Origin of the sequence: Citrobacter sp. U14242 (assembly GCF_046555775.1) — a bacterium.
Classification (GTDB): Bacteria; Pseudomonadota; Gammaproteobacteria; order Enterobacterales; family Enterobacteriaceae; genus Citrobacter.
On record NZ_JBKGLW010000015.1, the window covers coordinates 1 to 98,172 of the forward strand.

At 47.0% G+C, this 98,172-nt stretch carries 109 protein-coding genes, 2 tRNA genes and 4 pseudogenes; 34 read left to right on the plus strand and 81 right to left on the minus strand.

Features of this window, described 5'->3' with window-relative positions:
• From ACLJXE_RS21170 to ACLJXE_RS21290, 25 genes and pseudogenes are all read right to left on the minus strand, one after another.
• Positions 1-676, minus strand: a pseudogene (locus ACLJXE_RS21170) (phage gp6-like head-tail connector protein); the annotation flags it as partial.
• Entirely contained in the window at positions 673-2,031 is a 1,359-nt protein-coding gene (locus ACLJXE_RS21175; protein ID WP_410751945.1) for a phage portal protein, read from the minus strand. The gene ACLJXE_RS21175 and the pseudogene ACLJXE_RS21170, both read right to left, overlap by 4 nt.
• Positions 2,031-2,198, minus strand: coding sequence for a hypothetical protein (locus tag ACLJXE_RS21180; RefSeq protein ID WP_192897712.1), 168 nt, complete (start codon positions 2,196-2,198; stop codon positions 2,031-2,033). Before ACLJXE_RS21180 ends, ACLJXE_RS21175 begins: the two co-directional genes overlap by 1 nt.
• 38 nt (positions 2,199-2,236) lie before the next feature.
• Complete coding sequence (locus tag ACLJXE_RS21185; RefSeq protein ID WP_410751946.1) at positions 2,237-4,171, minus strand: phage major capsid protein; 1,935 nt, start codon at positions 4,169-4,171, stop codon at positions 2,237-2,239.
• A gap of 58 nt (positions 4,172-4,229) precedes the next feature.
• Positions 4,230-5,888 carry a terminase large subunit gene (locus tag ACLJXE_RS21190; protein ID WP_410751947.1) on the minus strand — a complete coding sequence of 553 codons (1,659 nt, stop codon included), beginning with the start codon at positions 5,886-5,888 and terminating at the stop codon, positions 4,230-4,232.
• A 2-nt stretch (positions 5,889-5,890) separates the two neighbouring features.
• On the minus strand, positions 5,891-6,397 hold the full coding sequence (locus ACLJXE_RS21195; protein ID WP_286627959.1) for a terminase small subunit: 507 nt from the start codon (positions 6,395-6,397) through the stop codon (positions 5,891-5,893).
• A gap of 179 nt (positions 6,398-6,576) precedes the next feature.
• On the minus strand, positions 6,577-6,945 hold the full coding sequence (locus ACLJXE_RS21200) for an HNH endonuclease (RefSeq protein WP_286627960.1): 369 nt from the start codon (positions 6,943-6,945) through the stop codon (positions 6,577-6,579).
• A 41-nt stretch (positions 6,946-6,986) separates the two neighbouring features.
• Positions 6,987-7,595, minus strand: a complete 609-nt coding sequence (locus ACLJXE_RS21205) for a hypothetical protein (protein WP_286627961.1) — start codon at positions 7,593-7,595, stop codon at positions 6,987-6,989.
• The gene (locus tag ACLJXE_RS21210; RefSeq protein WP_410751948.1) at positions 7,580-9,037 is read right to left on the minus strand and encodes a glycosyltransferase family 2 protein; all 1,458 of its coding nucleotides are present in this window, start codon (positions 9,035-9,037) and stop codon (positions 7,580-7,582) included. Before ACLJXE_RS21210 ends, ACLJXE_RS21205 begins: the two co-directional genes overlap by 16 nt.
• A gap of 19 nt (positions 9,038-9,056) precedes the next feature.
• A complete protein-coding gene (locus ACLJXE_RS21215) occupies positions 9,057-9,284 on the minus strand; it encodes a hypothetical protein (RefSeq protein WP_286627963.1) in 228 nt (75 codons plus the stop codon).
• Positions 9,285-9,298: 14 nt separating this feature from the next.
• Positions 9,299-10,147: a hypothetical protein gene (locus tag ACLJXE_RS21220; RefSeq protein WP_286627964.1), complete on the minus strand. Its 849-nt coding sequence runs from the start codon at positions 10,145-10,147 to the stop codon at positions 9,299-9,301.
• 171 nt (positions 10,148-10,318) lie between these two features.
• Positions 10,319-11,188: a DUF6236 family protein gene (locus ACLJXE_RS21225; protein ID WP_410751949.1), complete on the minus strand. Its 870-nt coding sequence runs from the start codon at positions 11,186-11,188 to the stop codon at positions 10,319-10,321.
• A gap of 76 nt (positions 11,189-11,264) precedes the next feature.
• Positions 11,265-11,468, minus strand: a complete 204-nt coding sequence (locus ACLJXE_RS21230; protein WP_286627966.1) for a hypothetical protein — start codon at positions 11,466-11,468, stop codon at positions 11,265-11,267.
• 59 nt (positions 11,469-11,527) lie between these two features.
• Complete coding sequence (locus ACLJXE_RS21235; protein ID WP_286627967.1) at positions 11,528-11,887, minus strand: hypothetical protein; 360 nt, start codon at positions 11,885-11,887, stop codon at positions 11,528-11,530.
• A 205-nt stretch (positions 11,888-12,092) separates the two neighbouring features.
• Positions 12,093-12,368 (minus strand): hypothetical protein, encoded by a 276-nt coding sequence (locus ACLJXE_RS21240; protein WP_286627968.1) that lies wholly within the window; start codon positions 12,366-12,368, stop codon positions 12,093-12,095.
• Positions 12,369-12,590: 222 nt separating this feature from the next.
• A complete protein-coding gene (locus ACLJXE_RS21245) occupies positions 12,591-13,220 on the minus strand; it encodes a glycoside hydrolase family 19 protein (protein ID WP_286627969.1) in 630 nt (209 codons plus the stop codon).
• Between the two features lie 155 nt (positions 13,221-13,375).
• Positions 13,376-13,657 carry a phage holin family protein gene (locus ACLJXE_RS21250; RefSeq protein WP_072271948.1) on the minus strand — a complete coding sequence of 94 codons (282 nt, stop codon included), beginning with the start codon at positions 13,655-13,657 and terminating at the stop codon, positions 13,376-13,378.
• A complete protein-coding gene (locus ACLJXE_RS21255) occupies positions 13,644-14,030 on the minus strand; it encodes a phage holin family protein (protein WP_003833974.1) in 387 nt (128 codons plus the stop codon). Before ACLJXE_RS21255 ends, ACLJXE_RS21250 begins: the two co-directional genes overlap by 14 nt.
• Before the next feature lie 89 nt (positions 14,031-14,119).
• Complete coding sequence (locus tag ACLJXE_RS21260; protein WP_410751950.1) at positions 14,120-14,308, minus strand: hypothetical protein; 189 nt, start codon at positions 14,306-14,308, stop codon at positions 14,120-14,122.
• A 504-nt stretch (positions 14,309-14,812) separates the two neighbouring features.
• A complete protein-coding gene (locus tag ACLJXE_RS21265; protein ID WP_286627970.1) occupies positions 14,813-15,412 on the minus strand; it encodes a hypothetical protein in 600 nt (199 codons plus the stop codon).
• Complete coding sequence (locus ACLJXE_RS21270; protein WP_286627971.1) at positions 15,409-15,768, minus strand: RusA family crossover junction endodeoxyribonuclease; 360 nt, start codon at positions 15,766-15,768, stop codon at positions 15,409-15,411. The genes ACLJXE_RS21265 and ACLJXE_RS21270 overlap by 4 nt, the downstream gene beginning before the upstream one ends.
• Positions 15,761-17,254: a DNA cytosine methyltransferase gene (locus ACLJXE_RS21275; RefSeq protein ID WP_410751951.1), complete on the minus strand. Its 1,494-nt coding sequence runs from the start codon at positions 17,252-17,254 to the stop codon at positions 15,761-15,763. The genes ACLJXE_RS21270 and ACLJXE_RS21275 overlap by 8 nt, the downstream gene beginning before the upstream one ends.
• Positions 17,251-17,553, minus strand: coding sequence for a Ref family recombination enhancement nuclease (locus ACLJXE_RS21280; protein WP_286627973.1), 303 nt, complete (start codon positions 17,551-17,553; stop codon positions 17,251-17,253). The genes ACLJXE_RS21275 and ACLJXE_RS21280 overlap by 4 nt, the downstream gene beginning before the upstream one ends.
• A 145-nt stretch (positions 17,554-17,698) precedes the next feature.
• Complete coding sequence (locus ACLJXE_RS21285; RefSeq protein WP_046671202.1) at positions 17,699-17,881, minus strand: hypothetical protein; 183 nt, start codon at positions 17,879-17,881, stop codon at positions 17,699-17,701.
• Between the two features lie 126 nt (positions 17,882-18,007).
• The gene (locus ACLJXE_RS21290) at positions 18,008-18,244 is read right to left on the minus strand and encodes a DinI family protein (RefSeq protein WP_046671203.1); all 237 of its coding nucleotides are present in this window, start codon (positions 18,242-18,244) and stop codon (positions 18,008-18,010) included.
• 857 nt (positions 18,245-19,101) lie between these two features.
• Here ACLJXE_RS21290 and ACLJXE_RS21295 point away from each other — a divergent pair.
• The gene (locus ACLJXE_RS21295; protein ID WP_410751952.1) at positions 19,102-20,724 is read left to right on the plus strand and encodes a hypothetical protein; all 1,623 of its coding nucleotides are present in this window, start codon (positions 19,102-19,104) and stop codon (positions 20,722-20,724) included.
• 201 nt (positions 20,725-20,925) lie between these two features.
• On the opposite strand, the gene ACLJXE_RS21300 is transcribed toward ACLJXE_RS21295, so the two are convergent.
• Positions 20,926-21,435, minus strand: coding sequence for a hypothetical protein (locus ACLJXE_RS21300; protein WP_286627975.1), 510 nt, complete (start codon positions 21,433-21,435; stop codon positions 20,926-20,928).
• Positions 21,436-21,671: 236 nt separating this feature from the next.
• The gene (locus ACLJXE_RS21305; protein ID WP_121584589.1) at positions 21,672-22,466 is read right to left on the minus strand and encodes an AraC family transcriptional regulator; all 795 of its coding nucleotides are present in this window, start codon (positions 22,464-22,466) and stop codon (positions 21,672-21,674) included.
• A 152-nt stretch (positions 22,467-22,618) separates the two neighbouring features.
• Here ACLJXE_RS21305 and ACLJXE_RS21310 point away from each other — a divergent pair, with 152 nt between their 5' ends.
• The 4 genes from ACLJXE_RS21310 to ACLJXE_RS21325 all read left to right on the plus strand — a co-directional run bounded on the left by ACLJXE_RS21310 (position 22,619) and on the right by ACLJXE_RS21325 (position 27,493).
• On the plus strand, positions 22,619-24,583 hold the full coding sequence (locus ACLJXE_RS21310) for an FUSC family protein (RefSeq protein ID WP_286628671.1): 1,965 nt from the start codon (positions 22,619-22,621) through the stop codon (positions 24,581-24,583).
• Positions 24,573-24,788, plus strand: a complete 216-nt coding sequence (locus ACLJXE_RS21315; RefSeq protein WP_040233557.1) for a DUF1656 domain-containing protein — start codon at positions 24,573-24,575, stop codon at positions 24,786-24,788. The genes ACLJXE_RS21310 and ACLJXE_RS21315 overlap by 11 nt, the downstream gene beginning before the upstream one ends.
• Positions 24,785-25,648, plus strand: a complete 864-nt coding sequence (locus ACLJXE_RS21320; protein ID WP_286627976.1) for an HlyD family secretion protein — start codon at positions 24,785-24,787, stop codon at positions 25,646-25,648. The genes ACLJXE_RS21315 and ACLJXE_RS21320 overlap by 4 nt, the downstream gene beginning before the upstream one ends.
• 471 nt (positions 25,649-26,119) lie before the next feature.
• Entirely contained in the window at positions 26,120-27,493 is a 1,374-nt protein-coding gene (locus ACLJXE_RS21325; RefSeq protein ID WP_410751953.1) for a DUF6602 domain-containing protein, read from the plus strand.
• Positions 27,494-27,825: 332 nt separating this feature from the next.
• On the opposite strand, the gene ACLJXE_RS21330 is transcribed toward ACLJXE_RS21325, so the two are convergent.
• The 13 genes and pseudogenes from ACLJXE_RS21330 to ACLJXE_RS21390 all read right to left on the minus strand — a co-directional run bounded on the left by ACLJXE_RS21330 (position 27,826) and on the right by ACLJXE_RS21390 (position 33,503).
• Positions 27,826-27,987, minus strand: coding sequence for a hypothetical protein (locus ACLJXE_RS21330; RefSeq protein WP_286627978.1), 162 nt, complete (start codon positions 27,985-27,987; stop codon positions 27,826-27,828).
• Between the two features lie 120 nt (positions 27,988-28,107).
• On the minus strand, positions 28,108-28,275 hold the full coding sequence (locus ACLJXE_RS21335; protein WP_286627979.1) for a hypothetical protein: 168 nt from the start codon (positions 28,273-28,275) through the stop codon (positions 28,108-28,110).
• A gap of 180 nt (positions 28,276-28,455) precedes the next feature.
• On the minus strand, positions 28,456-28,713 hold the full coding sequence (locus tag ACLJXE_RS21340) for a DNA polymerase III subunit theta (RefSeq protein ID WP_286627980.1): 258 nt from the start codon (positions 28,711-28,713) through the stop codon (positions 28,456-28,458).
• Positions 28,710-29,108: a hypothetical protein gene (locus tag ACLJXE_RS21345; protein WP_286627981.1), complete on the minus strand. Its 399-nt coding sequence runs from the start codon at positions 29,106-29,108 to the stop codon at positions 28,710-28,712. Before ACLJXE_RS21345 ends, ACLJXE_RS21340 begins: the two co-directional genes overlap by 4 nt.
• A gap of 264 nt (positions 29,109-29,372) precedes the next feature.
• Complete coding sequence (locus ACLJXE_RS21350; RefSeq protein ID WP_286627982.1) at positions 29,373-29,771, minus strand: hypothetical protein; 399 nt, start codon at positions 29,769-29,771, stop codon at positions 29,373-29,375.
• On the minus strand, positions 29,761-30,237 hold the full coding sequence (locus ACLJXE_RS21355) for a hypothetical protein (protein ID WP_286627983.1): 477 nt from the start codon (positions 30,235-30,237) through the stop codon (positions 29,761-29,763). The genes ACLJXE_RS21350 and ACLJXE_RS21355 overlap by 11 nt, the downstream gene beginning before the upstream one ends.
• Before the next feature lie 169 nt (positions 30,238-30,406).
• A pseudogene (locus tag ACLJXE_RS21360) lies at positions 30,407-30,568 on the minus strand (phage replication protein); the annotation flags it as partial.
• A 70-nt stretch (positions 30,569-30,638) separates the two neighbouring features.
• A complete protein-coding gene (locus ACLJXE_RS21365; protein ID WP_286627984.1) occupies positions 30,639-30,848 on the minus strand; it encodes a hypothetical protein in 210 nt (69 codons plus the stop codon).
• Positions 30,845-31,507: a DUF1627 domain-containing protein gene (locus ACLJXE_RS21370; RefSeq protein WP_286627985.1), complete on the minus strand. Its 663-nt coding sequence runs from the start codon at positions 31,505-31,507 to the stop codon at positions 30,845-30,847. The genes ACLJXE_RS21365 and ACLJXE_RS21370 overlap by 4 nt, the downstream gene beginning before the upstream one ends.
• A 21-nt stretch (positions 31,508-31,528) precedes the next feature.
• Positions 31,529-32,503, minus strand: a complete 975-nt coding sequence (locus tag ACLJXE_RS21375; protein WP_410751954.1) for a hypothetical protein — start codon at positions 32,501-32,503, stop codon at positions 31,529-31,531.
• A gap of 29 nt (positions 32,504-32,532) precedes the next feature.
• A complete protein-coding gene (locus ACLJXE_RS21380; protein WP_286627987.1) occupies positions 32,533-32,775 on the minus strand; it encodes a DUF4222 domain-containing protein in 243 nt (80 codons plus the stop codon).
• A 12-nt stretch (positions 32,776-32,787) separates the two neighbouring features.
• Positions 32,788-33,264, minus strand: coding sequence for a toxin YdaT family protein (locus tag ACLJXE_RS21385; protein WP_286627988.1), 477 nt, complete (start codon positions 33,262-33,264; stop codon positions 32,788-32,790).
• The gene (locus ACLJXE_RS21390; RefSeq protein ID WP_286627989.1) at positions 33,264-33,503 is read right to left on the minus strand and encodes a Cro/CI family transcriptional regulator; all 240 of its coding nucleotides are present in this window, start codon (positions 33,501-33,503) and stop codon (positions 33,264-33,266) included. The genes ACLJXE_RS21385 and ACLJXE_RS21390 overlap by 1 nt, the downstream gene beginning before the upstream one ends.
• Positions 33,504-33,583: 80 nt before the next feature.
• Here ACLJXE_RS21390 and ACLJXE_RS21395 point away from each other — a divergent pair, with 80 nt between their 5' ends.
• The gene (locus ACLJXE_RS21395; RefSeq protein WP_016150004.1) at positions 33,584-33,994 is read left to right on the plus strand and encodes a helix-turn-helix domain-containing protein; all 411 of its coding nucleotides are present in this window, start codon (positions 33,584-33,586) and stop codon (positions 33,992-33,994) included.
• 233 nt (positions 33,995-34,227) lie between these two features.
• On the opposite strand, the gene ACLJXE_RS21400 is transcribed toward ACLJXE_RS21395, so the two are convergent.
• Positions 34,228-34,755, minus strand: coding sequence for a hypothetical protein (locus ACLJXE_RS21400; protein WP_286627990.1), 528 nt, complete (start codon positions 34,753-34,755; stop codon positions 34,228-34,230).
• 330 nt (positions 34,756-35,085) lie between these two features.
• Here ACLJXE_RS21400 and ACLJXE_RS21405 point away from each other — a divergent pair, with 330 nt between their 5' ends.
• The 8 genes from ACLJXE_RS21405 to potD all read left to right on the plus strand — a co-directional run bounded on the left by ACLJXE_RS21405 (position 35,086) and on the right by potD (position 41,216).
• Positions 35,086-35,280: a hypothetical protein gene (locus ACLJXE_RS21405; protein ID WP_286627991.1), complete on the plus strand. Its 195-nt coding sequence runs from the start codon at positions 35,086-35,088 to the stop codon at positions 35,278-35,280.
• On the plus strand, positions 35,273-35,458 hold the full coding sequence (locus ACLJXE_RS21410) for a hypothetical protein (protein ID WP_047502010.1): 186 nt from the start codon (positions 35,273-35,275) through the stop codon (positions 35,456-35,458). Before ACLJXE_RS21405 ends, ACLJXE_RS21410 begins: the two co-directional genes overlap by 8 nt.
• A gap of 333 nt (positions 35,459-35,791) precedes the next feature.
• Positions 35,792-37,540, plus strand: a complete 1,749-nt coding sequence (locus ACLJXE_RS21415) for a hypothetical protein (protein WP_410751955.1) — start codon at positions 35,792-35,794, stop codon at positions 37,538-37,540.
• A 284-nt stretch (positions 37,541-37,824) separates the two neighbouring features.
• Positions 37,825-38,088 (plus strand): excisionase, encoded by a 264-nt coding sequence (locus ACLJXE_RS21420; RefSeq protein ID WP_286627993.1) that lies wholly within the window; start codon positions 37,825-37,827, stop codon positions 38,086-38,088.
• Positions 38,063-39,181: a phage integrase Arm DNA-binding domain-containing protein gene (locus ACLJXE_RS21425; protein WP_286627994.1), complete on the plus strand. Its 1,119-nt coding sequence runs from the start codon at positions 38,063-38,065 to the stop codon at positions 39,179-39,181. Before ACLJXE_RS21420 ends, ACLJXE_RS21425 begins: the two co-directional genes overlap by 26 nt.
• The gene (locus ACLJXE_RS21430) at positions 39,160-39,369 is read left to right on the plus strand and encodes a hypothetical protein (protein WP_410751956.1); all 210 of its coding nucleotides are present in this window, start codon (positions 39,160-39,162) and stop codon (positions 39,367-39,369) included. Before ACLJXE_RS21425 ends, ACLJXE_RS21430 begins: the two co-directional genes overlap by 22 nt.
• Entirely contained in the window at positions 39,366-40,145 is a 780-nt protein-coding gene (gene potC / locus ACLJXE_RS21435; protein ID WP_006684943.1) for a spermidine/putrescine ABC transporter permease PotC, read from the plus strand. Before ACLJXE_RS21430 ends, potC begins: the two co-directional genes overlap by 4 nt.
• Positions 40,146-40,169: 24 nt before the next feature.
• On the plus strand, positions 40,170-41,216 hold the full coding sequence (gene potD / locus ACLJXE_RS21440; RefSeq protein WP_410751957.1) for a spermidine/putrescine ABC transporter substrate-binding protein PotD: 1,047 nt from the start codon (positions 40,170-40,172) through the stop codon (positions 41,214-41,216).
• Between the two features lie 100 nt (positions 41,217-41,316).
• On the opposite strand, the gene cobB is transcribed toward potD, so the two are convergent.
• The 5 genes from cobB to lolC form a co-directional block, all read right to left on the minus strand.
• Entirely contained in the window at positions 41,317-42,138 is an 822-nt protein-coding gene (gene cobB / locus ACLJXE_RS21445; protein WP_040231971.1) for a Sir2 family NAD+-dependent deacetylase, read from the minus strand.
• Between the two features lie 15 nt (positions 42,139-42,153).
• Positions 42,154-43,065, minus strand: a complete 912-nt coding sequence (gene nagK, locus ACLJXE_RS21450; protein WP_410751958.1) for an N-acetylglucosamine kinase — start codon at positions 43,063-43,065, stop codon at positions 42,154-42,156.
• 145 nt (positions 43,066-43,210) lie between these two features.
• Positions 43,211-44,455 (minus strand): lipoprotein-releasing ABC transporter permease subunit LolE, encoded by a 1,245-nt coding sequence (lolE, locus tag ACLJXE_RS21455; RefSeq protein ID WP_410751959.1) that lies wholly within the window; start codon positions 44,453-44,455, stop codon positions 43,211-43,213.
• Positions 44,455-45,156, minus strand: coding sequence for a lipoprotein-releasing ABC transporter ATP-binding protein LolD (gene lolD, locus ACLJXE_RS21460; protein ID WP_042309095.1), 702 nt, complete (start codon positions 45,154-45,156; stop codon positions 44,455-44,457). Before lolD ends, lolE begins: the two co-directional genes overlap by 1 nt.
• Complete coding sequence (gene lolC / locus ACLJXE_RS21465) at positions 45,149-46,348, minus strand: lipoprotein-releasing ABC transporter permease subunit LolC (RefSeq protein WP_137382949.1); 1,200 nt, start codon at positions 46,346-46,348, stop codon at positions 45,149-45,151. The genes lolD and lolC overlap by 8 nt, the downstream gene beginning before the upstream one ends.
• 260 nt (positions 46,349-46,608) lie before the next feature.
• Between lolC and ACLJXE_RS21470 the strand changes: the two genes are divergently transcribed.
• The 3 genes from ACLJXE_RS21470 to ACLJXE_RS21480 all read left to right on the plus strand — a co-directional run bounded on the left by ACLJXE_RS21470 (position 46,609) and on the right by ACLJXE_RS21480 (position 52,353).
• Positions 46,609-47,673, plus strand: coding sequence for an acyltransferase family protein (locus ACLJXE_RS21470; RefSeq protein ID WP_410751960.1), 1,065 nt, complete (start codon positions 46,609-46,611; stop codon positions 47,671-47,673).
• A gap of 119 nt (positions 47,674-47,792) precedes the next feature.
• Positions 47,793-51,239 carry a transcription-repair coupling factor gene (mfd, locus tag ACLJXE_RS21475; protein WP_410751961.1) on the plus strand — a complete coding sequence of 1,149 codons (3,447 nt, stop codon included), beginning with the start codon at positions 47,793-47,795 and terminating at the stop codon, positions 51,237-51,239.
• 148 nt (positions 51,240-51,387) lie between these two features.
• Positions 51,388-52,353 (plus strand): L,D-transpeptidase family protein, encoded by a 966-nt coding sequence (locus ACLJXE_RS21480; RefSeq protein ID WP_286628001.1) that lies wholly within the window; start codon positions 51,388-51,390, stop codon positions 52,351-52,353.
• An 84-nt stretch (positions 52,354-52,437) separates the two neighbouring features.
• Here the strand turns inward: ACLJXE_RS21480 and bhsA are convergent, their stop codons facing one another.
• Positions 52,438-52,695, minus strand: a complete 258-nt coding sequence (gene bhsA / locus ACLJXE_RS21485) for a multiple stress resistance protein BhsA (RefSeq protein ID WP_286628002.1) — start codon at positions 52,693-52,695, stop codon at positions 52,438-52,440.
• Positions 52,696-52,938: 243 nt separating this feature from the next.
• On the opposite strand from bhsA, the gene comR reads away from it, so the two are divergent.
• Together comR and ACLJXE_RS21495 are read left to right on the plus strand one after the other, a co-directional pair.
• The gene (comR, locus tag ACLJXE_RS21490; RefSeq protein ID WP_286628003.1) at positions 52,939-53,574 is read left to right on the plus strand and encodes a TetR family copper-responsive transcriptional repressor ComR; all 636 of its coding nucleotides are present in this window, start codon (positions 52,939-52,941) and stop codon (positions 53,572-53,574) included.
• A 253-nt stretch (positions 53,575-53,827) separates the two neighbouring features.
• Positions 53,828-56,008, plus strand: coding sequence for a TonB-dependent siderophore receptor (locus tag ACLJXE_RS21495; RefSeq protein WP_410751962.1), 2,181 nt, complete (start codon positions 53,828-53,830; stop codon positions 56,006-56,008).
• Between the two features lie 57 nt (positions 56,009-56,065).
• On the opposite strand, the gene ACLJXE_RS21500 is transcribed toward ACLJXE_RS21495, so the two are convergent.
• The 21 genes and pseudogenes from ACLJXE_RS21500 to ACLJXE_RS21600 all read right to left on the minus strand — a co-directional run bounded on the left by ACLJXE_RS21500 (position 56,066) and on the right by ACLJXE_RS21600 (position 73,814).
• Positions 56,066-56,605 carry a glycine zipper 2TM domain-containing protein gene (locus tag ACLJXE_RS21500; RefSeq protein WP_410751963.1) on the minus strand — a complete coding sequence of 180 codons (540 nt, stop codon included), beginning with the start codon at positions 56,603-56,605 and terminating at the stop codon, positions 56,066-56,068.
• A 172-nt stretch (positions 56,606-56,777) separates the two neighbouring features.
• A complete protein-coding gene (locus tag ACLJXE_RS21505) occupies positions 56,778-56,963 on the minus strand; it encodes a hypothetical protein (RefSeq protein WP_410751964.1) in 186 nt (61 codons plus the stop codon).
• A gap of 24 nt (positions 56,964-56,987) precedes the next feature.
• Complete coding sequence (locus ACLJXE_RS21510) at positions 56,988-58,856, minus strand: IpaD/SipD/SspD family type III secretion system needle tip protein (protein ID WP_410751965.1); 1,869 nt, start codon at positions 58,854-58,856, stop codon at positions 56,988-56,990.
• Between the two features lie 32 nt (positions 58,857-58,888).
• Positions 58,889-59,575: a LuxR C-terminal-related transcriptional regulator gene (locus tag ACLJXE_RS21515; protein WP_410751966.1), complete on the minus strand. Its 687-nt coding sequence runs from the start codon at positions 59,573-59,575 to the stop codon at positions 58,889-58,891.
• A gap of 151 nt (positions 59,576-59,726) precedes the next feature.
• Positions 59,727-60,290: a lytic transglycosylase domain-containing protein gene (locus ACLJXE_RS21520; RefSeq protein ID WP_410751967.1), complete on the minus strand. Its 564-nt coding sequence runs from the start codon at positions 60,288-60,290 to the stop codon at positions 59,727-59,729.
• A 76-nt stretch (positions 60,291-60,366) separates the two neighbouring features.
• Positions 60,367-61,551 (minus strand): EscU/YscU/HrcU family type III secretion system export apparatus switch protein, encoded by a 1,185-nt coding sequence (locus tag ACLJXE_RS21525; RefSeq protein WP_410751968.1) that lies wholly within the window; start codon positions 61,549-61,551, stop codon positions 60,367-60,369.
• 5 nt (positions 61,552-61,556) lie between these two features.
• The gene (gene sctT, locus ACLJXE_RS21530) at positions 61,557-62,318 is read right to left on the minus strand and encodes a type III secretion system export apparatus subunit SctT (RefSeq protein ID WP_410751969.1); all 762 of its coding nucleotides are present in this window, start codon (positions 62,316-62,318) and stop codon (positions 61,557-61,559) included.
• Positions 62,319-62,329: 11 nt separating this feature from the next.
• The gene (gene sctS, locus ACLJXE_RS21535; protein ID WP_410751970.1) at positions 62,330-62,590 is read right to left on the minus strand and encodes a type III secretion system export apparatus subunit SctS; all 261 of its coding nucleotides are present in this window, start codon (positions 62,588-62,590) and stop codon (positions 62,330-62,332) included.
• 2 nt (positions 62,591-62,592) lie between these two features.
• Entirely contained in the window at positions 62,593-63,282 is a 690-nt protein-coding gene (locus ACLJXE_RS21540; protein WP_410751971.1) for an EscR/YscR/HrcR family type III secretion system export apparatus protein, read from the minus strand.
• Positions 63,283-63,291: 9 nt separating this feature from the next.
• Positions 63,292-64,212 carry a FliM/FliN family flagellar motor switch protein gene (locus tag ACLJXE_RS21545; protein WP_410751972.1) on the minus strand — a complete coding sequence of 307 codons (921 nt, stop codon included), beginning with the start codon at positions 64,210-64,212 and terminating at the stop codon, positions 63,292-63,294.
• The gene (locus tag ACLJXE_RS21550; protein ID WP_410751973.1) at positions 64,209-65,084 is read right to left on the minus strand and encodes a hypothetical protein; all 876 of its coding nucleotides are present in this window, start codon (positions 65,082-65,084) and stop codon (positions 64,209-64,211) included. Before ACLJXE_RS21550 ends, ACLJXE_RS21545 begins: the two co-directional genes overlap by 4 nt.
• Complete coding sequence (locus ACLJXE_RS21555) at positions 65,072-65,521, minus strand: hypothetical protein (protein WP_410751974.1); 450 nt, start codon at positions 65,519-65,521, stop codon at positions 65,072-65,074. Before ACLJXE_RS21555 ends, ACLJXE_RS21550 begins: the two co-directional genes overlap by 13 nt.
• A complete protein-coding gene (gene sctN, locus ACLJXE_RS21560; protein ID WP_410751975.1) occupies positions 65,511-66,809 on the minus strand; it encodes a type III secretion system ATPase SctN in 1,299 nt (432 codons plus the stop codon). The genes ACLJXE_RS21555 and sctN overlap by 11 nt, the downstream gene beginning before the upstream one ends.
• Positions 66,809-67,213, minus strand: a complete 405-nt coding sequence (locus ACLJXE_RS21565) for a hypothetical protein (protein ID WP_410751976.1) — start codon at positions 67,211-67,213, stop codon at positions 66,809-66,811. Before ACLJXE_RS21565 ends, sctN begins: the two co-directional genes overlap by 1 nt.
• Positions 67,214-67,216: 3 nt before the next feature.
• Positions 67,217-69,257 (minus strand): annotated as a pseudogene (locus tag ACLJXE_RS21570) (EscV/YscV/HrcV family type III secretion system export apparatus protein).
• A 30-nt stretch (positions 69,258-69,287) separates the two neighbouring features.
• Positions 69,288-69,581 carry a hypothetical protein gene (locus tag ACLJXE_RS21575; protein WP_410751977.1) on the minus strand — a complete coding sequence of 98 codons (294 nt, stop codon included), beginning with the start codon at positions 69,579-69,581 and terminating at the stop codon, positions 69,288-69,290.
• Entirely contained in the window at positions 69,574-70,707 is a 1,134-nt protein-coding gene (locus ACLJXE_RS21580; protein ID WP_410751978.1) for an HrpJ domain-containing protein, read from the minus strand. The genes ACLJXE_RS21575 and ACLJXE_RS21580 overlap by 8 nt, the downstream gene beginning before the upstream one ends.
• 3 nt (positions 70,708-70,710) lie before the next feature.
• The gene (gene sctC, locus ACLJXE_RS21585) at positions 70,711-72,435 is read right to left on the minus strand and encodes a type III secretion system outer membrane ring subunit SctC (RefSeq protein ID WP_410751979.1); all 1,725 of its coding nucleotides are present in this window, start codon (positions 72,433-72,435) and stop codon (positions 70,711-70,713) included.
• Positions 72,419-72,652, minus strand: a complete 234-nt coding sequence (locus ACLJXE_RS21590) for a hypothetical protein (protein ID WP_410751980.1) — start codon at positions 72,650-72,652, stop codon at positions 72,419-72,421. Before ACLJXE_RS21590 ends, sctC begins: the two co-directional genes overlap by 17 nt.
• Positions 72,639-73,418, minus strand: coding sequence for a helix-turn-helix domain-containing protein (locus tag ACLJXE_RS21595; protein WP_410751981.1), 780 nt, complete (start codon positions 73,416-73,418; stop codon positions 72,639-72,641). The genes ACLJXE_RS21590 and ACLJXE_RS21595 overlap by 14 nt, the downstream gene beginning before the upstream one ends.
• 3 nt (positions 73,419-73,421) lie before the next feature.
• A complete protein-coding gene (locus ACLJXE_RS21600) occupies positions 73,422-73,814 on the minus strand; it encodes a hypothetical protein (RefSeq protein ID WP_410751982.1) in 393 nt (130 codons plus the stop codon).
• Between the two features lie 221 nt (positions 73,815-74,035).
• On the opposite strand from ACLJXE_RS21600, the gene ACLJXE_RS21605 reads away from it, so the two are divergent.
• The 6 genes from ACLJXE_RS21605 to ACLJXE_RS21630 all read left to right on the plus strand — a co-directional run bounded on the left by ACLJXE_RS21605 (position 74,036) and on the right by ACLJXE_RS21630 (position 78,045).
• Positions 74,036-75,310 carry a PrgH/EprH family type III secretion apparatus protein gene (locus ACLJXE_RS21605; protein WP_410751983.1) on the plus strand — a complete coding sequence of 425 codons (1,275 nt, stop codon included), beginning with the start codon at positions 74,036-74,038 and terminating at the stop codon, positions 75,308-75,310.
• A 26-nt stretch (positions 75,311-75,336) separates the two neighbouring features.
• Positions 75,337-75,624, plus strand: a complete 288-nt coding sequence (sctF, locus tag ACLJXE_RS21610) for a type III secretion system needle filament subunit SctF (protein ID WP_410751984.1) — start codon at positions 75,337-75,339, stop codon at positions 75,622-75,624.
• A 70-nt stretch (positions 75,625-75,694) separates the two neighbouring features.
• Positions 75,695-76,012 (plus strand): type III secretion system inner rod subunit SctI, encoded by a 318-nt coding sequence (gene sctI, locus ACLJXE_RS21615; protein ID WP_410751985.1) that lies wholly within the window; start codon positions 75,695-75,697, stop codon positions 76,010-76,012.
• The gene (gene sctJ / locus ACLJXE_RS21620; protein WP_410751986.1) at positions 76,009-76,749 is read left to right on the plus strand and encodes a type III secretion system inner membrane ring lipoprotein SctJ; all 741 of its coding nucleotides are present in this window, start codon (positions 76,009-76,011) and stop codon (positions 76,747-76,749) included. The genes sctI and sctJ overlap by 4 nt, the downstream gene beginning before the upstream one ends.
• A gap of 77 nt (positions 76,750-76,826) precedes the next feature.
• On the plus strand, positions 76,827-77,375 hold the full coding sequence (locus ACLJXE_RS21625) for a hypothetical protein (RefSeq protein WP_410751987.1): 549 nt from the start codon (positions 76,827-76,829) through the stop codon (positions 77,373-77,375).
• On the plus strand, positions 77,368-78,045 hold the full coding sequence (locus tag ACLJXE_RS21630; protein WP_410751988.1) for a type III secretion protein HrpE: 678 nt from the start codon (positions 77,368-77,370) through the stop codon (positions 78,043-78,045). The genes ACLJXE_RS21625 and ACLJXE_RS21630 overlap by 8 nt, the downstream gene beginning before the upstream one ends.
• 27 nt (positions 78,046-78,072) lie before the next feature.
• Here ACLJXE_RS21630 and ACLJXE_RS21635 read toward each other — a convergent pair whose 3' ends face one another.
• Genes ACLJXE_RS21635 through ACLJXE_RS21645 form a run of 3 tightly spaced genes read right to left on the minus strand, consistent with a single transcriptional unit; the run spans position 78,073 to position 81,612 of the window.
• Positions 78,073-78,849 carry a hypothetical protein gene (locus tag ACLJXE_RS21635; protein WP_410751989.1) on the minus strand — a complete coding sequence of 259 codons (777 nt, stop codon included), beginning with the start codon at positions 78,847-78,849 and terminating at the stop codon, positions 78,073-78,075.
• 25 nt (positions 78,850-78,874) lie between these two features.
• On the minus strand, positions 78,875-81,100 hold the full coding sequence (gene sctE, locus ACLJXE_RS21640; RefSeq protein ID WP_410751990.1) for a type III secretion system translocon subunit SctE: 2,226 nt from the start codon (positions 81,098-81,100) through the stop codon (positions 78,875-78,877).
• A gap of 5 nt (positions 81,101-81,105) precedes the next feature.
• The gene (locus ACLJXE_RS21645; RefSeq protein ID WP_410751991.1) at positions 81,106-81,612 is read right to left on the minus strand and encodes a SycD/LcrH family type III secretion system chaperone; all 507 of its coding nucleotides are present in this window, start codon (positions 81,610-81,612) and stop codon (positions 81,106-81,108) included.
• Positions 81,613-81,839: 227 nt separating this feature from the next.
• Between ACLJXE_RS21645 and ACLJXE_RS21650 the strand changes: the two genes are divergently transcribed.
• Positions 81,840-82,772, plus strand: coding sequence for a hypothetical protein (locus ACLJXE_RS21650; protein WP_410751992.1), 933 nt, complete (start codon positions 81,840-81,842; stop codon positions 82,770-82,772).
• A gap of 87 nt (positions 82,773-82,859) precedes the next feature.
• On the opposite strand, the gene ndh is transcribed toward ACLJXE_RS21650, so the two are convergent.
• From ndh to hinT, 7 genes are all read right to left on the minus strand, one after another.
• Complete coding sequence (ndh, locus tag ACLJXE_RS21655) at positions 82,860-84,164, minus strand: NADH-quinone dehydrogenase (protein ID WP_410751993.1); 1,305 nt, start codon at positions 84,162-84,164, stop codon at positions 82,860-82,862.
• A 236-nt stretch (positions 84,165-84,400) separates the two neighbouring features.
• Positions 84,401-84,943: an alpha/beta hydrolase YcfP gene (gene ycfP, locus ACLJXE_RS21660; protein ID WP_286628035.1), complete on the minus strand. Its 543-nt coding sequence runs from the start codon at positions 84,941-84,943 to the stop codon at positions 84,401-84,403.
• Positions 84,944-84,963: 20 nt separating this feature from the next.
• On the minus strand, positions 84,964-85,989 hold the full coding sequence (gene nagZ / locus ACLJXE_RS21665) for a beta-N-acetylhexosaminidase (protein WP_410751994.1): 1,026 nt from the start codon (positions 85,987-85,989) through the stop codon (positions 84,964-84,966).
• Between the two features lie 10 nt (positions 85,990-85,999).
• A complete protein-coding gene (thiK, locus tag ACLJXE_RS21670) occupies positions 86,000-86,824 on the minus strand; it encodes a thiamine kinase (RefSeq protein ID WP_286628037.1) in 825 nt (274 codons plus the stop codon).
• A complete protein-coding gene (lpoB, locus tag ACLJXE_RS21675; protein WP_286628675.1) occupies positions 86,805-87,437 on the minus strand; it encodes a penicillin-binding protein activator LpoB in 633 nt (210 codons plus the stop codon). Before lpoB ends, thiK begins: the two co-directional genes overlap by 20 nt.
• 22 nt (positions 87,438-87,459) lie before the next feature.
• On the minus strand, positions 87,460-87,834 hold the full coding sequence (locus ACLJXE_RS21680) for a YcfL family protein (protein ID WP_048211964.1): 375 nt from the start codon (positions 87,832-87,834) through the stop codon (positions 87,460-87,462).
• Positions 87,835-87,836: 2 nt separating this feature from the next.
• Complete coding sequence (gene hinT / locus ACLJXE_RS21685; protein WP_005121105.1) at positions 87,837-88,196, minus strand: purine nucleoside phosphoramidase; 360 nt, start codon at positions 88,194-88,196, stop codon at positions 87,837-87,839.
• Positions 88,197-88,544: 348 nt separating this feature from the next.
• On the opposite strand from hinT, the gene fhuE reads away from it, so the two are divergent.
• Positions 88,545-90,731 carry a ferric-rhodotorulic acid/ferric-coprogen receptor FhuE gene (fhuE, locus tag ACLJXE_RS21690; RefSeq protein ID WP_410751995.1) on the plus strand — a complete coding sequence of 729 codons (2,187 nt, stop codon included), beginning with the start codon at positions 88,545-88,547 and terminating at the stop codon, positions 90,729-90,731.
• A gap of 104 nt (positions 90,732-90,835) precedes the next feature.
• Here fhuE and ACLJXE_RS21695 read toward each other — a convergent pair.
• Positions 90,836-90,911 (minus strand) — tRNA-Asn (locus ACLJXE_RS21695).
• A 6-nt stretch (positions 90,912-90,917) separates the two neighbouring features.
• On the opposite strand from ACLJXE_RS21695, the gene ACLJXE_RS21700 reads away from it, so the two are divergent.
• From ACLJXE_RS21700 to ACLJXE_RS21715, 4 genes and pseudogenes are all read left to right on the plus strand, one after another.
• Positions 90,918-91,025, plus strand: a complete 108-nt coding sequence (locus ACLJXE_RS21700) for a DUF5951 family protein (protein ID WP_353655416.1) — start codon at positions 90,918-90,920, stop codon at positions 91,023-91,025.
• A gap of 46 nt (positions 91,026-91,071) precedes the next feature.
• Positions 91,072-92,559 carry an EmmdR/YeeO family multidrug/toxin efflux MATE transporter gene (locus tag ACLJXE_RS21705; protein WP_410751996.1) on the plus strand — a complete coding sequence of 496 codons (1,488 nt, stop codon included), beginning with the start codon at positions 91,072-91,074 and terminating at the stop codon, positions 92,557-92,559.
• 99 nt (positions 92,560-92,658) lie between these two features.
• A tRNA-Asn gene (locus ACLJXE_RS21710) sits at positions 92,659-92,734 on the plus strand.
• A gap of 216 nt (positions 92,735-92,950) precedes the next feature.
• Positions 92,951-94,193: pseudogene (locus ACLJXE_RS21715) on the plus strand (tyrosine-type recombinase/integrase).
• A gap of 121 nt (positions 94,194-94,314) precedes the next feature.
• On the opposite strand, the gene ACLJXE_RS21720 reads toward ACLJXE_RS21715, so the two are convergent.
• Positions 94,315-94,773, minus strand: a complete 459-nt coding sequence (locus ACLJXE_RS21720; RefSeq protein ID WP_410751997.1) for a GNAT family N-acetyltransferase — start codon at positions 94,771-94,773, stop codon at positions 94,315-94,317.
• A 52-nt stretch (positions 94,774-94,825) separates the two neighbouring features.
• The gene (locus ACLJXE_RS21725) at positions 94,826-95,353 is read right to left on the minus strand and encodes an Lrp/AsnC family transcriptional regulator (RefSeq protein ID WP_410751998.1); all 528 of its coding nucleotides are present in this window, start codon (positions 95,351-95,353) and stop codon (positions 94,826-94,828) included.
• An 86-nt stretch (positions 95,354-95,439) separates the two neighbouring features.
• Here ACLJXE_RS21725 and ACLJXE_RS21730 point away from each other — a divergent pair, with 86 nt between their 5' ends.
• The 3 genes from ACLJXE_RS21730 (at position 95,440) to ACLJXE_RS21740 (ending at position 97,956) form a co-directional block, all read left to right on the plus strand.
• Positions 95,440-96,615, plus strand: a complete 1,176-nt coding sequence (locus ACLJXE_RS21730; protein WP_410751999.1) for an MFS transporter — start codon at positions 95,440-95,442, stop codon at positions 96,613-96,615.
• Between the two features lie 150 nt (positions 96,616-96,765).
• Positions 96,766-97,641 carry a hypothetical protein gene (locus ACLJXE_RS21735; protein ID WP_410752000.1) on the plus strand — a complete coding sequence of 292 codons (876 nt, stop codon included), beginning with the start codon at positions 96,766-96,768 and terminating at the stop codon, positions 97,639-97,641.
• Between the two features lie 120 nt (positions 97,642-97,761).
• Positions 97,762-97,956, plus strand: coding sequence for an AlpA family transcriptional regulator (locus ACLJXE_RS21740; protein ID WP_017346458.1), 195 nt, complete (start codon positions 97,762-97,764; stop codon positions 97,954-97,956).
• Positions 97,957-98,172 lie beyond the last annotated feature (216 nt).

Sequence of the window (98,172 nt, forward strand, 5' to 3'; positions counted from 1 at the left end):
CCAGCCTGACGTCATCCGCCGTCACGCTTTTACCGTCCTGCGGTGCGGGAATTTCCGCTACGGCTTCACTGACAGCATCGTCAACGGCCTGCCTGAGTACCGCCGGATCGTAGTCTTTGCCGTCTTTCGGCACAGGTATTTCACCAACCGCCTTACTGACCAGTTCCTCCAGAACAGGGAGAATCTCTTCCACTGTCACGCTTTTGCCGTCCTGCGGTACGGGAATTTCCGCTACGGCTTCACTGACAGCATCGTCAACGGCCTGACTGAGTACCGCCGGATCGTAGTCTTTGCCGTCTTTCGGCACAGGCATTTCACCAATTGCCTTGCTGACCAGCTCCTCCAGAACAGGGAGAATCTCTTCCACCGTCACGCTTTTACCGTCCTGCGGCACAGGCAGGGCGGACACCGCCTCGCTGACAATAGCGCCGATATCTGGCAATTCAGGAGCCTCAAGAACCGGAAGAGATACCACTGCATCGGCCAGCAGCGTGGTAAAGTCAGGTACCGGAGTATCCTTCAGTGCCATGACCTCCAGTGAGAGCTGTTTAAGCTGCTCTTCCGTTGTTCGCTGATAGTCGCTCAGGCTTTTTCTGAAAGACTCGCGAAGTTCGCCAAGCGCAAGAGAAAATTCCTCTCCAAGAGCCCTGATAAGGGAAAGTTCACGTTCATTCATTTGGTTAACAATCCTCTCAGCATGGCTTTTGCCGCTGTCAGTTCAGCTTCAGACATAGATTTCCCTTCTTCGTCGTCAGGCGCGGTATGGCTGCCGGTACCGGATTTGGCAAACGGATCATCAGAAGCGTCACGCCGCGCCAGTGCCTCAAGACTGAAGTTCTGCTGCTGAAGATACAGCGCATCGCCTCCGGGTAAGGGAGGAAGGTTTTCACTCCGTCGCGCCTCATTTGGCGTCAGGATCGTATTTTTCACACCCTCGCCGAGTGATTTGATACGGCGTTCGCTGTCCATACGCAGCAGCGCATTCACATCAAATTCAGTACCTGAATCCCCCTCAAGCCCGAAAGCCTCATCCAGAAGCAGTTCTATCGACTCAATGAGCGACTGAAGGCACTGCGAGTAATACTGCTGGTCCTGCGCTTCGATATTGTCATGAGTGGGTAATTCACCAATGCCAACCTTATAGGCCGGGACATGAAAGACAGAACAGATGATCTGCGCCGTCATGCTTAACTGCTCAACAGTCTGCGCATCAACGGCTGATACCGTTGTCGGGTTATACTTCGCGCCATTGCTCAGAATGGCGGTCTTACCTGAATTCTCACCGGAATAACCAGAATCCCAGTTGTCTTTAATTTTTCTGGCGTTCTCTTCAGTCAGGGAACCAGGTACTTCAATCACGCCGCTCGGCTTTCCTCCGTTGCGGAAAAAATAGGCCGAGTTTTCCTGAATGTGATGCCCCTGCATCGCCGCGAGCCCAGCGGCGTAAATGGGAGACAATCCGATGAGCGGATGGAAAAGGCAGTTGAAGCGATCGTGTATTACTTCGCGCGCCGGGACTGTAATCGACGATTCAATTCCGGTCATATTGTCAGGGTTTATCTGGTAGAAGACAGAACCATCATCCGCCACCAGCGGGGTAACCTTGTTCCAGTCCAGCAGCCTGAGTTCGGTAATTTTCCCTGCGTTATTACGTATTTTTAACGCCACCGTATTTCCGTGGCATAACTTCGAGCTCATCCAGTGCTCAAAGAACTGGATCCGGTTCTGAAAGGCATTTGGCCTTTTGTACAGTGCCGGAATATCCCCTGTTTTTACTTCCTGCATGACCCCTTTTGTGTCACGGCGCATCAGCCGTGGCGGCATCTTGGCGATATCACTCGCAATCAGTGATATGCAGGCGAACACAGCATAATAAGAAAGAACGGTGTCCTGATTAATTTCAAGGTTACGCTGCCATGCCCCGGCGAATGGTTCATGCATAAAGCCGAATAATGGCGACCAGCCTCCGCGGCTGACAGGCTGCTGCAGGGCTTTTTCTTTTCCCTGTTTTCTCCGGAAAGGATTCCACATTAGCCGTTCTCCGCTTTTCGCTTGTTCTTTTTGCCACCAGTACGTGCGCCGGTGAAATATTCAGCCTTACCAAGCAGTACCAGCACCCGTGCGCACCGATCGTCCACGGTTTTCACGTCTCCCGACTCCGAATCATGGGTGCGTTGCAGATATCTGATTTTTGCCATGCATTACGGCGGGGTTTCCCCCGCCCTCCTTCCGCCGTTTAGCTGCCCTGGTTAGAGCTGTAGTTCACACCAGAAATAACCGCTACCGCTGCCGTGCGGCGGCGCTTCCAGTTGATCCAGCGCTCAGCACGGATAGCCACGCTGTTGGTCTGGAACATGGAAACCAGCTCAGTTCCGGTGGGGGTGATGCTGTCGCCGGTTGGTTCGCTTTCCATTTCCAGAGAGGCTTCACGCGACATGTCCACCGCCACGCCGCCATCATCAGCCAGATAGATATCCGGCGCGTTAAGCAGCGTCAGGTTGGTGCCCGCGAACTGGGAAACGATAGCCGGAAGGCCCTGGAAAGTGCCACCAAGAAGGGTCATTTCCGGGTACATTTTCTGCCCCAGGGCGTTTTTCTTCATGGACAGTGCCAGTGCGTTAGTACTGGACATGATCCATACGCCGCCCGTCGGTTGCAGGTTATTCGAAACAAACTGGGCGAAGGCCGCTTCAGCATCAGCATCCGGGTCACCGGTAGACGGAACGGCCACAATACCGTTGGTTACTGAGGCCGGAGAGATGTTAGCAACTTCAGCTTTCGCCGGGTTGATAAAGTCTGTATCCAGACGGGCAATGACCGCTTCAGCCAGGGCGTTACGCACCAGCGCATCGGCTGCCGGGTTGGAGAAGCGGATCAGTTCATCGGTCAGTACCGCGATAGCCGCCACCTTGGCAAAACTGAACGTGATCGACTCAAAGTCGAATTTAGTCAGCGGTTTGGCCTTGCCCTGCCCCACCCAGTTCGCTGAGCCGCCGGAAGTCTGCGCCGGGATACGGATGTTGAACGGAACCTGACGCAGGGCCGGGATACCACCCTGCCCGAAACGCCCGATAATGGTTTGCGGGCGGAGGAATTCAACAAAATCCAGCGCATATTCCTGGTATTCAACCAGCGCACCAGCCCACTGAGGATCGGTGGTAGTACCAGCGCCTACGGCAGCTTTCAGTACATGATGCAGTTTGGCGTCGTCAGGATACTGTTTGCGGGCGATCTCCAGCGCTTCGGAACGACTGCCGTTAGCGGCGGCCAGCGCCTTCGCAAAGCGGGCAAAGGCAATGCCTTTTTCCAGCTTCTGTTCGACGCGGATGATGCCTGGCGTACCAGCCTTGACGGTAGTGACTTCGCCGTTAGCGGCTTTTGCTACCGGTTTAGCGGTCGATGCCATATTGCTTTCCATATCGCGCAGGCGTTTCAGATGCTCATCAACCGCCTTAATTTCGGTAGACGTGTCGTCGTAGCTTTCAGTTTCTTCTGCGTCAAGCGTACGGCCTTCATCAGCAGCTTTACTCATGATGTCGCTCAGTGAGGCTGCCAGCGCTGCACGCTTCACTTCGAAGCTCTTGATTTGTTCTGCAATATTCATCGAATTGGTTCCTTTTTTGGTATTGGTTGCTGTAGCGCCAGCGGAAATGGATGATTTAACGACGGTTTTTTTATTGCCGGACGCGGCAAGAAACTTGCGATCGATTGATTTAACAGACTGAATGGAGCAATCACCGTTAGCAGGAACAGTTACAGCAGAAAGCTCATACCACTCCCACGAAATAAACCGGATGCCGCCATCGTCAATAAAGCTGTATTCAATGGGCTTAAATCCGATAGAAAGCCCACGGACAAGACCCGTTTTGATAGATGCCCACGCTTCATCAAGCCTGGCGACCAGTTGCGATGGCATATCCGCACCTGGTTTTACCAGCTTTGCTTTAATCTCGATGCCAGTGTCGGTGACTTTTGCTTCTGTCACCTGGCCTATTGGCTCGTCATGCCAGTGTTGCCACAGCAGAGGTAACGGAAGAGTAAATTTCACACCGGCAGGGTCTACAATGTCGCCATAGCGATCAGGTTCAGGGGTACTGGCGATGCCGGTAATCTCCCGAGAGTCCTCATTGACCGCCTTTACCTGCATCAGGCTATAGGCGCGATTATTCATTTGCTGTCCTCCAGAAACGAAAAAACCCGCCTGTGCGGGTCATTAACTGACGTGTTTGTTATACGAAAAATACCTGGTAATCTTTTTTGGCAGGTTCAGGGTTAAGGGCCATAAGAGAAACTGCGTTGAACAGCGCCATCAGCGGATCAATCTTGCCCTTGCCGCTGGCCTGCTTGGTTATAAGAATGGCGTTGCCTTTCGGCTCAACCCTCGCATTACCGACACACCATGCCATCATCGGCTGGCCACCATGTATCAATACGCCCTCGGCAAGCTTTCTCTCAGTGGTTTTAATCGCTCCACCAAGTCGCCAGCCCTGGCTGACGCCAACTACCGCCTCAGCAGGAATTTCTGCCGCGCTAAGCGCATCAAGGATCTGCCCTACCTCGGAGGGGTCGATACCAATTTTATCCAGCAGGTCAACATCCCGGATGCGGCTCACATACTCAACAACCTGCTCTACATCCATCCCGACACGTTTGACAATGGTCAGATCGCCCGCCTTTTCGAAGTCCCTGAGTTTCGGTATCTCGCTTTTTCGCCTTTCCAGCGCAATCATATGCGCCCAGGCATGACTCCATGTCAGCCATTCTCGGGTTGTCTTGTCACGACCAATAACCGACAGACCAAGCAAATCATCAAGACCACCACCATCAATACCGACGGTGATCACTTCAGATCGCTGGAGTATTTCCTCAAAGGTGACTTTGTGCGCCTGCTGCTCCCAGAAATCAGCACCGACCCAGCGGTCAGAGCGTAGAGCCAGGCCGATCTCGACGTTGGCATGCTTTGCCATAAAACCGCGAAATTCCTCTTCCCCGGCTTCTTTGGCTTTCCTGAACTCCCGGTAAAGAAATTTCTCATCCACTGAAAATCCCAGGTTGGGGTTAACCATGGCAAGATTGTCCACCAGCAGATGTTCGCCGCTGGCCACCATTTCAGGAGGATGTTCAAAAATAACGGGCAGAAAATGGGGATCGACTATCTTCCCGTCACGCACATCACGGGCGTACTGAAGTTTCTGCCTGAACACGCCTGCCGGCGGGTCATTCGACTGCGTGGTGGTGTACATCACAAAGCCTTCAGGCCGCGATGCCAGACCACCAGTCGCCTCACGTAGCATGTCGTCCGAATTGTGCTGCTTTCCGAACAGCCACAATTCATCTATCAACGTGCCGACCGACTTAATACCCGAAACCGTATTGGGATCGGCAGCTACTACCTTAAGCGTGGTATCTGTGCCTCGGTGGGTGATCGTCCGTATGTGGGTCTGAACCTGACACAGGTCATCCAGATCATCGTCACGCTTTACCATGTCCCGCGCTGGATTAAAGGCGTTAGTGGCAACTTCAACAGTTGGCGCAATAATGGTGTATCCGGCCGCCTGCCGCCAGTTGAGCAGCAGCGCCGTCATCATGATCCCTGCAGCAAGTGTAGATTTGGAATTCTTTTTCGGGATCAGTACAAATACTTCCGTGATGTGCCGTCGCCCGGTTTCTGCGTCATAAGAGCCAAACAAAGCCGCCACCAGGTCGAACACCCACTGCGCACAGGCATCTCCAAAGGTCGGAGAACCAGGCGCATCTACGATTTTTAATTGCCTGAAGACGCTAAGCGCTATTTCAGCCTGCTCAGGATAGATTGGCGCAGGAATAATAGACTGCCCTTTTTTCAGGCGATCCGCCCAGTCGGGGCAGGCAGTAGTCCATTCGGGCATAGTTATTTCTCTCGGTTATTCACCACCAGCTTGGGTGGTTGCTGGACGGCAAATTTATTGGCAGCTTTTTTAGCGGCGTCGCTTTTGGCATCTTTTTTACCCGTTTCACCCATTTTAGGGTGCTTATACGGGAGCATTGCCTTTGCAGCATCCTTCCTCACGTCAATATCTTCGGTGGCATCGTTCATTACGGCCATCAGGAACTTGAGCGGATCATCAAAAGTACCAACAACAGTGGGTGCCTCTGGCGGTGGCGTTGGAGTCCTGTGTTTTTCAGTATTGTTTACCGCTGGGGTATAAACATTTTGACGGTACGTCGGTACGTCGTCCGTTTCGATGACTTCCCTCTTTTTTCGCCCAATAAACGCGATGACCTCCGGGTCTTTTGCAAGTTGCGAACCCTTTGACCGTGCGGATTTCTCAGAATATCCCGCCTTTATTGCCGCATCCTTTTGAGACATACCGGACATCAGCGCGACAGCGAATTTTCGCTTTTGCGCTGTTAACATGTTTATACCCTCCAGAGGGGAATTTTTTCTGTGCGTGAGGGGGAGCGCGGTGTCCAGGGCGATTGAGGTTAACACCCAACCCTCCCCCCCCATGCAAATGAGAATCACTATCATTAGATATGAAATGATTTCAAATACAATCAATATCGAATGGCATTGAGAAGCATTATCAATTGATATCAAATCACAACTATGCCTGACTCCTGGGCGTCATCGGTGATTGAATGTTTCAGGGCCTCTCCATCAGGTCGTCCCGTCGAGGCTTCACGCGCAGACTTACCTGAGTGACAATCAATGCATAGCGTCCACAGATTGGACTCATCGTTATCACCGCCAAACTGTAACGCCACACGGTGATCCAGTTCGCTGTCATGCAGGTCAACGATGCGACTGCACATACAGCAGTGACCACCATCACGGATATAAATTCGGCGCTTCAGACCCACCCTGGCACTACCACTAATGCGCCGATTCTCACCATAGACAGGCTTAATTCGTCGGGTATCGATGGCTTTTAATCGTGGCTGTAATGTCTTTAGCCTGGACATGTAACCTCCATGCCTGGTGGATTATGTGGCTTGGGAGGGTGTTAGCACTCCATCACCGGAAACATAGCCAGTCGCCATGCGCGGCGGCGCTCTGTGCGAGGTGTTCTATCCGGGTGTTGTTCTACCGGTTCACCATCTGCATGATCAACCAGCGAGTAACACGGATAAATTACTTCGTCGCCATGTGCATCACCAACGGCATAATCAGCTGGCTTGCTGCTATCCCACCGCGCCAGTACACGCTCAATATGATGCTGTGGGACGCTGTAGCAGACACCGTGAATCAGTTTCGGCAGCTTAATGTAATTAATGCGCGCTTTGTCGGCCGCTATCAACCGTTCTGCTATCTGCATCTGATACTGAGGTGGCCGGCCAGTGCCGAGATAAAAACTGATTAGATGATCTGGATATTCGTCTATCCATTTGCGGAAACCGTCAACCGATTCGGACAGCGGCAACGCATCATCTTCCATGATCACAACCCGGCAATCCTGCTTTGAAGCCCATTCAAGCGCGCGGCGGTGATTCCAGTTAGCGCCATTGTCACCGCTATCAATTAGCAGAACTGCACTAAATAATCCAGCCAGACACAATGCCTGCTTGTGTCGTGAATGGTGTCCGACAACCACAAACTTTATTTGTGTTTCCAAAAGGCGTACTCCTTACCAACACCATCAGACTTGAACACGGTGTGGATGCGTGGGCCGGTTACTATCCGATCGCCGAAAGACTTCGCCACAATGCCGAAAGCCATCATATCTCCCACCGCGGCGCCAGCCTGTTCTTTCTTCCAGAATCGATAACTCTCAATCCGGTAGTAAAGGCGAATAATGCCGTGAGCGAACGCCATAACATCAGCGCGGGTCCCACCCAGCAAACCAGCGTTAAGCATCACATTGTTGCGGTGCGCTTCAATGAATTCCTGATAGATACGCTCCGGATGATTCTGTTTCGCCCAGGTGTCGGCGTATGTCTTCGGTTCTGAACCGACATAAATCTTGCTAGGCTCCATTTCATCCCACGGCTCGCGTAGCATCTCAACATCGGTACCATCGGTACACCAGACGAACCGATATTCAGGATGATCACGCAGGTGCTGCCAGATATGCAGCCAGCGCCGGAAGTAGACATTCATTTTGACGTCAGGAACGAGGCAAAGCTCAACGTCTGCCGGGGCCTTCTCCAATTCATCCACCAGCGCAATACGGCCACACTGCCGGAGTGATGCGGCCCATTTACCCAGCATGTCAGGCGAGGCCGTCATTTTCGTGCCGCGCTGCGGGTCAGGCTGGCTGGTGAGTAACGTTGTGATTACCACGTCGCGCTGCTGCCGGTATTCAACGTAACCGGTAAACCCGGTATCACGCCGTTCGTTGTGGATTTTCACGTTACGTTCCACCAGCGCCAAGCGGTCAGGTTTCGGTACCGAACGCTCCACCGCTTCATGCTCATCGAGGGAATGAATCAGTTTTTCGGAGCCGGTCACATCACCGTAAGCCCATGTTGTCAGGCCAGCGTTATAGATACGCAGGGCGAGGTCACTGTGTTCGTACATGCCGCGCCCATAAACCGGATCGAATCCGCCCACCTTCTCGATGGCGCTGCGGTGGTAATACAGCATCACGCCACGCTGTCCCGTGTACGCTACATACTTATCGTCGCTATAAAGCACAGCGAGATCGTTAAGCTTGCGCGGTCCGGCAAGGTCGAGGAACTGATACGCAAGATGCGGCTCAGGTGATTCGATATAAGGAAGATGCCAGCCATCGGCAATCGGCCATGCGTCATCGTCCCACAGGAAAAGGTGTTCGCATCCGGCATCCATCAGCGCGGTCAGACAGGTGTTCTTCGAAGCAACAATGCCGAGTGATGTTTCCTGGCGAACCAGTTGCACACCAGCAGGAACTACGGTCGCAGGCTTAGATCCGTCATCGACAACAACCACCAGCGCGCCAGCAGGTAAAAACTTCATGTGCTGAGTCAGGGCGCGGCTCAGAACTTCAGCACGATTGTGCGTTGAGATTGCTATTCCGATACGGGCAGAAGAATTGCAGACAGGCGCATACGGGACACTATCAATAATGACCTGCATATTTTCTCCAGGAGGAAAACTACTGACGTTTGATGATGACTTTCCCGAAAAGCGTTTGCCGCTTCAGTTCGCCGTTTTCTGTTGCTACGTAACCACGTTCATCGAGAACCGCCGAGATCACTTCACCTTTATCATCATCAGCACTATAGACATGCTTAACCTCAGCACCATTGAGAAAGACGGCGTATCGTTCAACACCGGGATTAATCTTCCTGCCGGGATCGTCATCTAATACAGTGAGACGCATATAACCTCCGCAGACTATCGCCCAAAGCGCTGCCAAATAATTCCACCAACCAGGCATTCATTGTGAATAGCTTTGCGGATCGTTTTTTCCAGTTCATCCATTGCTTTCTGGTCTGCCGCCACCTGCCTTGCAACATCCATCGCAGCACATTCAGCAGCGTTTTTCAGCGCGTTTTTGATAAGCGCTTCGAGATTGGTATCGACGCCAGATGCAGACGAGGCATCGTTCACGTTAATGCTCATGGATGCTGTATAGGTTAATGGCGTTATCTCACCGCCGATCGTATGTTGCTTAAAGGTTTGTGAGGATGCTCGGGCATTTGCTATAACCTGAGCCAGGTCGTTCACAGCCTCCCCGATACATGGGCGACCACTTTTCCATGCATCGTCAAGAATCTTACCTACATCGATGTTGCTATTACTGGTCTTCGGCTTTAGCGTTTCTGCCGCGTGGATAGTTTCCGAAATGAATGCGTTATTGATGAACGTTTCACCATTTACGATTTTGAAATTCGGTGCGCTAAGAGTAGTCATTAAGCGCGTGTCGCTACTACCAGCCATTGCATTGAGGTACTCTTCTGCATTGCTGGATGACACACCCTCGATCCAGTCACTTCCCATCCATTCACGAACAGCACCATTTTTATCAATCGGTCGTAAGCGAATCTGCAGGCGTTCGCCAGCTTTAAGGCCAGCGATAAACACCCCGGCTAACGGCCATGCGATAACCTGTCTTTTCAGACGACCATCGGCATTGAGATACTGCATTTCAAGCCGTGAATGCTCACCGCTATTTTCTGGCCACTGCCATTCAACCTGGATACCCCAAGCTCGGGGTGACGTTAATACTTGCGGAAGTTGCATTGAATTTTCCTTTTAGACGTGAGCCTGTCGCACGGCAAAGCCGCCAAGAGTTAACAGATTACCCGGGCTTACTATTGAAAGACTCTCTTTATTATGTACGTGCAGTACACATAAAAAACCACCAGCGAATGCTAGTGGCTAATGATTACCGTGAAATTTAAAATGTATAATTTAACTTTTAAATATAATACCTTCTTTGTTCGCCCTTGTTATATAAGCCAACTTAGTATCCCCATTTTTTAAGACACTTTGAATTTGAGGTCGTACCTTAATAAACCCACCAAATAATGTAAATAGACCTCCAACGCATAAGACCTCTATTGGATGAGGTGATTTCATTGCAGCGTATGCAGTCGCTACACCAGAGTAAATTTGATTGAAATCAAATTCAAATGATGATGAAAGATTGAATTTAAGAGGACTCCTCCACCCTTGATTATTAAGCTCATTTAGATCATGAAGTGATTTCTTTAACCCAGAGATAGCTTTGGCTCTTTCTAAATTAAAATCACCTGACCGTAAAACCTCTGTATAGAGTTCATCTAAATAACCATGTAATGCCATCAATTCATCTGAGCGTCGTTCTTTAAACTCCAATATTTCATGTAAAGGAGTATCTTTTTGTGGAACGGGCAAAAGGTCAGCTAATTCAAATCTAAGTACCGCTCTCTGCTCTGAAACTTCTTGGTGAATTGAAACTTGTTCATTAAGGAAATGCATTCGCCAGTCAACCATGCCTTCACTTTGTCTAAGAGCATTCAAGGTTAAAGCATGTGTCTTAGCATGAAATTCAGTCATCACTTGACCATCAATAAATCCATTTTGGACAAACCGTGGTCTACTGAGAATACCGCACTGTATCAATTCCTCTTCATTGATAAGAGAAAAATGAATAATGTTGTTGGTAGGAGAAACAAGCCGATCCCAATACAGTACTAGATAGTTAAGTTCCTCAACTGTAATCTGCTTACCAGTCTGAAATCCGTCTCCATTCTCTGTTTGTAAAATTTCACGTGCAGTAAAAACAACACCTCTTTCCATGATAATCCCCATCAACATAGTATGGGGTTAATGTAGCACTATCACAGGCACTCAGTGAATGCCTGCTGTAATGCTGCTAGTCGTCGAGTTGCAACACACCGTGTTCCAGTGACTCTGAATAGGCGATGAGTCCGGTATAACTGGGGATAATCTCGCCATCATCCGCCTCGAACTCCGGGATTGTCCCAGTGGTGATGGTGTATTGTGGCTGGCCATCTTCTTTCGCAAAGGCTGCCAGGTCTTCAATCTGCTTAGCTCTAAGAACTACTGTCCTGCTCATTCCTCTTTTATTAAAAAGCCCCGAGAATTCGAGGCTTGTGTAAATCAAATCAGATTGAATCAGTTGTCGTCTCTACGAAGATGAATTGAAACTGAATCCCCACCACCAATAAACCCACCATAATGGTCAAACGTGCCTTCGTGCTCTAAAATGGCAACCACAGCGGCAGTCTCGGTGTTATTCATCCCGAGTTGCTCTGCGATCTCTTGTTTCATTTCCGTCAAATCCACTACTTTCTTACCAATATTCTCTAACCGCTCAATCATCTCACTCCAATCTTCGTTAGAAATTTCAATAACTTCAGCATTAGCATTCATGCCAACGGTAGGGTCAATGACAATCCCTTTGCTATCCCTTTTATACTGAAAAATTCCTGCCTGCCCACCCTGGTAGCCACCTAACGTTTGTAATACTTTCATGTCCAACTTCCCTCATCAGTAAGTATGGGAAGACTATCGACACAAAAATTGATGATCTTTAGTTTAAATGCTGATTGATTACTAATTCTGGCAGTTCGTCTTCCACGCTTTGTTATGTGTCAGCACATCACGCTTCGTCTGCTTGTCCATAACGTCAATGTCGTGATCGGTGAGATAAATTGGCTTCACCCAATCACAGGCAGTATCAACGACTACCGGGACGCTTCCACGATTCCCGCAACTCGCGAGCAACACCGTCATCAGGCATATGGTTAACAGTCTGCTGTACATCCCTGGCTCCTTTTGTTGTCTCTACCCGGCGTTCTGCAACAGCTTCAGTAGCCGCAGCACGTTCTTCAGTGCGTTGCTGGTCCGCTTTTGTCTCAGCGATGTTAGTACCGCGTGATTTACCCAGACCAAAAGCACCTGCAACTGCTGCCAGGACGGCAATGACAATGCCCAGAATTATCTCCATCCCCATTGTCATCCCCCTTTAATAGCGATAATCAATTGGGATACCACCCATAAAAATGGAATCACCCATACAAGGAAAAATTTCCAGTTTGGTAATTGCTTAATCATTAGTCGCAACTCCCGTATCAGTTTGCTAAAATCAATCACAGGTTCTCCCTGCCTACTCAGGTGCAGAAATAGAAAACCCCGACTGTTTGCCGCAATCGGGGTTTTTGCTTTTTGGTGCGTACTAAATTACAAGCACAGCTTTTGCTTTGACGTATCGTTCACGGCGGTCTTTAATGCCGTTCTGCCCGCCGTTAATAATCTGTGTGACACGTTCCAGATCGCCCGGATACTGCAGACAACCGTTTGAAACATAGAACCAGGCAGCGCTGCGTGCAGCGTTAATGTCCTTTTCCAACAGTTCATAGTTGCTGACTAAATCCAGTTTTAACGCCGTGCCACAGGTCAGGTAGTTATCCAGGAAGGTGATCCCTATGATTCCGCGCCCTCGGTATTTCCACCCATCACCAGCCGACTTGTTGCCAAAGCGGCCTCCGTATACCAGATTTGCAATCGCCCGCTGGCGTTCAAGTGGCAGAACTTTTTCGTAAGTTTTTCTCCCCAGCGCACTGGCCTGGTCCTGAGTGAGCCGCTTTACTTTCACAAAATAGGCTAATCTGTCGACGCTATAGTTGAAGCTTTCCACCAGTTGGGTAAACCCTGTGCTTTCGTGTCCGCATTGCGCAATAAACATTGCCTGATCGAGTTTTGTCGTAATACCGAACTCTTTCATTGCCGCATCAATGTGCGGAAACCAGCGTGCAGAAAGCCCGGCGCTGATACCAGCCGCCTGCTGAAATTGTGATTGGTTCATATAGTTACCGGATAAAACCACTATTAATGGTAGGGATTGGAATTCACCTGAGATAATGAAATTAAATTTAATTTAAGTCACAATGAGACTTAAGATAAATCCTAATAATTTCATCTTCTTTGCGGGTTGTAGCGATGTCGCTGCGACTCGCTTTTTTATTTGTGCACAGCATCAATAAGCCGAGCTACGTTGCCTCTGACGGCGACCAGCACGGACAGGAAAATAATGTTGGCCCCGATAGTGGCCCACGATGAGTAAGGGTAGATACCGCACAGATACGCCAACGGAACGGCGCTGTAGATGACCGTAAGCAGCCACGCTAAGCGAGATATCCACGGTCGATGTCGGGAATCACCACGACGGTAAAACATCAGGGTCAAAACTACCCCAGCGCAAAGCAGCGCGTTGATTGTTGCCGATGGGTCATTTAGTACCACCTGAACCTCCCCGGCGCGTTATCAGCGCCACCAGCGAGCCGACATCCTGGTTATTCAGAAACGTCAGGATTTTGACAGCTAAAGCAGAAACGATTACGGCTCCGATAGCGTCCAGAGGCTTATCACTGTAACCAGTCCAGTCAGCCAGCTTTGAACCAACCAGCCCTGAGCAGATGATCCCGGCGATGTAGGACACGACAAAATACGCCAGCCGGCGCGCTGCACTAAGGTCCGCGGCGGTTGCAATGTAAAATACAGCTCCGGCAAATGCGCCAAACACCACGCCGTAATCGGTTCCGGACAGAAATCCATAGACACTGGCTCCCGTCAGGACGCCACCAGCCAGCCCAGTACCGGAAATCGGATCGGACATTTAGCCCCCTCTTAATTGCTGTGAGTCCTCTCAGAATGAGGGGAATAAAAAAGGCCGCCAGATGGCAGCCTCGAAGTAAGTGCGGTTATTTACATTGGCGGTATGAGAGGACCTTTTAACACCTCTGCTTCACCGTTATGGCAAATGTCATCGCCTCTTGTCAGATGCCAGACTCCTGTGATTGTTTTACCCGTTTCCAGATCATCAACAGTGTCATTCGTGTAGTATGCAACCTGTACAACACCGACATGCTGAATCCAGTAATACCCTTCTTTCATACATTCCTCCGCGATACTAAGCAGGTAGTATAGAGCGGGGCAGATTATGCAGCGTTGCAAGAAACCACAACTCAATGTTTGCTGTCCATGATGCACATTCTGGTCATAGCCTCACCTCCGATTATTCGGATGTCGCTGTGTGTGATGAAAAGATCAGGCTTCACGGGCTGGATTTATCAACAAAGCACGCAGTGAGTGATACCCGTGAGCCTGAAATGAAAAAGCCCCGCATAATTGCGAGGCCTCATTTTCTTGTGGACGATTATGGATCGACGATATGACAGGGGTACTGTGCCGTAGCACGTTCGCGAATACCCCTGTCGTATCGCCGGAAAGCAAAAACCCCGCGCTGGCGGGGTTCTCGTTATATTCAAATTGTTCGCTTTCGTCGCTGCCATCGTGGCGCAGCTCTGCCAAGCATGAATGGATTATCTGATTTTCTGGCCCGTTTTCAACTCCACTATCAAAAAATAGCACTAATAGCTAAAAAATGGTTCATTGAGTCTATTCAGATAATTGTTTGCGGGCTTCCAAAAAGACCTTTGCTCTGAATATTTCCAGACACCAGCGCACGCGCTTTCTCGCCTCCCCGTCAGTTAACCACGGCGCAATCGCCTGCAGTTCCCGGGTTATGTCTGAGATTTTTTTTCGTGTGGTGTAATACTGTAGACCTACCACATACACCGGATCGTTTATATTCAGCGCCTGCAGCACGCATTGCTCAACAAAATCGACATCGTCATTATGCAGGGCCTCGTCAATTACACTGGCAGGTGACTGGGGCCAGAGAATGCTGTGCGCCCTGTTCATTGCCTGCTGCCCACGGAATCCCTCTTCACGAGCCTGATTCAAAGCAGCAGTAAAACGCTCGAGTGCCTTATCTGACCAGTTCCGTCCCTTAAGCACATTCCAGCACGCATGGCCCCGCGGCATACGGGGGGCTGTTTTTCCTCCCACGCCCTCGCCCCATGTGGTGAGCAGGGATTTAATCCATCCGGACTGGATCCCCGTCAGGAGAATACATTTACCCAGCCAGCTTTTACGCGGCGCAGCTGCTGCTTTTTCAAATGCTGACTGCTGTAGTCTGCGTTGGCGTGGCGTCATGCTTTTAGCTCCTCAATAATTATTCTCCCGGTTTCTCCCCATAATTTTGATACCCGTGCATCCCATATATGAGCATCATTTTCGTAAATGGCATCCATCAGGGCTTTCATCATATTGTCAAAATCTGGTTTAGCCTGGTGCGGTTTACCGTTGAACTCGGCTCGTTTCTTTTTGCTCCAGCTCGCTGGCATCGGAAGAATGAAGGTGACATGTGAACCGCTTTCCGGCAGCTCAACACCCTGCTGACGAACTTCATCACAGAAAGCACGGTAACGCAGAACCTCGGGGCGTTTTTTCCATTTGTCAGCTCGTGTCATTCTGGGCTTACCAACGGGTGTAACTTGATATTCAGGCATTAAGAACCTCCTTAATTCTTTTACCAATCCAGCGCATAACCGGCACAGCCATACTGTTGCCGATCGCTTTGTAGCGCGGACCATCTTTCGCCAGTCGGTAGGCTTCTTCTGCAGTTATTTTTGAGTTGTGATGGCGCACGTAAGCATATTCATCAGCAGTGATCTGCTTACGGTTATCACGGGGGATTAAAGTGTGGTTATCAGGGAAACCCTGCAGACGTTCACATTCGACAGGAGTAAGGCGGCGAACGGCCATATTTTTCATCACTGAAGGGGATAAATTCGATCCGCTACTGGCAGCAGTCAGAGTTGGGGATTGTTCTTCTGCCCAGCCAATGCCACCCGCTTTTGCGCCCTGTCCAGCCTTGAAGGCATAGACAACAGCATTTTCCTGCCCGTGATTTCGTCCCAGCGTATGAGCAAAATTAATGTTTATGTCAGGGTCTTGTGTTCCGTGAATGGCATAGGTATCCAAATCTTCAGCCATGCTGTCATTTGATTTGGCAAGCAACGTTCTACTGACGTCTGAATAAGTGACAGTGAGATCGGTTGCATCTTTGTGATCTCGCGCTTTAACAGTGGATGCGGTTTCATCATTAACATAATCACCAAATGCCCGCATACGAAAGACACCAACGATTCCACCTCCGCGCTGGCTGAGCAATTCCTGGTTGCTTTGGCCTATGCCTCCGATGTTGTGTGACTGGTTGAGGGTTGGATGTGGATTATATTCCCCATCCCAGTGGCTACCGTTAGTAATGCGATGCCCAGTATTTGCGGTAATGCCCTTCCCCGCTTTTCTGCGCGGCGGAGTATCCCGGCGCATGCCTTCGGACTCAAAAAGTATTTTTGCGGGATCGATATCCCCTCGAGCGCTTGCGATAACAAACACACGACGGCGTCGTTGGGCCACTCCGAAAAATTGAGCGTCGAGCACTCGCCAGCAGACAGCCCTTTCTGGTCCCAGCACATAACCAGCGTTTGTCCATTTTTTCCCTGGTGATTCCAGTTCACAGCTTTCGCCGGCAAGCCCTGCAAGAAAACATCCGAAAGCGTTATCTCTGCTGCTGAGCACTCCGGGTACATTTTCCCAGACGACAATGACGGGGGGGGATCCCTGTTCTCTTCGTTTTTCATCAATTGCGTTTACCAGTTCTACAAAAGCAAGGGTCAATTGCCCGCGTGAGTCCGTCAGGCCATTACGTAAACCAGCAATGCTGAATGCCTGGCATGGCGTACCACCTACCAGAACATCTGGCGCTTCGATTGCTCCACACCGGATTGCAGCGGCGATTTTTGTCATGTCGCCCAGGTTTTTTACGTGTGGCCAGCGATGCGCCAGCACCGCAGACGGAAAATCAGGACCGTTTTTGTAATTGTGTTCAGGATCGAACTGAGAAAACCATGACGGTCGCCAGCCCAAAACTTCCCACGCCACACTCGCAGCCTCAATGCCGCTACATACTAAACCGTAAGTAATGGTCATGCAGATTCCCCCAGTTCGTAGAGAAACTGCACCAGCAGATCTGTTTCAGTACCGTAATTGTTTTCCCAGGACTGGCGGCCAGCATGAATGGCTATGCCGTGTCCGCCCTGGCGGTGATGGATTGGGCAAAGAGGAATAACTTTGAAATTGTCAGCGCGCTGGCCAACTCCCTGACCAGTTCGGATGTGATGTATCTCTGCAGGAGTTTCCCCCAGCTTCAGGTTTTTGCAGACAATACAGCCCATCCCAGCTACGCGGGAAAGATGAAGTTTTTCAGCTTTGGTCTTAGATCTGCTCATGCTGCACCACCAGCACAAACAGCGACACCGCTCACGAAGGAACGGCGTGAATGGGGTAATTCAGTTTTATGCGCCATCGCGTTTTCCCGGTTGGCGCAGTGTTACTCAGCGGGCTGTTCAGACCCGTGTTTGAGTATAACCCAACTTATCCTGCATCTGAAACAGGAAGACCAGCTTTCTTTCTGGCCTCTTCCAGTGCCCGCAAAGACGTAACAAATTCATCTTTACGTAAAGCGAATCCCCTCACCACACTCCCCTTCACGAAATAAATCAGAACCGGGCCAGTGTGCTCCGGCAACCCTGGGATTAAATCATCCGGAATTTGCATGAGATGCCCCTTGAAAAGATTCCCACACCTGAATAAACCTGAATTACCTGGCAATAATTGTGCGAGGCGATGCGGAAACTCGATTTAAAAAATGGCAGCAGGAGCTACCAGCTAAGGGGGCGTTAGTTAGTTAACAAACCACTCGTCTGCACTTTCCCAGGTATCCTGGAGGATTGATTCAATTTTCTTTTTGTCGTCCTTGTCACCGCCAAAAACACTTAACCCATCTGACCCGGCACGGCGGATTGTGAGCCTGCAATTGTCATAGTGATCGTTCAGGCGCTTAAGCAGCTCCTTCTCCAGTGCTGGTACCGCGCCTTTAGGAAGTTCTTTCATGCGATCAATGGTTAATTCAACTTTCATAATGGCCTCCATTGCAAATACTGTGTTTTTATACAGCATACCTGTGCACGGAAATGATCAACGCTTTAAGAGCACAAATTGTTAATTTCTTGTCAGTAGTAAAAAAAGAAAACCCGCCTGAGCGGGTTGAATTAACAGTGTTTTATTAAGTCGCTATTTGTTTCTGCTGGCACAACCCCGAGAGATTCGCCCTCACTAACGCCTCATCAATGATCAACTGTGTGACCATGAGGTAAAGTGTTAACCAACTTTCATTCGCCTTTTTCAATCAGCAAAGGGCTGGTTAGTGCCAAAAGCTGACATTGCTCACATAATAGTCAAGTAGTCACTTTTCACCGCCCATCCAAGCTTGATAATTCTTACCGTTCCCCTTATATCCAGACTGAGGAATAACCTCTGACAAGGCTAAGGAACACGATTATGGGGCTTAAACCTGGTCCAAAACCAATTGCAAAATCAACAGGAAAACCCGATCAACGCAGACGTGATAATAAGGATACACCTGGCAATACCCCAGGACTGAAACCAAGCAAATCAGCTGGGAAGTAATCGTTCAAGGGTATGGAGAATTCATCCATACCCTTAACTCGTCAAATCTGTCTGCTTTAGCCCGCTTAGTGCCAGAAGCGGACGCCTGAATATATAAAACCATCTCTTTTTATCTATAAAACATTAGTTAAACGCAAATTGAATGAATAGAGAGTGGCTTGCAATGTGGTTTTGGTAAGCTATTCATTTGATCCATAGAAATAGATTAATATTAGTATTAATTTTAATAGTGTTTACGCGGTGGAAATGGTAGATTCGATATGACGTGTTTTTTCATACTTACCCCACATATTGAGAATGAACAGGCCATGGTAACTTATAAACAGGACGTTAAAGAAAAAAGCCGTATTGAAATATGGACAAAAGCAATCAAGAAACTGACTATTGATAGAGATAATCAGCGTATATTGAAACCTAACTATATCAGAAGGTTATGGGATTATGCATTTGATGAAATACTTCCAAATAAGGAGCCAGATGAAAGCATCATCGATTCATGGACCATTTTTTCGAATAGTATGTATGAATCAAAACAACCACAACAATTAAAGATTGCTTATTTTTGCGGCCCCGAACCAGAAAATGATTTAGAAGTAATGATCAGCCTCGGTGTTCAAATTTCAAATGTATGGGCTATTGAGTCTGATAAAAAAATGTATTCTGCTGCACTCTTGAGCGCTCGAGATAAATTCCCGACATTAAAGATATTTAATGGTAATATTTCTGATCTCATAAAAATAACATCATTTAAATTTGATATTATTTATCTTGACTTTACAGCACCTTTATTTAGTAAAGAATCTAAACCGATACTTACCATAAATGCTATATTTGAAAGCAACTCATTCAGTGACTTAGGGATTCTTGTTGTAAATAGTGCATTACCTGATAAAACAGAAGAGAATATTGAATTTTTGTCATCATACTTCAGAAGTCATGCTTTTCTTGAAAAATCCATTTTTTCAGGTGAAAGTAAAGACTCTCGTTTTATAGAAGGTGCCGATTTTCATGGGTATGGCGATGAGGATGAAGATGAAGATGAAGATGAAGAATACAATAAAACCTTCAAACACTTAATCGAATCAAATTTTGAATTTGCTTACAGTGCCTTTTCAACCAACTATCCAACCATAGCTGCAAGCTATATTTCTCCCATGTTGAGAGTTGGAGGTAACACAGCCTTAAAGCGAATGTTTCTGAAAATGGATGATAAAGAAATTCAGCTTGCCCTTGAAAAAATGGTCACAATATCAGACTGCGAAATTTTAGATGATAATGAAAATGCCGCAGAGATGTTTTCTGGTGGAGAAGTCTTCGAAAGTCACGAGGAATTTCCGATATGGAATTTTATATTACGCCTTAAGGATTCGAAAAGCGAGCTAGGTAAATACTGGTATCAGCAATTGTCGAAAAACAAACCGTCATATTTATATAGTATTCAATTATACGACTTACTCCGTAATGCTCAAAACTACTATCAAAGCACACTATCTAAAGATGTATCTAAGTCAATAAATGAGATAATTTCATCCCTACCGGATAAGCATGGCGGTATTTTTTGTGATGTTCCCTTGCCACATCTTTGGATTGAACTTGCCCTAAACCATTTAGGCAATGCATATCATGTAAATACGGATGCTCATTGGAGAGCTAAATATAGAGCTAAAAGTAGAAGCATGTACCTTGACCTGTTTGTCTTTGATAATTGCCGAGCTCTTTATGACTGGCTTCCCATGATAAATTTATATGGCAAGGATATGGCAACGATTGAAAGACAAATTATTGTGAGAGCTTGCATGGATGCCATAACTAAGCAAAACCATTATTCATCGTTCTTTAGCTATTATGGAGCCAACTTAATTGGCGTTGGAACAAAAAGATGGTCAGATTTTGGTAAACTTGATGAACGACATGACCTAAATGTTGAATAGCTTCGCTTAGCGAAGTTTCATAGTCCGCTTCTCGCTCACAGCGGACCTTCAGCAGCCCATAGCTGTTTGCTATGTACCGAAATCGGACATAAAAAGCATCTTGGTGAATAATATCCATGATGCTTCTCTGTATACATTTCTCACGATATCTAACTGAAGATGATTTCTTTTTTTACCATTTCGAAATGATATGTTGTGAGATCACTTTATCCCATAGTTAATTTCTAAGGCCATGGATGATACGAAATTATCTTGTTTATCTTTGGGTTTTGTCCACCATGGACCTGGATTTTCATCAAAATCCTTAAGTGCTTGTTGAGTTTTAGGACCAAAATAAATGCTTGAGAGATAAATAATACTCTGAAACTCGCCTTGAGCATCAGTTAATTTATCAACAACTAGTTGTTCAACTTTTCCTTTTTTTATCATGTCAAGGTGCTCATTCCAAATATCTTGCAAACCCGGAGATTTACCAAAAATCTTAGCAGCTCTATCAATGAGGATAATTCTCTGTTCAATTATTTTATTCTGGTATTCATAAAGACGAGATTCTTTTTCGTTAACAGAATTCTGGTAATTTGTAATAAGCACTCCTCCTAAAGTCCCTAATATCCCAAGAAACGTTAATGCAAGCGGAAGGATGATATCTTTAAAATACATTCCTCTCCGTCTATTTCGCGTGCTATTTTTTCTAGAGTTATAAATATTCATATTTACCACCTTTGCTGGCTTAAGTTTAAAAATAAAAAAACTGATATGATTTTAATTAAAGCATTTTACCACCGTACTTGGCAGAAGATTTAATCGTTATTGGCAATGATATTTTACAATAATACCAAAACTATTTAGATTTTTCTGCAATATCCTCTCCTCACTGTGAGTTCAACTCAGTAAGCTTGCCCGCATCTTGCCCATGCCTAAATCAAGAGCCTCACACTTTATCAAGTCTATGAATCAGCCGTTTTGCGAACAGAAAAATAGTGCGCTGGCGTACTGCCCATGGTTTTTCTGAACATGGTGATAAATGCGTTAACCGACTCATACCCCAGGTTTGCTGCCACATTTTGTACTGACACCCCACTTGCCAGCTCCCGCAGGGCAATAATCAAGTGCAGTTGCTGACGCCAGCGACCGAAGGTCAGACCGGTTTCACGCAGCATTAAGCGCGCTAACGAGCGTTCGCTGAGTGCCAGTCGCTTTGCCCAGACTTTGAATGTGCTCCGGTCGTCTGGATTGCTGACTAACGCATCGGCCATAGCACGAATTTTAGGGTTCGCAGAGACCGGCAGGCTCAATTTCTGCTGTGGCATGGTCACGAGTTCATCAAGTGTCACTCTGGTTAGCCTGCCAACATGACTCTGTGGTGCGTAATCAACGCCTTCATTCGTTAAACGATCAACTAACTCTTTAATCAGTGGTGAAATGGCCAGCGTGCAGCATTTTTCCGGCAATGCGGCAGTGCCAGGTTCAATAAACAGATAGTTAAGGTGCGCATTCCAGGTCGCTTTGGCGCTATGAGGAACGCCGCCGGGGATCCACACCGCGCAATCGGGTGGCACAATCCAGATATCGTTTTCCGCACGACAAATTACCGCCCCATACAGAGCAATAATCAACTGCCCTTTACGGTGCGAATGAACCGGAACTTCGGCTGCGTAATCGACGAAATCGATATGACGAGCGACTGCCGGGCTCGACGTGCTGTCGGGATCAAACAAGGTATTGGCAAGTCGGGATGTCATGTTATTGGCAACATTTAGGTATTTTTTGACAGAATAGAGTATTTAGTGACGTGTGCAAACCGGGAATAATTCTCGGCATGAATACAATCATCCCCCAACACGTCCCTTTTTGGCACGCGATACGCCGCTGGTCAGGCAGCATAATCACTCCCATGCTACTGAGTGACGCCCATGCCCTGCTCTATTCCCTCAGGAGTTTTGCCGCTGCGATGCTCGCCTATTATATCGCCCTATCGATTGGCCTGGAACGGCCCTCCTGGGCCATCATCACCGTCTATATTGTTTCGCAAACCTCTGTGGGCGCTTCGCTGAGCCGGTGTCTCTATCGCCTGGTCGGCACCGTGGCGGGCGCAGGGGCAACGGTATTGATCGTGCCTACGTTTGTGAATATGCCGATTGTATGCAGCGTGATGCTGACAGGCTGGATAGCCTTCTGCCTCTGGTTATCCCTTCTTGACCGTACTCCCCGCGCCTATGCCTTTGTACTGGCCGGTTACACCGCAAGCCTGATTGGCTTTCCCGCCGTATCCGACCCAGGCTCGGTGTTTAACATTGCTATCATCCGGGTGCAGGAGATAACGATCGGTATCGTCTGCGCCGCGCTGATCCACCGGTACATTCTGCCAAGTCGGATATCAGGCCTGTTCAACAGCAAATTGACGCAGACGCTACACGCGGCACGACAGCATGTTGCCGATACTCTGGCGGGCAAGTCTGATAAGGTTTCAGCCCCCTTGCAACTCGCGCTTGCACTGCAATTCCTGCAGGGCATCAGCCACCACATCCCGTATGATTTTGCCCTTTCAGTTCCGGCCCGACAGGCCAGAAAAGCACTCCATGACAGGCTGGCACGATTAGCCATCGTGAACGGCGAATTACGCGATCGCTTGCAGGTGATCGCGGATATGCCCGCCGATATACAGACGCTGCTGAATGATGTCCAGGCCTGGCTCACCTGCGACAATGTCGGGAAACACAAAAGTACTGCTGAAGCCCTACAAAAACGTAGCACCCGGTTACTACAGAAGCGTGCGGTGCAATCACTGACCTTTGAGGACGCGCTGGGGGTGAACTTCTTAGGCTACATAGCGGAGTTGATTAGTCTTATTCACCAGTGTGAGCGCCTTTCGCAGGCTATATTTCACGCGGAACCCGGGACCATACGGGCGGAAGATAGCGCGGCGAAAGGATATATTTTTCATCGCGATCCCCTGAGTGCAATCCGGACGGCACTGGGCGCGTTTGCCATCATCCTGAGCGGCTGTCTGATATGGATCGACTCAGCATGGTCAGATGGCGGTACAGCGGTTTCCATTCTTGGGGTTTGTTGCACTCTGTTTGGAAGTTTCGACACGCCTGCACCCCATATTGTGAAATACATTATCGGCTCCTTCTGGGGCGTATTGATAAGTCTCATCTATAGTTTTGCCCTGCTTCCCCAGGTCAGCGATTTTCCCGTACTGGTTGCCGTGCTTGCTCCGGTCTACCTGCTTGCCGGGTCACTCCAGGCACGGCCGCCCACCACGTTTATGGCGATGGGAATAACGTTGACGCTACCTGTATTGTGCGAGTTGGGTGCACATTACAGCGGCAACTTCGCCGATGCGGCTAACACCGCCATCGCGCTATTTTTCGCGACCGGTTTTGCGGTCTTTAGCATGAGCCTGCTGCAAACCGTGCAAGCCGACGCGGCGATAAACCGCCTGCTGAAACTTTGTCAGCGTGATATCCGCCGGAGCGTGAACGGCGTATTTAAAGGAGATGAAACGCACTGGACCAATCTGATGATTGATCGAGCTGCCTTGCTGCTGCCACGCATACCGCGTAGCAGGCCATCATCCGCTCGGGCACTTGTTCACCTGATGCACTTTCTGCGCATTGGCCTCGGTGTGATGCATCTTCGCCGCTGCGACATGCCCTCAGGCTGTGGCATCAACGCCATCCTTTATAACCTTACCCGCTCTACGGAGACTGAAGCCTTGCGCGAGCGCATCGCGGAGATAACCGTTCAATACTTGCCCGCCACTGATAAACCATCGCGCCAGTTAGTCGACAAACTGGTTGATTTGCACTGCGCGTTACGAACGCAGGACGAGGGATCCACAAATGATAAATGACATCAATATCGGGGGTGTTTTTTTTCCCGGTCTGCTGATGACTGTGCTCATCGCGCTGATCTGTACGCTATCACTCTTATTAATTTTCTCTTTCAGCAGGCTTTACCGACGTTTGCCCTTTCGCCCGTTGATTGATTTTTCGACTTTTATCATTAGTTGTTTCCTGCTTTTGCAGGGCCTGACCACTCTGGAGTTATTTGCATGAAATCTTTACTCTCTTTATTGGGTTGCTATGCGCTGACATTAAGTGCCGTTGCGGTGGCGACACTCGTGGCATTTATTTTCTGGAAACAGTATGCGCAAACACCCTGGACACGCGACGGGCGGGTTCGTGCGGATGTGGTGCAGATTGCACCGGATGTTTCCGGGCCGGTGAGTCGCGTGGAGGTCCGCGATAACCAGTGGGTTAACCGTGGCGATATTCTCTATGCCATCGATCCCCACTGGCTGAAGCTGGCCGTGCTGAGTTCACAGGCTGACGTTGAGGCAAAACGTCATGAGATGCTAATGCGGCAGGATGCGGCAAGGCGACGGGCGATGATCAAAGGGGTGATATCCAGTGAGGACATCCAGCAAACAGGCAGTGCGGCAAGCATCGCGGCGGCCAATTATCAGGGCGCACTGACCGCGCTGGAACTGGCTCAGCTTAATTTAGCGCATGCCACCGTGAGATCACCGGTGGACGGCTATGTCACACATCTCCGTCTTCGGCCCGGTGACTATGCCACCGCGGGAGAGACAAAAGTCGCCATTGTCGATGCGCACAGTTTCTGGGTGGTGGGCTATTTTGAAGAGACTAAACTGCGTCATATCCGCGTCGGGAAAACCGCGCAGATTTCACTGATGGGTTTTGATTCGCTGCTCATAGGCCATGTGGAGAGTATCGGGCGGGGAATTGGTGACAGCAACGATGAGACCGGCGGACTTGGGCTGCCGGATGTCAATCCCACCTTTAGCTGGGTTCGGCTGGCTCAACGCGTACCGGTGCGCATCCAGTTAGATACCATGCCTGCAGGCATTGAGTTAGTGGCAGGATTATCCGCGAGTGTATCCATTATGCCTTAACAGGTATTAACAGCTCCGACTATCATAGGGTTGAGGTAACGGTGTATGTGTAAATATCCCAGTAACACCGGTCATCCCATGACTTCTGCGGACCTATAATGTTGATTTATTAATGAGCCAGAGAGCAACACGATGGGTAGTAGCCCCATATTTCTATTAAAGAGGTGAAGCTTGACCGTTTTGGTGAAATCGAGGGTGTCCTGTTTGCGAAGGTCCCCATAGTGCCAGAAGCGGAAGTTGGAGTGTCAGTAACTCTTTTAGAGTAAATGACCAAGTTATGTTAGATACTTACACTTGGATCGCAGTGAATCATTGCGTGCTCGAAGAGAACGTCTTAGAAATCAATGGAATGAAGGTTTGGTCACTTAACAAATTGATTAAAGGCTTAAAAAAAGATGGTTAGCACATTTTTCGATTTCCATATTTGTTAAATTAGTTAATATTTTTATTAAATTTAAGGATATTTTTGTTATGTCAGAAAACGAAAGGAAAAGAAAACGCCAGACTAGTGCTCAAAAAAAAGAACGTGCTGATTTTGCTGAGAAAGAAGCGAGGACAAAAGAATGGATATCAAACCAAGCCTCGCGTGCAAATAAATTACGCTCACAGGATAAGGAGTTTCATGGTCTGGAACGTGAGTTCATGTATTTACAGAATAAAATGCTTAAAGATTTTGAAATATCTAAAGATATTAAACATCCTAGAGATGTTGGTACGGTTAGAGAAGAATTGCTAAGAGCTTTCTTTATAGATAATAAGCTTTTGCCGCTTAGTTATGCAATCTCAAAATCGAGCGTCCGTGTTGCATCAACAACCGGACACATTAGTAATGAAATTGATATTCTTTTTTATGATGCATTAAATGCATTTACGCTTATGCAGCGACAAGATATCTACGAGGTTTTACCTGTTGAGTACTGCTATGGTGCTATTCAGGTAAAATCAAAACTTACAAAAAAAGAATTAGGAAGTGCATTCAAAAATATTGCCTCATTCAAAAAATTAAAGAGAATAGTTAGTAATCAAGGTATTATTGTTCATTCAGGCACGAAAATTCAGAAGGATGGATTCGGAGTTATTTTTGCTTATGATACTGACATGGAGTGGAGCGATATCGTTTCAGAGTTAGAAAAGCATGCGCAAAGTTATGATAAAAGTTTACTTCCTAATGCTGTCTTCATTCTTTCGAAAGGCTTTTTCTTATATGGCGATGAACGCTTTGGAAGTGTCTATAATTCTGATATGAAGAACTTTGGAGACATTGTTGTATATGGTAATCCTGATTATCAAGGGTGTTGCCTTTATCAACTTTATGATATTGTTTTTAATTTACTTAATAGCACAAAAACTAAAAATGTATTACCAAATCAGTATTTCAGACTTCCGTTGACTGCGGGGGATTACTCTTACGAATATAACTTAGGCTACTTTGCAGAATATGGTCATTGTGAAGCGCATGGAGACTTTGCAAGAACATATACTCCAGAGAAACTTGAACGACTAATTAGTTGGTGCCAGACAGCAGAACTAATTAATTGGGTGAAAGCCACGGATATAGCTTATGGTAAAGCAGGTGACAACTATGAGGCTTATGAAAGGCAATCAGGCGATGTGATAATTTACAATCCAGAACACTTACCTCTTAGCGATATTTTAGTCAGCGATAGGGAAATAATTGTTGAAGGAAAGGAAATGCTAACTAAAGCACTTGCTTATGATGCGATAAAATGTGGTGGAATGAATATTTTAATTCCTTATTATTATCAAATCACCGAGGACTTAGTACAAAGTTGTCCCAAGTGTAAAAAAAATGCACTTAATAAAAATTCAACTGATAAGAACTAATGCCACCATTTATAGAATGGCAGGCAATTTTTTGAAGTCTAAATTATATTTAACATCACAGATTAATGCTCAGAGACCGTTTCAGAACAGTCTCTGACTGCATCATTAATTAATAAAGTAAATTGCCTTTTAACGATAGGGGGTAATAATTTCATTATTACCCCCTATTTACGTTCATCAAACCTAAAGTAAGTCCGTTTTTCGCTCATAGCGGACCAAAATCAAATTCTAAAACGACGTTGCTAAGTGGGAGTCCATAGTGAATGACGGGACGCTCCGGGCAGCGCCATAATAAATCAGCGCCCGCTAGAGGTAGACGTTGTTTCATAGTGCTATGAGCGCTCCTGCCAGACAATCCAAGCAACCGCCGCTTCCCATGAGATATATCCGTTGTTGCCATGTTTCGCCCTCCGAAGATCAACTGTATCACCAAACCTTTCAATGATGAATTTTTCAAACTCTATGCGTTTTTCTTCGTCGTTCGTTGAATCCATGCGCTCCCCTGATGCGTCCCATTAATCGCTCTTATTGCATAAAAAATAGCATATACAATAGAGAGTGAAAAACCCGCCGTAGCGGGTTTGATTTTGATGGCGAGTGCTATCTATTGATAACTATTTCTGACAAACCTTCTTAGATTTGCTGATTGAGCTATCATTACAAACAAACTTTTCGCCCGAGCAATGCGATATTCCGCCTTTCTTACCTGAGCATGGCTTGTTTGCTGCCGTTGCTGTCAGTGAGAAAAGTGACACCAATAAAACAACAAGAACTTTCTTCATATCCCCATCAGTAAAAGACAGGGAATCGTAGCAGGGATTGATGAAGCGAAAAAGAGAACCCTCCGTAGCGGGTTGAATTAGCAATATTTTATTAAGCCGTCATTTGTTTCTGATGACAAATCTCTGGCAAATTAGCTCATACCAAAGCTTCAGCGAACGACGGGATAATGAGACGGCCTATTACCTCTTCTCATTCTGCGCAGCCATGTCCAGATAGCGCGGATCGGATGCTTTCGGTAACGTCAGGCTTTGCTCGCGGTAGTGGCGCACTCGCTCCATGAAGTATTCTCGAAGATGTTCTGGCTGCTCTCGTGCTACCTGCTCAGCGATAACCGGCATGTTCAGGCGCTCTTTGTACGCTACACCAGAAGCCGCCAAGTCGACGTTAACCTTGTCCTGCTCTTCTTTCGATTTTGCTGCGATGTTAAATTCACTCATAAATAATCCCCAAGATAGTCACCAAAGGCATTAATGAGGGATGAAAGAACTATCAAGATCACACCCCAAAAAATGTTAATGGACACTTTACGTCCCTCATCAGACGTGACTGACGTTTTCCCATCTTCGTCCGTTCCAGCAAAACAAAAAGCCTTGGCTTGAGAAAGGTAAATACCATCGGCGAAAAGAGGCGATAGAGTAAGTAACGTACCAATCATGATCCCAATTGAGCCAAATCTTGGAAGGATATTCCACTGTTCATAATACTTAGAAAGTAATACTCCCACAGCAATAATACTCAGCCAAATAACAAGCATGAACGCTCTATTTGCCAACCATTTTATGTAAGGATCTAAAGGATGGATATCATGTTTACTTCTGAATTGATTGCTCATTTCCCCTCCATGTTATGGAGGGGATTATAGGTCAGGCTGCGATTTTTTTCGACTGGCATACCTCCGGCAGGTTAGCCCTCACCAAAGCCTCAGTAAATGGTGGCAGCACCGCATTGCTCCATCTGTGACAAGGCGAAGATTTCAGATTGCGGTCGCATTTAGTCACCCTAAATGCGCAGAAGTCAACAGAGTTGTTCAAGCTCCGATGACAAAATCATAATGCAAAGATTATTAGCAAAAATTAAATTCTGTGATAGGAATATTTTATTTCTTTATTTTTTGTATTTGATTATGCATTTCCTTAACCATACTCTCTAATTCAAAATCCGAAGATGTTATTTCAGTCATCATAGCCTGAGCTGATTGAGATAGTTGTGCATTAACTGTTTTTTCAGTTAAAATCTCTACTCCCTGCTTTAGGTGTTTCAACTTATATGAGCTTGAACATATCATCAACGTATGATGAATAATTAACAAACGAAAACTATCTAACCATTTTGCAATATACCCAGACAAAATAACCAAAATTATCAGCACTTGATAATAGACTTGCTCTGATAAAAAACCTAATAAGCCAACCTTAAATTTGAATGAATAAAAATAAAATAAAAGAGCACTCAATATAAGTTGAATGATAATTTTTGGTGCGTCATTAGTTTTCACTTTGCGCTCCAGCTTTATATTTATCAACAACTACCCTCAGGTCTTTATAGCAAGCAAAATTTTCAAGCATCATTTTAAAGATCGTCAGCTTTAAATTATTACTTAGCATGTCTTCACTTAGGTTATCCTCTGCAAAAACATCTAACTTATCTGAGGAAATATTTTTTATTATGAATGCTCCATTGGAATTTTTGGATTCAACAAAGATAGTTTTACATGGTGTTGTGGTTGTCAAATTAACAACTTTAGCTATACTATCAGCATCGAAAACACTATTAAAATCATGAGGCGACTGAAAAGAATTTGAAATTTCAATCCTTGAAGAAATCATAGATTCTTTAGCGTACACTCTCAAATCAGTAAAGGCTTCTTTATAATAAAAAGAGATGCCATAATCTGTGTCTTTTAATTTTGAAACTTCATTTACACTTGATAAAGATTTTTTTACTTCTTTTAACTCAATCATCTCAGACCTTTTTATTTAATGTGTTCTTACGGAATCACCTTTCAAATTTATCTCTTATAGGAGCAATTCTCAAGGATTTTATCAATGATTAACGAATGTTAAAATGTTGATAATTTAGGATAAGAAAGGTTTCTTTGCACTTCCATTGTAAGTATACTCCAATTGTTCTCTACTTTAATTGATTGTATTTGGCAAACAACAGTTGTATGAGTGTCCGCCCATGCTCGGCAGCCGGCGGCGCAATTGCCAAGCGTACCGGTGGCACTGGCTTACCCTCAGCGACGCGCTTCTCCCACATGTCTAGCAGATCGCCTGCCTCGCGCGCCAGCTCCCTGCTCTTGCTCTCGGAGTTAGCGAGTTGTGCTGCTAGTCCCCCGTAGGTTGGTTTCATGCTGTTTTCCCTAGTTTATTTTTTCGACAAGTTCAATCCACTGTGGCGCCAGCTTTTTCTCTGCCTGTGCGCGGCTGCCAGCTGGGCCATTCAAATTCACACGGTAATGGTCATACGGGCATTTCAATCCACCCCATACCCATCCCATATGGTTAGGCTTTAGCGCGTATTCGGGCATATTTCCGCAGGTCGGACAGCGTGGTAACTCAGACTGTTTCATTGCGCCAGCTCCTGCATCAGTGCACCGTGTTTGCGAATGCTGCGAACGGCTTCACGAAGTTTTTCCAGGTTGGCCAGCTTCGCTTTCGTACGGCGAATTTCGCTTGAGATACCGCGTACCGTTGGGATCAGCAGATCATCAGGACGGCTCACGAACGAGGGAATTTCCTCGACAATTTCAGTGACAGATTTTTTTAGTACTGGTGGCGTTGATATCTCCGGTTCCTGTGGTGTTGAAATCTTGTTTTTAACTGGCCCAGCGGCCGCTACCGAATAAACAAACTTGTTGCCCACTTTTTCGCGGATGATCCGCCCTTTTGTCATGTGGTGGGTCAGCATTGGTGCCACACGTTTGGATTCAATACCTGCCAGTGTTGCCAGCTCAAAGGATGTCTGTGGTCCATGTTCGGCCAGTAAGGCGATGACGTCGCTGACAGATACACTTGCCGGTGTTTTGCTGACAGAACTGGTCGCCGTGGGCTGTGACTTCACCTCCCCAGTAGCAACTTTCCAGTACCCGTTAGCCTGAACAACCTCGTTACGTTCTTCGTGCTCACGCAGCATCCCGATCACCGCCGCAGGCTCAATTTTCATGCGCGCCGCAATTTCACGGGCAGTCGCTTTTTCCATCGCTTTCAGTACGTCTAAAATGGTTTCCATAAAATTCTCCAGGTTAATTTTTTAGCCCCTGAAACCTTCAGGGATGGTGTTGTCCGGGACTGAAATGGCGTTAACATCCCGTTGTTGCGTGCTACCGCCAAGTCGGATAATCAATTCATCCCATTTTTCCCGCAGCTTTGACGGACTCAGGACGTTGCGACACCAGAACGGATCGCGTTGTACGCGCTTGAACAGGTCGCAAATCTGGCGGTGGGTGCGCCCGTCTATGCAGCGCATCAGGCGTATTTCGTTTGCCCAGGCATTCCAGTTAGGGTCTTTTGGGCGTGACAGTTCGCCGTCTGTCTCGGCGGCCTTCTCGTAGAGTTTTTTGATGCGGGAAAAAACCCACTCAGCGCACTGATGATCTTCTGGTGTGCCCCATTTGCCTTTTTGCTGTTCAGAAGATGATTTTTTTTCTTCGCCTGTAGGTAAATCGACTTCCGGGGACGCAATTCCCGGACAAGAAGAGATCTGTATGTATTTATCTGTTTTAAGATCTGTATAGAGAATAGATTCGGCTTGAGAGCCGTTTCCAGGATTCGGCTTATGAGCCGTTTCCATTCGGCTTAAGAGCCGTTTGGTTTCGGCTTGAGAGCCGTTTCCATTCGTCTTAAGAGCCGAATCCAGCACTGGCGGGAATATCAGGGCAATTAATGCCTCTTCATTGATGCGATAATGCATCTTCGGCGTACCGTTTACCTTGCGTTTCTTCTCTTCGATAACACCGGGCAAATACTGGCTGATTATTTTGCTCATTGCCTTGCGGATGACATCCTTGCTGGACGCACGAACTTCCGCAGCAATTACCGCGTGTTCTTTGTAAAACCAGCCATTTTCCAGGTGAGATTTACCCGACCAGAACACCAGCTGATTCAGGATCGCCGCGAGCAAATGCTGCTGGCGGTCACCAGCGAAAAAATCCAGATACGGACAAGGGATCGTGATGCTGTTTCCCTGACCGGACATCGACTGGACAATCTCAAAAATTCTACTCACACAAAACTCCGTACCTGCTGTGCGCTTAGTCATGACTGCACCTTCCTGAACTTGAGTTCAAACTCTCTCCGGCCTGTCTCGCAGATGTCCTGATAGCCTTCGTATCGGTACATAACCCGAAGATGAGAAACTCTCATTACCGTCACCATGCGTCCGCGTTCGTTGCGGTATTTCATCCCCGGAATCAGTTCAGCGCTGCGATCGACTGTCTCCACCGGTACTCTGTGCTTCATCGCCTTTTTCATACGGTCTACTAATTCCTGGGCAAGCATGGGAGCCTCCTGTTACGCCGCGCGCGGACCAATATGGTTAAACTGGATGCTGACGCCGGGGATGAGATCGGCCAGCGCCTGAATCGCCTCTGCCGTTTCTTTGCGGATAACCTGCATGGGCTTACCAGTCAGCACCGCGCTGGTTGCCTCGATGCACTCGCGGTTCGCAATGGCCACCAGGTTATGTAAGTCATGCTGACCAGCCAGCTCTGCATCCATCGCAGCCCTGATTGCTGGCGCCAGCGCAGCTGCCTGACCACGATAATTCGGCGTGTCATTTCGAAATGCCCGCTGGATGATCTGAGTGTTGTTATGCAGGCGACGCGCATACTCTGACGGGTCCACGATATCTGCCAAGCTATCCAGCAACTCACCGTAGTGATGCGCTGTAATCAGCGGGACTATCTTTTTCCAGCCCCCTTTCCTGCCATCCTTCATCGCCCACTCTTCCAGCTCGATAGCCAGCAATTTAATCTCGTTGATTTTCATCAATCAGATTCCTTCTTGGTTGTGCAGATATTCTGTTTACCAAGGCGCTTGGCCTGGCGGTAACGGTCATAAACGTCTTTGTCGTAGATGAGTACGCCACCCGAGGCTTCTTCCAGGCGACGGGCCCGACCTTCGGGGACAAGTGTTCCCCATTTGTAAAGAGACTGAAGTTCTACACCGGCGGCTTTCGCGAGTTTTGTTTTGGTGTCAAAAAAAGCAAGTGCTTCACATGTGAGCATGTGACCTCCATTTTGTTAGGTATGTCTAACATTAGCTTGCGCGGGATATCTAAGTCAATAAAATTTAGAATTGTCTAACTATGAAAAATTTAAACAGCCTTGGACAAAGAGCTCTTGCCAGACGTAAAGAGCTAAAGCTGACTCAGCGTGAGGCAGCCAAACTTGCTGGTGTTGCGCACGTGACCATTTCGCAATGGGAGCGTGATGAAACGCAACCTGTCGGCACCCGTCTGTTTTCGCTCGCAAAAGCCCTATCATGCACACCGACTTGGCTGTTGTTTGGAGATGAACAGCAAAATCCTGTCCCTGCCAATGAATTACCATCCACCACTCAGTTGACTGACAAGCATCGGGAGTTGATAGATCTCTTTGATTCTCTGCCTGAATCGGAGCAAGAAGCCCAGCTTCAGGAAATGCGAGCGAGAGTGCAGAACTTCAATAAATTATTCGAAGAGCTTCTCCAGGCCAGACAACGTCAAACCAAAAAATAATTTTCTATTTATCAGTAAGTTAATTTAAACTCGCTCATTTTGTTAGTTTTATCTAACAAAATTCCTTGCCTATTTCGTTAGACATATCTAATCTAAACCCCATCAAGTAACCACACGCAGTGATTACTCAGAATCAAAATGTTCCGCTTACCCTGGCGATACAGGGCCAGAAACAAAAAAAGCGCCCTACTGGACGCTTCGCTCTTTAACAATCTGGATATCCACAACCTGACTCAACGGTTTAGCCAGCTACCACCGTTTAATTCTCGCCCAATCTCATTTAAAGATTTGGGTTGATCGTAGTCCGGATTTTTATTCATTAAGAACTTGTTTTCACAGTGGAGACAACGGCTTTTATGAAAATGCGCATTTTTACTTACAGGGAAAGGATGAAGTATCGATTTTATATTTTTGGAATAGCAAAGTGGGCAAAGATGCACGGTTATTTCTTTTCCACTCACAACTTCATTTTTAGAGTAAACAAAAGCACCAGATTCAAGCTGATCAAGGTTATATCCTTCTACCTTGGCACAAAAATCTTCAAACTCTGCAATTTTTGCTTTGAGATGCATTACCTCTTCGTCACGAAGGCGGATCGCATCGCCAAGAGAGAAGCACTCCGCCTGAAGCATGATTAGTTTGTTCTGGATTTCTATGGTTGCAGCTTTTACCTCTGCATCTGTTTTCGCTTCATTAATAACCTTAGCGAGACCAGCCGTTTCCTTTATCGCGGCCATAGCCGCCGACAGTTCAGCGATCACTTTGAGTACTCATATTATTGTTGGGGATATCCAGATTAACCGAATCCTTGTTGTTGGGGAATAGCAGGATCCACCGCGCCTGATGTGGTTAAAAGCAGGCCAAAGCAATAACAAGTAGACCCCTGTTCTGGCGGCCCGGTGTTTTCCCGTGTATTTCCGGTAACCGCCAGCTTTTTCAGGGCGCAACATGCAAGTGCACTCCTTCACTTACCAGTTATGGGTGACAGGTGTGGAACAGGTGGAGTGCGCTTGCAGATGTGATTAATTGCTGTGTGTGCCGCGTGATCTTTGCCCATCTCCCACGATGGCACCTTTTTTACCGGAGGGTTTATGAAAAATTCACAGCCAGTTATACCGGACGGGGATCCTGATGTGGAAAGCTCCGTAAGTAATTTTATTCATCAGTTAACCGTTCCTGCTTTTCGCGACCGCCTTACAGCTGAGATCGAAGCGCTGTACGAACAACAGAAGGCAGCTCTCGATCACACGGAACCTTTACTCAGGATGGTGCGTGCCAATGGTTAAATTTACCAGAGAAGATATTGCCCAGCGTACAGCTGAAGCTGAATATAAAAAAGCTGTGGCTGATATAACCGGCGTTCAAAAATATAAAGATGAGGCGGTGCTGGATATGTGTTTCATCAAAGTAATGACCAAAATAGTTAACGACCAGAGGGTTAATATTAGCGAGTTTTTACGCTGAACTTTTATTTACCCCCTTCAATAACTTCAAACAATTAAGAGAGTTTTTATTTATGCCTTAACTGGCAGGGCTAACTATATCCATCAATGATGGCCCTGTCATAGCCAGCTATGCAGGGAGGGTAAGTGACACTTGAGTGCTGTCCGTATTGTAAAAAATGGAGTTCTGATGATTCCATGTATAAATCAACAAAAAGAATTCATAAGAGAGTGGTGACTGCTTATTTCTGTAGCCTTGAGCATGCTATCTCCTACAAACAAATTCATGAACCACGGCGCTGTAATTTAAGCAGAAGCAATGCACGCCATACACATAAACATTATTGAGGTTGTTATGACTATTGAATTAAATATTTTTTCTGGAATGCTCGAACCTAAAAAAGGTTCGCTTGAGAAAAATAAAGACCTTCCCGTTTACGCTGGCGCTGTGAGAGCAAAAAATAAATCCGCGGCACAGGTAATGTTACACGGAATTTTTCTGCAATTTGCACCAGAACTTGCTGATGATTATTTCAAGCCTAAAGTATGGGAGGACAGCGAAGACGTCCCGCGACCTGAACTTATGGGCGTATTAACTCCTGATTTTTTCTCAGATGAAATTGTCTGGAATGCTGAAACCGGCAAACCTGAACGCGTGCTGGTTGAGCCTGAACTTGCTGAAGATGTTACAGCCGCAGAAAAAATGACAGCGGTAAGACCGTTACCAGCTAACTATCGCGCCGCCAGTCTGGTGCTGTTTGGACCTGTCGAGGAAATCACAGCTATTCAATACGGCCAGGTAATGGATCTGGTTAACGATGATGAAAGCAGTTTTGCCCGCGAACTGGCGGAAGCTATCGCCCGCGAACCACGCACACTGGCGCTGCTGCCAGAACGTCAGGAAGAATTAATGGCGCATCTACGTGCAACTGTCAAAGAAACAGCACAGTGGACTGATATCAAAAGGCCGATTAATAAATGGCTTGATACTCCGCCAGCAAAACGCAATGAGAAAAAACCAAGCATGAGCGAACTTGCTACCAGGCTGCGCTATCGCATCGCCATGGGCAAATTATCCCGCTCCATGGATTTCGACGTGTGCAGTCCTCCAGTTGGCATTGAAATGCGCATCAATACCATGCTGTGCGGTAAAGATGTCGAGATTGATGACTGGTGTGCGCCATTTTCACGTACACCGGGTATTCATGATTATCACCCGGCGTCCATCGTGGCCATCATCAAAACCGCTGATGAAAAACTTCATATTTACCCTGGCGAACTGCGCCAATACATTGATAGCTGCATTGCGGGTTTTGACTGCGTTAATCCACCACAACTGGTCATTGATATTGCCTGCGGCCGTACGTCTGCCCCGCTGCCACAAAAAAATGATGGAGCAAAATCTGATGGTAAAACCGAACAGACGTTACAGGACGAAAATTTACCACCAGCAGTCTGCCCGTCTCGCGCTGCAGAACTCGACAGGGAACTGGATGCAGCATTTGCCAATAGCGCCTCAAATGAAGGTGAAAAAACGGAAGTAACCGAACAGGAAGACGACCGTCCACTTCTTGATAATCATGAAATTGAGATTGCCCACGCGCTGAACGACCTGCTTTCCGGGCGTACTGACATTATGGGTAAAGAAGAAGCGGAAGGCGTTGTGGCATGCACCGGTCATATTATCGCTGACGTTCTTCCTCTGCTGATCATCGATATCGCCACCACTGAATTTTGTCTGTCGCCCAATTTCAGCGATGAAGAAGTTCACGATGTCGCAACGACAATTCTTGAGGGCTGGTCTGATGATGTGTCCGTTCGTCAGAAAATCGCCCTCGATGCGATCGTGGAATATCGTCGCCCGGAACCACCGAAACCGGTGGTGATGGATCCTCCCGTGGTTACCGTTAAGCCGAAAAAGGAACCAGAAACTGTATCTGCGCCAAAACCTGAACCGATGGCCCTCACCTACCGCCAGCAACTGACGCTCGCAGCTCTGCAGGGGATGTGTGCAAACCCGGCATACCGCGGCGATTTTGACGAATTGCCGCACATGGCCGCAGCGTTGGCCGCTGGAGTTATAAGTGCGGAGGCGGAGAAGTGACAGAGAATTTAACCGGCGATGAAGCCCTGATCCGTTCTCTGCACGTCTGTGATGATGGATGTGACTGGACGTCCTGGCATGTATGGCGAATGGGAGAACGGCGGCGCATAAGCGAACATGTTTTCACGCGACCGCCAGTTCGTCAGCGCGCTATACCGCAGAGTATAAAACCCAAGAAAAAACGGCGCCAAAAAAGAAAGGCAAAACCAACTGCTGATTTTTGACAATCAATCTGCGCCAGTCGTTGCGCGTATCGTAATGGCTGGCTATCGCGAGTGATGGCTATGAGTGAACAATTTCTGATACCGCTGACGGAATGGAAAACCGGTCGATTCGGCTTTTCCATAACGAATACCACTCTGGTGAAATATGGCAAGTTGGGATACATAAACCCAAAGCCTGAAAAAATATGCGGTCGCTGGTGCGTTGATCGCAATGCCGTGTATGTTGGCCCAGGTACTGTCGGCGTGGCACCAGAAATTCACGATGACGATGACGATGCGTTAAAGGAGATCCTGAATCATGTCACCAAGGCCACGAAAAAATAGCATATCTATACCCGGGCTTTACGCCCGGTTCGATCGCCGCACCGATAAAACCTATTACCAATATAAAAACCCGGTAACCGGAAAATTTCACGGACTTGGTACCGATAAAGTCAAAGCAGAAAAGATAGCATCCACTGCCAATCAGCGACTGGCAGCAGCTGAGGCTGATTATTTCCTGAAGAAAATAGATGAAAGACCATCATCAAATAGGGCTCGTGGGATCAGTTTACAGGCGTGGATTGTTCGCTATGAAAAAGTGCAGCGTACCCGCGTAGATAACGGCGATTTATCAGAAACCCGACTCAAAGAAAAAATGAGAATGGCTAATCTTTTAGTTGGCCGACTTGGCAATCATCCGTTGCGTAGTCTGGAGGTTAGGGATTTCTCCCTGATTCTTGAAGAATGGCTTGATAAGGGGCAGACCAGCACCGCGTTAAATAACCGCGTGGTATGGGTAGATATTTATCGTGAAGCACAACATGCAGGCGAAGTTCCACCGGGCTGGAATCCTCCGGAGGCGACACGCAAACCGGTACCGAAAGTAACCCGCGCCAGACTCAGCATCGAGGACTGGAGAGCCATATTCAATGTTACCCCAGAAGGGCATTACAACAGGAACGCCATGCTTCTCGCCCTGGTTACTGGCCAGCGAAGAGAGGATATTGTCAGAATGAAATTCTCCGACGTGTGGGACGGTCATTTGCATGTCGTTCAGGGTAAGACTGATATGCGTCTGGCGCTACCACTGTCCCTTCATTGCGATGCCGTGGGCATGACACTTAAAGAAGTCATTGCCGGTTGCCGTGACAGGGTTGTTAGCCCCTATCTGGTTCACAGCCGGCAGCAGAAAAAAGGCCAGCCAATGAGCAAAGATAATCTGAGTGATTATTTTGCGGTTGCCCGGGATATGGCAGGGGTTAATCCACCAGCAGGAAAAACGCCAACAACCTTTCACGAGCAACGCTCGCTAGCTGAACGACTGTACCGCGCGCAGGGGATCGACACTAAAACACTGCTGGGTCATAAAGTGCAGGCAACAACAGATCGGTATAACGACACTCGCGGCCAGGAATGGGTAAAGCTGGTCATTTAAATGGGCATTTTTTTCCGCTCACCTGGAAAATTGTTGTAAAATTCGCGGCCTTAGTGATGGCCGATTATTTTTTGGCTGTCTGTTTTGGCGGGAAGTTTTGGAGAGATTTTGGAGAAGAGAAAAAGTTGATTATTTTCAATACTCTGAAAGTATCACGCCTTCTGAACAAGAAGGTGGAACTCGAATGATCGGTCGACTGCTTCGCGGCGGTTTTATGACCGCTATCTACGCGTACCTGTACATTCCAATCATCATTTTGATTGTGAACTCCTTTAACAGCTCGCGCTTTGGCATTAACTGGCAAGGCTTTACCACCAAATGGTACGGCCTGCTGGTGAACAACGACAGTTTGCTGCAGGCGGCACAGCACTCACTAACGATGGCCGTACTCTCCGCGACCTTTGCCACGCTGATCGGTTCACTGACTGCGGTCGCCTTATATCGCTACCGTTTTCGTGGCAAGCCATTTGTCAGCGGCATGCTGTTTGTGGTGATGATGTCGCCGGATATTGTGATGGCAATTTCGCTGCTGGTACTGTTTATGCTGATTGGCATTCAGTTGGGCTTCTGGTCGCTGCTGTTTTCACATATCACGTTCTGCCTGCCTTTTGTGGTAGTAACGGTCTACTCACGTTTGAAAGGCTTTGACGTACGTATGCTTGAAGCAGCAAAAGACCTGGGTGCCAGTGAAGTGACTATTCTGCGCAAAATCATTCTGCCACTGGCCATGCCTGCGGTAGCGGCGGGTTGGTTGCTAAGTTTTACGCTGTCGATGGATGATGTCGTGGTTTCGTCCTTCGTCACCGGCCCCGGCTATGAAATTTTGCCATTAAAAATCTACTCAATGGTTAAAGTCGGCGTATCACCAGAAGTGAACGCTCTGGCAACCATTTTGTTGGTTCTGTCGCTGGTTATGGTGATTGCCAGCCAGCTTATTGCACGTGATAAAACCAAGGGCCGTTGAGGCCCATCATTCAGGGGACGTTAAATGAAAAAATGGTCACGCCACCTGCTCGCGGCGGGTGCTCTGGCACTGGGCATGAGCGCCGCTCACGCTGATGATAACAACACGCTTTATTTCTATAACTGGACCGAGTACGTTCCGCCAGGATTACTGGAACAGTTCACTAAAGAGACCGGGATCAAGGTTATCTATTCGACCTACGAGTCGAATGAGACCATGTACGCCAAGCTCAAAACCTACAAAGACGGTGCGTACGATCTGGTGGTGCCTTCCACCTATTACGTCGACAAAATGCGCAAGGAAGGCATGATCCAAAAGATCGATAAGTCGGCGTTAACCAACTTCCACAACCTCGATCCGGAAATGCTCAATAAGCCGTTTGACCCGAACAACGACTACTCAATTCCTTATATCTGGGGTGCGACGGCCATTGGTATTAACAGTGATGCCATTGATCCAAAAACCGTGACCAGTTGGGCTGACCTGTGGAAACCGGAATACAAAGGCAGCCTGTTGTTAACGGATGATGCCCGCGAAGTATTCCAGATGGCGCTGCGCAAGCTGGGATACTCCGGAAATACCACCGACCCGAAAGAGATTGAAGCCGCATATAACGAGCTCAAGAAGCTAATGCCTAACGTTGCAGCCTTCAACTCCGATAACCCGGCTAATCCGTATATGGAAGGCGAAGTTAATCTGGGAATGGTGTGGAACGGTTCTGCATTCGTGGCGCGTCAGGCGGGTACACCGCTGGAAGTCGTCTGGCCGAAAGAAGGGGGTATTTTCTGGATGGACAGCCTGTCTATTCCGGCAAATGCCAAAAACAAAGAAGGTGCGCTGAAGCTAATTAACTTCCTGCTGCGTCCGGATGTCGCGAAAGAAGTCGCGGAAACCATCGGTTACCCGACGCCAAACCTGGCGGCACGTAAGCTTTTAAGTCCGGAAGTGGCTAACGATAAAACGCTCTACCCGGATGCAGAAACCATCAATAAAGGGGAGTGGCAGAACGATGTTGGTTCCGCCAGCGCCATCTATGAAGAGTATTATCAGAAGCTAAAAGCAGGACGTTAATTCAGTGGGATAAGAAAGGCCCGATGGCATTATGCTTATCGGGCCTGCAAAAACGCACGCCGTAGGCCGGATAAGGCATTCGCCGCCATCCGGCAAAAAATCACAGGCCTTTCAATAACTTCTCAACAAACTCGGGTACTACCTGGCTTGCCGGACCGTAATACTTCTCTTCGAACTCGCTCCCCACCTGGCTTGGCTCAAGATTTAACTCCACCGTATGCGCCCCATGCAGACGCGCTTCGTGAACAAAACCCGCGGCCGGATAAACATGTCCTGATGTGCCAATGGCAATGAAAACATCTGCCATCGCCAGTGCCATATAAATTTCATCCATCCCCAGAGGCATTTCGCCAAACCAGACAACGTGCGGTCGCAGTGGTGCCGGGAACTGGCAGCAATGGCATTTGTCTTCCGGCGTGACGTCCCCTGTCCAGTCTAAAATCTGCCCGCTTTGCGAACAGCGAACCTTGAGGAGCTCGCCGTGCATATGAATAACGTTCTGGCTTCCCGCACGTTCGTGCAGATTATCGATATTTTGCGTTACCAGTAGAAAGCGATCACCCAACTCAGCTTCGAGTTTTGCCAACGCAATATGCGCCGCGTTTGGTTGAATTTCGGGCTGCTGTAACTGGTGACGGCGGGCGTTATAAAATGACTGAACCAGTCCAGGATTTCGGCTAAATCCTTCCGGCGTTGCCACATCCTCAACCCGATGTTCTTCCCAAAGACCATCCGCAGCACGGAAGGTACGAATCCCTGATTCAGCGGAAATCCCCGCACCAGTCAGGACTAACACCCTTGGTTTTTCCACCAGCTCAGGCACCACTCTGTCTCTGAAAAAGATCCGTTGACGCAGGCGATCGCGCAAATGGCGTTTATTTTTACGAAAACGGCTTAATCGATGACCCCGACGCGACAGCATAACAACCTCTTTGTATTAATCGGTAAGATGTAGGAAAGCGGCTCCGCGCATCCCACCCGCATCACCGTGTCGTGCTTGCTCAATACGCGGCACACGGGCAACGGGCAGCAAATGACGTGGCAGTCGATCCGCCAGTTGCGTCGTAATAGCGGTAAAGTTTGACAAGCCACCGCCAATCACCACTAAATCGGGATCGACGATAGTCAGGATATTCCCCAGGCAAACGGCCAGCAAATCCAGATAACGCTCTACATGCGCACGCGCATGCTCATCGCCTTGCTCCCAGAGGGCGATAATTTCACGGGCATCCAGAGGTTGATGGTAGTAATGCTGGTACAACCATGCAAATCCGCCACCGGAAAGATAGCTTTCGATGCACCCCAGTTGACCGCATCCGCAACGACGCAGTGGGAAATCAAATCCCATCAACGTCAATGCATCAACAGGCAAACGGATATGACCGAACTCGCCGGTAATATAGCTACGTCCAGTGATAGACTTCCCGTTAAGCACCAGGCCACCACCGACACCGGTACCGAGGATTAAGCCCATGACTAACGGATACTGGGTGAACTCATCGTCCCAGGCTTCGGAGAGTGCAAAACAGTTGGCATCATTATCCAGACGCACATCGCGATCCAGTCGTGTGCTGAGATCGGCCCGCAGCGGTTTGCCACTGGCGGCAGGAACGTTAGCCGCGTACAACGTGCCGTCTTCGGTCTCAGGCATGCCAGGGATACCAATCCCTACGGAACCCTTAACGCCAAAGCGCTGGTCCGCCTCCGTCACCAGAGCGCACACCGCATCAAGGAAAGCGTCATAACTATCACGCGGCGTAGGGACACGTTTCTCCCACTGCAAACGACGGTGGTTATCGAAGACGCCTAACGCAATTTTTGTCCCGCCAATGTCAAACCCGTAATACATCACCGCTCCTTGATACACGTCTTCCTTCAGGCTGCCTCTGCGTTGGCTGCACCCTCACGCCCAGTCACATCGTTGTTGATGCGTCTGGTGGTTATCGGGCTTGCCGCCTTGAAACAGCATGAATGTCTTAGTGTATATCTTGTTGTTATTGGCCGCTCAGTACTCTCGCAGGGTCAATATTGCTGGCGCGACGCGCCGGATACCAACTTGCCAAAAGACTCAGCAACAATGCTGTCACCAACACGTAAATCACATCCAGCCAGTGCAATTCAGATGGCAGGAAGTCAATAAAATAAATATCGCCCGAGAGGAACTGATGGCCGATAAGCGCCTCAATACCATTGATAATCGGTGTGAGCTGCAGAGAAACAACAACACCAATAACCACACCTATCAGGCTACCGAACAGACCCGCCAGCAGTCCATACCAGACGAAGATGGCGCGGATCAGTCCGTCTTTCGCCCCCAGCGTTCTTAATACCGCAATATCACCACTCTTGTCTTTTACCGCCATCACTAACGTTGAAACGATATTGAAACAGGCAACGCCAATCACCAACACCATGGCCAGGTACATAATGGCGCGAATCATCTGGATATCGCGATACATATAGCCGTAAGTACCGATCCAGCTCTTAATATAGACATAGTTGTTGGTCACTTCACCGGCGTCTCTGACCAACTTATTGGCGTTAAAGACATCGTTGACCTTCAGGGCAATCCCGGAAACGCTGGAGCCCATATCCAGGTACTGCTGCGCGTCTTCCATTGGGATCATGGCGAAGCTGTGATCGAGCTGACCGCTCAGTTGCAGAATACCGGTAACGTGCAAACGCACACGTTTAGGCTGCTGTAGCTTGTGATCGGCGCTGGCATTGGGGATCATAATCGACACCCAGTCCCCCTGCTTCACCTTCAGCGCGTCAGCAATCCCCTTGCCAAGAATGACCTGCTGCTCACCCGCTTTGAAATTATCCCAGGCATGGTTTTGCACAAATGACGGTAGCGCACTTAAACGTTGCTCCTGCTTCGGATCCACGCCTTTTACCTGTACGGCGCGCAAGTTCGCCCCACTCTCCACCAGCCCGGTGAAATTGATATACGGCGCAGCAGCGACAATACCCGGTACCTTCTGCACGTTGACCAGCGCTTCCTGCCAGTTATTCCACGGCTGGTTCACCGCTTCTATCTCACCGTGCGGCACAACCGCCAGAATACGGTTGTTCAGCTCGCGCTCAAAACCGTTCATCGCACTCAACCCGACGATCAATACCGCCACACCTAATGCAATACCGATGGTGGAGATGACGGAAATCAGCGAGACCATACCACCGCGCCGCCGGCCACGGCTAAAACGTAACCCAATCAATAACGATAAAGGCGAAGCCATTACTCTGCTCCCATCAGGCTCAGTTCGGCCGTCAGGCGACCATCGCGCATTTCAAGCTGGCGGCTCATGCGCTTCGCCAGTTGCAGATCGTGGGTCACCACCAGAAATGCGGTGCCCTGAGAACGGTTCAGCTCACCCAGAAGCTCAAAAATACTGTCCGCGTTACGCGCATCAAGGTTACCTGTTGGCTCATCTGCCAACACCAGACGCGGGTTATTGACCAGCGCACGGGCAATCGCCACTCGTTGACGCTCGCCGCCTGAGAGTTCGGACGGACGGTGGCTGGCACGGTGATCCAGCCCAACCGCTTTCAGCATGTCACGTGCGCGCGCGGTAATTTCAGCCGGCTTCTTCTTGCCAATCAGTAGCGGCATCGCCACGTTTTCCAGCGCGGTAAAGTCTGGCAACAAATGGTGGAACTGGTAAATAAATCCGAGCTTCTGATTACGCAGTTCCGCTTTCGCCGCTGACGAGAGTTTGCTCATCGGCTGACCGCTAAAAATAACGTCGCCGGAAGTCGGTGTATCCAGCCCGCCGAGCAGATGAAGCAATGTACTTTTACCGGAGCCTGAGCTGCCGACAATCGCCATCATCTCACCCTCGCCGACGCAAAAACTGACATCGTGCAGAACATCAGTCTGCACCGTGCCTTCCTGATAGCGTTTGCACAGGTTGTCGCATTGCAACAGGATCTTATTCATAACGTAAAGCCTCAGCGGGTTGAGTGGCGGCAGCGCGCCAGGAAGGATAAAGCGTAGACAGCAGCGCGATGGCCATTGCCACCAGCGCAATGACGATCACCTGCAACGGCTCAATAGCGACAGGTAACGCAGCACCGTCCAGCAGCACGCCGATAATCGGCATCAGGTTGTTCAGTTGGCTGGCAAGCAACGCGCCCAGCACGGCCCCCAGCAGCGCGCCGATAATCCCGGCACTGGCCCCCTGAACCATAAACACCATCATTATTTGCCGCGGCGTGAGCCCCTGCGTTTGTAAAATCGCCACTTCCCCTTGCTTCTCCATCACCATCAGACCCAGCGAGGTAATAATATTAAACGCTGCAACCGCCACGATCAGGCTCAGCAACAGCCCCATCATGTTTTTTTCCATCCGCACAGCCTGGAACAGCTCGCCTTTACGCTCGCGCCAGTCCTGCCACTTGGTGCCTTGCGGCAACGTTTGTTGGCTCAGCGTATCAACCTTGAGCGGTTCATTCAGCCACAGACGCCAGCCGGTGATATTGCCTGCCGGATAACGCATCAGACGTGACGCATCCTGGATGTTGGTCAACATCTGATAACCATCGACTTCACTATTGGCGGCAAAGGTGCCAATCACCGTAAACAGACGCTGGCTCGGCAAGCGTCCCATTGGCGTAAACTGACTGGCAGAAGGCACCATCACGCGAATTTGATCACCGCGGTTCACACCTAGCTGTCCGGCAAGCTGCTCACCGAGGATGACATTATACTTACCCGGCTCGAGATCGGTTTGCTTCACATTGACCAAATACGGCGTAAGCGGATCTTTTTGCGCCGGGTCGATGCCCAGCATCACCCCTACCGCCACGCTACGCGCACTCTGCAGGACCACATCGCCCGTTGTTAGTGGCGCAACACGGTTGACGCCGTTCAATACCACGGCTTTTTCCGGCAACTGCTGCGGGTTAAGAGAGCCTTGCTCCGCCGAGAGAATAGCCTGAGGCATCAGACCCAGGATGTTATTTTGCAACTCGCGTTCGAAACCGTTCATCACCGACAATACCGTGACCAGCGCCATTACCCCAAGAGTAATGCCAATGGTAGAGAGCCAGGAAACGAAACGACCGAAGCGATCTGCTGCACGCCCACGCATATAACGCAGGCCAATGAATAGAGCGACAGGTTGGTACATGAAATCCGTCTGGTTGCTGTTAGCAAAGTCACGAGTATATAAGCGAAAGCGGGATGGGTAAATGACTGAACCGTAAGTGTTCGTCAGCATTGTTCTGAAAAGTATAACCAAATCAATTCGCTAAAGTTTCCACTTTTCCCTCATCCATTGTTCCTGATCTTTATCTTAAAAAAATAAAAAGCAGACGGTTACGCATTACAGAGAAGGCCGGGTTTTGCAGGATGGCAGGCTATCTCACACAATATGGATACACCACTGCAATGAATAAAAAAGAGTTATGGATTAATCAAATCAAAGGGTTATGTATCTGTCTGGTGGTTATTTACCATTCGGTCATTACCTTTTATCCCCCTCTCACCGCCTTCCAGCATCCACTCTCACAGGTGCTAACCAAATGCTGGATCTATCTCAATCTGTATCTGGCACCGTTGCGCATGCCCGTCTTTTTCTTTATTTCGGGCTATCTGATCCGCCGCTACATTGCAAACGTCCCGTGGACAACCTGTGTAGACAAACGCATCTGGAGTATTGCCTGGGTGTTGATACTGTGGGGAATCGTGCAATGGCTGGCGTTAGTCACGCTCAATAACTGGCTGGCCCCGCAGCGCGATCTGAGCCATACCGCCAACGCCGCCTATGCCGGCTCGATCAGTGGCTTTACCCACGGGATGCTCACCGCCAGCACCAGCTTGTGGTATCTGTACGCGCTGATTGTTTATTTTATTTTGTGTAAGATTTTCAGCCGCTGGGCGGTGCCGATGATGGCGTTATTTGTCGTGCTGAGCGTGGCGATCAATTTTATCCCGACGCCGTGGTGGGGAATGAACAGCGTAATTCGTAACCTGCCATACTACAGTCTCGGCGCCTGGTTTGGCTCAACGCTGATGACGTGGATCAAAGACGTTCCCCTGCGCCGTCACGCAGTCATCGTGACGGTGAGTGCACTGGTGGCTGTCATCGCCTGGCTGGCAAATGTTTCGCTATTACTCTCACTTCTTTCCATCGTACTCATCATGAAGTTGTTTTATCAATTTGAACAACGTTTTGGTATGAGTGCATCCAGTCCATTAAGCGTAATAGGTTCCAATACTATCGCCATCTACACCACCCACCGAATTCTGGTGGAACTGATGAGTTTAACGCTGCTTCCCAAACTCAATCATACCGTCTGGTCCGCAAACGTAGAGCTGGCCCTGCTACTGGTGTACCCGTTCGCTTGCTTACTGTTGTGTACGCTGGTCGGACTAATGGTACGAAGAATTTCACAAAAAACCGTTGCCGACCTGCTCTTCTCCCCGCCGTCTCTCTCCGCCGTTTCCCGCTAAACCTTACGCGCTTTTTGCCCCCATCCGGGGGCGAATCAATTTGCTTATGAGAAACGATCACGGATAATAAAGAAACATTGCTTATCAGACGTATATCCAAACGAGATCCTGACAACCGAATGCCTGAACAACATCGTTACACGCTTCCAGCAAAAGCTGGCGATCAGCGCCAGTTGGGTGAACTTACCGGTGCCGCCTGCGCGACGCTGGTCGCAGAAATCGCCGAACACCATCCGGGACCCGTGGTGCTTATCGCGCCGGACATGCAAAATGCCTTGCGTCTGCATGAAGAAATTCGTCAGTTTACCGACCAGATGGTGATGAATCTGGCTGACTGGGAAACACTGCCCTATGACAGTTTTTCCCCACATCAGGAAATTATCTCCTCGCGACTCTCCACGTTGTATCAACTGCCTGCGATGCAACGCGGTGTGCTGATCGTACCGGTCAACACGTTGATGCAGCGAGTCTGCCCGCACAACTATCTACACGGTCATGCACTGGTGATGAAAAAGGGCCAGCGCCTGTCGCGTGATACCCTGCGTGAGCAACTGGACAGCGCCGGTTATCGCCATGTTGATCAGGTTATGGAGCACGGTGAATACGCCACACGCGGTGCGTTGCTGGACTTGTTCCCAATGGGCAGTGAACTGCCTTATCGCCTTGATTTCTTTGATGACGAAATCGACAGCCTGCGTCTGTTTGACACCGATACGCAACGCACGCTGGAAGAAGTCGACGCCATTAATTTGCTGCCTGCCCACGAATTTCCAACCGATAAAACAGCCATTGAGCTGTTCCGCAGTCAGTGGCGCGACACCTTTGAAGTTAAACGTGACGCCGAACATATTTATCAGCAGGTCAGTAAAGGCACGTTACCTGCCGGGATTGAATACTGGCAACCGCTGTTTTTCAGTGAGCCCCTGCCACCGCTGTTCAGCTACTTCCCCGCCAATACGCTGTTAGTGAATACCGGAGATATTGAAACCAGCGCAGAACGTTTCCAGGCGGATACACTGTCACGTTTTGAGAATCGGGGTGTCGATCCGATGCGTCCACTGCTGCCGCCAGAATCGCTGTGGCTGCGGGTTGACGAACTGTTTTCCGAGCTTAAACATTGGCCTCGCGTCCAGCTCAAAACCGAAAGTCTGGCAAACAAAGCGGCGAATACCAATCTGGGATTCCGGAAGCTGCCGGACATCGCCGTACAAGCGCAACAGAAATCGCCGCTGGATGCGCTGCGTAAATTCCTGGAAACCTTCAATGGTCCGGTCATTTTCTCAGTAGAGAGTGAAGGTCGCCGTGAAGCACTCGGCGAACTTCTGGCTCGCATCAAAGTTGCGCCAAAACGTATTTTACACCTTGATGAAGCCGCCGACAGCGGTCGTTATCTGATGATTGGTGCGGCAGAGCACGGTTTCATTGATACCAAACGCAACCTGGCACTGATTTGCGAAAGCGATCTCCTTGGTGAACGTGTGGCACGTCGCCGCCAGGATTCCCGCCGCACGATTAACCCGGATACGTTGATCCGCAACCTCGCAGAGCTGCATCCGGGGCAGCCCGTCGTGCACCTTGAGCACGGCGTGGGTCGCTATGCTGGTATGACCACACTGGAAGCGGGCGGCATTACTGGCGAATACCTGATGCTCACCTATGCCAACGACGCCAAACTGTATGTGCCGGTGTCGTCGCTACATCTGATCAGCCGCTACGCCGGCGGCGCGGAAGAGAATGCGCCGCTGCATAAACTCGGCGGTGACGCCTGGTCGCGCGCCCGACAGAAGGCGGCCGAGAAAGTGCGCGATGTGGCAGCAGAACTACTGGATATCTATGCCCAGCGCGCGGCGAAAGAAGGTTTTGCCTTTAAGCACGATCGCGAGCAGTATCAGCTGTTTTGTGACAGCTTCCCGTTTGAAACCACACCCGATCAGGCACAGGCCATCAACGCGGTACTCAGCGATATGTGTCAGCCGCTGGCAATGGACCGTCTGGTGTGTGGTGACGTCGGCTTCGGCAAAACCGAAGTTGCGATGCGCGCCGCATTTCTCGCCGTCGAGAACCACAAACAGGTGGCTGTTTTAGTGCCGACTACCCTGCTCGCTCAGCAGCATTTCGACAACTTCCGTGACCGCTTTGCCAACTGGCCCGTGCGCATTGAGATGCTGTCCCGTTTTCGTAGCGCCAAAGAGCAAGCGCAGATTCTGGAGCAGGTTGCCGAAGGTAAAATCGATATTCTCATCGGTACGCACAAACTGCTGCAAAGCGATGTGAAACTAAAAGATTTGGGTCTGCTGATTGTCGATGAAGAGCACCGCTTCGGTGTCCGTCACAAAGAGCGTATTAAAGCGATGCGCGCCGATGTCGATATTCTGACACTGACAGCAACCCCGATCCCGCGTACGCTCAATATGGCGATGAGCGGCATGCGCGATCTGTCAATTATCGCCACACCGCCAGCTCGTCGTCTGGCAGTCAAAACCTTTGTGCGCGAGTATGACAATCTGGTGGTTCGCGAGGCTATCCTGCGTGAAGTGTTACGCGGCGGGCAGGTCTACTATCTGTTCAACGATGTTGAAAACATCCAGAAAACCGCTGACAGGCTGGCAGAGTTGGTACCGGAAGCGCGTATCGGGATTGGACACGGGCAAATGCGCGAACGCGAGCTGGAACGCGTGATGAACGATTTCCACCATCAGCGCTTCAACGTGCTGGTGTGTACCACCATCATCGAAACCGGGATCGACATTCCAACCGCTAACACCATTATTATCGAGCGCGCTGACCATTTCGGGTTGGCACAATTGCACCAGCTACGCGGCCGCGTGGGACGTTCACACCATCAGGCCTACGCCTGGCTGTTGACGCCGCATCCGAAAGCGATGACCACTGATGCACAAAAACGCCTTGAGGCAATTGCATCACTGGAAGATTTGGGTGCAGGTTTTGCACTGGCCACTCACGATCTCGAGATTCGCGGCGCGGGGGAACTGCTGGGTGAAGATCAGAGCGGTTCGATGGAAACCATCGGCTTCTCACTGTACATGGAACTGCTGGAGAACGCGGTTGATGCGCTTAAAGAGGGACGCGAACCGTCGCTCGAAGATCTCACCAACCAGCAAACTGAAGTCGAGCTACGGATGCCTTCGCTACTGCCAGATGACTACATCCCCGATGTGAATACGCGACTGTCGTTCTACAAGCGCATTGCCAGTGCGAAAAGCGAAAACGAGCTGGAAGAGATTAAAGTCGAACTGATTGACCGTTTTGGTTTGCTGCCTGACCCGGCCCGTACGCTGCTGGATATTGCCCGTTTGCGCCAGCAAGCGCAAAAACTGGGCATCAGAAAGCTAGAAGGCAATGAAAAAGGCGGGACGATTGAGTTTGCCGAGAAGAACCACGTCAACCCGGTGTGGCTGATTGGCTTACTCCAAAAGCAACCTCAGCACTTCCGTCTGGATGGCCCAACCCGGCTGAAGTTCATGCAAGATTTAGCCGAGCGTAAAACCCGTATCGACTGGGTACGTCAGTTTATGCGCCAACTTGAAGAAAACGCCATAGCGTAGCGTTCCGGCCGGGTGAGCACGGTGCTTGCCCGGCCGATGAATTTACAAACTCTTTGCACTTCCCTGCACTTCCCGACACAGCAAACCGCCATAATTCCTGTTTACTTTTACATTATAAAAACCACGTAAAAACAATGGATTTATGGTGATGTTAAACAATAAACGACTCTCTCGCTGGCTAACGATTTTTACGCTCGCGGCGACCGTCGCGTTAGCGCTTCCGGCTAAAGCGAATACCTGGCCGCTTCCGCCGCCAGGCAGCAAACTGGTGGGTGAAAATGCCACTCACGTTGTCGAAAACAACGGCGGATCGCTGGAAGCCATTGCGAAAAAATATAACGTCGGCTTTTTAGCGCTGCTGCAGGCTAACCCCGGCGTCGATCCATACGTACCTCGCCCGGGCAGTGTTTTAACCATCCCATTGCAAACCTTGCTGCCGGATGCCCCACGCGAAGGGATTGTCATTAACCTCGCCGAACTGCGTCTTTACTATTACCAGCCAGGTACAAAATCGGTGACCGTGTATCCAATTGGCATTGGCCAGTTAGGCGGCGACACCCTGACACCAACAATGGTAACCACCATCTCTGATAAGCGTGCCAACCCGACCTGGACACCAACGGCGAATATCCGCGCTCGGTATAAAGCCAATGGTATCGACCTCCCTGCCGTAGTACCTGCCGGGCCGGATAACCCGATGGGGCATCATGCTATCCGCTTAGCTGCTTACGGCGGTGTGTATTTGCTGCATGGAACCAACGCGGATTTTGGCATCGGTATGCGTGTCAGTTCTGGATGTATTCGCCTGCGTGACGGTGATATTGAAACCTTATTCCGCCAGGTTACGCCGGGAACCAAAGTGAACATCATCAACACGCCGATTAAAGCCTCCGTTGAACCTGGCGGTATGCGCCTGGTTGAAGTACACCAACCGCTGTCAGAAAAGATTAATGACGACCCGCAGTTACTGCCGATCGTGTTGAATTCATCAATGCAGAGCTTTAAAAATGCGGCACAAACAGACGCAGCGGTGATGGAGCATGCAATGGAGTTACGTTCAGGAATGCCTGTAGATGTGACACGCCACCACGATGTTCCCGCACAAACTCTGTAAATTCAGGTCATAAAAAACCCCCGCCGGTGTGTTCCCGCGGGGGTTTTTTATTGAATTCGCAGTGGCATTGCGAGGGTTTACAACTTATTTGTAGATAACTGCAGTCCCGTGAAGGGTGTTAGGACCGGTAACAGAAGTAATACGGAATGACTTCGCCCCCATTTCATCTGCTTTCTGTGCCAGTTGATCTTCCAGAGAACCTAAGTTAGTCCCGGCGTTGGCAGTGATAGTACCGACTTTCTGTTGGCCTTCAGGTGTAGCCTGAACTTCAACAGCGGCAAAGCTGGCAAATGAAAGTGAGCTCAGAACTGCAGCGACAAAAAGAGTTTTTACGTTTTTCATGATAGTGACCTTTAGCAGATGAATGTGTGCCGTAAGCGATTAACTTAACGATCGATAGGTAAATCATAGATGTGATCCAGGTCACACGTCAACATTTTTTTATAACGATTATTATTTAAATCATAAAGACCTTATTTTTCATGCTAATAGCATTAAATTATTTTTATAGTGAATGCACTGGAGTGTCTGCGCGATTATTTTTATAATGGTTATTCAATAAACCCAACCAGGTACAACGGCACCATGACAACTGAAACGACAAGTTGTGCAAAAAAAAGCCGTGGCCGACCAAAAGTGTTCGACAGGGAAGCCGCGCTTGATAAGGCCATGACACTCTTCTGGCAGCACGGATATGAAGCGACATCGCTCGCCGATCTCGTAGAAGCAACCGGGGCAAAAGCGCCTACGCTGTATGCAGAATTTACCAATAAGGAAGGACTGTTTCGTGCCGTGCTGGACCGCTATATCAGTCGCTTCGCGGCAAAACACGAAGCTCAACTGTTTTGTGAAGAAAAAAGCCTCGAATCCGCACTCGAGGACTATTTCACCGCAATCGCGACCTGCTTCACCAGTAAAGACACGCCCGCGGGCTGTTTTATGATTAACACATCCGCGACGCTTGCCGCCTCTTCCCGGGACATTGCGCGCACAGTTAAATCCCGTCACGCCATGCAGGAGCAGACGCTGGCTCAGTTTCTGCATCAACGGCAGGAACATGGTGAAATACCGGCACACTGCGATGTACAAAAGTTGGCTGAATATCTGAACTGTATTTTGCAGGGTATGTCGATCAGCGCCCGCGAAGGAGCCACATTCGAAAAACTGATGCAGATCGCGCACACCACGTTACGATTGTGGCCTGAACTGATTAAAGATTAACCTTTTCCACACTACCCACGTCTTACTGTCATCACCGGGAGCTTACGCCGTTCCCGGTGGATACGGCTCTTCTTAACCCCTACATTCTTTATTGTTTTCATTGAGTTAATACATTTCTTTTGTAAAAAACATTGATAATGTCAATCATTATCAGCAATATTCGCATTTGCTTTAATATCCGTTTCATAATGTAACAATCGGTTTCCATGCCGTAAAAATAAAAACAGACCAACAAATTTTATAAGGAATACAAATGAATAAGCATCTCTGGGTGCTCAATCCTCTGTTACTGTCTTTAACCCTACCGGCAATGGCGGCAGAAGAAGAAGATCTCATCGTCAGCGCCAACCGTAGTCAACGTACCGTGTCTCAAATGGCACAAACTACATGGGTTATCGAAGGCAGAGAGATTGAACAGCAGGTTCAGGGGGGGAAAGAGTTTAAGGATGTTCTTGCTCAGTTGATCCCTGGAATCGACGTTAGCAGCCAGGGACGGACCAACTACGGTATGAACATGCGTGGTCGCGCCATCGTTGTGCTTATTGACGGTGTTCGTCTCAACTCTTCCCGTACCGACAGCCGTCAGCTTGACTCTATTGATCCGTTTAATATTGCACATATTGAAGTTATCTCCGGTGCAACCTCACTGTATGGCGGCGGGAGTACCGGTGGTTTGATCAACATCGTCACCAAAAAAGGTCAGGCTGAGCGTGAAGTTGAACTTGAACTGGGCAGTAAAAGTGGGTTCAACAACAGCAACGATCATGACGAACGGGTTGCCGCCGCAGTTAGCGGAGGAACCGACCGCGCATCCGGACGCATGTCTGTCGCTTATCAACGCTTTGGTGGCTGGTACGATGCCAACCACGATGCCTTAATGCTCGATAACACTCAAACTGGCCTGCAACACTCTGACCGTCTGGACGTCATGGGCACCGGGACGATTGAGCTTGATGACGACCGCCAGCTGCAGCTGGTTACACAGTACTACAAAAGCCAGGGCGATGACGACTACGGACTGGATCTCGGCGAGAACATGTCCGCCGTGACGGGCACCGGTAACGCTCATACCAGCCGTGGTCTCAATTCCGACCGAATCCCCGGCACGGAGCGGCATCTGATCAGTCTGCAATATTCCGATGCTAATTTTTTCGGTCAGAATCTGGTCAGCCAGATCTATTACCGTGACGAATCACTAAAATTCTATCCTTTCCCTACGCTGAGCAAAGGTAAGGTTACCAGTTTCTCCGCATCACAACAGGATACTGACCAGTTTGGTGCCAAAATCACCCTCAACAGCCAGCTGATGGAAAACTGGGAACTGACATGGGGGATCGACGCCGATCACGAAACATTCGATTCCAATCAAGAATTCTTCGATCTGGCTTATTCCCTCCCCTCCGGCGGTATGGATAACCGAACGGCCTACACCACCGGGCGCTATCCCGGTTACAGCATCACCAACTTTGCGCCTTTCCTGCAAAACAGCTACGACATTAATGACATCTTTACGCTCAGCGGTGGTATCCGCTACCAGTGGACTGAAAACCGCGTTGATGATTTTATCGGCTATACACAGCAACAAGGCATCGCAACGGGTCTGGCGAACTCTGCTGATAGTATCCCGGGTGGCAAAGCAGACTATGATAACTTCCTGTTTAACGCGGGCATCCTCGCACACCTGACCGAACGCCAACAGACCTGGTTCAACTTCTCTCAAGGTGTGGAACTTCCCGACCCAGGAAAATACTACGGCAATGGTACCTACTCGCTGGTTGGCGATCATTATCAGCTCCAGCGCAGCGTTAACGTCGCGGATTCACGTCTGGAAGGCATCAAAGTTAACTCTTACGAACTGGGGTGGCGCTACACCGGCGATAATCTGCGCACACAACTGGCAGCCTATTACTCCACGTCAGATAAATCGATCGTCATTAACCGCAACGATATGACCATTAACGTACAACCCGACGATCGCCGGATTTATGGCCTTGAAGGCGCGGTGGATTATTTCATTGCTGATACCGACTGGAGTGTGGGAAGTAACTTCAACATCATTAAATCGGAAGTGAAGCAAAACGGTAAATGGCAAAAATGGGATGTCACTCTGGCTTCGCCATCTAAAGCAACCGCATGGGTTGGCTGGGCACCGGAACCGTGGTCGCTGCGAGTACAGAGTCAGCAAACCTTCGACCTGAGCGATGCCAGCGGCAACAAACTGGACGGATACAATACGATGGACTTTATCGGCAGCTATCCGCTCCCGCTGGGTAAACTGACCTTTAGCGTTGAGAACCTGCTGAATGAAGAGTACACCACCCTCTGGGGACAGCGTGCACCCTTACTCTACAGCCCGACCTATGGCAGTCCATCCTTGTATGAATACAAAGGCCGGGGTCGCACCTTTGGCCTGAACTACGCGTTGACCTTCTGACAAAAAAAGCCCCCCAGCCTGAGCGAATGGGGGGCTAATGTTCAGGATAACGCTATTTTACGCCTTGTTATTCAGAACCAACTGGCCGTTGTTATCCAGCGGAATTTGCGTACCGGGATCTTTATCCATACGGATTTTGCCCTGCTGATCGCCAATTTTGTACGTGACGTTGTAGCCCAGCATTTTTTCTGATTTGTCATACACCGTTTTACAACGTTGTTGTGTGGTCGTGTATGTATCGTTTTCCTGCATTGAACCCTGAATCTGGTTACCTGCAAAACCGCCACCTAACGCACCGGCAACGGTCGCAATGTCTTTGCCGCGCCCACCACCAAACTGATGACCAATTACGCCCCCGGCAACCGCGCCCAGCACGGAACCGGCAATACGGTTTTCATCCTGTACAGGTTTACGGTGAGTAACCGTCACATTGCGACATTCCTGGCGCGGTGTTTTTACCGTTTCTTTAATCGGTGTTGCAGAGACGACTTGTGCAAACTGTGGGCCACGTTCAAAAACGTTTAGACTGGCCACTGCCGCCACACCCAGCGCAGCAGCTACGCCAATCCCTATACCCGCCAACATGGATTTATTCACGGGACTTCCTCCTTTTTTGCTATTAGCAACAACTTTGCAACAGAAGGTAAATAATGCCAATCAGATTACGGATGAAAATCGGGGGAATAGAAGCAAAAATCGCGTGATTCAGACGGTTCTGAATCACGCGAAATCACCTTTCATGAGCGTCGAAGAATAACAACCTGCAGCATTACCATTCAGATTTGTACATCGGACTTGCCGGATCATCCGTATCGCCCATAATCCAATCAGAAAAAAGCTGGTTGCCAAATAGCTGCGTAGAGATCTGCATCAACTGGCGCTGCTCATCCGTCAGACTTGCCGTAGGCTCGTCAACCTGCGTGACCGCTCCGGAGGGGGGCGTCGCTGTACTCATCGTTATATAACTCATCATATCATCCTATTTCAGGAACTCTTTTTGAGTTTCCAGCAGCGCCTCAATGGTAGAAGATAAAACCTTGGTCAGGTTATTATAAATTGTATTCGCCTGGTTTAATTTTTCGGACATAACCTGCGACAGACTTTCTATCGTACTGGACATGGTATTCATCGAGTTTTCCCACTCGTTAAATACGCTGGTACTGACGCTTACTTCATTAAGATTAACATCATCACTATTAATAACCAATTCGGGAGGGTAAAAATATTCAGCATACTCCTCTAACGTTCCAAAATAAGCATCACCGTCCCAATCCAGATCTTTGGGAAGATTTGATGTGGATATATCTGCAACGCTGTCACAAATAACCACTGTTTCTTTTACTCTATAGTGTACTGGTTTACCGGTACTGTCGAAATCTGCACCTTCAATCATATCGTTAGGTATAACTATTGTGCTATTTTGATCACCGGTCCCTACTATTTGATAGTAGGAACATCCAGCAGGGGGAGCATGCCTCCCATCAGTACCGCCACTGCCAGTATCACTGAGTTTGTCTAATTTATAATCTGCCGTCAGTACATAATGTGAGTGTTTTTTGTCAACCGCATCGGTATAATCATCGCTTCCTGTAACATGCTCAATATGAGAAGCTCCTCCCGTTCCATCATCAAAGTTACTTTTCTTAGTAGGATAAACATATATGCCCGTACTTGAATCGTCAGCTTTGACTTTTCCGTCTTCATACCGAGTTAACCCTGAGTACCCTTTTGAGGGGGCAGCATCTTTCTCCAGCATTTCCTGCAACTGTTTATTCGATGTAATATCTAGAGGCCCCGTACGGTCCTTAGGTTCAACATAGTTAGCGTCGAGACTGCCGACATGCAATGTCGCGTCCATCGCATCAACAACCGGTTGAATATCAGGATAAACATACAAGGTATATTTGCCATCCGCTTCCTGTACCAGGTATAACTGTTCGCTTTCTCCAGAAATCTCAATGGAGTTGAAAACGGTCACATCATCCTCTGTCCCTGTCTTACCATCCTCGCCCGCCGTCACCGTCTTATTGACAACGAGCTGATCTTCCATATCCAACTGTACAGCCCAGTAATCAACGCCTGCCAGATCCAGACCCCGAATAGCTACTGGTCCGCTTGGCGGTGGTGCTACCGCCGTTCCGTCTTCCTGAGGCAGAGGATTAATCGCCCTGGTGTTGATATTACCGTCCTTACCATACTTTCCCCAACTACAGATAATAGTGTCAAGCTCTGCGGCAATCCCTGCAACATCAATGTATATATTATCTTCATTCTTCTTATCATCGCTACTGGTAATATAATTCACCATTCTGGTTTTAAAACCATTTACCGCATCCAGATACTCCACGCTCTGGTTGGCCAAATCCGTGTACACATCCATATACGTCTTTTTCAGAGCACCCAGTTCCGTCGTCACATTGGCATAGATCTCCCAGTCACTCTGCGGAACGCCATCGTCTTTCCAGGTATAGGTGCTATAGTCGATGTCTCCATCAATAACACCATCGCCATCTTTATCCATGTTTCCGTCAAGCGGAACGTCCCAGGTCGTGCTATTACCCTTAACCCCCGTTGCCAGCAAGGTAGGCAAACTGCTTTTCAACACGTTTTGCGCTGGCAAAGTGTCGATCTGAATACCCTTTTTAAGCAATTCATTATATTGCTCAGAGTAAACCGCGAGCTTCGCCAGCAAAGTATCAATGACCTGCTGTCGGCTGGCGTCTGAACTTGTCGGCGTGGTTACGACAGAAGCATCAGTGACCTCTTCTGTGGTAGAAACGGTTTCTGTCGCCGCGCGCAACGAAGAAAGTAGAGTCCGGCTGGTAAAAGAAGCCGCTATCGTAGTCATAGTTTCGGTCCCTGAAAAATGGAGTAGTAACGTCAGTATCCAGGCATGTCAGAAAGTCTGTCCTGGGACTGCACATAATGGAGCAACTGCATATTGCTGGTAATCGCGAGTTTCTGCATGGCGTTATGCTTATGTACGGCAACGGTACAAACAGATCGTTTCAAAAGGCTGGCGATCTCTTTTACCCGCATGCCACGGGCATAAAGGCGAATAACCTCCAGCTCTCGCAAAGTTAAAGATGAATACTGCTGATGTGCATGCATAACATTATCAACAGGTTCGAAATATTGCCGGATCAATGGTGATGTAAAAAAACCGCCCTGATGACAAGCGGCTAATGCTTTAGGCAAGCAGAGCACTAAATCATCTTTCTTACTTAATAACGCGCGGACCCCTATTGCCTTGAGTTTTCGCAAAGTCAGGGCATAAGTTTCGTTTGTCAGGACAACTAACATTAACTCTGGCGCCAGTTGCTGGAGTCGTTGAATAAAACGACTCACATTTCTACTCCCCATGAATTCGAGAGGCAGATCGATAACTAAAACCTGTGGTTTAACGGGCTGATGACTTGAGAGTTGGTTAAGCAACCCTTCGCCTAAACTGGCGGTAAGTACAACATCAGCGTAATCGGCAAGCAGGCTACGTAGCCCCGTTATGACAATTGGCTCATCGCTGGCAAGCGCGACAGTAAAGCATTGATTTGGCATATTTCTTATCATATACAACTCCTGACGCAATGGTTAATCAATCCCTGATTAACGCCGATTATATTTTATTTCTATAAACTGGCAGCCATATTCGCTCAGCGCAAAAGATACATTCAAATTATTTTTTCTACTGTTTTCGTTAAAAAAAAATAAATGCAGTTATTTAACGTATGGTTAAGTATTTTAATTTCACAGCGTGAATGTATTTCTGTGTTTCATCAAATGGAGGAACCTGATTGTGGTATTTTTCAACATTATTTTCACCTGCATTGTAGGCAGCAAGCATCAGATCAATATTGCTGTCATAGCGCCGCGCCAGTTCTGACAGCAGAAAAGTACCAAGATGAATATTTAACTCAGGACTGGACAATGCCTCCTTTTTCAAGCGATGCCCTAACCTGAGTGACAAACTTGTCGCCGTTTGTGGCATGATCTGCATCAAGCCCACTGCGCCCTTAGCCGAAACAACATCCGGATTAAATCCGGATTCAACTGCCATAACCGCTTTAACCAGATAAGGATCTACACCGTAATGTCGTGCGTAATGAGCAATGACGTTATCGTACCGAAGGTTTCCCTTTGCTCTGTCATCTGAGCGTTGGGGCGGTACTTTCGCCAGGCGAATCGATTTCACACCGGTATACGCCTGCCAACGCCGCGCCAGCTCACCTTCAGCAGCAGGACAACGTTTGGCTTTTTTGGAGGTGCGTTGCTGTTCTACATGCATAATCCCTCCTGCGTCGATATAGCACCACTGTTCCGCGAAAACTGGGAAGACAAGGGACATAAATAAAATTAGCACGCTACAACGCATTATTATTGTCCTCCTTAACGGAAGATGCATCGCGGTCCTTATGTTGTTCGTCGCTCCTGTCTCGTTCGGTATCGCCAGTATCCAGCATCAGTGCATCATGCGGTTCGTCCTCCTGTACCTGTTTATCTTCAGGCACATCATTTTTCCAGGCTTGCTCTACTTGTTCAAGCCAGGTTAGCAGTTGCATAATTTCATCTATGCTATCACTGTCAATGAATGTGTAGATTTTCGCTGTTTTAAAAATACGTCGCGCCAAAGCAATATTACGAATGACCGGAACATTATTTTTTTCTGCGAATGCAATTGCGGCAACTGCCCGGGAATTTTTCTCAACTACGGAAATAAATGGTAAGCCAATAACTTTAGGATTGTAATAGATCCCCAATGCAATATGTGTTGGGTTTGCCAGCACCATCTTGGACGTCATTATATTCGCTTTGGTTTGCTCAGAAAGGAGTTCCCGGTGCAACTGCTTCCGTGCACTTTTTATATGCTGGTCGCCTTCATTATTTTTATACTCTTGCTTGATTTCTTGCTTTGTCATCATCAAGTCTTTAATATACAAAAAAAACTCGATCATTGCGTCAAATGCCATAATAATTAAAAATGGCAATAACGTATAACAAAACAACAATGGAATTAATCCTCGCCAAACGCTCATGAAATGCTGAATATTACCAGAAGGCACGGTAAACAGACGGGCATGATATTTCATTACAAAAATACTGAATCCCGTTATTGCCATGCCGAGATAACAAATGGCCTTGATACTGTCTTTCAGATTTCTGATACTGAAAATCTCTTTAAATCCTTTCAACGGGTTAATAGCATTCAGATCTAACCTGATTGCTTCCGATGCCATTTTAAAACGAGTTTGTATTAGTGTGACTAGCATTGAGGTTAAAACGGAGACAACTGCTATACCGGCAATAATTTTAAATGCCGTAGAAAAGACTAAACGCGCATATTCGCCAGTTGACAGCATAAATCCACTGGTAACAAACAAATCAACATAGAACATCAACTCTTTCGCGTCTATGGTCATCCATACAAAAGAAGATACAGCTATCAGAGTAAGCAACCCAACAAAGTCACGACTCAGAAACATCTGCCCTTTTTTAGCCGAATCTTCTTTCTTTTTGTGTGTCGGTTGTTCAGTTTTTTCCTCACTCATGTCTATTACCTCCCTGGTAAAAAATCACCCAACCGCAATCCAGTAAGCTGGGGAATGAGTAGTGGCGTCAGATAAAATAGTAGTACCACAATAGCAACAACACTTTTCAATGCCAGTGCAACGGAAAAAGCATTCAATTGTGAAGCAAAACGTGAGAGCAAGCCAAGCGCACATTCTGTTATAAAAAGAGCAATAACAACAGGTCCCACCAGAATTAATGCCCTGAGCATTATCTCATTCACAAAATGAACGCCCTGAAACGCTAATGTTTTACTAAAATGGAACGTTTGCGCCACCGGAAATATTTGATAGCTTTCCTTTATAGCCTCACACAGTGTAACCATCCCGCCGCTGAGCATAAACGTGGCACCATAAAAATAATTCATAAAACTGGCGAAAACAGATGTTTCGACACCGACGCCAGGATTCATTGTACTACTGATGGTTGCACCGCGTTGGTTATCAATAATCTCACCTATTGCCAACGCAATCCAGAACGGTACCGCCAGACAAATCCCGCAAATCAAACCAATAATGGCCTCCTGTATAATAATGGTCAGCATCGGCGCGGTCGGCGCAAGCGAAAACTGTGTACTCAGTATGGGTAGCATGCCCACAATCATAAAGCACATTATGACATTTTTGACAATCATCCCACCTAGTATCTGGCTATTAAACCAGGGTAAAAAAAGCGTTATCGGTAAAATCCTGGCCAACCCGATAATAATAAGGACAATATATTCATGGAAAAGTACATAGACGTTCATAGGCGACTCGTTTAAGGTATCTGAAACGCCATTGCCAACACTTCCGCGGCGAAGCTTTTCAAACTTGAGACAAACCACGGCGCCGTCATAAAAAGCGCTGCGCAAACCGCCAATAACTTGATACCAAAAGGTAGCGTTTGTTCCTGTATATGCGTGATCGCCTGAATTATCGCTACCATGATGCCAACCACTGTCGCCACAATCACCGGAACAGCAGAGAGGATCAGGACCATATATAATGCTTTGTTACCAATGTAAAAGATGCTATCCATCGCTACCCTGCCGTCTTCCATAACGCCGCATATTGCATGACCATTCCCGTCGCGATTTTAGACCAGCCGTCGATAGCCACAAAAAGCACCAATTTGATGGGTAGCGATATCGTTACCGGGCTCATCATCATCATCCCCAGGGCCAGCAGGACATTCGATACCAACAGGTCAACAACGATAAACGGAAGGTACACATAGAACCCCAAAATAAAAGCGCTTTTAATCTCACTCAGTGAATAAGCCGCTAACAGAGTAAATAAAGAGCTATTCTCTGCTGTTGGTTTGACGCCTTTAACTTGATGATCATCGGAGATCGGGTATTGTTGCTGATAAATATTGCTAAAAAACATCAGCAACTCTTTGTCCGAAAATCGATATAAATAATTTTTATATCCTGACAATCCATTATTGATAAAATTATCCACCGACTCTACATTTTCAAAACTCACACCTTCCTGACGATAATAATCGTAACCCTGCAGGGCGACGGGAGACATGACAAAGGCAGTCAGCAACAATGATACGCCATTCAGCGTCATATTCGATGGTGCCTGCTGTAAACCAATCGCATTGCGGATCAAGGAAAAAACAATCGAAAATTTGATGAAACAGGTTCCACCTGCAATAAAAAATGGCAGAAGTGTCGCGAGGCTTAGTATGCCTACAAGGCCAATGCTATTATAATCCGTCATAAATATGCCTCACACTGCGCCGTAAATTTTTTCAATCTCCACGGCCAGGCGTTCATTCAGCAAAACCAGTTCGCCTGCCGCGATCGTTTTCCCCTTAATACGAAGTTGAACGCTTACTTTATTAGTATCTATGCCCAAAACGGAATCCAGGACATCACCAGGCTGCATTCGTTTAATATCAGCCAGCGTCATACTGGTTTCGCTAAGCACAAATTCAATATTCAGTTTGAGACCATCCTCACTCCATACTTCGTTTGTTTCGCTATTACTGCTTTGATCATCCATAATATTCTCACTCACTGAAAAATAATCTTGCTCGTACTGCACTGCATAAAATTGTTTGTGCCCCACATACAGGGTAAAACATTCACTTGTAAGCCATAGCACATCACCAATATTCAGTTGGCGGGTATCATTAAGTGATAACGGTGTAAATCCTAAAGATAGTTTCACCGGACAGGGTAAACCGGACCAGTCTGCCGCCATTTCAACCCCAGGCAGGGTTATTGATGCCAGGGCATCTTCCGCAAACCAGATATAACCCGCGCCATTTCCGGTACTGTAGAGTTTCTGTTCCGATGGAGGTCTGTACTCTCGTTGTTGTACAACGATATCTTCCAGAGGGACTGCAAACCACTCGATGCCCGGACGACATTCAGTCAGCAGGCCGCTGTATAGTGTTGAGAGAAACTTCTCGCCAACTTGATGAACAGAAAATCGCGCATCCTGCAGCGCATACATTTCCAGCAATCGGTCAGCAGAGACGAAGAAATTGATCTCTTGTCCTGCAAGCAATCCACTACAACGTACCAGCGATTGCTGCTCTCTCTGCTGATACACGATGAGAGCGATGTCCTGACGCGCGCAATACTGCTTGATTCGACTTTCAACAGGCTCCAGACGTCGCAGGTGTGAAATAATTGCACTCAAGCCTCTTCCTCCTCACTGGAGGCATCCCGTTCAGCCTGATTTTGCTGCTGTTGCTGCTGTGAATTCTGTTGGCTGTGCAAATTATCATTCTGAGCCGGAGTGATATCCATACGCAAAACCTGTAGAGGATGCAACTGCTGAAAGTTTGCCAGTCGTTGCCCAATTTCAGTATCTGACGGTACAACCTGCACCACTGTATCCGCTCTGTTTTGCGCGTGTTCTATCTGCACCCTGGCGCTTTGCTGGGTTGGAAATGTCCAGCGAATTTCAGTCACATCCTGGTTTACTGCCTGATTCGCAGAGGTACTCGCTGCGGACAAATACTGTGTCGGATGCATCATCCCCTTTTCATTCGATCGCGGTAGCGGACTCTCACCAGCGGAGGTATAAATAACATTATCGGTACTCTGTGGCTGGAGGACAGCAGGGACCACTGTGTTGTTCGGTAAGATATGCGCCGAAGCCGGTAAGTGTATAACTTCATCATCGGGACTGAGAGACAGGGTTGTTTTCAGCATTTCCATATTGAAATCCCCAACAACAGGCAACGTCTGACCGTTATCATGCCGTTGAGGTGATGTAGCAAATTTATCAACGGTTTCTACCGTCTTATCCTGACGCTGTCCCGTGAGTACTGCTAATACATTTTGCGGCAATACGGGCTGCATGTTCATGAAAATCATCTGCGCGGAGGCTTCCACATTTTTTTCATCATTACCTGCAAGATCTTTTGTTTTACCATGCCGTCCTTGTCGGTTTCCCTGATCGTTCAACACCTGTTGCATGATTTCATCAGCAGATATCACGGTATCTTCCGTGCTGGCTTGGCCTGATGAGATTTGCCTTACTGGAGTAACTCTTATATTTTCCATGACGTACTTTCCTCTGTCAGAGATTCTTCCCGAGCCATGATTTTAATATTCCGTTGGCGTTTAACTTGTTGGCGGCACAATGACCATTTACGTTTTTTCCGTTCATATCTGGCCCGTAATAACTTCAGCTGGAGTTTTTCATCCTCTTGTTGAAGCTTACTCTGCGCTAACTCATTTTCTTCTGTTTCCAGGCGATACAAAGCAGAAAGTAGTAATGATTCTTTACGTTTGGTGTTATAGATTGCATGTTTAGTTAACTCTTTTTCTGCAATACCATTCCACAGATTAATAATATCGTAACTTACATCTATCCTTTTCTGAGAGTTAGCTGCAAGTAATCTCTCTAATCGTTCTATTTCCCGCTCACTACGAATCACTTTCAATACAATGCTATCGCAGTAAGTTGAATATAAATTCTCCATCCTTTTATATGGCATACAAATACTCCAGCATTTGTTCAAATGATGTTTTATCTATCATTTTTTGCTGTAAAAAAGCCATTAACGCATCTTTTTTCTCAACAATACTATCCGTTGCAGGGTTTTCACCGGGTTGGTATTCCCCTAGTTCAATCATTAGCTTTAACTCATCCAGTTTTGACAGATAATTACGAAACAGTGACGCAGCTTCTCGTTGTTCATCTGACGAAACAGCACGTGTCACACGGCTAACGCTACGTAAAACATCAATTGCGGGATAATGGCCCGTACCTGCCAGTTTCCGGGAAAGATAAATATGCCCGTCGAGAATGGAACGAACTTCATCACCAATTGGGTCAACCTCTTCTTCTTCTTCAAGCAGTACGGTGTAAAACGCCGTAATACTACCCTGCCGCGTTTTTCCACTGCGCTCGAGAATGCGGGGTAAATTATCAAATACAGAAGACGGATAACCACGCCGAGCAGGCATTTCCCCTGCAGAAAGTGCCACATCACGAAGTGCGCGGGCATATCGAGTCATCGAATCAATCATCAGTACCACATTCTTACCTGCATCACGAAAATATTCGGCAATAGTGGTAGCGATAAGCGCGGCGTTCCGGCGTTCGACGGCGGGCCGGTCAGATGTTGAATACACGACCACCGTTTTATCTCGTTTGTCTTCAGGTATCCCTTCTGCTAAAAATTCAGTGACTTCACGCCCTCGTTCACCTACCAGACCGATAACATAAACATCAGCCATAGAATGGCTAATAATCATCGTCATCAAGGATGTTTTACCAGCACCTGCGCCAGCAAAGATCCCAACTCGCTGGCCAATTCCACAGGTCAGCAGCCCATCGATTGCCCTTACGCCCGTTGAAAATAGCGTATCAATAGGACGTCGTTCGCTGTAATCCGGCGGCGATTGCATTATTGGCCGCTGCACGGCAATAGTATCAGCGGCCGTTTGTTGAGCGAAGCGTTCACAGATCTCACCTTGTGCATTAATCACTGTACCTAACGTATTTAACGATAGTGAAAGCGAAAATACGCTGCCATCCGGTACGACAATATCAGAACATGAAATACCATCGGAGCCACCTAGCAGGCACAGGACTGCATTATCTTTATTAAACCCTATGGTTTCTGCTTGCCCTATAAAATGCCGATCGTTCAGTGAACGATAAATTCGACAACGCTCGCCCACAAAAGTATGGCGCAGAGGAGCAGTAATTATCGAACCATGAATCGACGTTATTCTGGCATCACAACAAAAGATATCACGCAGCGAGATCTCTTGCATTATCTCAGTACCTGGGTAAACGTTTCAGAATAATCAAAAAACTGACCAAGCGCATCCGCCAATAAATCACCTTGTTCGATAACATCGTTACCAAGAATGGCTCGCAATACTAAGTCACCATCATTTTCCAGTAACTGAAGTTGACCCGTTGCAATCCATTCATGATTTTTCACCAACGGCTCAATCAATTGTGCCGCACCATTTAATAACGCTTGACTATTATATTTAGCAAGTATACACCAAAGCATAACGACATCTTCAGTAGTACTACACAGAATCGAGCTTCTGTCATTAAAACTCAGCTCGATAGTTGAATGATGGTCTATATCAGAAATCAGCGCTGAATCACAGCCCATAATTTCAAGCGCATTTTTAAGAGTATTGACAATCTTTGAAGTATCCATTTTTTAATCCACCATTTTAATTACATTGACTTTTACACTTTCTGATATTTCACCAAATGAAATGACATCCAGGTCAGAAAATTGTGACATCATCAAACGCTTTGTATAGCGCCTGATATCAACCGCTGTTAGCAATACCACATCTTTGCGGGAAAGATTACTCAGATGTTGATCAAACCGATTCATGACGAATTCATTATCTGCGGGCTCCATGTTAATAAACGATCCCGAAGCTGCTGTTTTAATTCCTTTGCGAATTTTTCCCTCCAGTTCTGGTGACAACACCATAACCAGCAAAATATTATCAGAGGCAAATTTATCCGAGATATAGCGCGCCAGAGCGCCACGAACATGTTCTACCAGTTGAATGGTATCCCTCTCCTTCCCCCCCCCATAGAGCCAAAGCTTCCAGCACTGCCTTCATATTACGAACGGAGATTCGTTCACTCAGTAAGCGCTGTAAAACTTCCGAAACACGCTGAACTGTACAGTGACGGTATGTTTCCTTTAACAACTCTGGATATTGACGCTCCAGTTTGTCCATAATATTTTTTGTTTCCTGGATACCAAACAACTCCGCAATTTGTGCTGTCACTATAGATTGAAAAGAAAGCATCATTTCATCTTCCGCGCCCCGTAAATTAAATCCCAGGGACCGGCATAACTCGTGGCTATGTTCAGTAACCCAGTATTCTTTATTATCACCATTTTCAATGGTGATAACCTCAACGCCAGGAAGCTCAATCATTCCTTCAAGATTTAAAATTTTGAAGTGTTCAAAAAAAACGGGAAACTCACCTGCGGATACTTCATTAATCAGTACCGCTGCCCGATTTTGAGCCACATTGGGACTCATTACGACATTCACCCGCGAAAGCTCAACACCATAATTAATATAAAACTCCCGTGAAAAGCGCATGCTAAAGTGTTCCAGGTCGAGTTCGCTAAACCCTTGCTCAGGAAGCATTACCATTAATGGTACTGTTTCTGGTAATAAATCTGACATCGCCGTTAAAGTCGAATCTCTTTCACTTCGGGATGAGCCACCAGTAATTCCAGTATTAGTCATTCCTCCAGTAACCGCGGCTTGTCTCTTCGCTTTCATAAGTCTACTAAAGAAAACAGCAAGAATAATGCTCGCCATTAGCACAAAAATAAATAATGGGAAACCCGGTAAACAACCAATCAAAATTGCCACAACTGCTGTGACGATTAACACAAAATCGCGCTGAAAAATCTGGTCAATGATATTGTTACCAAGATTCTTACCATCCTCACTGACACGTGTCACGACAAAACCAGTGCCAACAGAGATAAGCAGTGCGGGGATCTGCGCAACCAGTGCATCACCGATAGTTAAGATCGTATAAACATCGGTCGCAGTGCTAAATGACAAACCATGGCGTCCCATCCCAATAGATACGCCACCAATAAAGTTAACAAAGATAATGACAATACTGGCAATCGCATCACCTTTGATAAATTTCATGGTGCCATCCAGGGCTCCGTATAGCTGGCTCTCTTTTTCCAGCATTGAACGACGCTTCTGCGCTTCATCTGCATCAATATTGCCAGCACGTAGATCTGCGTCAATACTCATTTGTTTACCTGGCATCGCATCCAGTGAGAATCGCGCGCACACTTCTGCAACCCGCTCTGATCCTTTGGTTATGACAATAAATTGAAACAATGTCACAATGGCAAATATAATAAAACCAACAATAATATCGCCTGCGATAACAAAATTACCAAATGTCGTAATAATATGCCCTGCATCGGCCTGTACCAAAATCATACGACTGGTACTGATAGACAGAGCAAGCCGGAATAAAGTAGTAATCAGCAACAAAGATGGAAGCGCTGAAAATTCAAGCACTTTCTGTATATAAAATGTGCCAATAAATATCAAAATTGAAAATGTGATATTGAACGCCAGAAGAATATCAATGAGCCAGGTTGGCAATGGAATAATAAGCATTGCCAGTATTGATATCATTAATACAACCAGGAAAAGCTCAGGCCTTTGTGCTATTTTTTGCCACATAGTTTCATACCACTGCTGTCAAGATTAACTCTAGCCAATGTGTTTTATAGCTCGACTATAGATATGCGCTATATTGGGTTTTTTCTGCAAAATGCAAAAGTAAATCTCGCCACGAAATGATAGCATCTGCTCATCGCTATCAAGTGCTTCGCTATTATTATATAGCCAAGCCGGTAGGTCGATCTCTGGCATCGGTACTTTTGTCATAAAAAAATACCATAGTTCATATCGACAACAACGAAATGACATCCCCTGAAATGTGATCAACACCTCTTCACCAGGCGCTAAATGGCGAAGTTGTGTATCCAGTGCAATATCATCCATATACTTTTCCTGTCAGCGTAACACGAGAATATCCATCGATAATCAGTGCAATGATATTTTCCACGCTCGCTTTTATTTTCTCCGCATCCATTATATCTTCTGAAAATAGCGCAAAGGGTAGCTGTTTTATGGCCATATAAATATGCTGAACGAAATTATTCTTATCATTTTTCGGATAATATTTCATGCAGTCCTCAACCAGATTCATTGTTAATAGTCTGGTATTATCAGGTTGGACAATAACACTGAGGAAAAAATTCAAAAGTTTGAACTCCCACTCAGAACCAGAAGGAATATACTCTCCGTCAGACATCATGTTCATGAAAACCTGGTCAGCCGAGCGCAATATATTCATTCTGAAGTTAGCTTCAAGTACTGAACCGAATTCCAGTGAACTGCAAGAAGGGTCATAGCTATTAATATCACAATGCAATGCATGCCTATAATAGTCCATAACAATATATCTATTCTCGATGCCGAATTTTTCAATAGACATTTGATAAATTTCAATTGGGTCCAGATCCTGCGTAAGAAAACTCTCATAGGCTCCACGCAGCAAACTTTCATTTTTTTTCAACCGCACACTAAATTGTTTTGCCGCTTTGGCGCTGTTGATGCCAGCTTTTGCTTTTTTCTTATCAGGCCCCTTCATCAGCATATCAAGAGTGGATTCCAAAAGTTCCAGCGGAACATCAGGAAGCTCATCCTCTCCTTCTGCTTTTTTTTTCTTCTTCATCAAAATAAAAGCATGGAGCAGCAGTGCAATTTGTGCGGGGTCAGGAAACAATTGGTGCATGAAATTAAGCAGTTGCTTTGCTGCCATTGCTCCCCCCTTAGCAAAATCGTTAATTTTAATTACACAATTGGGGCTTTCTTCTTTAATCGATGCTTCACATTCTGCAGCAATGCTCTCTGCTGATGATGATTTCGCTTTTGCTGTCCGGTTATTTTGCAGAAATGAACTTAATAGTGCAGACATATCATCTGCCATATCCATCGCCACAGAGACGGTGCTTTTCTCAACCCTTACCTCTGCGTCATCCTGCATTCTGGCAAGCGTAGTGATCAGTTCATTAGCCCCTCCCACATTATTCATGCGGGACATGGAAGAACCTTCCAGTGCCATACATTACTCCGGTATTTTGATTAGCGAACTTTTAATGGCATCCCAACCATCATTAACGTAACCGTTTAGAGACTCTTTACTGCTAAAATCATCATTAAGGATTTTAGGCTGAATCAAAAAAAGTCTTACCGCCTTGGAGGTGTTGTTTGTCGTGGTTCTGAACAGACCACCAATCCAGGGAATATCGCCAAGGAGAGGGATTTTTGTTACACCATCAGATAATTGATCGCGAGTATAACCACCAATTAATAAATTCTGCCCTGCGGAAACCCTCGCCATCGTGCTGATAGACGTATTCCCAACCACAGGGAGTTGATCGACCATTGCCGTATCCCCTTGATTATCCGATACCGTATTACCATCCGTAATATCAACATTCATCTCGACGAGTTTATTATCATCAGAGACCATAGGAATGACGTTAATTGAGGTTCCATAAGTCACCGTCTGGAGTGAAACTTCCCTTTCTCCCATTAACTTGACATAGAAACTGCGAGAATTATCAAAGATAGCAGGTATATTATCCTGAGCTAAAATAATCGGTCGCGAAACAATATTTGCCTTATCTTTCTGGCTTAGAGCATTGACTGTGGCCAGAAATGTATCACTTTCACTACTGGATAATATGCTTGTGGCATTAAAAAAAGACTGGATGTTTGAACCAATTTTATACTGCCCTTGCCAGTTAACTCCGATCTGGTCCAGATCGTCTTTATTAACATCAATAATCCACAAAGAAAACTCAACCTGCCTGCGTGGAATATCCAGCCGCGCGATGAGATCTTTGACCATATTAATCTGTTCTTGAGTTCCTTTAATAAGCAAACTATTTCGACCAGTAAACGGCAACACTTTGATTCCCGTTTCGTCATATCGCCCTATCCCGACGTTATTAACTTCTGCGCTGACGCCAAACTCAGGTTCACCTTGCGATGCTACGTCTGCCGTCTGGGTAAATTTGTCCTGTTTCTTTACTGCAATAGTACTCTTACCCTCTATGCGGGTATCACTCAGAAGATCGTTAATAGTAGAAGCAATACCTTGTATTATCTTGGTTTGTCCTCGATAAGTGTAAGAACGGTCATCAACAAAAACATGGCGAAGTTTAACAGCATCAACCACTAACTCATTATTTGATGAACTATAATCATTCCCCATAAAACCAGCGATACCGACAATAATGTCAATATATTTAGGTGGCCCTGAAATATAAAGAGTACTGGTGGAAAGATTCATTTTTAATGGATAGCGCTTATCATACATCCCATTTTCATGCAAGAAATTCTCTAAATCCCTGTAATTTCTGGCGGGAAAATGGACAACCGCAGTTTTAGCTTCCGATGCCTCATAAATATAGTATATCGCACCATCAAAATACCATATCAGCCCAAGATCCTGCGTAATCCGTTCGATCATTCCCATTGGTTTATTCAGATCAAACCGTCCTGTGACTGAATATTTCCTGGCCCGAGAGCTGACAATTATAGGTTTTTTCAACTGTGATGAAATAGCTTTAAATACAAAGTCAACGCTCTTATTACTTGCTGTAAAACTGTTTATTTGTGTTGCTGAGTCAGCTGCTGTTGCATCGTTTATAATCGATGAGACGGGATCTACCGTATCATCTACCCTCTTATCGACAGCAATAGCATCACCCACTGGGTTCAACAAGCCCAGAAGTAAAATAGCGCTAAGTTTTCTGTTAGCGAATTTATTCCTGAAACACATTAACATATCCATCCATGATATATGAAAAAAGAGGCATACTTGTTCCTTCAATAATATGCAAATAAATCCAGCCGTCGTTAATGCTGATGCGACAGGGTACGGACTGGCAAAGCTTAACCATCAATACTGAGAGCAGAGCATATTTATCAACAAACCACTCATCCGTTAACGGAAATAGTCTATATTTATCTTTTATGCCAATATCAAAGTCGTTCATTGGCTTTCCTTACTGACGATGGCGTCATTCCCATAGAAGACAATATGACCTGACAAATATGTGATGATGAGGCAAATCCATTGTTCATTGCAACTCTGGTAATGTTTTCTGGCGACTCCAGAAGCTCCAGGGTTGTTGTTGCCAGACGCCACGCTTGAATTTTAGATTTCGCGGTATCGCCAAAATATAACTGTGTTTTCTTTCTGAAATACGAATATGATAAACCATAGCGTTCGCTCAATTCATTTATTTTATCATAAGACTTATAATTTTCGATAAGATAGCGTGTAAGAACATAAGACTCTTGCAGCCTAATAAAATGGCACAATGCTGAAAATTCATTATCTCTTTCACCAGACAAATACCTCATTATAAATCCCTGTTCCACTTGTCGATAGCTTAGATACAAAGTCTCACAGTTATTGACTTGAGGAAAAAAGAAACCTTTAGCAGGCGTATCACGAGGACTCTCATAGGCAATGTCAAGAAAAGCCAGCAGCTCTGCAAAATACCCGAAATTTATCAGGCCACATAAAACAACTGGCGTTATCGTAGCAGGACGAATTTTAGCACCATAAAGCAGATATTGATGATATTTTCCCTGCTCACATAAATTCCAGCGATACCCCATACTGTTAGACTTTTCCCTGTCAGTACGTATTGACGGTGTATCAGACTTCAACCCAATACAGAGCAAAAAATTTCCACAAAGTTGTTTACGTCTGAGCTCATGTGCTGATCGCCATTCGATTTTCTTTATGTTCATATTTTAAATCCGTGGCTCATCAGATAGCTGAATACCGGAAATTTCCATTTTTCCGCTGTCATCAACATCCGCCATTAACATTACAGCTTCGTTAGTGCAACTAGTAAGATAACGATCCAATTTCGAATCAGGGCTTTTTATCGTTAGTTTTTTCTCTTTCAGAACCCAGGCAACTTTCACCTCTGACACTTGTGCAGTAGCAAGGTATTGTGTTGTACAATAAACAAGCTGTTGTCTGAAAAGGTGTGTCGTTTGTGCGCTCTGGTCGTCAGGGACTAATGCAATATCATTCTTCAGCTTACTATTTTTATTTGGTATACAGCCAGTTAGCGCAATTGATGCTACAACTGCAGCTAACCACAATACTGGCCGACTCCATATCAAATACTTTTCCATGTATCCGCAGCTCCATAAAACGGCATCTTTTGTGTTACGAGAGATCTCGCCATTTATCACTCAACGCTTCCTGCAAGAAAGAGATTAATGCCTTCTGGAAGAACAGTATCTAAACATTTGTTTATTTCTCCTCTTTTTCAGATTAATAAATAAATGTTTATTTGTTTTTTATCTATATCCCTTAAACTGCCCCCAGTTCCACTCTTTTGTATGGGATATTTATGGAAGACAGTTCGCAGAGCGCAGATATGGATTACCTGCCCCATTATGTTATGAAGGTGCTTTCTGGCCCTATGTACGGCGTGGATATCCCCCTGCCACACAGTGAAACCGTATACGTAAGCTTCATTTCTCAGGAACAATTGCTAGCGGTCGAACAAGGTGAAATGCAATCCCTTTTCAACAGCACCAATAGTATTGTTGTTCCGTCACCTGAAGCACAGAGCACCACTTTTTTATTATCATTTACATTGTCATCGAATGAATCTGGTATCTCAGTATTTAGCCAACTACTTTCTACAGCAGGAGCCCCCGTCTTTCAGGCAGAAGATGATACCCCAGCAAAAGAGTCTTTGTTACTTAATACACCGATAGAAATTGGCCTGGTCACCGTTGCGTTAAGAGCGGAACATGATGTATGGCATCAAAATGTATTAAGCAATCAGAAAAAATTTGTGTCTCCTATTACTCCTGATGTTAACAGTAGCCTTATTGTTGATAATAACTCGCCATTACATTCCCGGTGCTTGAAAAATCGATTTTATCGACTGACGCTGCTGTGTACAGTTCTTCTTATATTTTTCTCTGCTATTTTTGTTGGTTATTTTTTTATAGCGGATAATAGTACTTCAGTACGTAGTGCGCTGTTGCCTATTGCCCCCGATATCATTAAGTTAAAAAGTGGTGACGTTTATATTATTGCGAAAACTGATGCCAATGCGGAATGGGGCTGGCAGGCATTGAATAAAGATAACATAAATACCAACAGTATTCATATGATATCTCTTGAATCTGTGCGTCTGGAACTACCAGCATTACTTCATGAAATGAAAATGCCATTTCATCGTCTGGAGCTAACAGGGTCACGAGATATCTCTATCGCATTTAGCAAAGAGCGCTGTACTGAAGCCATTTGCAATATTGCCTTCAGGGCTTTTATTGCCAAAAACTATCCGTGGATAAGTAATATTTCAGTGGACTGGTTTTCTGATACCGATATTGTGGCATTAGCAAGCCGCAAGCTAAGTGATTTGCAATTGCAGTTTACAACCAGCATTATGCCCTCCAATTCCCGATTTATTATTCATGGTGTACTGGAGGGAGAGCAGTATTCAGCACTTGAAAACACCATGAGCAGTTTCATGCATGAGTATGGCAGCGAATATATTCAGTTTGTTTTTGATCTGGAAGAACCGGGGTTACGTCCTTTAACTTTTCGAAGTGGTGATGATAGCTACGCCATTACCTCCGATTATCACTGGCTTTACCCCTACTAGTTATATGTTAATGAAAGGAAGCTCTTATGGTTGATTTTACTAATATGACGCACGCGGCCAGCAGTGTAAATGATCTGGCATTTGGAGAAGGGTATATTTCTAATATGGCCCTTGGGTTTGAATCTGGAACAGCAGACCTTAAAAAAAATCTGGACGACGCGTTAAATACGTTACAAAACGACCCCAGTAACCCAGCAAACCTTGCAAAATACCAGAGTGCATTATCAGAATATACTCTTTACAGGAATGCTCAATCTAACGTTGTAAAATCATTTCGTGATATCGATCAGTCAATTATTGCTAACTTCAAGTAAAGGGAGCGTGTGGCGATCAAGTATATTATTTCGTCACTACTGATTCTACTCACGGACATGGAGTATTAATGTGAGTTTAACTATTAGCCAGATATCTCCGCAGATATTGCGGTCGACTACATTGTCTGAACCCCAGCCTTCTTTTATTACAGGTGATCTCATTGATTTAGACACACGTCTGTCCGAAGAGATTTCCCGTCAAGCAGTCGGCTCACAGATTGAAAAAGATCGAATTACTGCCGCATTAAATAACCCAGCTATAACGTCTGATCCAGAACAATTGGCACAGTGGCAGGCTAGATTAAGCGCCTACACGGTGGATACCAGTCTCATGAGTACGTTGGCGCGTAAGGGCGTTTCCGCCATTGAGACATTGATAAAAACATGATGAAGCTTCTGAATGCTAAATCCGCGCTGTTATTGATTATATTCTTTCTCTGTGGCTGTAATGAGAAATTAGCCGACCAGCTATCTGAACGCCAGGCTAATGAAATCGTTACACTGCTGGAAGCGAATAATATTGATGCACGCAAAGTGGACAGCGGCAAAGGTAAATACTCTATAGAGGTCGGGTCAGAAAGCCTGGCGTCAGCCACAACGTTACTGACAGCCTATAAGCTCCCCTCCTCTGAGGATATTGAGATATCTCAACAATTCCCTGCTGATGCCATGGTTTCAACACCTTTAGGCGAAAAAGCACGGTTAATTTCTGCCATTGAGCAACGCCTTGGACAGACATTGCAGGAACTTGAGAATATCACAAGTGCGAGAGTACACCTAAGCTACCCAGGAATCAGCCCTGAAAATAATGAGTCATCATCGATGGTCGCATCTGTATTAATTATGTACCGCGGCACAATTGATGAAGCAGGATATACCGACAAAATCCGTCGGTTTGTCAAAAATGGATTACAGGATATGCATTATGAAAATATCTCTGTTGTCATGTTTCGTCAGTCAATGCCGCTTCAGTCGAAGAAAATTACATCTGCTTACCCCGTATGGGGATATACGTTTGTGATTGTTTCGGTTGCGATGATGTTGATTCTCATTGTACTCGGTATTTTCTGGTCACGCCTGTCCGGATTATTTTCATCGAGGAAAAAAACGGCTGATAATACCTGACCGTATCAGTACTGCGTTCCCATGGGGAGACGATGCTTTCGTCCCCCCCTTTTCTTATCATCTTTTTCGAGATACTTATGGATAACATGCTGGTGCTGAGCAAAATACTACTTATGCCGGCCGAATGGACGCATACTGCCAGACTTGAAAAATGGCGGAGAGGGCAGAATGCTCTTCCTCTTTGCGTCATAAACAGCCTCCTGTTACAGGAAAACCATTTTGATATTGACCCGGCTTCACTTACCGAACAGAACTGGTTTTTTATTACCCGCTGGGAGCGATTTTATCCCGCCGCCATGATGACAGCAGCCCGACAACTGGCGCCGGTTTTTTTACGCTTTCCCGCCAGTCTTAGTCTGTTAAATGCCGAGCAGCGCGCCTTCCTCTACGTGCCGTGGTTTCCATCCACACAGACAATAACGGATAATCAACAACCTGATTTCAATACTCTCGAGCAACAGGCTTATACGTCATTAATGAAAGCGATGCATAATCGCTTGCCTGAACCACTCATTCCACTGTTAGCTTTTCTTTTCCCCGAACACTGTAAAAAGCCGCAGTTCAATGCGGATCAAACCTATCCAGAAGACTACTCTCTGTTTCTGCAGGCCATAGAATATGCTTAGACGAATCTCGCTTTCATCCAGGTTACCGCTACCCGACTCTCCTCTTATCAAAGCCAATTGGCTACGTACCGCCACAACCGTAACCAAACTTGAACATCAGGCCAAAATTCAGACGCAACGTGCACTGCGTGATGCCGCCGTTGAAGCTGACAAACTACGATCAGAAGCATGGAGTGAAGGTTATAGCGAAGGAATCCAGTGTGCATTACAGAGTGTCATTCACTATATCGACAATATTGAATCTGTGACATCTCGTCTGCTACTTCAGTCACAACAGCAGTTGGAAGAACAGTTGCGGCAACTGTTTGCCAATGAATCCTGTATAGAAAACATGCTTGCGCTGCTGGCTCATCATATGGGGCGTGAGAAAATTGCCGAACGTAAAGCGATCATTTCCTTTCCAGTTCACGCTGCTCGAGCGGCTGTCACTATACGCAATAATTTTCAGCAGTGCGGAATTGAGGCCGAGCTACGCACAAGTCCACTCGAGGAGCTACGCGTCGAATATGGGCAGGAAATCTGGCGCTGTAACTTTCTTCGGCAATCTTCGCAACTGGCTCAGTTGGCAATAAAAGCGACTTTTGAACAGCAGGTAATACCCGAAAAACTTACCGAATTTCGCCGTCTTGCACGACAAGATCTGGTCGAAAAACTGGCCGCAGGAAAATAAGCTGAGAATTATTACCCTACAAAAAAATCAGGCTTTCAGATTGCTACTCACCGTCGAAACCATATCAGCCGAAGTATGGCGGATATCAGACAGCAGAGACAGTAAGCTGGTCATAACTTGCGCTGCTTTCTGCGCGGTCTCTTTGTCCATTGACATGGTTTGATCCAGCATATGGCTGCCTGCAGTAAGCGTGCTTTGCTCTGCTTCCATATTTTTCATTTGCATATCGAAAACACCATCGGTCGTCTCTGCCATGCCATTGAACGCTTGTTGTGTCGACATGGCCAGGGCGGGACTTTTAAACGTCACGCCAAAAGAAGTTACAGCACCTGCTGCATGAATGGCTCCGGCCGTAATGCCCTTGTACAACGCCATCTCCCCTTGCTTGCGCAATTCATCTGCTGCAGCACTTGTCAAATTTTGACTGAGCGTCCCAAGTTCGCTTGACATCTTATTACTGGCTACGGCGGCGTCATTTTCTGATTCGATCATTGCAACAATCAGGGCAACCAGTGAGCTGGCTTTCGGCATCGCCACCGTTACCATATTGCCCGTCCGGGTATCGCTACTTCCCAGTCCCGCTTGTAATTGATTAAGCAACTGTTGCGCTTCTTTTTGCAATGCCGCTTTGTCACTATTTTTTCCATCAGCCCCTTTATAACCTTCACTGGCAAGCTTCACCAATGCCTGATAAGCCTGAGTGTCTTTAAAATCTGCTGCCGACGCAGTCTGCGCAGTACCCGCACTGGCACTGGTATTAATATAAACATTACTTGTTGTTGCTGAATAAACTGAACTAACCATAATATATATCTCCTTTTAATGAATATTATGCGCGAGTCTGCGCCAGAATTTGTTTACCTACCTGCATGGACATCCCTGATGCCTCGGTCTCACCTTTAATAATGGCATTCATGGTTTTCATCGTATTGCTGTAATTCTCAAGGACTATATCCATAAGTTGCCTAACAAAATCAGTGTCTTTCATTATTTCCATTAACTGAGCAGAAATCTCATCACGTCGCTGTTCATAGACACCATTGCCCACAGAGGAACCTGCTGATATTGATTGACTAGCAGCCATTGACGCATACATCGTTACTTTAGCGCTCACCCGAATAACTTTTTTTGCACTACCGAACATAATCTTTTTCGTCGTGATTTTCGCCATGGCTTTTGCCGTGACTTTAGCCACCGATGCTCCAATATGCGTCGTTACGCGACCTAACAGTTTCGATAGCCCACTTATATTCATCCCCTTTTTCGTCAGTACCGCTATGACTATCATTAGCGCGATTAGCGTTATCACGGCGAGTATTTTTGATATCATCGCACTAATACCCATCGCTTCAAACATTTTAGCGATACCGTCCACTATGCCGCCGAACGCTTTCGCCATAAATGACACTCCGGTAACAGCTTTCGTGATCAGATCCGATGTTGTAAGCGCAAGACCAATAACAAAAAATACGGCCGTCGCGCCACCGCTAATAATAGCGGTGATAGCCCCTGCCACCATCATAATTGCACCGACAACTTTACTGACCCAACCAAAAATTTTGTTCATTCTTTTTTGTTTTGCGGTTTCTTTCTCAGACTTCTCGGTCTGTTTTTCCAGTTCAGCTTGTTTAGCGGCCTGTTGCGTTTTCGCCAGCGCCATGTTGTTTTTTAATGTTTCTTCATTGCATTTGCCTAAAATTGTCACGAGCTCAGCCATCAGCAAATCCACTTTATTAATGCCATTGCCGGTTTGACTTTTATTTAGTTTGTCAAGTTGCTGGAGGGCCTGTGTCTGGTTGAGCACAGTGGGTAACGCGGCATTTGCTTCATTTAATGAAGCATTGGCAGTATTAAGTGCCTGCTGTGCAGCGGCGATGTTTTGTGCCGCCAGCGCAACATTATTTTGCGCGACGACCTGAGCGGCAACTGCCTGTTGTAAAACATTTTTCGCAATGGCAACCTGGTCTTCTGCAGCCGCAATTTGTGCTCTCAGCGTTTTTATGCTGGCTAAACTGACTTTAATATTCTGCAGGTCCTCTTTTGCATCTGTAATATCTTTCTTCACCTCAGCGGCATATTGTCTTAGCTGACGCCCTTCATTTTCATCGGGCCAGTCCGCGCTGTTTTGCACAAGCGTATTTAATAACTTGCCAACATCATCCAGAAGCGATTGTATTTCAACGACAATCGCTTCCATTTCCGCTAACAAGCTGGGGTCGGAAATAGAGGCAGGATTGTCTTTAATTAACTGTATAAGTGCTGCCTTTCCGGTTTCGATTGCCTGAAGATCAGTCAGGATCTGCTGTGCCTCCCCTTTTCCGGAAAGATTTGACTGCGCGATGGAATCAACAACCTTAGCCAAATCACGAAAGGAAGCTTTCGTTTGATTAGAGTGGTCTTTCAGTGAGTCAATGTCACGACTTACAGAGGCTTTTAGAGAAGAGAGTGGATAATCAACATCGCTATGCACATTTGCGAACGCCTGATTTGCATCATCCAATGCTTTCGACGCGTTATTCACCGCCGCATTTGCTTCAGTCAGTATTTGGTCGGCATTCTCTTTTTGTGCTTGCGCTGATTGCACACCGGCCTCAGCCCCATTGACTTCGGCTCGTGCATTTTCTACATCAGCTAGTGCCCCGGTTGTTATCGCTGATGCGCTGTTATTAATTATCTGGCTGGTTTGACTACGCAGTTTCTGCGTCGCGATCGCCGAGTCACCTAGCGCTACAGATAATTTTGCCAGAACTTCCGCCATTTCATAAGTTTGAGATTCCGTTTTCGCCGTGGTGGTTGGCGCTGTCGCCTGCTGCGTCGTCAATCCCGACGGCAAAATCGATGGCGCACGCAGCATTGGCTTCCACGGGTCACCCGTCATCGCCGATTTATCTGTTTTGGTGACCAGTTTCTCTTGCACGATTTTCAGTGCTGCATTTCCCTCACTGCTATTCGTGGTCGTAACATCATTCTTAGCAATAGTTACGCGTTCAACATCACTTTCACTGTTTGCTTGTGGCGTGACCTGCGTAGCAGGTTTAGCAGTTACCCCTAACATAGTTTTTATCCTTCATTTTCTTCGTTAATCGTCGCTAACGCCCGAAGATAGATTTCTGCACGTTTTACCAGTTCCTGGTCTTTCTCGTGCGCAACGACTTCTTCAAATGAATCGCGTGCTTTCGAATAATTGTGCAAGTGCATATAGCACTGCCCCGCTTCAAAAATGGCCCGCAAATCATCGCCATCCAACGCATAGACAATCGCATAAATATCCAGCGCATTTTTGTACTCTTGCTTCAACTGGTATACTGCCGCCAGACCAAATGCATAATCAGGATTATAGAAGTCATACGTCATCAAAAATTTAAAAAAGTGCTCCGCTTTTTCGATTTCTCCTTTTTGATAATAATCGTAAGCGCAGGCATAAAAACCGTTCATCAGCTTGTCAGGTATACCGTATAACTGCTTGCGGGTCGCCCCGGATGAAAATAAATCCTCTAAAAACTGTTCGCGATTTTCTTCTGAAATCTTTTCAAGCATGTCATCCATCAAAATATCACTATCGTCCATACATAAATCCTTTTTATTTATAAATCAAATATCTTGAGATCAGGAAAACATAGCGATTATCGCAAGTTGCATTCATGAAATATATAAATAAAGATTTAGAAAACAGATATCGGACACCAATATTCTTCAGGTGCCGTCGTAAACAGGAGCGTTTTTTGGAAGTTTGATTATCCTCATAGCAATATGATTACCAAGAAACACATAAATAATGACACAGGATGCTTTATATGAATATTCATCAACAAGTAAGATTTAGCCATGTGGTACAAACTCAGGAAACTGCAAATATAGATAAAACAGATAATTCGAAGCACAAACACAAAACTCATTTTTCTGAAAAACTAAGTGCAGTAAAAATGTCTGTAAAAAAATTATTTCACTCAGAACAAAAAATAAGCTTGCCATTGGTAGTCATAAGCTCGCCATTAGCAGTCACTCCCGATAAGCCATTTACAAAGAGTATGTCTACTTATATCGAAAAATATGGAGCAGACTCTGAATATGTTGCAGATCTAAAATCTAAACATAGCGTTGCGGATTCCGTAAATCAGAATCATATCGCCCCTCTTTTTGAATCCATGATTTCAGGATACGAAAAGGGAGACTCTCCATTAAGGTCAACTACTGGTGCAGCGACGCCTGAAAAATCCAGTATTGCATTATCAGAGATAGAAGCCCAAACCGAGCCTGATAGCGCGGTCTCAGCTAATATCCTCCTGACCCTCGTGAGGTCTGAGCGTATTCCACATATATCTGATGGCATAAAAACACTTAGCATGGATCAACCGTCATTCAATAACTATATGGATAATAAAATAAGAAGACTTTCACCAGAGGACCAAGCAGTAACAAATGATCTCTTCAAAACATTTGGCTCGAAAATAGTAGTTGAGGATGAAATAGGCCAAGCGCCTAGCAAAACAAGCCTCAAAATGTCTGATTTTGTGACTACTTTTTGCATGCAGGGCATTATAGACGTTGAGCAATTAACGGCAGATGTTAAATCCTTAGACCAAACTCAGGTAAATATAGTCGCGGACAGTATAAGAAATGAGATACTAGGTGACTCGAAAGAAGTATATGCGGGAGCAGCAAACAATTGGATAGGAAAAGGCATTGCGAATAAATTAGCGAGTTACATGCTCACAAAAGTACCGTAAAACTACTTGTAAACAGAAGACCAGAAGTCGCACGCCAGAAATGCCACACTCACTACCGGGCCACTATGTGGCCCGGTTATTTTGATATTAATGCAGTTTCAGGCGCGGACGGATCACACGGTTGATACTGCCAACCAGCATCATCAAACCAGTTTTGAAATAACCGTGCAGCGCAATCTGGTGCATGCGGTACAGCGAGATGTAGACGAAGCGCGCAATACGCCCTTCCACCATCATTGAACCGCGCGTCAGGTTGCCCATCAGGCTACCGACGGTAGAGAAATTGGACAGCGAAACCAGCGAGCCGTGATCTTTATACTGATACGCCTTCAGCGGCTTTCCGTTCATCTGCGCCAGAATGTTGCTCATTGCGCACGATGCCATCTGGTGCGCAGCCTGAGCGCGCGGTGGGACAAAGCCCCCTTCCGGGCGTGCGCAGGACGCACAGTCACCAATCGCGTACACGTCAGGGTCGCGAGAAGTCTGCAGGGTTGGTTCAACCACCAGTTGGTTAATGCGGTTCGTTTCCAGACCGCCAATGTCTTTCATAAAGTCCGGTGCTTTAATACCTGCCGCCCACACCATCAGATCGGCTTTGATGTACTCACCATCTTTGGTATGCAACCCACCTTCGTCAGCGCTGGTCACCATCGTTTGGGTCAGCACACGCACGCCCAACTTGGTCAGCTCATTATGGGCTGCGCTGGAAATACGCGGTGGTAACGCAGGCAGAATACGCTCACCAGCTTCTACCAGCGTCACGTTCAGCGCTTCGTTGGTTAGCCCTTTGTAGCCGTAGCTGTGCAGCTGTTTCACTGCGTTATGCAGTTCGGCTGAAAGCTCCACGCCCGTTGCACCACCGCCGACAATGGCGATATTCACTTTGCCGTTCGCGCCCAGGTTTGCGGAATATTTCAGGAACAGATTCAGCATTTCCTGGTGGAAGCGACGCGCCTGGTGCGGGTTATCGAGGAAAATACAGTTCTCTTTGACGCCCGGCGTGTTGAAATCGTTGGACGTACTGCCCAGTGCCATCACCAGCGTGTCATATGGCACTTTACGCTCAGGAACCAGCAGATCGCCTTTCTCGTCTCGCAGCTCAGCAATGGTAATGGTCTTCGCTTCACGATCGATATCCATCACCGAACCCAACTGGAACTGGAACCCGTGGTTACGGGCATGTGCCAGATAGCTCAGCGCATCGACACCTTCATCCAGCGATCCGGTTGCCACTTCATGCAGCAACGGTTTCCACAGGTGGCTGTGGTTTCTGTCTACCAGCGTGATTTTTGCCTTTTTCTTACGACCCAGTTTTTTACCCAACTGCGTCGCCATTTCCAGCCCGCCAGCACCGCCGCCGACAATCACGATCCTTTTCAATGGTGTAGTCAACGTGACCCCCTCAAATTTATTAACCAATTGTTAATTAAAAGTTATTAGCATAGCCTTTAATTAACAATAAGTTACAGCAATGAAAATGTTCTTCGAGACTGAGAATAACACGAACGGTGCATTGGTCATACCAAAATTGATATGTATCAAGTTTTGATGCTGAAAAGATAGACAACCCAAACTTTTAGGACAAAAAAACCAGCCCGAAGGCTGGTTTTTTAAACGCTCATTGAGGATTAACCTAGCGTCTTAAACGCTTTGATTCGCTGCAAATGTGGAGAGATATTTTTGAATTTATGGGTTTGTTCTTCATCCCATACAATTTCATAGTAATGATGTAGCGCCTCCGACGAACGCTGGCTGTTCAAGGCTTCATCATGGCGTGACAGAATAACCAGGCAGCGATCGCGATTCTTCTCGCGGAAGTTGGTCACACATTTTGTGGCGATATCAGCATACTCTTCCGGCCTGTCGATTTTCCCTTCCATATTCTCATACGGGAACAGGTTAGGGTTAAACACCACCTGACGAATATCACACAGGAAACCAATCCGTTCAGCCCAATATCCCCCCAGCCCAACACCGCAAATCAACGGTCGATCATCCACATTAAGCTGCAACATTTTATCTACTTCTTTCAGCAGATGCTGCATATCATGTTTAGGATGCCGTGTACTGTAGCTAATCAGCCTGACATCCGGGTCAATGAATTGCAGTTGCAATACTTTCTCGTGGTTGCCCGGACTGTTAGAGTCAAAACCGTGTAAATAGATAATCATCGCATCCTCGCAAACTTGCGTTAATGACCTGCTTTCTCTTCCTGCCAACGCTCATGAAGCTGGTTGAGCTGGGCGCTTACTGTCTTCCAGCGAGCCGAGTCCATCAGTTCCTGACGTGAAAATGAACCTTTATGATACAAACGTGTAACACGTTCTGCATTGATCGGCGACAGATTATCTAAAACACTGACCGCACCCTTACGATTATTGCAGACCAGGATCATATCGCAACCTGCATCCAGTGATGCCTGCCCGCGCTCTGCGTAGCTCCCCATAATTGCTGCGCCTTCCATCGACAAATCGTCGGAGAAAATCACGCCCTCGAAACCGAGCTCCTGGCGAAGCACCGTTTTCAGCCAGTGGGGTGAGCCGCTCGCGGGTCGCGGGTCTACATCACTGTAAATGACGTGCGCTGGCATAATGGCATCCAGTTTGTTTTCAGTGATTAACGTCTGGAATACCGACATATCTTTCGCGCGGATCTCGGCTTGCGGACGCGGATCGGTTGGCGTTTCTTTATGCGAATCCGCCGTCACTGCGCCATGTCCGGGGAAGTGTTTTCCGGTCGTTTTCATACCGGCCGCATGCATGCCATCAATAAAGCGGGTTGCCATCGCCAACGCTTTCGCGGGTTCGGCATGATAAGAACGTTCACCAATCGCAGCACTGATATGCCCCACATCCAGAACGGGCGCAAAGCTAATATCAATATCCATCGCGATCATTTCACTGGCCATCAGCCATCCAGCTTCCTGAGCCAGTTTGCCCCCCTCTTCCAGCCCATGCAGTGCAGCAAAAGATTGCGCCGCAGGCAGACGGGTGAAACCTTCACGAAAACGCTGGACGCGTCCCCCTTCCTGATCCACTGCCACCACCAGATGATTGCGCGACGCGGCACGGATCTGGCGAACCAGCTCACGTAGCTGTTCCGGGTCATGATAATTTCGGGTAAAGAGGATTAACCCACCTACCAGTGGATGCGCCAGAATCTCACGCTCTTCAGCGTCCAGCTCATACCCTTCGACATCCAACATTACTGGGCCCACACTGCTCTCCTTATCCTTTTATTGTTAGCTGCCGCCAGGTTTCATCGGCCAGCCTGATAAATTGTCGATCGCCGGTTTGTTGCCAGCGATACTCGAACCATCCCACCTTCAGCATCATCACCCACAGCTGCCAACGCCTGACCTGCCGCCACAGGACATCGGGTTCACTATGCGCATGTTTGGCATAGGCATGAACCAGCTGTCGGCGCTGAGATTCATCCGCGGCCCACACTGCCGCGAGTTCCAGAGCTATATCACCGTCTCCGGCATATTCCCAGTCGATTAACCGTAGTCCCGACGCCGTGCGTACAATATTGTCGCCGTGAACATCCATATGCAATGGTCCCAATCGTAAGGGGCGAGGCTCACCTTTGGTTCTTAGCCGCTTTAGCAGTTGCAACCAGCGCGGCGTTCGGCGCGTCGGATCGCTACACTGCCAGTACTGTTCGAGCAGTGGCAACAGGCTGATTCGCCAACCCAAACGGGGTTGCTGATGCAAATAATACAGTAAGCCTGCGAGTTCGTCGGCTTCCGGTAATCTGGATTCTACCTTACCGTGAAAAAAATCGACTGCCATCCACCCCCGCGTATAAAAACGGGGGCTGGGGGCAAGATTCTCAGGCAGTTGTTTTAACGCGTGATACTGGCGTAGAAAATGCGATTCTGGCGCGTAAGGATCGTGATGACAGCGCAGCACTAAACGGTGGGCCTGATGTTCGATGATGCAGCTCCCGCCGCTCAAACCGCTTTGGCTGGGTACGACGGGATGATACTGCGGGAAATAGCGCGACAAAACTTCATCGCGCGTCAGTCTGTTATTGTTGCTGAACGGCACCTTTACCTGACCAGATTATCTCGCCAGTTTGTACCAGCATTAATTGCATTTGCAGCGAAGGTGCATTGACGTTACCGGAAGCGCTGGAATAGAGCACATACTGAGCACCAACGTTACGGGCAATACCAATCGCTTTGCTGCGTGTTCCCAGGCTATCGTTCGGCGACAGACCCAACTGCTGCTTGGCTACTGCCAACTGCTGTGCAGAAACCAGGGTAAATTTACCATTATTCGCCAGTGCGTTTCGCAAAGTCTCGGTGGCATCACCTGCGTTCAAGGAGCCGTTGGTACGGTTATTTACGCTATCAACCAGCAGTACGCCTCCCGCTTTCACACCCTCAGCTTGCAGCATTTTGCCGACCATCGGCTGCATTGCCCCGTTCCAGTCATAATGACGCTGACGTGGGGTTGGCTGCGCCGTTTGGTCCTCGTGTTCAATCGGACCCGGTTGCTGCGGTATAGTAGGTACCGTTGGCACAACCGGCACTGGCTGTTGCGGTTGTGCGGGTTGTTCCGGCACCGGCTTCACTTCCTCTACCGGCGCTGGCTCACGTTGAGCCACACAACCGGAGAGAAACATCGCCAGCGCGGCAATCAATGCGTAGCGATTCATTTTGATCTTCAAGATTCACCCCTTACAGATAAAGATAAAGCCTAACCTTGTGCGCCCCCAGATAATTGGCGCTGCCGTACAGCGTTACCGACGAACGAGCCGGAATAGTCATGCTGCGTGGCGCTTCCAGAGGGTGCATCTCCAGCCCTCTGGCGTCATACCAGTAAAACCGATAATGAACGGTGACAGGTTCTTGTCTTTCGTTATAGAGTCGTGAGGATGCAGAAGCCTGAATATCAGACGTTGTTAACTCAGGCGGCTCTGCGGTTATACCCGCCGCCAGTACTGTTGATTCCATCACCAGAGACTGCTCATCACTGACCGGAATTTCCGGGTGTGAACGACAGCCAGCCAGCAACAGCAGACCCAACGTAAGCGCAATGCATCCTCTGGTCATTATTAAAGACCTTTATGCGCGAGCATTGGACCAAGCGCACGTCCACCCAGCAGATGCATATGAATGTGATACACCTCCTGACCGCCGTGACGGTTGGTATTCATAATCAAACGGTACCCATCTTCGGCAATGCCTTCCTGCTCAGCAATTTTCGCCGCCACGGTAATCATTCGGCCCAGCGCCTGCTCATGCTCTGCCGTCACATCGTTGACGGTTGGGATTAAAACGTTCGGGATGATCAGAATATGCGTTGGTGCCTGAGGTGAAATATCACGAAACGCAGTGACCAGCTCATCCTGGTATACGATGTCCGACGGAATTTCACGACGAATAATTTTGCTGAATATAGTTTCTTCTGCCACGACGTTTTCCTTTTTCATTAAGAGCCCATGCGTTGTGTCATGCTACGCCGGGTGACTCTGCGAGTATAGAGTATGAGCGAGTTACTCACGCTCTTTCAACTTTAACCCTCGATTTTTTAAGCCAAAAGCCCTGCCAGTGCTGTTCTTATAACCATTTCCCGGCGCTATCGCTCAGACATAGTACTGAAACAATATTTCATTTATACGTAGCATTTGTTTACACATTGAATATGAATGCGTATATTTCGCATTTGCATTCTCATGCACGGCAAATAATTAACAGCCAAAGGGTTCATTACGCACTCACGTGATTAGAACTTAATATTAATAATTATCAAGGACTTTCCGATGTCTTTCACAACACACTACAGGGACGAACAGCCTCGTTCTGCCATTGTCCCATCCCTCCTGGCCGCCTGTATTACGGCTGCGTTATTGCCTTGCACCAGCCTCGCCGCCTCCGCAGAAGAGACGGTGATCGTTGATGGTTCAGCCTCCGCCACATCCCGTGATGAGCAAGATTACAGCGTTAAATCGACATCCGCAGGCACAAAAATGCAAATGACACAGCGAGATATCCCGCAATCTGTCAGCATCATCAGCCAACAGCGTATGGAAGATCAGCAACTCCAGACACTGGGCGATGTGATGGACAACACACTGGGGATCAGCAAAAGCCAGGCGGACTCTGACCGCAGCAGCTATTTCTCTCGCGGATTCCAGATCGATAACTACATGGTCGATGGGATCCCGACCTATTTTGAATCCCGTTGGAACCTCGGCGATGCCCTTTCTGACACAGCCTTGTTTGAACGTGTTGAAGTGGTTCGTGGTGCAAACGGGTTAATGACCGGCACGGGGAATCCTTCGGCATCTATTAACATGATCCGTAAACATGCAACCAGCCGCGAGTTCACGGGGAATGTCTCCGCGGAATACGGCAGTTGGAATAAGCAACGCTATGTAACGGATTTGCAAAGCCCATTGACAGCAGACGGCAACGTGCGCGCCCGCATTGTGGCAGGTTATCAAAATAACGACTCCTGGCTTGACCGCTATAACAGTGAAAAAATGTTTTTCTCGGGGATTGTCGATGCCGATCTGGGCGACACCACCAGCCTGTCAGCTGGTTACGAATACCAGCGTATTGATATCAACAGCCCAACCTGGGGCGGCTTGCCGCGCTGGAATACCGATGGCAGCAAAAACAGCTATGACCGCTCGCGCAGCACCGCGCCGGACTGGACCTACAATGACAAAGACATCAACAAAGTCTTCGTGACACTCAAACAGCGTTTCGCGGATACCTGGCAAACAACCCTGAATGCTACACACTCTGAGGTCAAGTTCGACAGCAAGATGATGTACGTCGACGCTTACGTTAATAAAGCTGACGGCACACTGATTGGTCCCTATGGCAACTATGGACCGGGCTATGATTACGTTGGCGGAACAGGCTGGAACAGCGGCAAGCGAAAAGTCGATGCCGTCGATCTCTTTGCCGATGGTGGCTACGATCTGTTTGGTCGTCAGCATAACCTGATGCTGGGCGGTAGCTACAGCAAGCAGAATAACCGCTATGAGAGCTCGTGGGCGAACGTATTCCCCAATGAAATCGGTAGCTTCTATACCTACGACGGTAACTTCCCGGAAACCAACTGGAATCCGCAATCGCTGGCCCAGGACGATACCACGCACATGAAATCGCTGTACGCCGCGACACGCATTTCGCTGGCCGACCCATTGCATTTGATCGTCGGCGCGCGCTATACCAACTGGCGTATCGATACCCTGGCCTACAGCATGGAACAAAACCACACTACGCCCTATGCGGGTCTGGTTTATGACATCGATGATAACTGGTCCACTTACGCCAGCTATACCTCTATCTTCCAGCCGCAGAACAAACGCGACAGTTCCGGTAAATATCTCTCCCCTATTACCGGCAACAACTACGAGGTGGGTCTGAAATCAGACTGGATGAACAGCCGTTTAACCACCACCCTCGCCGTATTCCGTATTGAGCAGGATAACGTGGCGCAATCAACCGGCGTACCAATCGCTGGTAGCAATGGCGACACCGCCTATAAAGCGGTGGACGGAACGGTCAGCAAGGGCGTTGAATTCGAAGTGAATGGTGCGATCACGGATAACTGGCAGATGACTTTTGGCGCAACGCGGTACGTTGCGGATGATAACGAAGGCAATGCAGTCAATCCGAACCTGCCGCGGACTACGGTAAAATTGTTCACCCGTTATAACCTGCCTGCCCTGCCGGCACTGACCGTGGGGGGCGGAGTTAACTGGCAGAATCGCGTGTACAGCGATACCGTGACGCCATACGGCACGTTCCGTGCAGAACAGGGAAGTTACGCGCTGGTGGATTTATTCACTCGCTACCAGGTAACGAAGAACTTCGCCATTCAGGGCAATATCAATAACCTGTTCGATAAAACCTACGATACTAATGTCGAAGGCTCTATCGTCTATGGTGAGCCACGTAACGTCAGCCTCACCGCCAGCTACCAGTTCTGATAATACCCGATCTGTAAAATATCCACCTGCATGTCAGGTGGATTTACCGAAAAGCTAAAAAGCAAAAAGCCCGCTCAAGTTTCCTTAAGCAGGCTTCTTAAATATGGCTCCTCTGACTGGACTCGAACCAGTGACATACGGATTAACAGTCCGCCGTTCTACCGACTGAACTACAGAGGAATCGTTGTGGAGGCTTATCTTAGCGGCGAAAAAACTTTTGTCAAACCCCAATTCCTACATTGGGGATCAATTGATGCTTCTCTCGACAGTTTGTTGCATTTACAGACATTTTAAATGGAAAAAACTTTGCAGCTTTTTTGATTCTCCCTCATCATTTGAAATGAGGTTTCAACTTTCTTCATTAAGGTCCACTTTGAACGTCTCCGCAGTCTTACGCCAGGTCGCATCCCGCACACCCTGGTATGCCAAACGCAAGCGTTATAAAGTTCTCTTTTGGCGCGAAATTACCCCGCTTGCTGTCCCCATTTTTCTGGAAAACACCTGTGTACTCTTGATGGGAGTACTGAGCACCTTCCTGGTGAGCTGGTTGGGTAAAGAAGCTATGGCAGGCGTCGGGCTCGCCGACAGTTTCAACATGGTCATCATGGCATTTTTCGCCGCCATCGACCTTGGCACGACGGTAGTGGTTGCTTTTAGTCTCGGAAAGCGCGATCGCCGACGCGCCAGAGCCGCAGCCAGACAATCACTGGTGATCATGACGATATTTGCGGTCGTACTGGCGGCGGTGATTCACTATTTCGGTGAACAGATTATTGATGTCGTTGCTGGAGAAGCCACCCCTGAGGTAAAAGCGCTGGCGCTAACCTATCTGGAATTAACCGTGCTCAGCTACCCTGCTGCGGCAATTGCGTTAATTGGCAGCGGCGCACTGCGCGGTGCCGGAAATACCAAAATACCGTTATTGATTAACGGTGGTATGAATATCCTGAACATTATCATCAGTAGCATTCTGATCTACGGCATTTTTTCCTGGCAAGGGCTGGGATTTGTCGGCGCAGGTCTGGGGTTGACGATTTCACGTTACATTGGTGCCATCGCCATTATATGGGTGCTGATGATTGGATTTAACCCAGCGCTGCGCATTCCCCTGAAGAGCTATTTTAAACCGCTGAATCTTGCCATCATCTGGGAAGTCATGGGGATTGGCATTCCTGCCAGTATAGAGTCAGTCCTGTTTAACGGTGGCAAGTTACTTACGCAGATGTTTGTTTCAGGTATGGGTACCAGCGTCATTGCCGGTAACTTCATTGCCTTTTCGATAGCGGCACTGATCAACCTGCCGGGAAACGCGTTAGGTTCCGCGTCTACCATCATTACCGGCAGACGTCTGGGAAATGGACAGATTGCTCAGGCAGAAATCCAGTTGCGACATGTATTCTGGCTCTCCACAATCGGATTAACCGCCATCGCCTGGCTAACCGCCCCGTTTGCTGGCGTGATGGCTTCATTTTATACCCACGATCAGGATGTAAAAGAGGTCATTGTCATCCTGATTTGGCTGAATGCGGCATTTATGCCGATATGGGCAGCATCATGGGTTCTTCCTGCTGGATTTAAAGGTGCACGTGACGCCCGTTTCGCTATGTGGGTCTCCATGTTGGGGATGTGGGGCTGTCGTGTTGTCGCCGGCTACACCCTCGGGATCGTATTAGGATGGGGTGTCGTTGGCGTCTGGATGGGGATGTTCTTCGACTGGGCAGTACGGGCCGCGTTATTTTACTGGCGAATGGTCACAGGCCGTTGGCTGTGGAAATACCCACGTCCTGAACGTGAAAAGTGTATAAAACAACCGTCTGCGTCTGAATAAGCGACGAAATGAGGAATATTTCAGCAAACGATCGCAAATATCCATTCAGGCTTTGACAACGCAGACAGGCATCGCTAATATTCGCCCCGTTCACACGATTCCTCTGTAGTTCAGTCGGTAGAACGGCGGACTGTTAATCCGTATGTCACTGGTTCGAGTCCAGTCAGAGGAGCCATATTTAAGAAGCCTGCTTAAGGAAACTTGAGCGGGCTTTTTGCTTTTTAGTTTTCGGTAAATTCACCTGGCATACAGGTGGATATTTTACAGACCGGGTATTATCAGAACTGGTAACTATAAGTCCCTATGCAATTTGGTTCCAATAGGTTAGCGTGAAAAACTTTCCCGATGCGCATCCGGCGAAATTTCAGTTCGATGATGGAGTGACCACCCTATGTCCATGTCCGACACAAAAATCCGTAGCCTCAAGCCTTCTGATAAATCCTTTAAACTGACCAACCCGCATGGGCTGTCTCTGCGTCAAGCCTGGCGGTTCACGCCTCTGGTATCTCAAATATCGTTTCAATCGAATAGAATCCCGGCTCGGCTTAGGTGCATATCCTGATGTGTCTTTGGCCGATGCACGTCAGCAACATGACGGTATCCGTAAAATGCTGGCACAAAAAATCAACCCAGCTTAACAACGCTCTCTAGAAAGAACCACTGCCTCACCAGAGGAAACCTTCAAATCAGTGGCGCTAAGTTGGCATAAAAGCAACCGCACATGGTCGGAGAACCATGCAACCCGCCTGCTTGCCAGCATGGACAATCATATCTTCCCGATAATTGGACGCCTGCCAGTCACAGAATTGAAAACCCGCCATTTCATCGACCTGCTGAAAGGTATTGAGAAAAAAGGTCTGCTGGAAGTGGCGGCACGAACCCGACAGCATATGTGCAATATCATGCGTCATGCCGTGCATCAGGAGTTGATAGAGCATAATCCGGCAGCTAATCTGGACGGTATAATCGCCCCGCTCGTTAAACACCACTACCCTGCCCTTCCGCTGGAGAAACTACCGGAACTGTTGATTCGCATTGGGGGCTACACGCGAGGGAGAGAATTAACCCGTTTGGCAGTATCACTTACTCTGCACTTGTTCATCCGTTCCAGCGAGTTGCGCTTTGCCCGTTGGTCTGAGATCGATTTCAAAAACAAAATCTGGACCATTCCTGCCACTCGTGAGGCTATCCCCGGAGTACGTTATTCCGGACGTGGAGCAAAAATACGCACGCCACATATCGTTCCCCTCTCCCGTCAGTCCATCGCTATACTGAAACAGATACGGGATATATCCGGGCATCTGGAACTGATATTCCCCGGTGACCATAATCCGTATAAACCCATGTGCGAAAACACGGTCAACAAGGCGCTGCGCTTGATGGATTATGACACGAAAGATGAAATCTGCGGCCACGGATTCCGGGCAATGGCCTGTAGTGCCCTAATGGAGTCTGGCGTTTGGCCGCAGGATGCAGTTGAAAGGCAGATGAGCCATCAGGAACGTAACAGTGTACGTGCGGCTTACATACACAAAGCTGAATATCTGGACGCGAGGAAAGCGATGATGCAATGGTGGTCGGATTATCTATCTACTTGCCAGAAAGCATACGTACCACCATATTTTTTCAATTAATGGAAAGCTAGATTTATAACGTAAATCATTGGTGGCTTTATCTGCTCAGACTGACACTGCCACCAATGAAATAATCTTGACAAAATGAAACTCTAGATATTTTCCATGATACCAATATATATTAAAGCTTAAGGTTAAACATAATATATTCTGTTTTACAAAAACCACACCGTTTGTATGCCCTAATTGCAATTTTATTTGATTCATGAACATAAAGTCGAATCTCTAAAGCATCTTCTGACCTAGCTTGATTCGCAACACACTCCATGATGTAATCAGAAATCCCTCTCCCTCTTTGTTCTGGAATAATATAAAAACTTTGAATCCACCAATAGTCACCACCATAAAAATCACTCCATTCCTTAACAATTGAAACATTAGCAACAATATTATTTTTAGTATCTTCCAACACCCAATAACATGACTTTGGTGATTCAAGAAACGCTGCTGATACACCTCTCTCAACGCAATTAATATCAACCTCACTCCCCTGGGATTCCTTAGCCTCACTTATGGTAAATTCTACAATCTTACTGATATCATCAGTAGTGGCAAGACGAAATGTATACTCAGAAATCATATTTACACCTTTTAATGAAGTTAATTTTTAAGCTCTTATGCTTTTTACAAATCTATCTATCTGGCATTGGAAATAATAAATCATCGCTAACCTCAGGTTGTATTGTACGCTCTAAGTAAGTTGATAGGACAATAGACGTTTTCGTTGACGAAACCCCAGGCAATCCATATAGTTTTGCGATTAGAATTTCTAAGGACCTGGCATCTACTGTCCTTACTTTCATAATCAAAGAAGCATCGCCAGCAATTGAATGTATCTCTTCAACTTCTGGATATTCTGATAGTTTCAATAGTTCACTAGTCATACCCCATCCTGAGGTATTTACATGAATAAATGCAACCAAGCTTTTACCTAATGATATCGGGTCAATTATTACTGAGCTTTTTTTTATAACACCACTATTTTTAAGACGCTTGACCCTTTCGTGAACAGCGGGAGCAGACAAAGATACCTTTTTTCCTAGTTCTGCATAGCTCAACGCTGAATCTCGCACCATTTCGGTTAATAATCTTCTGTCTACAGCATCGATCTCCCTCGCACCTTGGGCATTATGCTTAATATTTTCTGTATTTTTCTTCATAAAACACCACCCTCTTTTTACTGAAAAGAATTAATGTAATAATCAACAACGCTGAATAATATTAAGTATTACAGAGGATAAAAAGAATGGCAACCCCCACTAATCTTGAAAGAAAAAAACAAGAGGCTATACCCATAACTGCGTATGTCTTAACCTTCTGTATTGGAATCATTGGATCAAACTCGTTGATGCTCGGTCCTATAGCTCCAGTCGTTGCAATATCCTTTGGTTCATCAGTTCCAGATGTCATGCTGGCTTCCTCTGCCTTTGGGCTAGGCACTTGTTTGAGTGCTCTGTTTTTAGCTAGATACATAGACATATTCGGAGCATTTAGATCTATCAAAATATCAATGACTATTATCTCACTATCGGTTCTACTTAGCGCAACTAGTCCCAATTTACTTACTTTGATTACATCTCAATTTTTTGTCGGTGTTTTTACTGGAATTGCAATACCTGCAATATATGTAGCAGCTTCCCATATAGCGCCTCCTTCTCTTGAAAGAAAAACAATTGGTGTTGTTTTAGTTGGATGGACATTGAGTCTAGTTGCAGGTGTTTCATTCTCATCATTAATTGCAGAAAATACAAGTTGGAGATATGCCTTTCTTATACTATCAATCCTTAATATTTTATCAGCATCCGTTATTCACTTTATCACCCATGAAGATACACAAGTAACGAATAAAACCAAAACGCCCCTATCCACACTTAATAACAAAGAAATAGTTCACTTACTGATTATTTGCATGGCAACTATGACTTCATTTTATGGTGTCTACTCTTTCCTTGGTGACTTTATATTCACCAAATTAAAGCAGCCGTTAAGCTCCAATGGCGTCTTGTCAATTTTATATGGATTGGGATTTGGTAGTGTAGCAGTATTTAGAGGAAAACTAAAAGCAGCATGTGAAAAAATGGACTTGGGTGTTAATTTATTATTGTTAAGTTTAAGTTATTCTTTCATGCTTTTTTCAGAGAGTTTTTTTTGGATTTCTATTTCCATAACAATCTTAGGGAGCATAAATCACATTGCAGTGAATAATATAATAACAAAATTAAATATTGCCGGGAAAAATGAAAAAGGCAGCGTAATGGGACTTAATAGTGCTGTGACATACTTCTCCGTTTTTATATCAAGTAGCATTCTAGGAGTAATATATTCGAACTTTGGATTCAAAAGCATTGTACTTACTGCATTTTTATTTTGTTTCTCCGCAAGCATTTATAACTATTTAAATACACGCCCTTTTAAAACATAAACTTTATTCTGGGATTTACCACACACAACCTTAATAACTCCAATATCAGGCACCAGAGAACAAGACTAAAAATGAACATGAATTATATGACGAGCGATAAAGAATTCATCTTGTATCAAAATGCAGATAACATACATAGGAATTCGAACCGTGGAAAAAAATATATTTTGCTGGCTAACATTAAAAGAGGCTGTTAATTTTATTAATGAAAATAATAAAATAAAAATAAGCGAAGCGGACATATATAGAAATGCACTCTCAAGAAAGATAAGTTTGTCAATTTACTTCCAATCATTTGTTATATTGAGAAGAGTGAAAACATTTAAAAACAAACCTATCCTGAGCACGATTAGTGATAACATTATCAACAGGTTGTGTGTTTTAGAGAAGAAATGCTTCCTGAATGGCAGAAATTTCACTGTCAAAACGGAAGGCATTTACATTAATCCAGAAAATATGATTCTAGATACACCGCTATTAGGTTACGAGTTTTTCTTAATTCAAAACTTACTGGCCAATGAATTAAAAATACCATCACCATTAAAAAAAACCAACTACGGAATTACAGTTAACATAAAGGAAGATGTTTATCAAATAGTTACAAAAAGAACATGGAGAGAAAGGCTCAATGAACAAATTAAAAAACTCCCTAGAAGAGAACACAACAAATACTTACCCCTGAAAAAACAATCATCTCTTGATTGCCATAATTATTTCCCTATTTATGATTTACCACCTGATGCCTGCTTTGTCATAAAGTTTGAAGAAGTCGAAAAAATAGTTAGTTACCAATCAATTAAGGAACAATTACAACCACCTTTGCCCCGTATCTCTACGCCATTATCTCGTATGTTCTGGCTTTCATGCAAACATAATGAAAAAATCGGCTCGCTAATAAGCCAACCATATAAACTACTGTCTATTTTCGAGCAATGGGCATTAGTCGAAGGGATCACTGATCGGTTGAGCGGCGACACATTAAAGACTGCTCTTGAACGCGGTTCACCAAAGTCTAAATTACGATAAAATCATTTTAGACCCTAATCCTTATTACGAGTAACTGCCCACGTAATACGGTCTCAAATACTTCCTTCCATCATCCCTCTATGCTTCTTTGTTATCTCCATTTCAGAACTGGAGGAAGCTATGACATCTCATCAGTTATTACGCCTGAAACAAGTGGAAGTAAAAACCGGTTTGAAACGTTCACAAATTTATCTGTACATGAAAGACGGTACATTTCCTCACTCTATAAAAATTGGGCCAGCCAGTGTCGCCTGGCTCGAATCTGAAATTGATGAATGGATCAACCTTAAATTAGCGAATCGATTAACACGTTGAAGGGAGATACTAATCATGTTCCCATCACTAAATCACGCATTATTGACTGAAGCACTGTACGCCCTGAAAGAAGGTAATTTTCGCCACTGCGAAACACTGGGTGGACTGACCCCACCCCGGTAGACTGGACTGACCCCATGACTGTAGACATATCCTGACCTCACGACGAGGCCTGTTCAAAGGCCTCCGGACTGACCCCGCCGAGATGACTGTGGC

What these genes read in the sequence shown, in the direction of transcription:
- ACLJXE_RS21175 (WP_410751945.1), bottom strand. Translation starts at nt 2,031, where the DNA reads ATGTGGAATCCTTTCCGGAGAAAACAGGGAAAAGAAAAAGCCCTGCAG.
- ACLJXE_RS21180 (WP_192897712.1), bottom strand. Translation starts at nt 2,198, where the DNA reads ATGGCAAAAATCAGATATCTGCAACGCACCCATGATTCGGAGTCGGGA.
- ACLJXE_RS21185 (WP_410751946.1), bottom strand. Translation starts at nt 4,171, where the DNA reads ATGAATAATCGCGCCTATAGCCTGATGCAGGTAAAGGCGGTCAATGAG.
- ACLJXE_RS21190 (WP_410751947.1), bottom strand. Translation starts at nt 5,888, where the DNA reads ATGCCCGAATGGACTACTGCCTGCCCCGACTGGGCGGATCGCCTGAAA.
- ACLJXE_RS21195 (WP_286627959.1), bottom strand. Translation starts at nt 6,397, where the DNA reads ATGTTAACAGCGCAAAAGCGAAAATTCGCTGTCGCGCTGATGTCCGGT.
- ACLJXE_RS21200 (WP_286627960.1), bottom strand. Translation starts at nt 6,945, where the DNA reads ATGTCCAGGCTAAAGACATTACAGCCACGATTAAAAGCCATCGATACC.
- ACLJXE_RS21210 (WP_410751948.1), bottom strand. Translation starts at nt 9,037, where the DNA reads ATGCAGGTCATTATTGATAGTGTCCCGTATGCGCCTGTCTGCAATTCT.
- ACLJXE_RS21215 (WP_286627963.1), bottom strand. Translation starts at nt 9,284, where the DNA reads ATGCGTCTCACTGTATTAGATGACGATCCCGGCAGGAAGATTAATCCC.
- ACLJXE_RS21220 (WP_286627964.1), bottom strand. Translation starts at nt 10,147, where the DNA reads ATGCAACTTCCGCAAGTATTAACGTCACCCCGAGCTTGGGGTATCCAG.
- ACLJXE_RS21225 (WP_410751949.1), bottom strand. Translation starts at nt 11,188, where the DNA reads ATGGAAAGAGGTGTTGTTTTTACTGCACGTGAAATTTTACAAACAGAG.
- ACLJXE_RS21230 (WP_286627966.1), bottom strand. Translation starts at nt 11,468, where the DNA reads ATGAGCAGGACAGTAGTTCTTAGAGCTAAGCAGATTGAAGACCTGGCA.
- ACLJXE_RS21235 (WP_286627967.1), bottom strand. Translation starts at nt 11,887, where the DNA reads ATGAAAGTATTACAAACGTTAGGTGGCTACCAGGGTGGGCAGGCAGGA.
- ACLJXE_RS21240 (WP_286627968.1), bottom strand. Translation starts at nt 12,368, where the DNA reads ATGGGGATGGAGATAATTCTGGGCATTGTCATTGCCGTCCTGGCAGCA.
- ACLJXE_RS21245 (WP_286627969.1), bottom strand. Translation starts at nt 13,220, where the DNA reads ATGAACCAATCACAATTTCAGCAGGCGGCTGGTATCAGCGCCGGGCTT.
- ACLJXE_RS21255 (WP_003833974.1), bottom strand. Translation starts at nt 14,030, where the DNA reads ATGTCCGATCCGATTTCCGGTACTGGGCTGGCTGGTGGCGTCCTGACG.
- ACLJXE_RS21260 (WP_410751950.1), bottom strand. Translation starts at nt 14,308, where the DNA reads ATGAAAGAAGGGTATTACTGGATTCAGCATGTCGGTGTTGTACAGGTT.
- ACLJXE_RS21265 (WP_286627970.1), bottom strand. Translation starts at nt 15,412, where the DNA reads ATGACGCCACGCCAACGCAGACTACAGCAGTCAGCATTTGAAAAAGCA.
- ACLJXE_RS21270 (WP_286627971.1), bottom strand. Translation starts at nt 15,768, where the DNA reads ATGCCTGAATATCAAGTTACACCCGTTGGTAAGCCCAGAATGACACGA.
- ACLJXE_RS21275 (WP_410751951.1), bottom strand. Translation starts at nt 17,254, where the DNA reads ATGACCATTACTTACGGTTTAGTATGTAGCGGCATTGAGGCTGCGAGT.
- ACLJXE_RS21280 (WP_286627973.1), bottom strand. Translation starts at nt 17,553, where the DNA reads ATGAGCAGATCTAAGACCAAAGCTGAAAAACTTCATCTTTCCCGCGTA.
- ACLJXE_RS21285 (WP_046671202.1), bottom strand. Translation starts at nt 17,881, where the DNA reads ATGCAAATTCCGGATGATTTAATCCCAGGGTTGCCGGAGCACACTGGC.
- ACLJXE_RS21290 (WP_046671203.1), bottom strand. Translation starts at nt 18,244, where the DNA reads ATGAAAGTTGAATTAACCATTGATCGCATGAAAGAACTTCCTAAAGGC.
- ACLJXE_RS21295 (WP_410751952.1), top strand. Translation starts at nt 19,102, where the DNA reads ATGGTAACTTATAAACAGGACGTTAAAGAAAAAAGCCGTATTGAAATA.
- ACLJXE_RS21300 (WP_286627975.1), bottom strand. Translation starts at nt 21,435, where the DNA reads ATGAATATTTATAACTCTAGAAAAAATAGCACGCGAAATAGACGGAGA.
- ACLJXE_RS21305 (WP_121584589.1), bottom strand. Translation starts at nt 22,466, where the DNA reads ATGACATCCCGACTTGCCAATACCTTGTTTGATCCCGACAGCACGTCG.
- ACLJXE_RS21310 (WP_286628671.1), top strand. Translation starts at nt 22,619, where the DNA reads ATGCTACTGAGTGACGCCCATGCCCTGCTCTATTCCCTCAGGAGTTTT.
- ACLJXE_RS21315 (WP_040233557.1), top strand. Translation starts at nt 24,573, where the DNA reads ATGATAAATGACATCAATATCGGGGGTGTTTTTTTTCCCGGTCTGCTG.
- ACLJXE_RS21320 (WP_286627976.1), top strand. Translation starts at nt 24,785, where the DNA reads ATGAAATCTTTACTCTCTTTATTGGGTTGCTATGCGCTGACATTAAGT.
- ACLJXE_RS21325 (WP_410751953.1), top strand. Translation starts at nt 26,120, where the DNA reads ATGTCAGAAAACGAAAGGAAAAGAAAACGCCAGACTAGTGCTCAAAAA.
- ACLJXE_RS21330 (WP_286627978.1), bottom strand. Translation starts at nt 27,987, where the DNA reads ATGGATTCAACGAACGACGAAGAAAAACGCATAGAGTTTGAAAAATTC.
- ACLJXE_RS21335 (WP_286627979.1), bottom strand. Translation starts at nt 28,275, where the DNA reads ATGAAGAAAGTTCTTGTTGTTTTATTGGTGTCACTTTTCTCACTGACA.
- ACLJXE_RS21340 (WP_286627980.1), bottom strand. Translation starts at nt 28,713, where the DNA reads ATGAGTGAATTTAACATCGCAGCAAAATCGAAAGAAGAGCAGGACAAG.
- ACLJXE_RS21345 (WP_286627981.1), bottom strand. Translation starts at nt 29,108, where the DNA reads ATGAGCAATCAATTCAGAAGTAAACATGATATCCATCCTTTAGATCCT.
- ACLJXE_RS21355 (WP_286627983.1), bottom strand. Translation starts at nt 30,237, where the DNA reads ATGATTGAGTTAAAAGAAGTAAAAAAATCTTTATCAAGTGTAAATGAA.
- ACLJXE_RS21365 (WP_286627984.1), bottom strand. Translation starts at nt 30,848, where the DNA reads ATGAAACAGTCTGAGTTACCACGCTGTCCGACCTGCGGAAATATGCCC.
- ACLJXE_RS21370 (WP_286627985.1), bottom strand. Translation starts at nt 31,507, where the DNA reads ATGGAAACCATTTTAGACGTACTGAAAGCGATGGAAAAAGCGACTGCC.
- ACLJXE_RS21380 (WP_286627987.1), bottom strand. Translation starts at nt 32,775, where the DNA reads ATGCTTGCCCAGGAATTAGTAGACCGTATGAAAAAGGCGATGAAGCAC.
- ACLJXE_RS21385 (WP_286627988.1), bottom strand. Translation starts at nt 33,264, where the DNA reads ATGAAAATCAACGAGATTAAATTGCTGGCTATCGAGCTGGAAGAGTGG.
- ACLJXE_RS21390 (WP_286627989.1), bottom strand. Translation starts at nt 33,503, where the DNA reads ATGCTCACATGTGAAGCACTTGCTTTTTTTGACACCAAAACAAAACTC.
- ACLJXE_RS21395 (WP_016150004.1), top strand. Translation starts at nt 33,584, where the DNA reads ATGAAAAATTTAAACAGCCTTGGACAAAGAGCTCTTGCCAGACGTAAA.
- ACLJXE_RS21405 (WP_286627991.1), top strand. Translation starts at nt 35,086, where the DNA reads ATGAAAAATTCACAGCCAGTTATACCGGACGGGGATCCTGATGTGGAA.
- ACLJXE_RS21410 (WP_047502010.1), top strand. Translation starts at nt 35,273, where the DNA reads ATGGTTAAATTTACCAGAGAAGATATTGCCCAGCGTACAGCTGAAGCT.
- ACLJXE_RS21415 (WP_410751955.1), top strand. Translation starts at nt 35,792, where the DNA reads ATGACTATTGAATTAAATATTTTTTCTGGAATGCTCGAACCTAAAAAA.
- ACLJXE_RS21420 (WP_286627993.1), top strand. Translation starts at nt 37,825, where the DNA reads ATGAGTGAACAATTTCTGATACCGCTGACGGAATGGAAAACCGGTCGA.
- ACLJXE_RS21425 (WP_286627994.1), top strand. Translation starts at nt 38,063, where the DNA reads ATGTCACCAAGGCCACGAAAAAATAGCATATCTATACCCGGGCTTTAC.
- ACLJXE_RS21430 (WP_410751956.1), top strand. Translation starts at nt 39,160, where the DNA reads ATGGGTAAAGCTGGTCATTTAAATGGGCATTTTTTTCCGCTCACCTGG.
- potC (WP_006684943.1), top strand. Translation starts at nt 39,366, where the DNA reads ATGATCGGTCGACTGCTTCGCGGCGGTTTTATGACCGCTATCTACGCG.
- potD (WP_410751957.1), top strand. Translation starts at nt 40,170, where the DNA reads ATGAAAAAATGGTCACGCCACCTGCTCGCGGCGGGTGCTCTGGCACTG.
- cobB (WP_040231971.1), bottom strand. Translation starts at nt 42,138, where the DNA reads ATGCTGTCGCGTCGGGGTCATCGATTAAGCCGTTTTCGTAAAAATAAA.
- nagK (WP_410751958.1), bottom strand. Translation starts at nt 43,065, where the DNA reads ATGTATTACGGGTTTGACATTGGCGGGACAAAAATTGCGTTAGGCGTC.
- lolE (WP_410751959.1), bottom strand. Translation starts at nt 44,455, where the DNA reads ATGGCTTCGCCTTTATCGTTATTGATTGGGTTACGTTTTAGCCGTGGC.
- lolD (WP_042309095.1), bottom strand. Translation starts at nt 45,156, where the DNA reads ATGAATAAGATCCTGTTGCAATGCGACAACCTGTGCAAACGCTATCAG.
- lolC (WP_137382949.1), bottom strand. Translation starts at nt 46,348, where the DNA reads ATGTACCAACCTGTCGCTCTATTCATTGGCCTGCGTTATATGCGTGGG.
- ACLJXE_RS21470 (WP_410751960.1), top strand. Translation starts at nt 46,609, where the DNA reads ATGAATAAAAAAGAGTTATGGATTAATCAAATCAAAGGGTTATGTATC.
- mfd (WP_410751961.1), top strand. Translation starts at nt 47,793, where the DNA reads ATGCCTGAACAACATCGTTACACGCTTCCAGCAAAAGCTGGCGATCAG.
- ACLJXE_RS21480 (WP_286628001.1), top strand. Translation starts at nt 51,388, where the DNA reads ATGTTAAACAATAAACGACTCTCTCGCTGGCTAACGATTTTTACGCTC.
- bhsA (WP_286628002.1), bottom strand. Translation starts at nt 52,695, where the DNA reads ATGAAAAACGTAAAAACTCTTTTTGTCGCTGCAGTTCTGAGCTCACTT.
- comR (WP_286628003.1), top strand. Translation starts at nt 52,939, where the DNA reads ATGACAACTGAAACGACAAGTTGTGCAAAAAAAAGCCGTGGCCGACCA.
- ACLJXE_RS21495 (WP_410751962.1), top strand. Translation starts at nt 53,828, where the DNA reads ATGAATAAGCATCTCTGGGTGCTCAATCCTCTGTTACTGTCTTTAACC.
- ACLJXE_RS21505 (WP_410751964.1), bottom strand. Translation starts at nt 56,963, where the DNA reads ATGAGTACAGCGACGCCCCCCTCCGGAGCGGTCACGCAGGTTGACGAG.
- ACLJXE_RS21510 (WP_410751965.1), bottom strand. Translation starts at nt 58,856, where the DNA reads ATGACTACGATAGCGGCTTCTTTTACCAGCCGGACTCTACTTTCTTCG.
- ACLJXE_RS21515 (WP_410751966.1), bottom strand. Translation starts at nt 59,575, where the DNA reads ATGATAAGAAATATGCCAAATCAATGCTTTACTGTCGCGCTTGCCAGC.
- ACLJXE_RS21520 (WP_410751967.1), bottom strand. Translation starts at nt 60,290, where the DNA reads ATGCATGTAGAACAGCAACGCACCTCCAAAAAAGCCAAACGTTGTCCT.
- ACLJXE_RS21525 (WP_410751968.1), bottom strand. Translation starts at nt 61,551, where the DNA reads ATGAGTGAGGAAAAAACTGAACAACCGACACACAAAAAGAAAGAAGAT.
- sctT (WP_410751969.1), bottom strand. Translation starts at nt 62,318, where the DNA reads ATGAACGTCTATGTACTTTTCCATGAATATATTGTCCTTATTATTATC.
- sctS (WP_410751970.1), bottom strand. Translation starts at nt 62,590, where the DNA reads ATGGATAGCATCTTTTACATTGGTAACAAAGCATTATATATGGTCCTG.
- ACLJXE_RS21540 (WP_410751971.1), bottom strand. Translation starts at nt 63,282, where the DNA reads ATGACGGATTATAATAGCATTGGCCTTGTAGGCATACTAAGCCTCGCG.
- ACLJXE_RS21550 (WP_410751973.1), bottom strand. Translation starts at nt 65,084, where the DNA reads ATGGAAAATATAAGAGTTACTCCAGTAAGGCAAATCTCATCAGGCCAA.
- ACLJXE_RS21555 (WP_410751974.1), bottom strand. Translation starts at nt 65,521, where the DNA reads ATGCCATATAAAAGGATGGAGAATTTATATTCAACTTACTGCGATAGC.
- sctN (WP_410751975.1), bottom strand. Translation starts at nt 66,809, where the DNA reads ATGCAAGAGATCTCGCTGCGTGATATCTTTTGTTGTGATGCCAGAATA.
- ACLJXE_RS21565 (WP_410751976.1), bottom strand. Translation starts at nt 67,213, where the DNA reads ATGGATACTTCAAAGATTGTCAATACTCTTAAAAATGCGCTTGAAATT.
- ACLJXE_RS21575 (WP_410751977.1), bottom strand. Translation starts at nt 69,581, where the DNA reads ATGGATGATATTGCACTGGATACACAACTTCGCCATTTAGCGCCTGGT.
- ACLJXE_RS21580 (WP_410751978.1), bottom strand. Translation starts at nt 70,707, where the DNA reads ATGGCACTGGAAGGTTCTTCCATGTCCCGCATGAATAATGTGGGAGGG.
- sctC (WP_410751979.1), bottom strand. Translation starts at nt 72,435, where the DNA reads ATGTGTTTCAGGAATAAATTCGCTAACAGAAAACTTAGCGCTATTTTA.
- ACLJXE_RS21590 (WP_410751980.1), bottom strand. Translation starts at nt 72,652, where the DNA reads ATGAACGACTTTGATATTGGCATAAAAGATAAATATAGACTATTTCCG.
- ACLJXE_RS21595 (WP_410751981.1), bottom strand. Translation starts at nt 73,418, where the DNA reads ATGAACATAAAGAAAATCGAATGGCGATCAGCACATGAGCTCAGACGT.
- ACLJXE_RS21600 (WP_410751982.1), bottom strand. Translation starts at nt 73,814, where the DNA reads ATGGAAAAGTATTTGATATGGAGTCGGCCAGTATTGTGGTTAGCTGCA.
- ACLJXE_RS21605 (WP_410751983.1), top strand. Translation starts at nt 74,036, where the DNA reads ATGGAAGACAGTTCGCAGAGCGCAGATATGGATTACCTGCCCCATTAT.
- sctF (WP_410751984.1), top strand. Translation starts at nt 75,337, where the DNA reads ATGGTTGATTTTACTAATATGACGCACGCGGCCAGCAGTGTAAATGAT.
- sctJ (WP_410751986.1), top strand. Translation starts at nt 76,009, where the DNA reads ATGATGAAGCTTCTGAATGCTAAATCCGCGCTGTTATTGATTATATTC.
- ACLJXE_RS21625 (WP_410751987.1), top strand. Translation starts at nt 76,827, where the DNA reads ATGGATAACATGCTGGTGCTGAGCAAAATACTACTTATGCCGGCCGAA.
- ACLJXE_RS21630 (WP_410751988.1), top strand. Translation starts at nt 77,368, where the DNA reads ATGCTTAGACGAATCTCGCTTTCATCCAGGTTACCGCTACCCGACTCT.
- ACLJXE_RS21635 (WP_410751989.1), bottom strand. Translation starts at nt 78,849, where the DNA reads ATGGTTAGTTCAGTTTATTCAGCAACAACAAGTAATGTTTATATTAAT.
- sctE (WP_410751990.1), bottom strand. Translation starts at nt 81,100, where the DNA reads ATGTTAGGGGTAACTGCTAAACCTGCTACGCAGGTCACGCCACAAGCA.
- ACLJXE_RS21645 (WP_410751991.1), bottom strand. Translation starts at nt 81,612, where the DNA reads ATGGACGATAGTGATATTTTGATGGATGACATGCTTGAAAAGATTTCA.
- ACLJXE_RS21650 (WP_410751992.1), top strand. Translation starts at nt 81,840, where the DNA reads ATGAATATTCATCAACAAGTAAGATTTAGCCATGTGGTACAAACTCAG.
- ycfP (WP_286628035.1), bottom strand. Translation starts at nt 84,943, where the DNA reads ATGATTATCTATTTACACGGTTTTGACTCTAACAGTCCGGGCAACCAC.
- lpoB (WP_286628675.1), bottom strand. Translation starts at nt 87,437, where the DNA reads ATGAATCGCTACGCATTGATTGCCGCGCTGGCGATGTTTCTCTCCGGT.
- ACLJXE_RS21680 (WP_048211964.1), bottom strand. Translation starts at nt 87,834, where the DNA reads ATGACCAGAGGATGCATTGCGCTTACGTTGGGTCTGCTGTTGCTGGCT.
- fhuE (WP_410751995.1), top strand. Translation starts at nt 88,545, where the DNA reads ATGTCTTTCACAACACACTACAGGGACGAACAGCCTCGTTCTGCCATT.
- ACLJXE_RS21705 (WP_410751996.1), top strand. Translation starts at nt 91,072, where the DNA reads ATGAGGTTTCAACTTTCTTCATTAAGGTCCACTTTGAACGTCTCCGCA.
- ACLJXE_RS21720 (WP_410751997.1), bottom strand. Translation starts at nt 94,773, where the DNA reads ATGATTTCTGAGTATACATTTCGTCTTGCCACTACTGATGATATCAGT.
- ACLJXE_RS21725 (WP_410751998.1), bottom strand. Translation starts at nt 95,353, where the DNA reads ATGAAGAAAAATACAGAAAATATTAAGCATAATGCCCAAGGTGCGAGG.
- ACLJXE_RS21730 (WP_410751999.1), top strand. Translation starts at nt 95,440, where the DNA reads ATGGCAACCCCCACTAATCTTGAAAGAAAAAAACAAGAGGCTATACCC.
- ACLJXE_RS21740 (WP_017346458.1), top strand. Translation starts at nt 97,762, where the DNA reads ATGACATCTCATCAGTTATTACGCCTGAAACAAGTGGAAGTAAAAACC.